Origin of the sequence: Pseudomonas sp. N-137 (assembly GCF_034555295.1) — a bacterium.
GTDB lineage: Bacteria > Pseudomonadota > Gammaproteobacteria > Pseudomonadales > Pseudomonadaceae > Aquipseudomonas > Aquipseudomonas rhizophila.
The window spans coordinates 196793-312135 of record NZ_JAXUDQ010000028.1; the positions used below are offsets into that span (position 1 = coordinate 196793).

113 protein-coding genes and 1 pseudogene (1 of these 114 cut by a window edge) are annotated in these 115343 nt (G+C 59.2%); 41 read left to right on the top strand and 73 right to left on the bottom strand.

Annotated features, from left to right (window positions below; all coding sequences use genetic code 11):
• From eat to T3A99_RS19275, 16 genes and pseudogenes are all read left to right on the top strand, one after another.
• On the top strand, positions 1-309 hold the end of the coding sequence (gene eat, locus T3A99_RS19200; RefSeq protein ID WP_047229474.1) for an ethanolamine permease. It extends 1140 nt beyond the left edge of the window; the window shows 309 of its 1449 coding nt (coding positions 1141-1449); its start codon lies beyond the left edge, outside the window; it ends in the stop codon at positions 307-309.
• A gap of 57 nt (positions 310-366) precedes the next feature.
• Entirely contained in the window at positions 367-1761 is a 1395-nt protein-coding gene (locus T3A99_RS19205; protein WP_047229473.1) for an ethanolamine ammonia-lyase subunit EutB, read from the top strand.
• Between the two features lie 27 nt (positions 1762-1788).
• Entirely contained in the window at positions 1789-2613 is an 825-nt protein-coding gene (gene eutC, locus T3A99_RS19210) for an ethanolamine ammonia-lyase subunit EutC (RefSeq protein ID WP_281459803.1), read from the top strand.
• A 106-nt stretch (positions 2614-2719) separates the two neighbouring features.
• Positions 2720-3181, top strand: a complete 462-nt coding sequence (locus T3A99_RS19215) for a GNAT family N-acetyltransferase (RefSeq protein WP_076383489.1) — start codon at positions 2720-2722, stop codon at positions 3179-3181.
• A 466-nt stretch (positions 3182-3647) separates the two neighbouring features.
• Positions 3648-4304: a DedA family protein gene (locus T3A99_RS19220; RefSeq protein ID WP_281459802.1), complete on the top strand. Its 657-nt coding sequence runs from the start codon at positions 3648-3650 to the stop codon at positions 4302-4304.
• A gap of 6 nt (positions 4305-4310) precedes the next feature.
• Positions 4311-5123: a zinc-dependent peptidase gene (locus tag T3A99_RS19225; protein ID WP_139049079.1), complete on the top strand. Its 813-nt coding sequence runs from the start codon at positions 4311-4313 to the stop codon at positions 5121-5123.
• Positions 5124-5234: 111 nt separating this feature from the next.
• The gene (gene ppa, locus T3A99_RS19230) at positions 5235-5762 is read left to right on the top strand and encodes an inorganic diphosphatase (RefSeq protein WP_047229468.1); all 528 of its coding nucleotides are present in this window, start codon (positions 5235-5237) and stop codon (positions 5760-5762) included.
• 194 nt (positions 5763-5956) lie between these two features.
• Positions 5957-6688: a helix-turn-helix transcriptional regulator gene (locus tag T3A99_RS19235; protein WP_322834692.1), complete on the top strand. Its 732-nt coding sequence runs from the start codon at positions 5957-5959 to the stop codon at positions 6686-6688.
• Positions 6689-7526: 838 nt separating this feature from the next.
• Positions 7527-9890 (top strand): EcoAI/FtnUII family type I restriction enzme subunit R, encoded by a 2364-nt coding sequence (hsdR, locus tag T3A99_RS19240; RefSeq protein ID WP_322834693.1) that lies wholly within the window; start codon positions 7527-7529, stop codon positions 9888-9890.
• Between the two features lie 88 nt (positions 9891-9978).
• Positions 9979-11448 (top strand): class I SAM-dependent DNA methyltransferase, encoded by a 1470-nt coding sequence (locus T3A99_RS19245; protein ID WP_322834694.1) that lies wholly within the window; start codon positions 9979-9981, stop codon positions 11446-11448.
• Positions 11445-13148, top strand: coding sequence for a restriction endonuclease subunit S (locus T3A99_RS19250; protein ID WP_322834695.1), 1704 nt, complete (start codon positions 11445-11447; stop codon positions 13146-13148). The genes T3A99_RS19245 and T3A99_RS19250 overlap by 4 nt, the downstream gene beginning before the upstream one ends.
• 38 nt (positions 13149-13186) lie before the next feature.
• Positions 13187-13816: pseudogene (locus T3A99_RS19255) on the top strand (nuclease); the annotation flags it as partial.
• A gap of 657 nt (positions 13817-14473) precedes the next feature.
• The gene (locus T3A99_RS19260; protein ID WP_322834696.1) at positions 14474-14791 is read left to right on the top strand and encodes an HNH endonuclease; all 318 of its coding nucleotides are present in this window, start codon (positions 14474-14476) and stop codon (positions 14789-14791) included.
• A gap of 281 nt (positions 14792-15072) precedes the next feature.
• A complete protein-coding gene (locus T3A99_RS19265; protein ID WP_322834697.1) occupies positions 15073-15888 on the top strand; it encodes a hypothetical protein in 816 nt (271 codons plus the stop codon).
• Positions 15885-16379 (top strand): ImmA/IrrE family metallo-endopeptidase, encoded by a 495-nt coding sequence (locus T3A99_RS19270; RefSeq protein ID WP_322834698.1) that lies wholly within the window; start codon positions 15885-15887, stop codon positions 16377-16379. The genes T3A99_RS19265 and T3A99_RS19270 overlap by 4 nt, the downstream gene beginning before the upstream one ends.
• A 2-nt stretch (positions 16380-16381) precedes the next feature.
• A complete protein-coding gene (locus T3A99_RS19275) occupies positions 16382-17509 on the top strand; it encodes a beta family protein (protein ID WP_322834699.1) in 1128 nt (375 codons plus the stop codon).
• Between the two features lie 5 nt (positions 17510-17514).
• Here the strand turns inward: T3A99_RS19275 and T3A99_RS19280 are convergent, their stop codons facing one another.
• The 4 genes from T3A99_RS19280 to T3A99_RS19295 all read right to left on the bottom strand — a co-directional run bounded on the left by T3A99_RS19280 (position 17515) and on the right by T3A99_RS19295 (position 21872).
• Positions 17515-18168: a sce7726 family protein gene (locus T3A99_RS19280; RefSeq protein WP_322834700.1), complete on the bottom strand. Its 654-nt coding sequence runs from the start codon at positions 18166-18168 to the stop codon at positions 17515-17517.
• Positions 18169-18780: 612 nt separating this feature from the next.
• Positions 18781-19140, bottom strand: a complete 360-nt coding sequence (locus T3A99_RS19285; RefSeq protein ID WP_322834701.1) for a DUF6124 family protein — start codon at positions 19138-19140, stop codon at positions 18781-18783.
• A gap of 603 nt (positions 19141-19743) precedes the next feature.
• Positions 19744-21018, bottom strand: a complete 1275-nt coding sequence (locus T3A99_RS19290; protein ID WP_076383478.1) for a glycoside hydrolase family 68 protein — start codon at positions 21016-21018, stop codon at positions 19744-19746.
• Between the two features lie 494 nt (positions 21019-21512).
• Positions 21513-21872, bottom strand: a complete 360-nt coding sequence (locus T3A99_RS19295; protein WP_188251939.1) for a DUF6124 family protein — start codon at positions 21870-21872, stop codon at positions 21513-21515.
• A gap of 662 nt (positions 21873-22534) precedes the next feature.
• Between T3A99_RS19295 and T3A99_RS19300 the strand changes: the two genes are divergently transcribed.
• The 6 genes from T3A99_RS19300 (at position 22535) to T3A99_RS19325 (ending at position 28444) form a co-directional block, all read left to right on the top strand.
• A complete protein-coding gene (locus T3A99_RS19300) occupies positions 22535-23158 on the top strand; it encodes a CDP-alcohol phosphatidyltransferase family protein (RefSeq protein ID WP_188251938.1) in 624 nt (207 codons plus the stop codon).
• 10 nt (positions 23159-23168) lie between these two features.
• Positions 23169-24926 carry a bifunctional alpha/beta hydrolase/class I SAM-dependent methyltransferase gene (locus T3A99_RS19305; protein ID WP_173406502.1) on the top strand — a complete coding sequence of 586 codons (1758 nt, stop codon included), beginning with the start codon at positions 23169-23171 and terminating at the stop codon, positions 24924-24926.
• Positions 24926-26269 carry a phosphatase PAP2/dual specificity phosphatase family protein gene (locus T3A99_RS19310; protein ID WP_322834702.1) on the top strand — a complete coding sequence of 448 codons (1344 nt, stop codon included), beginning with the start codon at positions 24926-24928 and terminating at the stop codon, positions 26267-26269. Before T3A99_RS19305 ends, T3A99_RS19310 begins: the two co-directional genes overlap by 1 nt.
• Complete coding sequence (locus T3A99_RS19315) at positions 26259-26714, top strand: hypothetical protein (protein WP_274090073.1); 456 nt, start codon at positions 26259-26261, stop codon at positions 26712-26714. Before T3A99_RS19310 ends, T3A99_RS19315 begins: the two co-directional genes overlap by 11 nt.
• A 175-nt stretch (positions 26715-26889) precedes the next feature.
• Positions 26890-27510 (top strand): lysophospholipid acyltransferase family protein, encoded by a 621-nt coding sequence (locus T3A99_RS19320; protein ID WP_322834703.1) that lies wholly within the window; start codon positions 26890-26892, stop codon positions 27508-27510.
• A gap of 1 nt (position 27511) precedes the next feature.
• Complete coding sequence (locus T3A99_RS19325; RefSeq protein ID WP_047229452.1) at positions 27512-28444, top strand: phosphatidate cytidylyltransferase; 933 nt, start codon at positions 27512-27514, stop codon at positions 28442-28444.
• A 154-nt stretch (positions 28445-28598) separates the two neighbouring features.
• On the opposite strand, the gene T3A99_RS19330 is transcribed toward T3A99_RS19325, so the two are convergent.
• From T3A99_RS19330 to T3A99_RS19390, 13 genes are all read right to left on the bottom strand, one after another.
• Positions 28599-29756, bottom strand: coding sequence for a glutathionylspermidine synthase family protein (locus tag T3A99_RS19330; protein WP_274090074.1), 1158 nt, complete (start codon positions 29754-29756; stop codon positions 28599-28601).
• Between the two features lie 12 nt (positions 29757-29768).
• Positions 29769-30488 (bottom strand): DUF1190 domain-containing protein, encoded by a 720-nt coding sequence (locus T3A99_RS19335; protein WP_076383471.1) that lies wholly within the window; start codon positions 30486-30488, stop codon positions 29769-29771.
• A gap of 18 nt (positions 30489-30506) precedes the next feature.
• Complete coding sequence (locus T3A99_RS19340; RefSeq protein WP_047229449.1) at positions 30507-30935, bottom strand: DUF350 domain-containing protein; 429 nt, start codon at positions 30933-30935, stop codon at positions 30507-30509.
• Positions 30936-30950: 15 nt separating this feature from the next.
• Positions 30951-31625 (bottom strand): DUF2491 family protein, encoded by a 675-nt coding sequence (locus T3A99_RS19345; RefSeq protein WP_047229448.1) that lies wholly within the window; start codon positions 31623-31625, stop codon positions 30951-30953.
• Entirely contained in the window at positions 31612-32649 is a 1038-nt protein-coding gene (locus T3A99_RS19350) for an ion channel (RefSeq protein ID WP_274090076.1), read from the bottom strand. The genes T3A99_RS19345 and T3A99_RS19350 overlap by 14 nt, the downstream gene beginning before the upstream one ends.
• Before the next feature lie 376 nt (positions 32650-33025).
• A complete protein-coding gene (locus tag T3A99_RS19355) occupies positions 33026-33724 on the bottom strand; it encodes a PspA/IM30 family protein (RefSeq protein ID WP_047229446.1) in 699 nt (232 codons plus the stop codon).
• Positions 33725-33748: 24 nt separating this feature from the next.
• Positions 33749-34330 (bottom strand): YjfI family protein, encoded by a 582-nt coding sequence (locus T3A99_RS19360; RefSeq protein WP_092394936.1) that lies wholly within the window; start codon positions 34328-34330, stop codon positions 33749-33751.
• A 332-nt stretch (positions 34331-34662) separates the two neighbouring features.
• Positions 34663-35478, bottom strand: coding sequence for a YfaP family protein (locus T3A99_RS19365; protein WP_047229728.1), 816 nt, complete (start codon positions 35476-35478; stop codon positions 34663-34665).
• 3 nt (positions 35479-35481) lie between these two features.
• The gene (locus tag T3A99_RS19370) at positions 35482-37164 is read right to left on the bottom strand and encodes a DUF2300 domain-containing protein (protein ID WP_416221559.1); all 1683 of its coding nucleotides are present in this window, start codon (positions 37162-37164) and stop codon (positions 35482-35484) included.
• Positions 37103-41671 (bottom strand): alpha-2-macroglobulin, encoded by a 4569-nt coding sequence (locus tag T3A99_RS19375; RefSeq protein ID WP_322834709.1) that lies wholly within the window; start codon positions 41669-41671, stop codon positions 37103-37105. Before T3A99_RS19375 ends, T3A99_RS19370 begins: the two co-directional genes overlap by 62 nt.
• On the bottom strand, positions 41668-42327 hold the full coding sequence (locus tag T3A99_RS19380) for a DUF1175 domain-containing protein (protein ID WP_047229730.1): 660 nt from the start codon (positions 42325-42327) through the stop codon (positions 41668-41670). Before T3A99_RS19380 ends, T3A99_RS19375 begins: the two co-directional genes overlap by 4 nt.
• Entirely contained in the window at positions 42312-44021 is a 1710-nt protein-coding gene (locus T3A99_RS19385) for a DUF2138 domain-containing protein (protein WP_107321788.1), read from the bottom strand. Before T3A99_RS19385 ends, T3A99_RS19380 begins: the two co-directional genes overlap by 16 nt.
• Before the next feature lie 35 nt (positions 44022-44056).
• On the bottom strand, positions 44057-44845 hold the full coding sequence (locus T3A99_RS19390; protein ID WP_322834705.1) for a YfaP family protein: 789 nt from the start codon (positions 44843-44845) through the stop codon (positions 44057-44059).
• Positions 44846-45342: 497 nt separating this feature from the next.
• Between T3A99_RS19390 and T3A99_RS19395 the strand changes: the two genes are divergently transcribed.
• The 4 genes from T3A99_RS19395 to T3A99_RS19410 all read left to right on the top strand — a co-directional run bounded on the left by T3A99_RS19395 (position 45343) and on the right by T3A99_RS19410 (position 50502).
• The gene (locus tag T3A99_RS19395; RefSeq protein ID WP_047229733.1) at positions 45343-45585 is read left to right on the top strand and encodes an exodeoxyribonuclease VII small subunit; all 243 of its coding nucleotides are present in this window, start codon (positions 45343-45345) and stop codon (positions 45583-45585) included.
• The gene (ispA, locus tag T3A99_RS19400) at positions 45582-46469 is read left to right on the top strand and encodes a (2E,6E)-farnesyl diphosphate synthase (protein WP_047229734.1); all 888 of its coding nucleotides are present in this window, start codon (positions 45582-45584) and stop codon (positions 46467-46469) included. Before T3A99_RS19395 ends, ispA begins: the two co-directional genes overlap by 4 nt.
• Before the next feature lie 105 nt (positions 46470-46574).
• On the top strand, positions 46575-48473 hold the full coding sequence (gene dxs / locus T3A99_RS19405) for a 1-deoxy-D-xylulose-5-phosphate synthase (RefSeq protein WP_173406497.1): 1899 nt from the start codon (positions 46575-46577) through the stop codon (positions 48471-48473).
• 148 nt (positions 48474-48621) lie between these two features.
• Positions 48622-50502 carry a TonB-dependent receptor domain-containing protein gene (locus tag T3A99_RS19410; RefSeq protein WP_322834706.1) on the top strand — a complete coding sequence of 627 codons (1881 nt, stop codon included), beginning with the start codon at positions 48622-48624 and terminating at the stop codon, positions 50500-50502.
• A gap of 139 nt (positions 50503-50641) precedes the next feature.
• On the opposite strand, the gene T3A99_RS19415 is transcribed toward T3A99_RS19410, so the two are convergent.
• The 12 genes from T3A99_RS19415 to nrdR form a co-directional block, all read right to left on the bottom strand.
• On the bottom strand, positions 50642-51439 hold the full coding sequence (locus tag T3A99_RS19415; protein WP_274090079.1) for a cobalamin-binding protein: 798 nt from the start codon (positions 51437-51439) through the stop codon (positions 50642-50644).
• Complete coding sequence (locus T3A99_RS19420) at positions 51439-51858, bottom strand: hypothetical protein (RefSeq protein WP_047229737.1); 420 nt, start codon at positions 51856-51858, stop codon at positions 51439-51441. Before T3A99_RS19420 ends, T3A99_RS19415 begins: the two co-directional genes overlap by 1 nt.
• A complete protein-coding gene (gene ribA / locus T3A99_RS19425) occupies positions 51855-52472 on the bottom strand; it encodes a GTP cyclohydrolase II (RefSeq protein ID WP_047229738.1) in 618 nt (205 codons plus the stop codon). Before ribA ends, T3A99_RS19420 begins: the two co-directional genes overlap by 4 nt.
• Before the next feature lie 109 nt (positions 52473-52581).
• The gene (locus T3A99_RS19430; protein WP_076383461.1) at positions 52582-53340 is read right to left on the bottom strand and encodes a substrate-binding periplasmic protein; all 759 of its coding nucleotides are present in this window, start codon (positions 53338-53340) and stop codon (positions 52582-52584) included.
• Between the two features lie 11 nt (positions 53341-53351).
• Positions 53352-53855, bottom strand: coding sequence for a phosphatidylglycerophosphatase A (locus tag T3A99_RS19435; RefSeq protein ID WP_047229740.1), 504 nt, complete (start codon positions 53853-53855; stop codon positions 53352-53354).
• On the bottom strand, positions 53852-54817 hold the full coding sequence (gene thiL / locus T3A99_RS19440; RefSeq protein WP_047229741.1) for a thiamine-phosphate kinase: 966 nt from the start codon (positions 54815-54817) through the stop codon (positions 53852-53854). Before thiL ends, T3A99_RS19435 begins: the two co-directional genes overlap by 4 nt.
• A gap of 18 nt (positions 54818-54835) precedes the next feature.
• Complete coding sequence (gene nusB / locus T3A99_RS19445) at positions 54836-55336, bottom strand: transcription antitermination factor NusB (protein ID WP_047229742.1); 501 nt, start codon at positions 55334-55336, stop codon at positions 54836-54838.
• Entirely contained in the window at positions 55333-55809 is a 477-nt protein-coding gene (gene ribE, locus T3A99_RS19450; RefSeq protein WP_047229743.1) for a 6,7-dimethyl-8-ribityllumazine synthase, read from the bottom strand. Before ribE ends, nusB begins: the two co-directional genes overlap by 4 nt.
• A 90-nt stretch (positions 55810-55899) precedes the next feature.
• On the bottom strand, positions 55900-56991 hold the full coding sequence (gene ribBA, locus T3A99_RS19455; RefSeq protein ID WP_076383459.1) for a bifunctional 3,4-dihydroxy-2-butanone-4-phosphate synthase/GTP cyclohydrolase II: 1092 nt from the start codon (positions 56989-56991) through the stop codon (positions 55900-55902).
• A gap of 16 nt (positions 56992-57007) precedes the next feature.
• A complete protein-coding gene (locus T3A99_RS19460; protein ID WP_047229745.1) occupies positions 57008-57670 on the bottom strand; it encodes a riboflavin synthase in 663 nt (220 codons plus the stop codon).
• A gap of 46 nt (positions 57671-57716) precedes the next feature.
• The gene (gene ribD, locus T3A99_RS19465) at positions 57717-58850 is read right to left on the bottom strand and encodes a bifunctional diaminohydroxyphosphoribosylaminopyrimidine deaminase/5-amino-6-(5-phosphoribosylamino)uracil reductase RibD (RefSeq protein WP_047229746.1); all 1134 of its coding nucleotides are present in this window, start codon (positions 58848-58850) and stop codon (positions 57717-57719) included.
• A complete protein-coding gene (gene nrdR, locus T3A99_RS19470; protein WP_024778359.1) occupies positions 58847-59311 on the bottom strand; it encodes a transcriptional regulator NrdR in 465 nt (154 codons plus the stop codon). The genes ribD and nrdR overlap by 4 nt, the downstream gene beginning before the upstream one ends.
• A gap of 127 nt (positions 59312-59438) precedes the next feature.
• On the opposite strand from nrdR, the gene T3A99_RS19475 reads away from it, so the two are divergent.
• From T3A99_RS19475 to trxA, 3 genes are all read left to right on the top strand, one after another.
• A complete protein-coding gene (locus T3A99_RS19475; protein ID WP_047229747.1) occupies positions 59439-59909 on the top strand; it encodes a YbaY family lipoprotein in 471 nt (156 codons plus the stop codon).
• Complete coding sequence (locus T3A99_RS19480) at positions 59906-60565, top strand: class I SAM-dependent methyltransferase (protein ID WP_322834707.1); 660 nt, start codon at positions 59906-59908, stop codon at positions 60563-60565. Before T3A99_RS19475 ends, T3A99_RS19480 begins: the two co-directional genes overlap by 4 nt.
• 177 nt (positions 60566-60742) lie before the next feature.
• A complete protein-coding gene (trxA, locus tag T3A99_RS19485) occupies positions 60743-61615 on the top strand; it encodes a thioredoxin (protein ID WP_047229749.1) in 873 nt (290 codons plus the stop codon).
• 67 nt (positions 61616-61682) lie between these two features.
• Here trxA and T3A99_RS19490 read toward each other — a convergent pair whose 3' ends face one another.
• Positions 61683-62030 carry a hypothetical protein gene (locus T3A99_RS19490; protein WP_047229750.1) on the bottom strand — a complete coding sequence of 116 codons (348 nt, stop codon included), beginning with the start codon at positions 62028-62030 and terminating at the stop codon, positions 61683-61685.
• A gap of 132 nt (positions 62031-62162) precedes the next feature.
• On the opposite strand from T3A99_RS19490, the gene T3A99_RS19495 reads away from it, so the two are divergent.
• The 5 genes from T3A99_RS19495 to T3A99_RS19515 all read left to right on the top strand — a co-directional run bounded on the left by T3A99_RS19495 (position 62163) and on the right by T3A99_RS19515 (position 66377).
• Entirely contained in the window at positions 62163-62753 is a 591-nt protein-coding gene (locus T3A99_RS19495) for a DUF2796 domain-containing protein (protein WP_322834708.1), read from the top strand.
• Between the two features lie 161 nt (positions 62754-62914).
• Positions 62915-63625, top strand: coding sequence for an ABC transporter ATP-binding protein (locus T3A99_RS19500; RefSeq protein ID WP_076383452.1), 711 nt, complete (start codon positions 62915-62917; stop codon positions 63623-63625).
• Position 63626: 1 nt separating this feature from the next.
• Positions 63627-64892 carry an ABC transporter permease gene (locus tag T3A99_RS19505; RefSeq protein WP_047229753.1) on the top strand — a complete coding sequence of 422 codons (1266 nt, stop codon included), beginning with the start codon at positions 63627-63629 and terminating at the stop codon, positions 64890-64892.
• A gap of 11 nt (positions 64893-64903) precedes the next feature.
• Positions 64904-65422, top strand: coding sequence for a DUF3299 domain-containing protein (locus T3A99_RS19510; protein WP_047229754.1), 519 nt, complete (start codon positions 64904-64906; stop codon positions 65420-65422).
• A 256-nt stretch (positions 65423-65678) separates the two neighbouring features.
• Positions 65679-66377 (top strand): OmpW/AlkL family protein, encoded by a 699-nt coding sequence (locus T3A99_RS19515; protein ID WP_076383451.1) that lies wholly within the window; start codon positions 65679-65681, stop codon positions 66375-66377.
• A gap of 135 nt (positions 66378-66512) precedes the next feature.
• Here the strand turns inward: T3A99_RS19515 and T3A99_RS19520 are convergent, their stop codons facing one another.
• Together T3A99_RS19520 and T3A99_RS19525 are read right to left on the bottom strand one after the other, a co-directional pair.
• Complete coding sequence (locus T3A99_RS19520; RefSeq protein WP_076383450.1) at positions 66513-67442, bottom strand: NAD-dependent epimerase/dehydratase family protein; 930 nt, start codon at positions 67440-67442, stop codon at positions 66513-66515.
• Entirely contained in the window at positions 67435-68319 is an 885-nt protein-coding gene (locus tag T3A99_RS19525; protein WP_076386543.1) for a sugar nucleotide-binding protein, read from the bottom strand. The genes T3A99_RS19520 and T3A99_RS19525 overlap by 8 nt, the downstream gene beginning before the upstream one ends.
• Before the next feature lie 293 nt (positions 68320-68612).
• Here T3A99_RS19525 and T3A99_RS19530 point away from each other — a divergent pair, with 293 nt between their 5' ends.
• The 5 genes from T3A99_RS19530 (at position 68613) to T3A99_RS19550 (ending at position 77167) form a co-directional block, all read left to right on the top strand.
• On the top strand, positions 68613-72926 hold the full coding sequence (locus tag T3A99_RS19530) for a DEAD/DEAH box helicase (protein ID WP_274090082.1): 4314 nt from the start codon (positions 68613-68615) through the stop codon (positions 72924-72926).
• Positions 72927-73133: 207 nt separating this feature from the next.
• Entirely contained in the window at positions 73134-74060 is a 927-nt protein-coding gene (locus T3A99_RS19535; RefSeq protein WP_047229758.1) for a DUF72 domain-containing protein, read from the top strand.
• Positions 74057-74869, top strand: a complete 813-nt coding sequence (locus T3A99_RS19540; RefSeq protein WP_076383448.1) for an endonuclease/exonuclease/phosphatase family protein — start codon at positions 74057-74059, stop codon at positions 74867-74869. The genes T3A99_RS19535 and T3A99_RS19540 overlap by 4 nt, the downstream gene beginning before the upstream one ends.
• Positions 74866-76164 (top strand): cardiolipin synthase ClsB, encoded by a 1299-nt coding sequence (clsB, locus tag T3A99_RS19545; RefSeq protein ID WP_047229760.1) that lies wholly within the window; start codon positions 74866-74868, stop codon positions 76162-76164. The genes T3A99_RS19540 and clsB overlap by 4 nt, the downstream gene beginning before the upstream one ends.
• Positions 76151-77167, top strand: coding sequence for a lysylphosphatidylglycerol synthase domain-containing protein (locus tag T3A99_RS19550; RefSeq protein ID WP_160893667.1), 1017 nt, complete (start codon positions 76151-76153; stop codon positions 77165-77167). Before clsB ends, T3A99_RS19550 begins: the two co-directional genes overlap by 14 nt.
• 152 nt (positions 77168-77319) lie before the next feature.
• On the opposite strand, the gene T3A99_RS19555 is transcribed toward T3A99_RS19550, so the two are convergent.
• The 3 genes from T3A99_RS19555 to T3A99_RS19565 form a co-directional block, all read right to left on the bottom strand.
• The gene (locus T3A99_RS19555; protein ID WP_047229762.1) at positions 77320-78078 is read right to left on the bottom strand and encodes an alpha/beta hydrolase family protein; all 759 of its coding nucleotides are present in this window, start codon (positions 78076-78078) and stop codon (positions 77320-77322) included.
• Complete coding sequence (locus T3A99_RS19560) at positions 78068-79177, bottom strand: DUF3182 family protein (RefSeq protein WP_281459789.1); 1110 nt, start codon at positions 79175-79177, stop codon at positions 78068-78070. Before T3A99_RS19560 ends, T3A99_RS19555 begins: the two co-directional genes overlap by 11 nt.
• 201 nt (positions 79178-79378) lie before the next feature.
• Entirely contained in the window at positions 79379-80371 is a 993-nt protein-coding gene (locus T3A99_RS19565) for a GlxA family transcriptional regulator (protein ID WP_281459788.1), read from the bottom strand.
• Between the two features lie 96 nt (positions 80372-80467).
• Here T3A99_RS19565 and T3A99_RS19570 point away from each other — a divergent pair, with 96 nt between their 5' ends.
• Positions 80468-81022 carry a cysteine hydrolase family protein gene (locus T3A99_RS19570; protein ID WP_139049050.1) on the top strand — a complete coding sequence of 185 codons (555 nt, stop codon included), beginning with the start codon at positions 80468-80470 and terminating at the stop codon, positions 81020-81022.
• A 108-nt stretch (positions 81023-81130) separates the two neighbouring features.
• Here the strand turns inward: T3A99_RS19570 and T3A99_RS19575 are convergent, their stop codons facing one another.
• Positions 81131-81649 carry a single-stranded DNA-binding protein gene (locus T3A99_RS19575; RefSeq protein ID WP_047229766.1) on the bottom strand — a complete coding sequence of 173 codons (519 nt, stop codon included), beginning with the start codon at positions 81647-81649 and terminating at the stop codon, positions 81131-81133.
• A gap of 9 nt (positions 81650-81658) precedes the next feature.
• On the bottom strand, positions 81659-83056 hold the full coding sequence (locus T3A99_RS19580; RefSeq protein ID WP_076383444.1) for an MFS transporter: 1398 nt from the start codon (positions 83054-83056) through the stop codon (positions 81659-81661).
• Positions 83057-83235: 179 nt separating this feature from the next.
• Between T3A99_RS19580 and uvrA the strand changes: the two genes are divergently transcribed.
• Positions 83236-86070: an excinuclease ABC subunit UvrA gene (uvrA, locus tag T3A99_RS19585; protein ID WP_047229768.1), complete on the top strand. Its 2835-nt coding sequence runs from the start codon at positions 83236-83238 to the stop codon at positions 86068-86070.
• A 123-nt stretch (positions 86071-86193) separates the two neighbouring features.
• Here uvrA and bfr read toward each other — a convergent pair whose 3' ends face one another.
• The 36 genes from bfr to rpoB form a co-directional block, all read right to left on the bottom strand.
• Positions 86194-86658, bottom strand: a complete 465-nt coding sequence (gene bfr, locus T3A99_RS19590) for a bacterioferritin (protein WP_025215751.1) — start codon at positions 86656-86658, stop codon at positions 86194-86196.
• Between the two features lie 157 nt (positions 86659-86815).
• Positions 86816-88264, bottom strand: coding sequence for a catalase (locus tag T3A99_RS19595; RefSeq protein ID WP_047229769.1), 1449 nt, complete (start codon positions 88262-88264; stop codon positions 86816-86818).
• A gap of 224 nt (positions 88265-88488) precedes the next feature.
• Positions 88489-88875, bottom strand: a complete 387-nt coding sequence (rplQ, locus tag T3A99_RS19600; protein ID WP_003186009.1) for a 50S ribosomal protein L17 — start codon at positions 88873-88875, stop codon at positions 88489-88491.
• Between the two features lie 42 nt (positions 88876-88917).
• Positions 88918-89919: a DNA-directed RNA polymerase subunit alpha gene (locus tag T3A99_RS19605; RefSeq protein WP_003186012.1), complete on the bottom strand. Its 1002-nt coding sequence runs from the start codon at positions 89917-89919 to the stop codon at positions 88918-88920.
• A gap of 22 nt (positions 89920-89941) precedes the next feature.
• Complete coding sequence (gene rpsD / locus T3A99_RS19610; RefSeq protein ID WP_003176404.1) at positions 89942-90562, bottom strand: 30S ribosomal protein S4; 621 nt, start codon at positions 90560-90562, stop codon at positions 89942-89944.
• A gap of 18 nt (positions 90563-90580) precedes the next feature.
• Positions 90581-90970: a 30S ribosomal protein S11 gene (rpsK, locus tag T3A99_RS19615; protein ID WP_002555466.1), complete on the bottom strand. Its 390-nt coding sequence runs from the start codon at positions 90968-90970 to the stop codon at positions 90581-90583.
• 30 nt (positions 90971-91000) lie between these two features.
• The gene (gene rpsM / locus T3A99_RS19620; RefSeq protein WP_047229770.1) at positions 91001-91357 is read right to left on the bottom strand and encodes a 30S ribosomal protein S13; all 357 of its coding nucleotides are present in this window, start codon (positions 91355-91357) and stop codon (positions 91001-91003) included.
• 130 nt (positions 91358-91487) lie between these two features.
• Positions 91488-91604: a 50S ribosomal protein L36 gene (gene rpmJ / locus T3A99_RS19625; protein WP_002555468.1), complete on the bottom strand. Its 117-nt coding sequence runs from the start codon at positions 91602-91604 to the stop codon at positions 91488-91490.
• A gap of 30 nt (positions 91605-91634) precedes the next feature.
• A complete protein-coding gene (secY, locus tag T3A99_RS19630; protein WP_047229771.1) occupies positions 91635-92963 on the bottom strand; it encodes a preprotein translocase subunit SecY in 1329 nt (442 codons plus the stop codon).
• Positions 92964-93401, bottom strand: a complete 438-nt coding sequence (gene rplO, locus T3A99_RS19635; RefSeq protein ID WP_003186032.1) for a 50S ribosomal protein L15 — start codon at positions 93399-93401, stop codon at positions 92964-92966. It lies immediately after the preceding gene.
• 3 nt (positions 93402-93404) lie between these two features.
• Complete coding sequence (gene rpmD / locus T3A99_RS19640; RefSeq protein ID WP_003186033.1) at positions 93405-93581, bottom strand: 50S ribosomal protein L30; 177 nt, start codon at positions 93579-93581, stop codon at positions 93405-93407.
• Between the two features lie 2 nt (positions 93582-93583).
• Positions 93584-94084 (bottom strand): 30S ribosomal protein S5, encoded by a 501-nt coding sequence (gene rpsE / locus T3A99_RS19645; protein ID WP_003186035.1) that lies wholly within the window; start codon positions 94082-94084, stop codon positions 93584-93586.
• Between the two features lie 3 nt (positions 94085-94087).
• On the bottom strand, positions 94088-94438 hold the full coding sequence (gene rplR, locus T3A99_RS19650; RefSeq protein WP_003186037.1) for a 50S ribosomal protein L18: 351 nt from the start codon (positions 94436-94438) through the stop codon (positions 94088-94090).
• A gap of 10 nt (positions 94439-94448) precedes the next feature.
• Positions 94449-94982, bottom strand: coding sequence for a 50S ribosomal protein L6 (rplF, locus tag T3A99_RS19655; RefSeq protein ID WP_003186039.1), 534 nt, complete (start codon positions 94980-94982; stop codon positions 94449-94451).
• Between the two features lie 12 nt (positions 94983-94994).
• Positions 94995-95387 carry a 30S ribosomal protein S8 gene (gene rpsH / locus T3A99_RS19660; RefSeq protein WP_017848802.1) on the bottom strand — a complete coding sequence of 131 codons (393 nt, stop codon included), beginning with the start codon at positions 95385-95387 and terminating at the stop codon, positions 94995-94997.
• Between the two features lie 210 nt (positions 95388-95597).
• Positions 95598-95903 carry a 30S ribosomal protein S14 gene (rpsN, locus tag T3A99_RS19665; RefSeq protein ID WP_003186042.1) on the bottom strand — a complete coding sequence of 102 codons (306 nt, stop codon included), beginning with the start codon at positions 95901-95903 and terminating at the stop codon, positions 95598-95600.
• A 13-nt stretch (positions 95904-95916) separates the two neighbouring features.
• Entirely contained in the window at positions 95917-96456 is a 540-nt protein-coding gene (rplE, locus tag T3A99_RS19670; protein WP_003186044.1) for a 50S ribosomal protein L5, read from the bottom strand.
• A 20-nt stretch (positions 96457-96476) separates the two neighbouring features.
• Positions 96477-96791: a 50S ribosomal protein L24 gene (gene rplX / locus T3A99_RS19675; protein ID WP_003186046.1), complete on the bottom strand. Its 315-nt coding sequence runs from the start codon at positions 96789-96791 to the stop codon at positions 96477-96479.
• Positions 96792-96802: 11 nt separating this feature from the next.
• A complete protein-coding gene (rplN, locus tag T3A99_RS19680) occupies positions 96803-97171 on the bottom strand; it encodes a 50S ribosomal protein L14 (RefSeq protein WP_002555479.1) in 369 nt (122 codons plus the stop codon).
• Positions 97172-97194: 23 nt separating this feature from the next.
• Positions 97195-97461, bottom strand: a complete 267-nt coding sequence (rpsQ, locus tag T3A99_RS19685; RefSeq protein WP_003194644.1) for a 30S ribosomal protein S17 — start codon at positions 97459-97461, stop codon at positions 97195-97197.
• Between the two features lie 2 nt (positions 97462-97463).
• Positions 97464-97655 carry a 50S ribosomal protein L29 gene (gene rpmC / locus T3A99_RS19690; protein ID WP_002555481.1) on the bottom strand — a complete coding sequence of 64 codons (192 nt, stop codon included), beginning with the start codon at positions 97653-97655 and terminating at the stop codon, positions 97464-97466.
• Positions 97655-98068: a 50S ribosomal protein L16 gene (gene rplP, locus T3A99_RS19695; RefSeq protein WP_003186052.1), complete on the bottom strand. Its 414-nt coding sequence runs from the start codon at positions 98066-98068 to the stop codon at positions 97655-97657. The genes rpmC and rplP overlap by 1 nt, the downstream gene beginning before the upstream one ends.
• 12 nt (positions 98069-98080) lie before the next feature.
• Positions 98081-98767: a 30S ribosomal protein S3 gene (gene rpsC, locus T3A99_RS19700; protein ID WP_003176422.1), complete on the bottom strand. Its 687-nt coding sequence runs from the start codon at positions 98765-98767 to the stop codon at positions 98081-98083.
• Positions 98768-98780: 13 nt separating this feature from the next.
• Positions 98781-99113: a 50S ribosomal protein L22 gene (gene rplV / locus T3A99_RS19705; RefSeq protein WP_003103908.1), complete on the bottom strand. Its 333-nt coding sequence runs from the start codon at positions 99111-99113 to the stop codon at positions 98781-98783.
• An 11-nt stretch (positions 99114-99124) separates the two neighbouring features.
• Positions 99125-99400, bottom strand: coding sequence for a 30S ribosomal protein S19 (gene rpsS, locus T3A99_RS19710; protein ID WP_002555486.1), 276 nt, complete (start codon positions 99398-99400; stop codon positions 99125-99127).
• Positions 99401-99416: 16 nt separating this feature from the next.
• Positions 99417-100241 carry a 50S ribosomal protein L2 gene (rplB, locus tag T3A99_RS19715; RefSeq protein WP_003186055.1) on the bottom strand — a complete coding sequence of 275 codons (825 nt, stop codon included), beginning with the start codon at positions 100239-100241 and terminating at the stop codon, positions 99417-99419.
• 14 nt (positions 100242-100255) lie between these two features.
• On the bottom strand, positions 100256-100555 hold the full coding sequence (gene rplW / locus T3A99_RS19720; RefSeq protein WP_002555488.1) for a 50S ribosomal protein L23: 300 nt from the start codon (positions 100553-100555) through the stop codon (positions 100256-100258).
• Complete coding sequence (gene rplD / locus T3A99_RS19725; protein WP_003186057.1) at positions 100552-101154, bottom strand: 50S ribosomal protein L4; 603 nt, start codon at positions 101152-101154, stop codon at positions 100552-100554. The genes rplW and rplD overlap by 4 nt, the downstream gene beginning before the upstream one ends.
• A 12-nt stretch (positions 101155-101166) precedes the next feature.
• Positions 101167-101802 (bottom strand): 50S ribosomal protein L3, encoded by a 636-nt coding sequence (gene rplC / locus T3A99_RS19730; RefSeq protein WP_003186059.1) that lies wholly within the window; start codon positions 101800-101802, stop codon positions 101167-101169.
• 80 nt (positions 101803-101882) lie between these two features.
• Positions 101883-102194, bottom strand: a complete 312-nt coding sequence (gene rpsJ / locus T3A99_RS19735; protein ID WP_003186070.1) for a 30S ribosomal protein S10 — start codon at positions 102192-102194, stop codon at positions 101883-101885.
• Between the two features lie 155 nt (positions 102195-102349).
• On the bottom strand, positions 102350-103543 hold the full coding sequence (tuf, locus tag T3A99_RS19740) for an elongation factor Tu (protein WP_003186103.1): 1194 nt from the start codon (positions 103541-103543) through the stop codon (positions 102350-102352).
• 30 nt (positions 103544-103573) lie between these two features.
• Positions 103574-105679: an elongation factor G gene (gene fusA / locus T3A99_RS19745; RefSeq protein WP_047230481.1), complete on the bottom strand. Its 2106-nt coding sequence runs from the start codon at positions 105677-105679 to the stop codon at positions 103574-103576.
• 30 nt (positions 105680-105709) lie between these two features.
• A complete protein-coding gene (rpsG, locus tag T3A99_RS19750) occupies positions 105710-106180 on the bottom strand; it encodes a 30S ribosomal protein S7 (protein ID WP_003186074.1) in 471 nt (156 codons plus the stop codon).
• A gap of 102 nt (positions 106181-106282) precedes the next feature.
• Positions 106283-106654, bottom strand: coding sequence for a 30S ribosomal protein S12 (gene rpsL, locus T3A99_RS19755; protein ID WP_003186084.1), 372 nt, complete (start codon positions 106652-106654; stop codon positions 106283-106285).
• A gap of 216 nt (positions 106655-106870) precedes the next feature.
• Complete coding sequence (rpoC, locus tag T3A99_RS19760) at positions 106871-111070, bottom strand: DNA-directed RNA polymerase subunit beta' (RefSeq protein ID WP_047230482.1); 4200 nt, start codon at positions 111068-111070, stop codon at positions 106871-106873.
• Between the two features lie 64 nt (positions 111071-111134).
• Positions 111135-115208: a DNA-directed RNA polymerase subunit beta gene (rpoB, locus tag T3A99_RS19765; RefSeq protein WP_047230483.1), complete on the bottom strand. Its 4074-nt coding sequence runs from the start codon at positions 115206-115208 to the stop codon at positions 111135-111137.
• Positions 115209-115343: the final 135 nt, after the last annotated feature.

A 115343-nucleotide genomic window follows, 5' to 3' on the forward strand; every position in this document is an offset into this window, starting at 1 on the left:
GTGTTCGGCGCCACCATCTCCTACGTGTTGATGATGGCCGCGCACATCACCCTGCGCATCCGCCGCCCCAAAATGGACCGGCCATACCGCACACCGGGCGGCATCTTCACCTCGGGCGTGGCCCTGGTGCTGGCGTGCATCGCCGTAGTAGCGGGCTTTCTGGTGGATCCGCGGGTGGTCATCGGCGCGGCGATCATCTATGGAGTGTTAATTGCTTACTTCGCGTTCTACAGTCGGCATCACTTGGTAGCAGGCACGCCCGAAGAAGAATTCGCGGCCATTCAGAAAGCTGAAGAAGCCTTGCACTAAGTTGTAAAACGCCGAAAACCACGGCGCCGCCCAGCGGCGCCGTCACGGAGAACCTGTATGGCCAGTTTTGCACACACGGTCGGCGCCCAGACCTACCGCTTCGACAGCCTCAAAGACCTGATGGCCAAGGCCAGCCCGGCGCGTTCCGGGGATTTTCTGGCCGAGGTCGCGGCACTCAATGATGGCGAACGCGTAGCAGCGCAAATGGCCTTGGCCGACCTGCCCCTCAGCCATTTCCTGCAAGAAATGCTGATTCCTTACGAGGACGACGAAGTCACCCGGCTGATCGTCGACACCCACGATAAACAGGCCTTCGCCGCCGTCAGCCACCTCACCGTCGGCGGTTTTCGCGACTGGCTGCTCAGCGATGCGGCCGACGAACACAGCCTGCGGGCGCTGGCCCCGGGCCTGACCCCGGAAATGGTCGCCGCCGTATCGAAGATCATGCGCGTGCAGGACCTGGTGCTGGTAGCGCAGAAAATCCGCGTGGTGACGAAATTTCGCGGCACCCTCGGCCTTCGCGGGCGACTGTCCACCCGCCTGCAACCCAACCACCCCACCGATGAGCCCGCCGGGATCGCCGCAAGCATCCTCGACGGCCTGCTCTTCGGCAATGGCGACGCCATGATCGGCATCAACCCGGCCACCGACAGCACAGCGTCGATCTGCGCCATGCTGGAAATGCTCGACGCCATCATCCAGCGCTACGACATCCCGACCCAAGGCTGCGTGCTGACCCACGTCACCACCTCCATTGAAGCGGCGAACCGTGGCGTGCCCCTGGACCTGGTGTTCCAGTCCATTGCCGGCACCGAAGCGGCCAACGCCAGTTTCGGCATCAACCTGAACGTCTTGCAGGAAGGCTACGACGCCGGGCTGAGCCTGAATCGCGGCACCTTGGGCAACAACCTGATGTATTTCGAAACCGGCCAGGGCAGCGCCCTTTCAGCCAACGCCCACCACGGCGTCGATCAACAGACCTGCGAAACCCGGGCCTACGCCGTCGCACGGCATTTCAAGCCGTTTTTGGTGAACACGGTTGTAGGATTCATCGGCCCGGAATACCTGTACAACGGCAAACAGATCATCCGCGCCGGCCTCGAAGATCACTTCTGCGGCAAGCTTTTGGGCGTGCCGATGGGTTGCGACATCTGCTACACCAACCACGCCGAAGCCGACCAGGACGACATGGACACTCTGCTGACCCTGCTGGGCGTGGCCGGGATCAACTTCATCATGGGCATCCCCGGCTCCGACGACATCATGCTCAACTACCAGACCACTTCGTTCCACGACGCTCTCTACGCCCGCCAGACCCTGGGCCTGAAGCCGGCGCCGGAATTCGAAACGTGGCTGGCGAACATGGGCATTTTCACCCAGGCCGATGGCCGGGTGCGGTTCGGCGACAACCTGCCACCGGCGTTTCGTCACGCATTAGCTCATTTGGGATAAGCCGCATTTGGGATGAGAGAACTGCCCATGGATAAAAAACCTGTAGATCCACAAAACCCTTGGCTGAATCTGCGCAACCTCACCCCGGCGCGCATCGCCCTGGGCCGCACCGGCACCAGCCTGCCAACCTCGGCGCAACTGGACTTCCAGTACGCCCACGCCCAGGCTCGGGACGCCGTGCACCTGGCCTTCGACCATGAAGGCATTCGCGCGCAACTGACTGAACGCGGCCGCGAAAGCCTGCTGCTGCACAGCGCCGCCAGCGACCGCAACAGCTACCTGCAGCGCCCGGACCTGGGCCGACGGCTCGATGAGGCCTCCGTACAAATCCTGGAGGACTACGCAGCGGCCCACCCCGGCGGCGTAGACCTGGCCATCGTGGTGGCCGACGGCCTGTCGGCGCTGGCGGTGCATCGGCATACCTTGCCGTTCCTGGCGCGGCTGGAAGAACAGACCGCCGCTGATGGTTGGTCAACCTCGCCGGTGATTCTGGTGGAACAGGGCCGCGTCGCGGTGGCTGATGAGGTGGCGCAGCGGCTCGGCGCAAAAATGTCGGTGATCCTGATCGGCGAACGCCCCGGCCTCAGTTCCCCCGACAGCCTGGGGTTGTATTTCACCTACAACCCCAAGGTCGGCCTGACCGATGCGTATCGCAACTGCATCTCCAACGTCCGGCTCGAAGGTTTGAGCTACGGCATGGCCGCCCACCGCCTGATCTACCTGATGCGCGAGGCCTGCCGCAGACAGCTCTCGGGGGTCAACCTGAAGGACGAAGCCCAGGTCCAAACTCTAGACTCGGAAAATACCGCCGATATGAAAGGTAACTTCCTACTGATGCCGCCCCGAAGCTGATCCGTTTACAAGTTTGCGTTTTTGATCCGCTTTCAGGCAGCATCGAAGCACGGCAGAACGCCGTTGTTGTCCGAGTATCTGTCGACCTTTGCAGACGAGACCTACTATGCGGATTATCCAAGCGACCCTGGAACACCTGGACCTGCTGACCCCATTGTTCGTCAAATACCGGGAATTCTATGGCTCGCTGCCCTACCCGGATTCGTCCCGAGCCTTCCTCGAAAAACGCCTGCGCCGCAAGGAATCGGTGATCTACCTGGCGTTGCCCGATGACGATGACAACCGGTTGCTGGGCTTCTGCCAGCTCTATCCAAGCTTCTCGTCACTGTCGCTCAAGCGCGTGTGGATCCTCAACGACATCTACGTCGCCGAAGACGCCCGCCGCCAACTGGTGGCCGACAACCTGATCCGCACCGCGAAAAAAATGGCCAAGGAAACCAACGCCGTACGCATGCGCGTCTCCACCAGCAGCAACAACGAGGTGGCGCAGAAAACCTACGAGTCCATCGGCTTCAAGGAAGACACCGAGTTCAAGAACTACGTGTTGCCGATCAGCGAAGAGCTCTGACCCGATTACCGCGGACTGATCGTTCCCACGCTCCCGCGTGGGAATGCCGCCAGGGACGCTCCGCGTTCCGCTTGACGCAGAGCGTCACGGGATGCATTCCCACGCGGAGCGTAGGAACGATCGATAACCCCTGTGGTTGGGTGAAACGTTGTGGCGAGGGGATTTATCCCCGCTGGGCTGCGCAGCAGCCCCAGAACCTGAGCACGCGGTGCATCAGGCAGACCGGGTTGGCTGCATTTGGGACCGCTTCGCGCTCCAGCGGGAGCAAGCTCCCTCGCCGCAGAGTTCTTCACCCAGCCAGAAGCCTCCCGACATCCCCCGCTACAAACTCACCACGCACACCACCCTCGACCTCGTATAATGCCGCTCTTCCCGGCTTGTAAGAAAAAGCTACACGCGCTGTAGCCTTACTCGAAGCCCGACCCACAGGCCCCACCCAGTCAGGCCGCGACCACAGGTGCTTTGCATGGATTTCAACCCCCTCGACCTCATTCTGCATCTCGATGTGTACCTCGACCTGCTGGTGACCAACTACGGGCCGTGGATCTACGCCATCCTGTTCCTGGTGATCTTCTGCGAAACCGGCCTGGTGGTGATGCCCTTCCTGCCGGGCGATTCCCTGCTGTTCATCGCCGGCGCGGTAGCCGCCGGTGGCGGCATGGACCCGGTGCTACTCGGTGGCCTGCTGATGCTGGCGGCGATCCTTGGCGACAGCACCAACTACATCATTGGCCGCACCGCAGGCGAACGACTGTTCAGCAACCCGAACTCGAAAATCTTCCGCCGCGACTACCTGCAACAAACCCACGACTTCTACGACAAGCACGGCGGCAAAACCGTGACCCTGGCGCGCTTCCTGCCGATCATCCGCACCTTCGCCCCCTTCGTCGCCGGCGTTGCAAAAATGCCCTACCCGCGCTTCTTCGCCTTCAGCGTCCTGGGCACCATCCTGTGGGTCGGCGGCCTGGTCACCCTCGGGTTCTTCTTCGGCAACGTGCCATTCATCAAGCAGAACCTGTCGCTGCTGGTGCTGGGCATCATCCTGCTGTCGCTGGTACCGATGATCATCGGCGTGATCCGCAGCCGCCTCGCCGCCAACGCCTCGAAAGCTCACCCGCGCTGATCGCCCATGTGGTCCCTGAGCGGCTGGCGCCGGCAACGCACCCTCGCCAAACATCCCGTCAGCGAGGAAACCTGGCAGCGGGTGCGTCACCAGTTGAGCTTTCTCGACGGCATCAGCGCCACCGAGGACCAATGGCTGCGCGAAGCCTGCGTACTGTTCCTGCACGACAAACACCTCAGCGCCCTGCCCGGCGTCGAACTGCACCAGGAACAACGTCTGCTGCTCGCCGCTCAGGCCCAATTGCCGCTGATGCACCTCGGCGACTTGAACTGGTACCAGGGCTTCCACGAAATCGTCCTCTACCCCGACGACTTCCTCAGCCCCCAGCGCTACCGTGACGCCAGCGGCATCGAGCACGAATGGGACGGCGAACACAGCGGCGAAGCCTGGCCCCAGGGCCCGATCATCCTGGCCTGGGACGGCGTGCTCGCCAGTGGCGGCTGGGACGGCTACAACCTGGTGATCCACGAGCTGGCGCACAAACTCGACATGCTCAACGGCGACGCCAACGGCCTGCCACCGCTGCATGCCGACATGCGGGTCAAGGACTGGGCCGAGGCCATGCAACAGGCTTTCGACGACCTCAACCGCCAACTGGACCAGGATCCGGACGCAGAAACCCTCATCGATCCCTACGCTGCGGAGAATCCGGCGGAGTTCTTCGCCGTCACCAGCGAATACTTCTTCAGCGCCCCGGACCTGCTGCACCAGGCGTACCCGCGGGTCTATGAACAGCTCAAGGCGTTCTACCGCCAGGACCCGCTGGCCCGGCTACGGCAACTTCAAGCCGAAGATCCGGTCTATCAGGCGTCATACTAAGGTCTCTAAGACCCTTGTAACGTGGCATCGACGGCCGAATATGCCTATAATCGCCGCCACTTTTTGGTCAATCCGACCAGTCATTTGGTCAACTAACGGGGGCACCGCCCAATGAGCTACAGCAAGATTCCGGCTGGCAAAGACCTGCCGAACGACATCTACGTCGCGATCGAAATCCCGGCCAACCACGCCCCGATCAAATACGAAATCGACAAAGACAGCGATTGCCTGTTCGTTGACCGTTTCATGGCCACCCCAATGTTCTACCCGGCCAACTACGGTTTCATCCCCAACACCCTGGCCGACGACGGTGACCCCCTCGACGTGCTGGTCGTGACCCCTTACCCAGTCGCCCCAGGCTCGGTCATCCGCGCCCGTCCGGTCGGCATCCTGAACATGACCGACGACGGCGGCGGCGACGCCAAAGTCATCGCCGTACCGCACGACAAACTGTCGCAGCTGTACGTCGACGTGAAAGAGTACACCGACCTGCCAGCCCTGCTGATCCAGCAGATCGAACACTTCTTCGAGAACTACAAGGATCTCGAGAAAGGCAAGTGGGTCAAGATCGAAGGCTGGGCCGGTGCTGACGCCGCCCGCGAAGCGATCACCAAGTCGGTTGCCGCCTACAAAGGCTGAGACTGAAGTAAAGAAAAACCCCGGTTTGCACCGGGGTTTTTTATGCCTTAATGATGATAAATACGAAGTTGTATTAATACCGTTTAACCCCGTTTAGCCCGCCCCTTTCAAATCCTGCAAACGGAAAGATCGTCTTATATATTTGCACGACATGTTTATTGCCGAAAACACAGTCGCCCCTAAACTTTCCGTTTATGAAAATACTTTCCAGTGGCGACCGCTTCAGAGCCCTTCTAAAAGAAGCGAATATCCGATCCGCCGACTTCGCGAAGTTATACGGCGTGAAATCCCAGCACATAAACAACTGGTTCAACCGTGGCATCCCGCCAGGGCGCATCTACTCCATCGCCAGCCTGCTGACCGTCAGCCCGCAATGGCTCGCCACCGGCGAAGGCCCGCAGACCCCATTGGGCCTGGGCCCGGGCATCACCTATGAAGCCGCCGAAAACGATGGCGTCTACAGCGTGCAAGAAACCACGGACATCGAACTGCCCCTCTACAAGGAAGCCCCCATCGCCCCCGGCGAAACCAAAACCCACATCATCGAAATCCCCGACCAAACCATCCGCCTGCCCCGCAGCCACCTCGAAACCCTCGACATCAACCCCAGCGATGCCATCTGCACCACCATGGTCGGCGACAGCATGGCCGAACGCATCGAAGACGGCTCCACCCTCGCCATCGACCGCGGCCTGACCCAAATCGTCGACGGCCATATCTATGCGCTTGAGCATGACGGCATGCTGCGTATCAAATACCTGCACCGCGTTCCCGGTAATCGTCTACGCCTGCGCAGCCACAACAACACCGCCTACCCCGACGAAGTCTTCAGCGCTGAACAGATTGATGCGCAGAACATACGGGTGATTGGCTGGGTGTTCTGGTGGTCCACCCTGAACAAACAACGACCGCCGGTGTTCGACTAACCCACCCAAGACCAGAAACGGTGGCGGGAATTGTGGCAGGAGCTGTAGCCGGAGCTGTGGCAGAAGCTTTTGTGGCGAGGGAGCTTGCTCCCGCTGGGCTGCGCAGCAGCCCCCTGCTTTTCCCCTGATTCACCCCTAACCCAATGATTCCACACCACTTACCACTGGGATTCTGAAGAAAACCCGCGTATCCTCCGCCCCACATTTGCGAGCCCACACCTCGCACCGACAAGGCAGATCACTTTCTGACCAAGTCCCACAGCCGGCCGCAAGAGCCGGATGTACGTTTTGAAGGCTGGTAAGGTTTGTCAAAAACGAGCTGAATCAGTCAACGAGAAGCCGGCCATAAGCCGGCTTTTTAACGCCTGAAAGCCACGTAGAATGTGGGCTAGATACGAAACGCCATCTTTGACCCACACTTTTCCCCACACCCATACGCAGGGTTAGCCGCAGCCAGGCAGCGTGAACCTTTCGTCCTCCTGGCAAATCGTGGCCTGTAAAACGTGTTCTCGCGAGCAAGGGTCACGCTATTAGCTCGAACACTAAATTTCAAAGCAAATTGATACAGCACCGCTCCGTCGCTGAGTCTCTACAAAGACAATGTAGAGCCGAGTGATATTGCGCGGTTGATAAAACGCATTCGAAACCTCAATCGAAAAATGTCTAGCTGATCGCCACGCTAAAAGATAAACGGCAAAAAAGAGAATATTCATCGACTGAAATAACCGGGGCGTCTGGGAAATGGCAGAAACTCCAGTCTCCTTCTGAGCCTCAGGTCGTGAGAACAACTGCGACGTCTGATAAAGTCACCGCACGCAGAATCAGGGACTATGGGGCTATGGACAAGAAATCGCTTTCCGAACGGGACATCTGCACCAAGTTCATCACTCCCGCCATTCAGCAGGCCGGCTGGGACATCCAGAAGCAAGTGCGTGAAGAGGTCAGCTTCACCAAAGGCCGCATCATCGTGCGTGGCAAGCTGCATAGCCGTGGTGAGTCCCGTCGCGCCGACTTCATCCTCTATCATCAGGCCAATCTACCAATTGCGGTCATCGAGGCGAAAGACAACAAGCACTCCGTCGGCTCTGGCATGCAGCAGGCCCTTGGTTATGCCGAAGCGCTGGACGTGCCTTTCGTGTTTTCCAGTAATGGTGATGGTTTTTTGTTCCATGATCACAGCGGTACTGGCGATCAAGTTGAAACCGAACTGAGCCTAGAGCAATTCCCTAGCCCCGATGAGCTATGGCAGCGCTACTGCCAGTGGAAAGGCTTGAACGGTGATGCCCGTCAGAAAGTAGAGTCGCCCTACTACGATGACGGCTCCGGGCGCACGCCGCGTTATTACCAAACCAATGCAATCAACCGTACCGTCGAGGCCGTAGCCAAGGGACAGTCACGCATACTGTTGGTCATGGCCACCGGCACTGGCAAAACCTACACGGCCTTCCAGATCATCTGGAGGCTTTGGAAGTCCAAACAGAAAAAACGAATTCTATTCCTGGCTGACCGTAACATCTTGGTCGACCAGACCAAGAACAACGACTTCAAACCCTTTGGCCCGGCGATGACCAAGATTGCCAAACGCCAAATCGATACGGCTTACGAAATTTATCTGTCGCTCTATCAGGCCGTGACAGGCACTGAAGAAGAAATGAACATTTACAAGCAGTTCTCCCGCGACTTCTTTGACCTGATCGTCATCGACGAATGCCACCGTGGCAGCGCTGCCGAGGATTCCGCCTGGCGCGAGATTCTCGAATATTTTTCCAGCGCCACCCATGTCGGCCTCACCGCCACACCGAAAGAGACCAAAGATGTGTCCAGCATCACCTACTTCGGTGAGCCGGTGTACAGCTATACCCTCAAGCAAGGCATCGAAGACGGTTTCCTCGCGCCTTATAAGGTGGTGCGTATCGACTTCGACAAGGACCTACAAGGCTGGCGGCCGCCCAAGGGCATGCTCGACAAGAATGGCGAGTTGATCGAGGACCGCATCTACAATCTTAAGGATATGGACCGCACCCTGGTCATCGAGGCGCGCACCCAACTGGTAGCGCAAAAGGTCACCGAGTTTCTCAAGGCCACTGATCCGTTCCAGAAGACCATCATCTTCTGCGACGACATCAACCACGCCGAGCGCATGCGCCAGGCCCTGGTCAATCTCAACCCGGAGCGCATTGCCGAAAACCGCAAGTACGTCATGCGCATCACCGGGGATGACCAGGAAGGCAAGGCCGAACTGGACAACTTCATCAACCCGGAAGAACGCTACCCGGTCATCGCCACCACCAGCAAGTTGATGACCACCGGCGTCGATGCCCAGACTTGCAAGCTGATTGTGCTTGACCAACACATCAAGTCGATGACCGAGTTCAAGCAGATCATCGGGCGTGGCACTCGCATCAATGAGGACTTCGGCAAGTACTGGTTCACCATCATGGACTTCAAGAAGGCCACCGAGTTGTTCGCCGACCCGGCTTTCGATGGCGACCCCGTTGTGATCTATGCCCCAGAAGGTGAGGAATCTCCCGTGCCACCGGATGACCTGGCGACGGATGAAGACGACATCACCGCATGCACCACGGCAGAAATCGACGACCTTGAGTTCACCGGTGATGATGACAAAAAGCGCATCAAATATGTCATCGACAGCATCCCGATCTATGTTATCGCCGAACGTGTGCAGTACTACGGCCCGGATGGCCGGCTGATCACTGAATCCCTACACGACTACACCCGTGTCTGCGTGAAAAAGCAGTTCGCCTCGTTGGACGACTTCCTGCGCCGATGGAGCGATGCTGATCAGAAGAAGGTCATCATCGAAGAAATGGCCGCTCAGGGTGTGATGTGGGAAGCCTTGGCCGAGGAAGTGGAAAAGAAACAGGGCAAGACCCTCGACCCGTTCGATCTCGTCTGCCATGTAGCCTTCGACCAGCCTGCCCTTTCGCGCAAGGAGCGCGCCGAGCAGGTGAAAAAACGCAACTACTTCAGCAAATATTCAGGCGCCGCGCGTCAAGTGCTCGAGGCATTGCTCGACAAATATGCCGATACCGGCATCGAGCATATCGAAGACATCAAGATCCTCCAGCTCGACCCCTTCAGTCAGATCGGGGCACCCATCGAACTGGTCAAGGCATTTGGCGGCAAGGTCGGTTACAACAAAGCCATTCATGAACTGGAAGATGAGCTCTACGCCAGTTAAGCTGCCCGCCCCCGAATTTTCGGTACAGGCAGCACCACACTGCCTGCGCCTTGAACCCTCTGTTTTGCAGTAAGCCAGCGAGATCCCCATGTCCATCAATAGCACCATTAAATCCATCCAGGACATCATGCGCAAAGACGTGGGTGTCGATGGCGACGCCCAGCGCATCGGCCAATTGGTCTGGCTGTTGTTCCTGAAGATCTTCGATGACCGCGAGATGGAATGGGAGTTGATGGACGACCACTACCGCTCGCCGATCCCCGACAGTTGCCGCTGGCGCACCTGGGCCGCCGACCCTGAAGGCATGACCGGCGACACCCTGAAGGAGTTCATCGACAACAACCTGTTCCCGCAGCTGCAAAACCTCAATGAATACAGCAGCACCCCCTCCGCCTTTGTGGTGCGTAGCGTGTTCGAGGACGCCTACAACTATATGAAGTCGGGCCAACTGCTGCGCCAGGTGATCAACAAGATTCAGGAAGGCGTGGACTTCAACAAGGCCCAAGAACGCCACGAGTTCGGCAACCTCTACGAGCAACTGCTCCGCGACCTGCAAAACGCAGGTAACGCCGGCGAATTCTACACTCCGCGCCCGGTCACCGAATTCATGGTACGCATGGTCGACCCCAAGCTGGACGAAAAGGTCATGGACCCGGCCTGTGGCACCGGTGGTTTTCTCACCTGCGCCATCGAACACAAACGTAGCCGTTATGTAAAAACCGCCGAAGACGAGCGCACCCTGCAGGCCAGCATCTTTGGTGTGGAGAAAAAGCCACTGCCGCACCTGTTGGCCACCACCAACATGATCCTCCACGGCATCGAAGTGCCGAGCCAGATCCGACACGACAACACCCTGAGCAAGCCGCTGATCAGTTGGGGGCCGAGTGAGCGCGTGCATTGCATCGTCGCCAACCCGCCGTTTGGTGGCATGGAAGAAGACGGCATCGAAACCAACTTCCCCGCTACCTTCCGTACCCGCGAAACCGCCGACCTGTTTCTTGTGCTGATCATGCAGTTGCTCAAAGACGGCGGTCGCGCCGCAGTGGTACTGCCTGATGGTTTTCTCTTCGGCGAAGGCATCAAGAGCCGAATCAAGGAAAAACTGCTGACCGAGTGCAACTTGCACACCATCGTTCGTCTCCCCAACGGTGTATTCAACCCTTACACCGGCATCAAGACCAATCTACTGTTCTTTTCGAAAGGCACGCCGACTAAGCATGTGTGGTTCTACGAGCACCAGTATCCGGCCGGGGTAAAGAATTATTCCAAAACCCGGCCCATGCGTATCGAAGAGTTCGCCGTAGAGGAGGCTTGGTGGGGTAGCGAAACCGATGGCTTTGCCGCACGAGTCGAAAACGAATTCGCCTGGAAGATCAGCGTCAAAGAACTGCAGGCGCGTAATTGGAACCTGGACTGCAAGAACCCACATATTGGTGAGCAGATTAACCACGACCCGGATGAGTTGCTGCGCGACTACGCCACCCTGCTAGGTGAAGTTAGCAAGTTGCGCGATCAAGTGAAGGCCATCCTCGCTGAAGCGCTGGAGCGCCAGGTATGACCTTGCTGCTGACCAATAACCTGCCACTGCTGGCCGATGCACCCAACGGTATAAGAAAGCTTCGTGATCTGATACTGGAGTTGGCAGTACGTGGCAGGCTGTTACCGCAAAATTCCAGTGATGAATCTGCCAGCGAACTGCTCAAGCGGATTGCCGAGGAGAAAGCACTGCTTGTGGCCGAGGGTAAGATAAGGAAGCCGAAACCACTGGCAGAGATCACGGAAGAGGAAAAACCGTTTGAAATACCAAGCAGTTGGCGGTGGGTACGCTTGGCGAAAGGTGTAATTAAGCTGACCGATGGTGAACACCTATCCCCTCCAAAATCTTCCTCTGGCATGCCTCTTTTGACTGCAAAGGATGTTACTGACTCAGGTGTGTTGCTTGAAAATACTCAATTTGTGAATTATGAAAATGGCCTCAAATACCGGGAGCGCTGCAACCCAAATCGAGGTGACATTCTAATTTGTAGTCGCGGCACTATTGGGCGATGCGCTGCGGTGGAGACTGATCAGATTTTCTGCTTAATGGGAAGTGTGATTCTAGTAAAGCCATCAGCAAATACTTTCTACAGATATGTGTTTCGGTATCTTCAGACGACGCTGGCTCAACAATGGATGCGGGGGGCCTCGTCGGCCACAGCTGTATCCGCCTTATATTTAAAAGATGTGGCGAATTGCTTGCTCCCGCTACCACCTCTTGACGAGCAATACCGCATCGTCGCCAAAGTCGATGAGTTGATGGCCCTGTGCGACCACCTTGAAGCCCAGCAGGCCCACGCCGAAAGCGCCCACAAGCAGCTGGTGCAAGCACTGCTCGACAGCCTAACCGAGGCCAGTGACGCCACCGAATTCGCTGCCAGCTGGCAGCGCCTGGCCGAACACTTCCACACCCTGTTCAACACCGAATCCAGTATCGACGCTCTTAAGCAGACTCTGCTGCAAATGGCCGTGATGGGAAAACTGGTGTCGCAACATCCCAGTGATGAACCGGCCTGCGAACTGCTCAAGCGGATTACTGAGGAAAAAGTGCAGCTAGTTGGCGAAGGCAAGATCAAGAAGCAGAAGTCGTTGGCGGAGATTGCCGAAGAGGAAAAGCCTTATGTATTGCCCACCTCTTGGGTGTGGGGACGTCTCGGCGAGTTGACTTTAAAAATAACCGATGGCACTCACCACTCGCCGACCAATACTCCTAGCGGTGATTATAAATACATATCGGCAAAAAACATAAAGTCATGGGGTATCGACCTGACTGAAATCACCTATGTTACCAACGAAGTCCATCAGGAAATATTTTCTCGATGCGACCCGAACAAAGGTGACATTCTTTACATAAAAGACGGTGCTACAACAGGAATAACTACAATCAATTCGCTGGATGAGCCATTCAGCATGCTGTCCAGTGTGGCGTTACTCAAACCAAGTATAGGCCTGCACAACGAATATTTGCTGAGAGCGATGACTTCGCCTTTTTTCTATCGTGAAATGCGGGCTGGTATGACAGGCGTAGCAATAACCCGCGTTACGTTGGCAAAGTTGAACAATGCAATCATTCCACTGCCACCACTTGCCGAACAACACCGCATCGTCGCCAAAATCGATGAGCTAATGACTCTCTGCGACCGACTAAAAATATGTCTTACCCAAGCCCGCCTACTGAACGAACAATTGGCTAGCACGCTGATTGAGCAAGCTGTCGCCTAGCTCACGGTAATCAAGGACTTCAGGTAAGGACACCCGCCATGCCCATCAAAACGCAAATCTGGACGGTTAATGGCCAACCCTACCAACTCAAAGAGTGCACCCTGCCTAGCGAGCAGTTACTGGAGGATATGATCGTCACCGCGCCGCGTGTGCTGTCGGATGAGTGGATGCTGATCGGTCGCCAGGAAAAGGGGGACGGATTGACCTGTTGGCGATCGCGCCGGATGCCTCACTGGCACTGATCGAACTCAGGCGCGACACCGTGTGATGTCGTGGCGCAGGCACTGGACTATGCTTCCTCGGTGGAAAGCCTGGCGGCCGAAGATATTGCAGCCATCTACAAACGCTTCAAACAGGATGCGGATTTGACTACCGATTTTCGCAAGTTCTTCGGCCTGCCATTAGATGAGGACGCGCTAAACCAGAGCCATCAGATCATCATCGTCGCTTCCGGGCTGGACGCTAACACGGAGCGTATCGTGGCCTACCTCAGCGAGCGAGATGTTGCGATCAACGTGCTTTGCTTTCAGGTATTCCAGCTTGGCGAGCAGCAACTGATCAGTCGCTCCTGGTTGATCGCCCCGGCAGAAACCCAGGTCAATGCCAGCAATGAAAGTGCGGGAGGACAAAGCGAACCCTGGAATGGCGAGCACTACTGCTCTTTCGGCCATAAGCCGGCTTTTTAATGTCTGAGCTTTTTCATCCCCCATCCAAAATCCCGCCCGATGACCAAACAACGTCGCTCGTAAGTATCCCCGTGCTCGACAGCAAAGGTCATCGAACACCGTATGATTCCCAAACGCCACCAGAAGAGAATATTCTGACGACATATTGCGCTGCGTCCTACAGCGAAACGGGAACCCTACGGATAGCCCCCGCCATGTCCTCTTCACCTATCAGCAATCAATCCAATCCGCCCTGGAGCCGTGACGAACTCGTCCTAGCCCTGAACCTGTACCTTCTTCACCGCAATGGTTTACCCGGAGTGAATCATCCGGAAGTCCGAGCCCTATCACAGAGCCTCAATCTCATTGGCACCGCCACAGGTGTGAGCAAAAACCAGAGTTTTCGTAACACCAATGGTGTCTGCATGAAGCTCAACAATTTCCGCCGTTGGGATCCGAGCTACACCAACACTGGTCGCACAGGTCTTGCAAAAGGAAATAAGGACGAGGAATTGGTATGGCTGGAGTTTGCTAATAATCCCGAGCGTCTGACTGAAGTCGTAGCAGCCATCAAGGCGAACGTCGGAAACACTTCTTCTACTACGCCAAGATCTGAGTGCGGAGGAAGAACCGGGCTTCTTCGAAGCAGAGGAAGGAAAAGTGTTAACTCGCGTGCACCGTGTACGGGAAAGGGACAAAAAACTCGTAAAACGAAAAAAGGACGAAGCCCTCAAGAAGCACGGTGTTCTCCAGTGCGAAGCCTGTGGTTTCAACTTCAGCAAAACATACGGCCCGGACGTCGAAGGCGTTATCGATGCGCACCACACCAAGCCACTGCATACGCTCCAACCTGGCGATAAAACCAAGCTCGTGGACCTCGCATTGTTATGTGCCAATTGTCACCGTGTGGTGCATTCACGCCGCAAATGGCTGAGCGTTGCAGAGGTCAAGGATCTCTACCAAGCCAGTCAAAAATGAAGCATACGCTAACAAAGAGATTTCTAGAGCTTTGTAGGATAGACAGCACAGCGTTCCATGGTACGTCTTGCCGATCGATGAGCGTGCATTGCTCGTTAGCACCGCATATTACGAGCGACATCATTGATGCTGGACATATTTTAATGGCAAACTGATGGCGGCTAAACTGCGCTTAGCATAGACCCGTAATCTAAATCGCACTGCGCCAAGGGAAATCCCCGACTAAAGTAGGGTGCCACGTGGACATTCGGGGGGAATAGGCGAAACGAAGGAGAAAGGTTATGGACGCTATAGGGCAGCGAAGGAAGCTAGTGGTAGCCAAAAGCATGCAAAAATTATCGCCGCTCGTGCCATATGCTCTTAAGCCCCAAGACTTAGAAAAAAATTCTCAATCGCATCGGATAAGTACCCGGCCAACTCACGTGATGTGCAAACAGCCCAGACGAACTTTAAACTATAGCTTAGTGGCCAAGCATCTTATTACACACTCAAATAATAGAGCACTAGGATCCGCTTTCGTCAAACTGCTTATAATATTTCTTAGCTTAAACTTAAATATCGCGAGAGCACAAACAGTTCCAGAACCTGGTCACCCCCCCAAAGAAGTGCTGGCGCAAGCGACTACCAACACCTCCGAGCTAATAAAGCTAATCACAAGCACCGCTCAAGAAAGTACCGAAAAGTCTATTCGCGACATAAGTAAACTAGAGCTTGAAATAAGAGTTCAGACCGAAAAAATAAAACACCTTGAAAAAGAAGTCATCTCACTAAAAAAACCCGAAGACACGAGCTCTGCAACATTGGTTCTAGCGGCTGTATCCGTAATAATTACCGTTTTGGGCGTATTGATCGCGATATTATCCATCCTTGGATACAGCAACATCAAAAAAGAAGCAAAAAAAGATGCCCGTACCACCGCTAAAGCGACTGTCGAGTTAATCACCAAAATAGAACTCCCTGCCGCAACAGAAAGAAACATAATAAAGCTCATCGAAGAAAACAGATTCGACAAGCTCATTCAGAACGCAGTCGAAAATGTAGTATATAGAGGGATATATATGCCAGACGACATCGCAGATGAGGAGAGAGAGCGTTGAGAACCTCACCCGAATGGAAAGCATTATCAGACGACCAAAGAGCAGTCATATCTAAACACCAAGAATCCTTGCCAATAACAGTTGGTGCAATTGCCAAAGAATTTGGTATATCTGTATTAAAATCCACTATGCCTGGCTCTATTTCTGGCGAGATAAGAGAAACTGATGGGATTATCACAGTAAAAGTTAACCGCCACGATGTTAAAGAGCGACAACGCTTTACAATAGCGCATGAAATCGCACATTTTCTTTTACACCGCGACCGATTAGCTAGCGGCATTACTGATGATGTACTTTATCGTTCAAGACTGACTGACGATCTAGAACGAGAAGCAAACAGGCTTGCCGCCGACATAATTATGCCAGCACATCTAATTCAATCTGCATTAGAGTCTTTTGGCAACTTTAAACCGGACGAAAGATATAAAAAAATAGCTGAACTTGCTCAAGTTTCGCTTGCCGCTATAAAAATCAGACTGGGAAAACAATAATTATGCAACCAGTATTTTTAAACTGGAACTACATTCCAATTCTGGCAATTAGCAACGCCGAAATGACGGCCATAGAGCAACTCCCAGACAAAGATAAAGACTCTTTGCTGCCGGTATTTTCCTTAAGGGGATGGCTTAACTCCCATCGTTTGGAAAGTACATTAAAACGAATTGACACAGCTATCGGTCAGCGCCCCTGGATCGCGGATATTGATGAAAATTTTTTGACGCAAAATAAGGTATTTCTGTTCACCGGCGCCTATCCCGAAAAGCCTGTATTTCAAGAAATCCTACATCTCCTCAACGCAAATAATGCATATGACAATTGGTATCAATTCATCAAAACACGTGAAAATTCCATCCCTTGCCTAAGGCATGAAAACCTGGACAACCTTGAGGAACAGATAGTCAAACTATCGTCCCTCGGCCGTGGATTAGTTATAAGAATTAGCCCAAATGAAAAGAACATCGCAAAGCATCAACGTTTAACTGAGGCATTAAGCCTAACAAAAGCCGAAAACATCTTAATGATCTATGACCTGGCCAGCATTGACGCAACCTTTATCGAGAGGATCCCCCTTCTAGAGAAGTTCATGCACGAATCAAAAGCAGCAATACGAAATCTTACTATATCAATTAGCGCTTCTTCTTTTCCTTCTGGATTTGCTGGACAACACAGAGGAGACAACTCGATATATGAGAGAATCCTATTCAACAAAATAGCAGAGGAAGGCTTATTCAATCCTTTAGTTTACTCGGACAGGGGAAGCGCTCGAGCGCAGAAACAAGATGGTGGAGCGGGGACCCCTCCCCCTAGAATAGATTATCCATTAAAAAAAGATTGGAAATTTGTAAGACGCGAGGTGGATGACAACGCACCTAATGCAAAAGAAAGGAGAAAAGCAGCCTACATTGAAATTGCGAAGGAAATCACTGAGGGCGACTACTGGATTCCAGAACTTCGGCTTTGGGGCACACAACAAATTGAAATAACATCCGAAAGCAATGACTTTGGAATTTATAGCGCACTAAAGTCGACTGCAGTTCGCATCAATATCCACTTATTCAACCAACTACACTACAACTCAGACCCTAGTGAAATAAACACAGATGAGGAATGGACTGACTAAATTTATCAGGCCAAGCTTTCTAGCCGGGTTAGATATGGGCTCAGCAAATCAACATCTGCAACGTTTACATTCCCTGAGGAGCGTACTTTAGACAAAAATCTATTAGAGGCCAGCCCAAACCTCTTTTGGATACCATTAAGCAATATCTCCTTAATATCAGCCTTGGATGCTTTCCTCAGCCGGCTTAGCACCTCAACTTTCAACTCATACATCGCTAACTTTTCCGGCTTCAACCCCACCCTCTTAGCCAAAATGGATACTTCTCTCTTCGTCATTAGATCAATATAACTCTCTTTAGAAATATTTTTTATCAATCTGCCCTTACGAACAACCCTCACCCCACCGCTAGAAACCTCCCATACAGCAACATCATCTTCAGCAACCGCCAGCACGCTTTTAGTAAATTTTGGCGCCACTGCAACTACAACACGATCGAAATACTTTCGATATTCATCTACCTGACCTAACAATCGAAACAAAGAATCTTTTTCACTCTTCACCTCTATTGCCACCATTTCACTTCCCTGAATAAAACCCAGATCTACCCGTCTAACCTTTTTTGCCAAGCTCATCTCACTAAAAACCAGAGTTGATTGAGCAATGCGCCCTGACATTAAAAGCGAGTTAAGCACTAATGACTTAACCTCTTTTTCTCCCATTTCTACACCAACCTACATAATCTAGCAGCCAAAAAACAAACCATTCATCACATCACAAATCGAACTACAAAAGCTACAACCGTCCACCGCGAAACGAAGCATTAGAGCAGCTGTGCGCGGAGTCAAAGACCAATATTAAGGAACCGGCAGGCCCGAAGGGGTCTCCAACGCACAGCCACTTCAGACGAAATCATAGGCATGGGGGGACGATCTGCTTTCCGAAGTGACGTTGTGCACCGAAGACCCGGCTGCGAACCCCGATCACTGATTAGCGGTGGCGGATCCAAACTACTGAGTGGACTCAAGATGCACGAGCTGGCGAATTCTGGCGCAGTTGTAGGCAAAGGCGCAAGGCGATGACGCTGGGTGTTGGGGTTTTGTCGGTGCAGATTGGTCAACAGGCTGCTGACCTGTTGGCTGATGAACCGCTACCGTGACTAGGCTCAGGCTCCAGCAGAGGAATTTTGTGATATGTCGCTGCCGGCGCCATGACAATAGAACGTGTCGCTGAAATTCAGAAATGGTGAACCGTCCGTTCCCTGAGATTCAAATGTAAAAAAGGTCTTGCAATGCAAGACCTTTTTTCATACCCGGGGTAAGCGCGGCCCCTTGCTACCTCACCTCAACAATATCCAAAGCCCGATTAGCCAACAGTTCACTCACCTCAATCACCTGCAAAATCCCCATCGCAACACGCCGTCGCGACCCATCCAGATCAAACGCCAAATCACTGATCATGGCGTTAGCCGAAGCCAGGTTCTCACTGAGATTGGCAAGCAGACATTCCGAATCAACATCCGGTGCGATACGGAAGATGGTGTCGGGTTTGTCAGACGTTTCTTTCTTCGGTGTAGGCTTCAGATAGAAGTCCAAAGCCCGGTTAGCAGCATCATCAAGCTTCTTGTTACGAGCCGACTGAACACGAGACACGGTTTCGTCGGTAGCTGGCGGGTTCGGTGTAATTTTGACCATGGTAAAGCTCCTAGAGTCTGTTGGAGCTACCACCATTCGCTGCGAAACGAAGTTGGGGTGGCAGCTGTACGCGGGTTCGCAGACCGGGACTCTAGGGACCGGCAGACCCAAGGGGTCTCCCACGCACAGCCACCTCTGACGAAATCACAGACATGGGTAATCTGTTTTCGAAGGTGACGTTGTGCGCCTATAGAGTCCGGGCTGCGAAACCCGATCACTGATGAGCAGTGACGGATTCAAACTACCGAGGGGACCCAAGACGCACAAGCCGGCGGATTCTGGCGTAGTTGTAGGCAATGGCGCAAGGCGATGTCGGTCGTGGCTAGTCTCGTGGAGTCACGATAAACAGCTGGCCGGAATGTTGCTGATGCACCGCTATCGCGAGCAAGCTCGCTCCCACAGAGGAGCTTGTGTGCATACGTCGCTGGGGAATGCATTCGCGACCAGCTACATCCTTGCAGCCAGTCGCGAAGAGGGTGACGACTCGTTGTTCAATGGGGCTTGCGAGCAACATCGCAATGAATCAAGCGGGATATCTCGATCATATCCACAACGGTTTTGTCATCGACCGCAAACCCGCTACCTGAATGCCCCGTACTGCTATTACTTGAGCGTGACGTCGAGCATCGGCGGGATGTAACCGTAGTCGTACTCGCCCACCACGAAGGTCTGCTGCCCTTTGATTTTCATGCCCACCGTGGGTGCCTCAGTGCCACCGACACGAATCTGCGTGCCGGTTTCGTCGGTCGGTACGCTGTCGATAAAGGAGGTCACCAGGCCGTTTGGCATCACATAGTGCGAGTAGGTCTGGAATGGCTGGGAGGACGGGTTGCCCAGTACCAGGCCGGAACCGTTCAGCGGCACGTAAGGGCCGAAGAGCGAGTCCGCGACGAAACCGTACACGCCGTCCGGCCCGGTCACGCCGTCGGCGTAGGTGAAGGTATGGCTGATCGTGAACAGGTAGTACTTGCCATCCTGGAACACGAAGTGCGGGCGCTCGGTCTGGTCGTTTACGCCCACGGCGGTCAGCAGTGGCGGCAACATTTCCCAGTCGTCACCGTCCGCGTCGCGGGCTACGGCGATGCCAACGCAGGCGGTCTGGTAGCGCGAGTTGCCGACATCTTCATAACCCGGCGGCACATCGCCGATTTCTGCCTCTCCTACTTTGTGCGAGCCGCGCTCACCGGCCACGTTACCCTCGAACAGCATGTACAGCTTGCCGTCTTTCGGGTCGCGGAATGGCCATGGGTCGCGGAAACCCCAGAACGCGTTTTGTGCTTCGGTCTGGTACATGTTGCCGTCGGCCTCGAACAGCGGCTTGACCTTCTCGAAGCCGACCATGCTGACACCGTGTTCAGTGGTCACCACCCGACCGCGCACCTTGACGATGGTCGCGCCTGGGGTGACGGCGGTGTAATACAGGTCCACTTCGCCTCGGTCGTTCAACAGGATCGGCGTACCGGCCCATTCGCGAGCGGTCGGCGAAACCCCTTCGGCCATCACACGGCCACCGAATTCCCAGTTCTTGCCGGTACGCGAAAACCAGTAGTACATCTTTGCCCGACCGTGACGATCGTTCCAATCGCGGAGGATGTCGTAGTTACCGTCCTCGTCGAGGTACTGCGGGTCGTTTGGATGACGATCGGCCGTCAGGGTGAAGATCACCGACCAGCCATCGACGGACGTCACGTTACCGTCCAAGTCGCGCAGGGGCATGGTGTCCCAGATGAACACGTCGTTGTTCAATACCGGGAAATCCGCGCTGACCAGCGGCTGAGTGGTGGTGGGATCGTCCGCCCGGACTTTCAACGCATCAGCGCGGGTCCAAAGGCTGGGTTGATGGGGTGTTACACCGAATTTTTCAGTGTTGGTTTTCATAAGGTAGTGCCTCGTCCATGAATGGATTCAAATAAATAACGCTTTAGAAATACTGTATGTACATACAGTGAAACCACCTTATAGAGGCTCACCCATGTGGGTCAAGCGAAAAAATGCATTTGTGCATATTTTGGTTTTTTGTTCGAGCTGATACGTTTCAGCCATGAACGTTTGCAGAAGTTAGTTCCAAGGGAGATCGGCGACGTTGCCTGCACGCTCGGTGCTTTGAATCGCTGATTGGTGGAAGGCGCGCGTAACTGCGCAATGGGAGGCAATGCATGGAGGGAGCGGATCGCCGTGATCTGCTCGCGAGGTGGCGAATCAGTGGCGCTGAGGTTGACTGGTGTATCGCTATCGCGAGCAGGCTCGCTCCCACAGGGGGTGTGCGAAAGGACTGCTATGGCGGTGGGTCAGATGCTTGATGGGGCTCGGCCACAAAAAAAGGCCTTGCTGAGCAAGACCTTTTTCCTACCTGGGGTAAGCGCGGCCCCTTGTTACCTCACCTCAACAATATCCAAAGCCCGATTCGCCAACAGTTCACTCAGCTCAATCACCTGCAAAATCCCCATCGCAACACGCCGCCGCGAGCCGTCCAGATCAAACGCCAAATCACTGATCATGGCATTCGCCGACGCCAGGTTTTCACTGAGATTGGCCAGCAGACATTCGGAGTCAACATCAGGATCAATACGGAAGATGGTGTTGGGATTGTCAGACGTTTCCTTCTCAGGCGTGGGCTTCAGGTAGAAATCCAAAGCCCGATTGGCAGCGTCATCCAGTTTCTTGTTACGAGCAGACTGAACACGAGACACGGTTTCGTCTGTAGCTGGGGGGTTGGGTGTAATTTTGACCATAGCCTTAGCTCTCTTTGGTTGAGGCTACGACCCGCTCGCGACTAAACAATTGGGAGGCAGCTGTACGCAGGTTAGTCGACCGACGAGCTAAGGAATCGGCGCGCCCGAGGGCGCCCTGCGCACAGCCACCATCGAGTGCAGGAATGGGAATACCTGACTGATGGACGCTTGAACGACTTAGCAACGACGGGCGACTAAACCCGATCACTGATGGGCAGTGACAGGATCCAAATTACCGACGCGACCCAAGGCGCACAAGCCGGCGGATTCTGGCGTAGTTGTAGGCAATGGCGCAAGGCAGCGTCGGGTGGGTGTTGGGGTTGTGTCGGGGGTTGCTGGTTGGTGGGCAGGCTGTTGCCTTGTTTGGCTGATGAACCGCTATCGCGAGCAAGCTATGCTCCCACAGAGGCTTGTGGCGGGCATAGGTTCGGTGGGAGCGGGCTTGCTCGCGAATGCGGTGGGTCAGCCACCATTGATATTGACTGACATACCGCATTCGCGAGCAAGCCCGCTCCCACAGGGGGTCTTTATTCACCGGTGAATTCGTTGCCAGATGCCTACCCGCGCGCATTCTCGAGAATTACCCCTCCAGCCAAACCCTAACTATCGTAATCTCGCAGCTGAACAAGCCCAGCCCTGCAACCGGCCGAGATTTCATTCCCATGCCCTCCATCTACCAGCTCAAACCCGCCTTCCAGAACCTGCTGCGCCCCATGGTTCAGCGTCTTTACGACAAGGGCATCACCGCAAATCAGGTCACCCTGCTCGCCGGCATTGTCTCTGTGCTGGTGGGGGCCGTGGTGGCGTGGTTCGCCAATCATCCGGGGGTGTTTATCCTGGTGCCGATCTGGATGCTTCTGCGCATGGCGTTGAACGCGGTGGATGGCATGTTGGCGCGGGAGTTCGGGCAGCAATCGCATCTGGGCGCCTACCTCAATGAGCTATGCGATATCATCGCCGACGCTGCCTTGATCCTGCCTTTTGCCTTGTTTGCCGATGCCAGTCTGTTGCTGGTGTTGTTGGTCACGCTGTTGGCGTTGTTCAGCGAATACGCCGGTGTGCTGGGGGCGATGGTCGGGGCTTCGCGGCGCTATGACGGGCCGATGGGCAAGAGTGATCGCGCCTTTGTGTTGGGCGTGCTGGCGACCGGGATTGCCCTGGGTTGGCTCGGGACACTCTGGGTTGATGGTGTGATGGCGGTGGTAGCCGCCCTGCTGGTTTATACCTTGGTCAATCGGGTGCGTCATGGCCTGAATCAAGTGACGGAAAACGCTCCCTCAGCATAAGGAAGTTGCAATGCGCGAAGCCCAGGAACTGACATTTACCACCTTTGACGGCGTGGATTTGTTCTACCGCCATTGGCCGGCCGTCGATGCGGCGCCGGGTGAGCCTCGTCAGGCGGTGTTGTTGTTTCATCGGGGTCATGAACACTCCGGGCGCATTGCGCATCTGGTGGATGAGCTGGATTTGCCCGGTTTCGACTTCTTTGCCTGGGATGCACGCGGCCATGGCCAGTCGCCGGGCGCGCGCGGCGACAGTCCGAGTTTTGCCACCAGTGCGCGGGATGTGCAGACGTTTTGCGATCACATCGGCGCAACGCATCAGATCGACGAACAGAATATCGCCGTGGTGGCGCAGAGTGTCGGGGCGGTGATTGCGTCGACCTGGGTTCACGATTACGCCCCACGCATTCGCTCGCTGGTGCTGGCGTCGCCGGCGTTCAAGGTCAAGCTTTACGTGCCTTTCGCTCGTCCGGGCCTGGCGCTGATGCGCCGGTTTCGCGGCAACTTTTTCGTCAACAGTTACGTCAAGGCGAAATTCCTCAGCCATGACCCGGAGCGGGTGGCGTCCTACGACAGCGATCCGCTGATCACCAAGGCGATTTCAGTGAACGTGCTGCTGGGTCTGTACGAAGCCGCCGACCGCGTGGTGGCCGATGCCCAGGCGATTCAGGTGCCGACGCAGTTGTTGATCTCAGGTTCCGACTTTGTGGTGCAGCGCAAACCCCAGGAGCAGTTCTTCGAGCGGCTGGGCAGTGTGCACAAGGAGAAACACATTCTGCCGGGGTTCTTCCACGACACCCTCGGCGAGAAGAACCGTGCGCCGGCCATTGCCAGTGCCCGCCGGTTCATTCTGCAAAACTTTGCCCGCCCGCTGGACCGCCCTTCCCTGCTGGACGCTGATCGCCTGGGTGCGACCTGCGCCGAGTCCGAAGCCTTGGCGACGCCGCTGCCGCACAATTCATTGCGCGACCTGTACTGGCGCATGACCCGCGCCAGCATGCGCTTTGGCAGCAAGTTGTCGGCTGGAGTGAAATTGGGTTTCGACACCGGCTTCGATTCCGGCAGCACGCTGGATTACGTCTACCGCAATCGCCCCACCGGCACCTCGGCCGTGGGACGGATGATTGACCAGAATTACCTGAACTCCATCGGCTGGCGCGGGATTCGTCAGCGCAAGTTGCACGTCGAGGAGCTGCTGCGTTTGGCCATGGGCAGGTTGCGCGAGCAGGACCGCGAAGTACGCATTGTCGACATCGCCGCAGGTCATGGCCGTTACATTCTCGAAGCGCTGCAAGGCGTCAGTCCGTTGCCGGAGTCGATCCTGCTGCGCGACTACAGCGACATCAACGTGCGGGACGGCAGTGCGCTGATTCTTGAGAAGGGCTTGGGCGATATCGCTCGGTTCGTCAAAGGTGATGCCTTTGATCGCTCGGATCTGGCGGCGCTGGAGCCCAAACCGACGCTCGCGGTGGTGTCCGGTTTGTATGAGTTGTTTGCCGATAATCAGATGGTCGGCGACTCCCTCGCCGGCCTGGCCGAGGCGGTGGAGCCTGGCGGGTTCCTGGTCTACACCGGGCAGCCGTGGCACCCGCAACTGGAACTGATCGCCCGCGCCCTCACCAGCCATCGCGCCGGGCAGGCCTGGGTGATGCGCCGCCGCACGCAGGCGGAGATGGATCAACTGGTGGAGGCGGCGGGTTTCCGCAAGATCACTTTGCGGGTCGATGAGTGGGGCATCTTCAGCGTTTCGCTGGCTCAGCGAGTGCAGTGATGAGCGCCGTCATCGCCCCAGCCCGCGAGCCCGGCCTGCTGAAACCGGCGGTGCTGTGGTTGCTGTTGTTGGCGCCGTTGTTTTTCAGCACCTATGGCTTCGCCACTTGGGTGACGTCCCAGCGGGACGACGTGGGCAGTTTGGTGTTTGGTTGGGAAAGCTACATGCCGTTCATGGCCTGGACCATCGTGCCCTATTGGTCGATTGATCTGCTGTACGGCCTGTCGTTGCTGTTGCCCAACAGCCGCGAAGAACTCAAACGCCACGCCTTGCGTCTGCTCACGGCCCAGGCGATTGCGGTCAGTTGTTTTTTGCTCTGGCCGTTGCGTTTCACCTTCGCTCGGCCGGAAATGGATGGGGTGTTCGGTTGGCTGTTCGACGTGCTGGCCGGGTTCGACAAGCCGTTCAATCAGGCGCCGTCGCTGCACATCGCGTTGTTGGTGGTGCTGTGGGTGTGTTATCAGCGGCACCTGCAAGGGCTCTGGCGTTGGCTGATGCACGGTTGGTTCGCGCTGATTGGCGTGTCGGTGCTGACCACGTATCAACATCACTTTATTGACCTGCCCACAGGTGCGTTGGCCGGGTGGTTGTGTGTCTGGTTGTGGCCGCTGGATCGGCCCAGCCCGCTGAAAAATGCGCGTGTGACCACGGACCCGGCTCGTCTGCGATTGGCTTTGCGCTATGGTTTAGGGGCTGCGGCGTTTTTTGTTCCGGCGTTTGCCTTGGGTGGCGCGTGGCTCTGGTTGATCTGGCCGGCGGTGGCGGTGCTGGGGGTGGCGCTGAATTACCTGGTGTTCGGTGCCGATGGCTTTCAGAAGCGCGCGGATGGTCGATTGAGCCCGGCGGTGCGCTGGCTGTTGGCGCCTTATCTGGCGGCGGCGTGGATCAATTCCCGATGGTGGACGCGCAAGCATCCGCAGGCCGATCAGGTGGCCGATAACGTCTGGCTGGGGCGCATTCCCACGCCGATGGAATTGAAGGACAGTGCGTTTACCGGCGTGCTCGACCTTTGCGCCGAAATGTCCATGGACAGCACCGGCATCGCCTATCGCGCATTGCCGGTGCTTGACCTGACCGCGCCCAGTGCCGAGCAGTGCCTGGAGGCTGCGCGGATGATCGAGAACCTGCGTCAGCATGGGCCGCTGCTGGTTTGCTGCGCCCTGGGTTATTCACGCAGCGCCAGCGCTATGGCCGCGTGGTTGTTGCACACTGGCCGGGCCGCCAGCGTCGATGCGGCCATCGTCCAAATCCAGCGAGCCCGCCCGCAGGTTGTTTTGCATCCGGCGCACCGTCGGGCGTTGGAACGGTTATCCACAAGCACGAGGAATGACCATGATCAGTGATATGGAACTCCACACGGTGGCGAGCCTGTTGCGCCGAGGTCACTCGCTGGATCAGCTTTCCACGGGGCTGACCCTGTTAGCGGCGCTGCTGGGGCTGGCTCAACTTTTGGTCGGTAGCGTCAATCCGTGGCTGCTGTGCTTTAGCGTCGTGATATTCCTGCTTGGCGTGCTGCAAAAGTACTGGGCGCAGCGCGTAGCGTTTGATGCCGACCTGTTCCAGCGCATGGCGGACAGCACCCAATCGCTGGCCGAACGAACCTATACATTGGATCAAGCCCTCACCGCCCTCGGCCTGCAACCGGTCGAACGCAGCGGTCGCCTCTGGACCGAGCGCCGGCATGGCGCGTTGTTGCTGCTGCGCCGCCAGTCGTTGTTGCTGGCCACGCAAGTTGTCTTGACGCTGGGCGTGATCCTCGCAAGTCCCTGGCTAACTTCAGGTATCTAGATAGCTTTTGTGGCGAGGGAGCTTGCTCCCGCTGGGCTGCGAAGCAGCCCCAAAACCAAGCACTGCGGTGTATCAGATTGATTGTGTTCAGCCTCTTGGGGGCTGCTGCGCAGCCCAGCGGGAGCAAGCTCCCTCGCCACAGTTACGCTTATGTTTCTCAGGACAAGGAATCCTCATGTTCGAACCCGTGGTCGCCAGCCTCATCACCTCCGCCGCCCGCATGGTCACGGGCGCTCGCAGCCTGTGGCTCGGTTGCGCGCCGCAACCGGTGCAGCGGATCTACTTCGCCAATCACAGCAGCCACGGCGACTTCGTGCTGCTGTGGGCCTCGTTGCCGCCGGCGCTGCGCAAGCTTACCCGGCCGGTGGCGGGCGCCGATTATTGGCAGATCAGCCCGCTGCGGCGCTACATCATCAACCGGGTGTTCAACGGCGTGCTGGTGGACCGCGAGCGCAAGGACCCTTCGTACAACCCTTTGCAGCCGATGCTCGATGCCTTGGAAAACGGCGACTCGCTGATCATCTTCCCCGAGGGCACGCGCAACCCGGAGGACGGCCTGCTGCCGTTCAAGAGTGGGATCTATCACTTGATGAAAAGCCACCCTGAAGTCGAGGTGATTCCAGTGTGGATCGCCAACCTCAACCGCGTCATGCCCAAAGGTCGGGTACTGCCGTTGCCGCTGTTGTGCACCACCAGTTTCGGCGCGCCGCTGTGCATCGAAGAAGATGAAGGCAAAGAGCAATTTCTTGAACGCAGCCGGGCCGCGCTGCTGGCACTGGCCCCGGAGCACGTCTGACATGGATAGACATACCCTGATGCTGTTTAGCGGGATCGGCGCGATTCTGCTGCTGGCCTCCGTGATTGGTTTCATTCTCAAACTGCGGACAAAAGGCGCGCCGAATTCGGTCATCGATAACCTCAACGCGCGAATCAACGCCTGGTGGGTGATGGTGCTGGTGATCGGCACCGCGTTCTGGCTGGGCAACGCCGCGGTCATCCTGTTGTTCTACGCCGTGTCGTTTTACGCCCTGCGGGAATTCCTGACCCTGACACCGACCCGGCGCAGCGACTACCCGGCCTTGGTAGCGGCGTTTTACCTGGCACTGCCGCTGCAATACCTGCTGATTTATTTTGATTGGTACGGGCTGTTTTCGATCTTTATCCCGGTGTACGTGTTCCTGCTGTTGCCGATCCTGGCATCCCTGGGCGGCGACAGCACGCACTTTCTGGAGCGCGCTTCCAAGGTCCAGTGGGGGCTGATGATCGCGGTGTTCTGCATCTCCTTTGTGCCGGCGCTGCTGACGTTGGACATCGCCGGTTTCGAAGGGCGCAACCTGTTGCTGATCGCTTACCTGGTGATCGTAGTGCAGCTGTCGGATGTGCTGCAGTACGTGTGCGGCAAGTTGTTCGGCAAACACAAGATCGCCCCGAACCTGTCACCGTCGAAAACCGTCGAGGGTTTTGTCGGCGGCATTCTGCTGGCTTCGCTGATCGGTGGCGCGTTGTGGTGGATCACGCCGTTCAATCCGTGGCAGTCATTCCTCATCGCCTTGCTGATCAACTTGCTGGGGTTTGCCGGTGGGATTGTCATGTCGGCGATCAAGCGTGACCGTGGCGTCAAGGATTGGGGGCACATGATCGAAGGCCACGGCGGCATGCTGGATCGGCTGGACTCGGTGTGCTTCGCCGCGCCGATCTTCTTTCATTTGGTGCGGTACTGGTGGACCTGAAAAATCTGTGGTGAACACCTGACCTGTGGGAGCGAGCCTGCTCGCGATAGCGGAAAGTCAGTCGACATTGATGTTGGCTAATCCACCGCCATCGCGAGCAAGCTCGCTCCCACATGGGATTCTCGTCCCTTGATCCTCGATGGACGATCGGCAATCAGTCGAGGATCAAATGCGGCAGGAACCGGCTCGAATCCTTGGTGATCAAGCTGTTGTCTTCCCGCACGCCGATGCCGGCGGCCTGGTCGCCGATGACCCAGGAGCCGATCAATGTGTAGCTGTCGCCAAACTTCGGCAGCGGGGCGAATTCCTGGAGGATGAAGGGGGCGTCGGTATAGGGGCCGTCTTCTTTGACGATCAGGCCATCAGCGGTTTGCAGCTCGATGTTGGCGCCTTCCCGGGAAAAGAACGGTTTGCGTACCCAGCCCTTGGGTACGGCTTTGCTCGAGTCAGTGTCGAGATGGGCTGCGAGCAGGTTCGGGTGACCTTTGTTGAATTCCCACAGCAACGGCAGGATGCCTTTGTTGGAGATGATCGATTTCCAGGCCGGCTCGAAAAACTGCGTGTCGCTCTGGGCAATCGCCGCACCAAAAGGCTCGTGGAAGATGAACTCCCAGGCATGCAGCTTGAACAGGTGAGGGATCCAGCGATCTTCCAGATCGACGAAACGGCCTTCGCCTGTAAGGCCGATGTCCTCGATATCGATGTGCCGCGATTCGATGCCGACTTTTTCCGCGATCAGGCGTAAGTAGTCGGTGGTGCCCTTGTCTTCGATCGAGTCTTTCATCGACGCAAAGTAAAAAGGCTGCTTGAGTTGCAGTTGGGCAAAGACCTGATGCAGCTTGGTGTCGATGCTGTTGAACTGGTCGGCATGCCAAGGCAACAGTCCGCGCTCGATGCATTGCTCCAACCAGCCCCACTGAAACGCCGACGCCTCATACAGGCTGGTCGGCGTGTCGTAGTTCAGTTCCAGCAGCTTGGCGGGGCCGCTGCCGTTGTAGGAGAAGTCCATGCGCCCATACAGGTGCGGATGCCCTTCGAGCCATGAGGTGCGAACCATGTCGAAGAACGGCGCGGGAATGCTCAGGCGCTCCAGCAGCTCCTCGCTCTGAACCACCCGGGCCACCAGGTCCATGCACATCTCATGGATCTCGGTGGTCGGGTCTTCCAGATCGTCTTCGATCTGCTTGAGCGTGAACTGGTAGTACGCGCTCTCGTCCCAATAGGGTTCATCATCGATGGTGTGGAACAGAAAGCCGAGACTCTCGGCGGTCTGTTTCCAGTCATGACGTTCGGCGCAATGGACTTTCTTCATGACGCGCGTTCCTTAACTGCTCGATCGCCCGGAGCTGCTCGAGCCGCCCCAACCGCTGCGGGCGCTGGCTTTGCTGCCGAAACCGCCACGGGAGGTGGAGGAAGCAACAGAGATCGGCTTGCTGGCGGAGCGGACCGTGTCGGTGTAGTTGCCATACCTCGCCTGATTGGACTTGGTAAAGGTCGAGCCTTTGGAAATCCGCTGGGCGAGCGTGGAGGACGCGTAGTTGCCGCGATCATCGCGATAGCGGTAGACCGGTTGGGAGTAATAGCTGTTGCGGTTGCTGCTCAGCATGTTGCCGATCAGCAACCCGGTCAGCAGGCTGGTGCCGGAGAACCCTGAGCCTTGCGCATTGGCTTCGGAGGCCGGCAGTTGTGCCTTGGCCGCGTCCACCTGGGCTTGGGTAACCTGGCCATCGGCGGTCAGTTCGAAACCACCCAGCCTGGGGATGAACTGGCCGGTGGAATCCTGTTGGCACCAATCGGCAACAAAGTCGGCATCGCAATCGGCCTGGTTGCTGTACGTCGGTGCGATGCGGCGATGCTCGGCCATGGCGGTCATGTAGGCGTCGGAGCACACGTCTACCGGGAGTTTTTCATCGGCACATTGCTGCACGGACTGGAAGTTGTACTTCTTCTGTACCGGGTAGGTTTTTTCTGTCGGGCCGCAGCCTGATATCGCCATGGCGACCGACGCGGCCAGCGAGAGCTGAACGTACTTGCTTCGTTTCATGGGATCTCCGTGGCGCAATCAGTTCTGGGAAGGCGTCATGCACGCGGCGTTCAACATGCCGACGCTGATGGCCACTGCCGCGATATAAATACCCGCGGCGAGTTCACCCTTTTTAATGCGTTCAGAGGCGCCTTTGAGCACCAGGCTGGTCACCAGGAACGCCAGCAGCTGCACGAACGCTGCGATCACGGCCCAGACGACGAAGTCCAGAATGCTGACGGAATAGGCAATCACATTGCTGGCCGGGATGGCGAAACCGATGATGGCGCCGCCCAGCGCGATGGCGGCGGCCACGTTGCCCGAACGGATCAGTTCGAATTCCTTGTGCGGCGTGATCCGGGTGTAGATGAACTGGTACAGCGCGAACAGCACGGCCGCACCGAGGATGTACAACACAAACCCGAGCACGGCGGCTTTGTTCAGGGAAATCGAGAGCGCTTCAAGCATGGACTTCTTCCTTTTTTAAAAAGTGTTCAGGTCAGTGGTGTACAGCGAAATGCCCAGCGACGTGCTCAAGCTGATGGTGCCTTCGGCATCTTCTTCGACGGAAAACAGCAGGAATTCCCGGCGATCGGTCAGGCCGGTTTCACGGGCATACAGCATTGAGCGGTGCTCGACGCTGTAGGACTCATCCGGATTGCTCACGCGCTCGCTCAACGCCACCAGTTCTGTCTGGCCTTCCTCGGTGCCCCATTCGCGGCTGTACTCGACACCGTCGTGGTTGTAGGTCGGCAGGCCGATCAGGCTTTCGGGTCCGGCCAGGCGTCGCAACTCCGCTTCGCTGTTGAGGGTGACGTAACTGAGGTAATTGAACAGGATCACCGACTCGACCTGCCCGGCGACATCGCCGCTGGTGTGCACTTGCAGCCAGTAGTCCTCGTCGTTCATGTAACAGCGCGTCAGCCAGTTCGATTGCCCGAGGTCGACGATGCCGGTGCTCCAGATCTGCTGGGCATCCGGGATAACCACACCGGTGTTGCCGTCGAGCAACAACTTCAACGTGCTATCGAACCTGAGTTCTTTGCCAGATGCCAGGCCCAGCGGCCCGACGGAGGCCGGGATTGGGTTGGCGACCCATTTGGAGTCCTTGCCCGAGTTCGGCGCCTCCATGCCCATCAACCGTTTAAACCAGCCCATTGGAGATTTCCTTGAGACGCGCGGAGGCGATATAGAAGAGGTCGCCGCCGCCCCCGACCCGCGTGTCGCAGGGCGGGTTGATCGACGGGTGCCGGGCGCCTTTGGCGCGGTAGCCGATGAGAATGGCGTTGTGGTGCTCTTTCATCTGCACATACAGATCGCCGAACGCGGCATCAAACGCTTCGGGCAGCTTCATCAGGTACTGAGTGGCGCCCTCGCCCACGCAAAGCAATTCATTGATGACCACTGACGAACCCGGATCCTGTGAAGCACGCACCAACATCTCGATGGCCATGCTGGAGGTGCACTCCAGGCTGGGCGCGTAGGCGCTGGCGAGGGCGGCCACTTCACTGTCATTGAAATGGGCGACCACATGCCCGACCGGGTTCAGTTGATTGACCGCCAGCACGGTGGACAGGGTCAGATCGTCTGAGTGGGTGCGCACCAGGACGCGTTCGGCACCCGGCACACCGGCACGCTGCAAAAGAGCGACAGAGGACAGGCTTTCACCTTTGATAAAAGTCGTCTTGCCGGGCATGGGGTTTTCTTCAAGCACGCAATCGCAGATGACAATCAGGTTGTCGTTGGACGTCTCGTCCTGCAGGAGCAACTCGATGACCCGTTCGCTGGAGGCGCCCTCCCAGCCGATGAGAACGGTGTGGCCGGTCTTGCCGGTGAAATCGCCTTTGCCCTTCATGCCTTTTCTCCATACATCAATGACGCTGCTGGTGGTTTTGCCGATGACCGTCGTCAACAGGGCAATGCCCCCGAGCATGATCCAGGTGGCCACGAAAATTCGCCCGCCGGATGTCTGTGGCAACAGATCGCCATAGCCGACGGTGAGCGTGGTGGTGAGATAGAAGTAGATAAACGTGGCGGCAGCGATGAGGTGCTGTTCGCCCAGAAGCACCAGGCCGATCCAGGCGATGGCCAGGTGTACGCCCAACGCAATGGCCAGGCCCGCCCAGCCGAACCGATGGAAGAAGGACGAGGCGTAGGTTCGCAGCAAAAGGAAAATCGACATTTCGTCCCTGACTCCGTGGGTTCATTCCTGGCGACGTCATCGCACGGGCAGCGGAGTGCTCAAGTGCGGTCACGGGGCAGCATTAAACCTGCTGCGCGGCGTGGATAGAAGAGCTTTGGTGACAATAAATCCGGGAATTTTCAGGAAAACAGGACTAAGACACAAAACCTGAAGCTGAACACAAAACCCTGTGGCGAGGGGATTTATCCCCGCTGGGCTGCGGAGCAGCCCTGAAACCTGACACCCTCGGTGTGTCAGCTGGGTCGAGCTCGCTGTTATTGGGGCTGCTTCGCAGCCCAACGGGGATAAATCCCCTCGCCACAAGGTCTGTGCCTGGCTGCCTTGGCCTGTCCCCACCAAGGCAAAGCCCAGCCGATTACTCCGCCGATTTTTTCTTCAGGCGCTCCAGAATCGCATTGGCGCTGCCTTCGTTCGGCGTGATGCCGGCATCGCGCAGTTTGCGCTCCAGGTCGTTGCCGGTCGAAGCCTCGGCCAGTTCGTCCTGGGCTTGCAGTTCAGCGGCACGTTGCTGTTGCTTGGCCTGCAGGCGGTTGAGCGTACCGACGGCGGTTTCCAGCTTGCCATTGGCGCCGCCGCTGGCAATCGAAGCACTGACCTGGGCTTTCTGCACGCTCTCACGGGCCTTGGCCATGTCCACTTGCTGACGCAGGCTTTTGATGCGGTTCTCGGCCTTGACGATGTCCTTGCGCATGTTTTCAGCGTAACCACCGAACTCGGTCGCGTGCTTTTGCTCGGCGTCCAACTCAGAGGTCAGGGTCGAAATGGCTTCGGCCACTTCCAGTGCCAGGTCTTCACGGTTGGCCTGGATGGCCGCCAGCGCCTTGGACTCCAGGTCCTGGATCTTGGCGTTGTACTCGCTGACGCGGTCAGTCGACAGTTTGTGTTTGGCCATGATGGTGACCAGCTCACGCTTGGCGTTGGCCAGCGCGCTGTCGGCATCGCGAATTTCCTGGTCGAGGATGCGCAGGGCCTGTTGATCGACGATCGACTCGCCGACTTCGTTGGCACCACCACGCAGCGCGGTGAACAATTTGCTCCAGATGGACTGAGTCATTGGATATTTCCTGTTCCCGAAAAATTAGATGAAGAAACGTTCGAAGGCTTCGCTGGCGCGCTGGACGTTGTCGACGAGGGTTTTGACCTCGGTCACGACGTTGGTCAGGCTGGAGTCGGAACTCAGTGCGCCAAACATGTTGTAGACAATCTGCCCGTTGGGCATGGACTCGATACCGATCGAGGACAGCGGGAACATTTCCCGGCTGCGCAGCACGGCATCATTGAAGGCCGCGACGTCATTGATCGATTCGACATCCACCAGAACGGTGTCGACGATGATCTGATCACCCACCACTGCGATGTAAATCGGCAAGCCGCCAAAATCGTTCATTTCCAGCTTGATGCTGGACTCGGAGCCTTGAACAAGGGAAAGCGTGATGTCGTTCGCCACCACTTCGTCGAGGGCCTGAAGGGCACTGAAGAGGCGATCAATGTTCCAGTTGTTACCTGCGCTCATGTAATTCTCCGACATGAATGAGCCAGCCAGAATCGGTTGGCGTAGCTGTTTCTCCATCTGCTTGAGCAGGCTCCGGTTTTCGGGAAGCACCCAAGTTTCGTGTTTCACATACCCGGCGGCACTCAAGCCCGCGCGCATCTGCTTCATGTAAAAGCTGGATGGTTTTTTCACGGACGGTTTCGAGCGCTCTCCCTTGCGGCTCGCTGAATCGGTAGCAGACCCCGCAGGATCTGTTGGAGAGCGGCTGTTCATGGTGCTGACCTCACTGCGAAAAAACTCACGCGTGAGAAACACTACAGGGAATACCCAGCCCCCTCAATAGCTCACGCGTGAGATTTCTAATTGTCACAAACCACGGACACCCCCTGTGGGAGCGAGCCTGCTCGCGATAGCGACAGCACGTTCAGCATCAGGGTGTCTGACACACCGCCATCGCGAGCAGGCTCGCTCCCACACTCACAAACGACTCTGGCGCGGCCTTAGGGGTAACTGAAGCTCTTGACCAACATCAACTCCCCCGCCGTGCGCATCGGTACCACGAAGGTTTCCATCTTCTCGCTTGGCGTGCCCTCTTCGGTGATGACGGTGATCTGCGCCGTGGTCAGGGCTTGTGCCGCTTGTTGCTCGCCGTCCTCGTCACTGCGGTAACCGCCGCCGTAGTAGTTCACGTACACCAGGTACTGGCCTTTGATCGGCGCGGGCATGGCGATGATTTCCGGGCCGTAGCCGGTGGTGACATCGACGTCGAGCGCGGCGCCGTTGGGAACGACGCGGTCGCCGTACCAGATGTGGGCGCCGTCCGGGGTGACGAGGTGCAGGTCCAGGTCGGTGCCGTCGCTGTCCCAGGTCAACAAGACCCGCAGTTTGGCCGGGGTGGCGCCGCCGCTGGTGTTGAGAAATTGCGTACGGTGGCGTTGCTGGCCGTCGGGGCTGCGCACTTCGATGCTGTTGCTGCCATTGGGGAACGAGAACGGTCGGTCGAAGCGCCCTTGCGGGTCGAGTTTCAGCGGCAGGGTCACGCCATTGATGATGAGTTTGCCCGGCTCGTTACTGTCCTTGGGCGTGCCTTTGATCTGGCCGCTGATGCGGGCGGTGTTGGCCTGGCCCTGAGGTGTGTTGACCGAAGAAGCCGGGTAGTTGACGGTCTGGCTGAAGCTCTCGCCTTCACCGCCCGGCGCGCCGCTGCGCCAGCCGCCGACCGGGGTGTCGAGTTTGATGCCCTCGCCCGCAATGGCCGGCGGCAACACGGCCAAAGCGCAGAACAACAGCAAGGCCTGTGGATAACGGAGTGTCATGGTCTATTCCAGCAAGAGGTGACGGGCGAGCCCTTCGATGTAGGTTTCGTCCTGGCCGTTGGGGTGAGCTTCAAAGGCCAGGTGCAAGTATTCGTGGGTCAGGTCGAGGCGGTCTTGCAACGACAGCACACCGCGCACGTAAATGCGCCGGCGTTCGCGGTCGACATAGGGCCGGCCGAAGGCGACACGGCAGACGGCGAACCCGCTGATTTCGTTGTAACCCACTTCACCTGCCAGACGGGGGCGCCAGCCGCGTCGCTGTTTCAACAGCCAGTCCTGAGCGGCGGGCAGCGCTTCACAGGACGCCACCGGATTGTCCCAGCGGCTGAGGCTGGCGCGCGGGTAGGCATGCAGCAGAATGGCGTCGTAGCGCTGGCCGGCTCTGGCCTGCTCCACGGCTTGCGCCCAGGACAGTTTGTCCGGGGCGGATTGGTCAGAGTGGTAGGTCACGTCGGTGCCCGCCAGCACCAGATCGCTGGTCCAGGCGGCGATGGCGCGGGTTTGCGGCGTCGCCGGACGTGGGGCGACGCGCTGGCGATGACTGCTGTCATCGATGCTCAGGCAATCGCCGTGACGCTGGGCGTTTTGCAGCAGGTAGCTGCGGATCGCCACGGCCAGGGCCTTCGCGGCTTCGACGGGTTCAGCCTTGGCTTCGCGCTGCAGGACCCGGGCGACGTACTCTTCCCGATCCAGTCGCGCCACCAGTTTGCCGGGCAGCAGGAACAGCTCGCCGTCGCTGTGGATATCCAGTTGGTTGCCATTGGCGAATTCGACACGGTAATCGCCGCGCAACGGGCCTGGGGTGGCCGGCCCGTCACCCGCCATCACCCGCTGCAAGGGATACCGGGCGAACAGGTCAACTTCCACACATCGCCCCGTTTCCGCCGGCCAACGAGACGGCAGCGCCGCAGCCAATCCATCACCGTATGCCTTCAATATCTGCTCGCTGGTGCCACGCCCACCAGCCCACACCGGCGTGCCGTCGGCCAGCCAACCAGCGAAACCACCCTGACGCGATGAAGGATCCTGCTCACCCAGCCAACTCCAGGTCTTGACCCGCAGACGACTGCCCAACTGGCCGACGAGACGCCCATCCGCCGCGTTGAGCACCACGTCCAGCAGTACCCGACGGGCCTGATCCTGAGCCGGCAGCATCGCCAGTGCCTTGAGCAGTTCAGCCACGCGTACCTGTTTTTGCGGTTGCAGGCTCGGCAGGTCCAGCAGCCACGACGGCGCTTGGCGGGCCTGCCAGTAATCGCGCCAGTTCGAAGCCGAAAGCCCAAGCCGCTGCGGTTCGAAATACAGGCCGCAGGATTTCACCAACGCCTGATCGCGACCGATGCTCTGCCCGGCGCTACAGCAATAGACTTCCTCTTTGGACTCACCGCGACATTCATATGCCGGTTCGCGAGCGCCGGTGTCCACCAGCCATGCGTAGACAAATAACTTCCACACACTGCCCAGCGGCGCCTGCAGGGCCTCGGGCAAGGGCTGACGGTCCAGCACCTGGGTCTGGCTCACCCGCAGCAACTGACCGTCGAAAGCCAGGCGCAACGATTCCTCCTGCGCTGTGGCCAGCGCAGGGATCAAGCACAACAACCACCCAAGCCGCGGCCAGCGCACGTCAGTTGACCGTAACCTGACCGAGCGCCGGTTTCTGTTCCCGAGCCTGATGCTGCGGCGCATAGACCTGGGTGAAACGCACCGGCGGCAAGCTGAACTGGCCCTTCTGGGAGAAGCGCACCAGATGCCGCAGGCGCAGCTCGCCACTGAGGGCGTCCAGCGGCACCGCGTAACCCATCTGACCCGGCTCGAAGCGCGCCTTCTCCAGGGAAGTCGGCTCACTGCCGGCCTTGCCCAGCAACTGGATGCCCCAGGTGGTGCGCTCCACATCGGCACCCGGCGGCAGCGGCACTTCGAGCATGCCGTAGCGCAGCGGCGTAGAGGCCTTGCTGTTGATGATCACTTCATCCAGATAAAGGCTGTCACTGGACAGCGGCCTGCTGCCCACGGCTTCGAGCTTGAAGGTGAAGGCCTCGTCGCCCGGCACCAGACGGGACAAGCGCCGGGTAATGGTCACCGCCATCGGCGTCACGGGCGCTTGCTGGCTCTGGTAGCTCAGTGCCGCCTGCAACGGGCGCTCCTCGGCACCGCTTAAGGTCAGCAGGGTCGGTAGCTGCGCGCCCTGCCATTGCCAGTAGGTTTCACCGGTAGCCCCTTGCCGGGCCTTCCAGCCTTCACCCGGGGTCAGGGCCACGGCGGGCGCGGCCTGCTCGATGCTGCGTTGCAGCCAGGTCAAGGCCAGGGCCCGTTCAAGGGTCGATTGCTGCGGCAGCAGACGTTCGAGCAATGCCTTGGCACGCGCCTGATCGAAGCTTTGCAGTGACAGGCTCAAGGCCTCGACGAACGGCTGGGAGCTGACTTCCATTTGCTGTTGTGCGGCGTCGAGTTGCCGGCTGAAGGCCTCCGGCAGCGGCACCTTCACCTGCCTGGCGAGGGACGCCGTCAGCATGCGGGCGCTGGCCAAGCCCAGGGCCGAATCCGGCGCGCTCATGACCAGGCTGTCTTCGCCACTGTCCATCACGCTCGAATCGCCGCCCTCGCCGGCTTTCGCCAGGTCGTCCATCAAGCCGCTGAGCAAGGTGTTCACCGGCAGTTGCATCTGTTTGGCGAACGACAGGATCAGCGCACGCTGCAGCAACGGCGTATCGCCGGCCTGTTTGGCGTAGACCTCCAGCACCCGCTGCCAGTGCTCCGGCGGCAGGCTCAGGTCCAGGGCCTGGCTGGCGTGCCAGTCGGCGTAATAAGCATAGGCCGTGAGGAACGCATCCGGTTCGCCAGCCTGGCCCCACCAGGTGAAGCTCGCCGCAGGCCCGGCCATTTGCACCAGGCGCAGGCGACTGTTTTGCATGATCAGCCGCAAGCGATCGCGAATCTGCGGGTTCGCCGCCAGCGTCGGGTAGGCGATGCTCAGCGGCAGCAGACGACTGGCGGTTTGCTCGACGCCGCCGTAGGGGTAGTTCAACAAGTCATCCAGGGCCGAACGGAACAGCGCTTGCGGGCTGTCGTCCAGGCGCAGGCGGATATCGCTGGCATCAAGCGGCAGGCTCAGCGGTGTGTCACCGCTCGCCACGTCAAGGCGCTGGCTCTGGGTGACTTGCCAACCGTTGCCAATGGCATTGAGTTGCACGGCCAGGGTGTCCTGGGTTTCGCCATTGACCTGCAACTGCACGTTCAAGTCGCCGTTGCTCAACTCCAGAGACGGTAGCGCCACATAGTTGATGCCGTGCTTCAGGTCCGCCACCACGCGCTGTTCAGTACCGGCGTAACGGATCAGCAGTTCGGCCTTCAACGGCTGTTCGGACTGGCTGAAAGCGAACAGGCCCATTTGCGGTTTGTCACCACTGCGGAACCGGGTCGGGCCGCTCCACTTCAGGTACAGCGGTTTCTCTGAACCGATGAATTGCTTTTTCTGCCCCACCTGACCGTCGTCGGCGATGGCCCGGGCCGTGATGCGCCAGCGAGTCAGGGAGTCCGGCATCTTGAAGGTGAAGCGGGCCTTACCATTGGCGTCGGTGACCAGCTCCGGTTGCCACGCGGCAGTGTCGACGTCTTCACGACGAGGCCGCTCCAGCACTTTGACCCCGCGCTCACTGCGGTTGGCCTTGCCCGGCGCGCCCGGGCTGCCCGGCAGGGCCACGTCGTAGCTGATGAACGACAGGCTGGCGCTGGTGCGCACGTTGTTGCGGCGCGGATGGTAGAAAAACTGATCGATGGTGGGCGCCACTTCCGGTTGCAGGGCGTAGATCATTTCATCCACGACACTGACGGTCAGGTGCGCCGGGATCGCCTTGCCGACGAACTGGGTGCTCAGGTCCACGGTCACCGTGTCGCCAGGCCGATAAGTGGCCTTGTCGGTAACGATGGCGACGTCGATCTGCGGCGCGACCACCTTGATACCGGCGTTCTGGAAGCTGTATTGGCCACCCTTGGTGTACAGCACCGAGAAGGTCAGGTTTGGCGCAAAAGCGTCTTTCACCGGGATGCGCGCGCGGTATTGAGTGTCGCTGAGCTTTTCCATTTTCAGCCAGTCGCCGCCCTTGGACAGCAGCGCCGTGGCCTCGACCTTGTCCCGCTCCAGTGACAGCAGCGCATCACTGACCGGCTCCGGGAAGGTGATCAGCGCCAGGGCTTCGTCACCGGCCTGATACTGGGCTTTGTCGAGGACGATCTCGACCGTGCCCGGCACGGCCTTGATACCTTCGCCGGTCACCGAATGGCCAGTGGCGCCAATGACTCGACCGTGGTCATCCTTGAGGGTCAGGTTGTAGGTGCCCGGACGCTCGAAGGTCAGGCTGAAGCCCTTGTCCTTGGCCGCCAGTTTGCCTTCGCCGGTGGTCTGGTCTTCCAGCCGCACCCAGGCGTAGCTGCCCGGCGTCACGGCGTTGCTTTGCGCGTTGCCACCCTCGTTGGTGTAGCTGAACGAGACGTTCTCGCCGGCGGCGCTGAAACGCTGGGGCGCGCTCAGGCGAAAGTTCGCCGCGCCACGGTCGATGAGAATTTCCTTGGTGGTCTTGACCCGATACGCCGCGCCATCGCTGGCAAACACAGTGAGCGTATAGCGACTCGGCTTGTCGGCGGCCGGCAGTTCGAGGGTGGCGCTGCCCTTGGCATCGGTGGTCACTTCGCTGCTGGTCAGCTCCACCGGGAATTGCCCCAGGTATTGCAGCTCGTTATCCACCATCGACAGTTGCTGGGCCCGCAGGCTCAGGCTCACCTTGGCGTTGGCCACCGGTTTGCCGTCCGGGTACAGCAGCACGAGAGCGCCCTTGACCGGCTCGCCGGTGCGGTAATCCTGCTTGGCGAGGTTCAGCGCGATTTCGAAGTGCGGCTTGATGTATTCGGCCACGCGAAAGGCACTGCTGTAGAGCTGGTCCTTGTAGCCAAAGCGCAACTCATAACCACCGGCCATGGCGTTTTCCGGCAGCTGGAAACGGCCTTGGGTGCCGGCCTTGGAGTCCAGCTTCAGGGCCAGGGTCTGCAGCTCGGTGCCGGTGGCATCCAGCACGCTGACATTGACGTCGGCGGCCGTCGGCTGCACCGAGTCCCGGGCATTCTTGAATTCACGGCCGACGATTTTCAACGACACCCAGTCCCCCGGCCGATACAGCGGCCGGTCGGTGAAGGCGAACAGCTTGGTGTCGTAGATTTCGCTGTCGTAGTAGAAGTTTTCCGAGACGAATACCCCGCCCTCCTCGTCCTCGCCGATGACGAACGAACGCTCCGGGCTGACGTGCTTGAGGCGCAGCAAGCCGTCTTCGTCGGTGGCGCCGCTGCTCATCACGCCCAGGCCGTCGGTCCACAGCACGTTGACCTTGGGCACCGAACGACCTTCGTGTTTACGCGCGGCCCAGACCAGCAGCTCGTCCCCGGCGATCTTGCTCACCGCTACGGTGTTGGAAACAAACACCATGGTGGTGGCCCGGTATTTCCCGATCAGCGCTTCGACCAAATAGAGACCGGGTTTCAACTGGCCCAGTGGCACGTAGACGTTGCCTGGCGCGACGCTGATGAACTCACTCGACGAACCCGCCAGGTTGACCCCCGCTGGCGGCTGGATCGGCTTGGCCTGCCACAGCGGATAACGGAACTGGCTGACCACCGGCAAACCCGGAATCAAGGCGAACTGTGGTTGCGCGTCGTACGGCGTCGGCGCGGCGATGGCGCTGCCCATTTTCAGTTCCGGCACTTGCTCGGTGACTTGCTGACGCGACTCGTAGGAAAACGCCCGCTGCATCACCCGACGGGATTTGCGGTACCAGTTGTCCCACAGGTACGCCAGGGTGTTCGACAGCCCTTCGCCCTTGAACTGGCCGTCGCTGACCACCCGGTGCAGGTTCTTCTGGCGCTTGAGGAAATCCAGCGGTTTTTCGATGCGATAAACGCGGATATCGGCACCGCCGTACGGCTCCATGCGGAATTTCCGATAGTCGCGCCCCGGCGCTTCGAGGCGGACCATGGCTTGCTCGTCACTGGCAAAACTGCTGTCGGCCAGCAGGAAGAAGCTTTCACCGGCCAACGGTGTGTAGCCGCTGGGCTGCACAGTGTCTTCGGCATGAACGATCGGCGCCAGCAACAGGGCCAACAGCAGGGACAATTTTGAACACAAGCGCAGCATGCGGGCACCGGTCATTGGGAGAGAAAGTTGAGTCGATAGACGCCGATGAAGTTGGGGTTGGCTGCGTCGGGTATCCATCGGGTGTCCTTCCAGTTCATGAGTTGTTGCAGGCTTGCCGAGCGCATGCCGTTGTCGGTTGGGGTGGTGGTGCCGGTGTGATAGGCGATGTTGCGGCCCATCCAGATCATCAGGTGCTGGTCATCGCCCTGATCGAAGAACATCAGATCGCCCGGACGGGCCTGGGTGACATCCCGGCTCACCAGATGGCTGTTGAACTGGATCAGCTTGATCGCGTTGACGTAGGGCCCGACCTTGCCGCCGCCCTGTTGCCATTGCTGGGCCAGACGTCGCTGGGCGTCACTGAGCTCCAGCTCTGGCGGCAGGTAGCGATTGGACAGGCCATTGCTGCGCAACCACTTCTGGTCGTGGACCTTCAGCGCTTCATTGGCCGCAAAGCGCACCAGCCCGGCGCAGTCCTGTTGGTACCAGCGCGGGCTCGGGCCTTTGGTCAGTTGTTCCTGGGCAATACGCACGAACCAGGCACGAAAGACCTTCGATTGCTGCACATCCAGCGCGGGTGTCTGAGCGGCAAACGCCTGCCCGCCCAGCAGCAGCGCCAGCATCAATACCCATCCAGGGCGGCGGATCAACCCGGTCACAGCGCTTTCCATTCCAGTGGCAACCACTGCCAGTGGCCGTCCGGTTCGCTGCCTTCAGGCAACGTCAGGGCGTATTTGCCGTATCCGCCAAGGGTGCGCAGCTTCGGAATCAGGTAGGTTTGCGCGGCGTTGTAGAACACCGGTTCCATGTCCTGGGGCAAGCTGTCGAGGGTTTCGCGTTGCATCAGTTGCGCCATGGCATCCGGGCCGAAGTAGACCGGCATCAGCAGGTCCTTGGGCACCACGTCGGCCATGGGCGGGAAACGTTTGTCGAGGGTGCCGAGGGCCTTGTCTACCAGTTTGTCGTCGAGGGAAAACAACAGGGTCGAACCGTGCCGCGCCAGGCTGACTTGCATGAACGCCTTGCCGGTGATCGACTCGGGCTGCGCGGCGTCCTTGGCCGGGTAAGGGCCGAAGTTGGAGCTGACCTGGCGTTGCCAGCGGTGCATCGGGCCTTCCTGTGTCTCAACAACGGGAAACGCATGTTCGGCCACGTTATTTTCGTAGGCGCCCACCATCGAACCGAACAGGTTGCCCAGGTCGGCATCGAGCTTGCCGCCGTCATCGTTCAGGTTCGCCACCAGCAGTGGTGTGTAAAGCCGCGAATCGGCGTACCAGCACAGCCCCGCCGCGCCGGCCATGTGCTCGATCATGACCTGGGCCGCGTTGTCGTCGGCACCGAGTTTCACCAGCAATGGCTTCTGTTGTTCGGCGGCCAGGGGCAAAGCGACACAGGCGCTGGCGCCCATGGGCATGGCTTGCCAGATTGGCTTGAAGTCGAAGTCTGGCTGGTCTTCCAGCTCGTCCATGGCCAGGAAGCTGTGCCAGCCCTTGTCGTCCATGTCGAAACGCAACCCGGCGAAGTTCGGGATGAATCGCTGGTAGCCCATGGCGAGCACGCTGGCATTGACCGAGATGCGTTGCTTGACCTCAGGCGCCTTGGGCAGCAGGCCAAAGGCTTCGGGGAAGAGTTTTTCACCGGCCAGCAGCGCTTCGAGGGCCTGGGTCGAGACCATGCCGGGTTCGTCGGTGGGGCCACTTCCCAGGTCGTAGAGTCTGGTCGGATTGGACAACACCACCAGCTTGTCGCCATGAGAAGCGAACACCAGGGCTTTGCTGGCGTTATAGGTGAGTTGATAGACCGGCACCACGTCGCCGGCCACGTTCATCTCACCAAGCTGGCTGAGCTGTGAATCATCCAGCGCCACTTTTGCCAGTGGCTCCAGCACCTTGGCCAGGCCACCGCGATCCATCACCAGCAGAAAATCCTTGAGCCGCCCGTCGGCGCCGCGCCATAGCGCTACATCGGCCGGCTGGTCGAAAAGCTGCTCGATCAGGCTGTCCTGCAGTTTGAGATCATGCTCGTAGATGATCCGCCGCAGGCTGCCGATCAGCCCGAGGCGGTCGGCATGGGTTTCGTAATAGAAGACGAAATCCTCGGTGAGCGTGGCCTTGAGGAACGGCACCGCCAGCAAGTCCTTGGGCAACTGGCTCAGGGAGTGGGCCTCGAGCAGGCCGTCGGGGCGGCTCAGGCCGAGTTTTTCCAACGCCAGTTCCATGGGCGGTGCCTTGGGCTTGGTCATGAACCAACCCAGTCCGGCGGCGACACCGGCCACCAGGCACAGCCCGATCAGCAGCGCCGGCCAGCGGCGCACAGGTTTGGTGGCGGGGGCCGGCGCGGTCGGGGAAGCAGTGTTGTCGCTCATATTCACAAGGGCCTGTTCATCCGTGGAGCGGATACTTAGTAGTTGAAAGTCTTGACCAGCAACAGATCGCCGATGGCGCGCAGGGGCACGACAAAGGTCTCGCGTTTTTCATCGACGGTGTTTTCGTTGAGCACCAGGTTGATCTGCGAGGTGATCACCTCGTTCTGGTTGCTGGTTTCCTCGAAGTTGTAGCCACCGTTGCTGTAGTTGCCCCAGTAGTTCACGTAGACCAGATAGGTGCCGTGCATCGGCGCGGTCATGGTGAACATTTCGGGACCGGGGCCATCGACGCCATCGGGGTCGAGGCCGCCGCCGTTGCTCAACGCCGGTCGGCCGAAGAACGCATGCTGGCCGTCGGGGGTGACGATGTGCAGGTCCAGCTCGGCCTTGGGATCGTCCCAGCCCAGCACCACGCGGATCTGCGCCGGGGTTCGCTGGTTGTTGGCTTCATAGAACTGCACGCGCTTGAGGGACTGGCCTGCGGAGCTGCGTACCTCGACGCTGTTGGAGCCCGCGCCAAAGGCATACGGGCGGGCGAAACGCCCTGCATCGTCGGTATAGAGATTCAGTGGATTGCCGTTGACGGCCAGGCTGTGGGGCGCCCGGGCCGTGCCCATGGCCTTGAGCCGACCCTCGATCATCGTGCGATTGCGCTGCACGCCGCGGTCGATGGGCGGCGTGGGATAGGCCACGCGCGGGTTTTCAGTGCGATCGAGCAAGCCGCTGTAGCGCCAGCCGCCGACGGGCTCCAACAGCTCGGCGGCAGGCTCGGCCCACGCCAGTGGCGCGCCCGCCAGCACGATCAACAATGAAAGAAAACGCATGTCTGCCTCCTGCCATGCATGACCCAACCCGGCGCCCTTCCTCGGCGCTGCCTGTCATTATTCGGGTTACGTCTGAAGGCCCCGCCACAAGGGGCCCGTAGATGCGGCGAAGGTTAGCGATTCGGCGGATTATTCACAATCAGGGAACGCGCGAATCTGTGTGGGAAATCACGTACTGAGGGGGGCGTGAGCCGATTAGCGTGGCTATTCGGCTCACGAAATGAGCCGAATACGGAAACTGACGTAGCTTCGGAGGTAATCCCGTTGCCTCTATTGGCGCTGGCGAAGCCTGCGATCTTTTAACTTTCGCTCAAGATTCAATTGGCAGGGGGAAGATCGCAGCCTCGTTGCACTCGACAGTTCCTAGGGTCCAGCAGGAGCTTGCCCCTTACCAAAAAGCAGCGCTTCACAGACCGCGCAAGTCCTGCTCTGATTTGCCCCAATACCCCATGTCTGCTAGTGTCGCGCCCGTTTAACAGTCAACCGGAATCGCCGCCATGGCCCGCAAAAAAGCTGCACTGGACTTCGAACAATCTCTGGCCGACCTGCAAACGCTGGTCGAGCGGCTGGAGAACGGCGAGTTGTCGCTGGAAGACTCGCTGACCGCCTTCGAACAGGGCATCGGCTTGACTCGCGACTGCCAGGCGGCGCTGGCCCAGGCCGAGCAAAAGGTGCAACTGTTGCTCGAACGCGATGGTGAGCTGACCGAAGAGCCTTTCGACGCGGACCAGCCTGAATGATCGGCGCTTATCAGGCCGGCAGTCAGGCCCGGGTCAACGCGGCACTGGACACCCTGTTCACCGCCCCAAGCCCTGAGCTGGCGCGGTTGTACGAGGCCATGCGCTACAGCGTGATGAACGGCGGCAAGCGCGTGCGTCCGCTGCTGGCCTATGCGGCGTGCGAAGCCTTGGGCGGTGCGCCTGAACAGGCCAACGGCGCGGCCTGCGCCGTGGAGCTGATCCACGCGTATTCGCTGGTCCATGATGATTTACCGGCCATGGACGACGACGATTTGCGTCGCGGCCAACCCACCACCCACAAGAAATTCGACGAAGCCTGCGCGATCCTGGCCGGTGACGGCTTGCAGAGCCTGGCGTTCAGCGCCCTGCTGGAGCCGACGCTGAACGATTGCCCGGCGCAGATTCGCCTGGACATGGTCAGCGCCCTGGCCCTGGCGGCAGGCCCGGCCGGAATGGTCGGCGGCCAGGCCATCGACCTCGGTTCGGTGGGCCTCAAGCTGGATCAGAGCGCGCTGGAATACATGCATCGGCACAAGACCGGCGCCTTGATCGAGGCCAGCGTCAAACTCGGTGCCCTGGCCAGCGGTCGGGCCACGCCTGACCAATTGCAAGCCTTGCAGACCTACGCCCGGGCCATTGGCCTGGCGTTCCAGGTGCAGGACGACATCCTTGACGTCGAAAGCGATACCCAGACCCTGGGCAAACGCCAGGGCGCCGATATCGCTCGCGACAAACCGACCTACCCGGCCCTGCTCGGCCTCGACGCTGCCAAGGCCTATGCCCTGGAGTTGCGCGACCAGGCCTTGAGCGCGCTGCGACCCTTTGACGCGGCGGCCGAGCCGTTGCGCGAGCTGGCCCGATATATCGTCGAACGCCGTAGCTGATACGGGGTCAGACTGCGTATCGGCCAAGTTCCGGCCTACGCGTGGGCAGCTTGCGATGCATAAGGTAAACTGCCGCCTCTTTCTATACCTATAACGATTCGCCTGATGCCCACGACGTTTCAAGAGATTCCCCGCAAACGCCCGACCACGCCGCTGCTGGACCGCGCCAACACGCCGGACGGCTTGCGTCGCCTGGGTGAAGCCGAGCTGGAAACCCTGGCCGATGAGTTGCGCCTGGAGCTGCTCTACACGGTCGGCCAGACCGGTGGCCACTTTGGCGCCGGCCTTGGCGTCATCGAGCTGACGATCGCGCTGCATTACGTATTCGACACCCCGGACGACCGGCTGGTGTGGGACGTCGGTCATCAGGCCTATCCGCACAAAATCCTCACCGGCCGTCGCGAGCGCATGGGCACGCTGCGCCAGAAGGACGGCGTGGCAGCGTTCCCGCGGCGCTCCGAGAGCGAGTACGACACCTTTGGTGTCGGCCACTCCAGCACCTCCATCAGCGCCGCCCTGGGCATGGCGATTGCCGCCCGTCTGCAAAACAGCGAGCGCAAGGCGATTGCCGTGATCGGCGATGGCGCACTGACGGCAGGCATGGCTTTCGAGGCGCTGAACCACGCGCCGGAAGTCAACGCCAACATGCTGGTGATCCTCAACGACAACGACATGTCGATCTCGCGCAACGTCGGCGGGTTGTCCAACTACCTGGCGAAGATTCTTTCCAGCCGCACCTACGCCAGCATGCGTGAAGGCAGTAAAAAGGTGCTCTCGCGCCTGCCAGGCGCCTGGGAAATCGCTCGCCGCACCGAGGAATACGCCAAGGGCATGCTGGTGCCCGGTACGCTGTTCGAGGAGCTGGGCTGGAACTACATCGGCCCCATCGACGGCCATGACCTGCCCACTCTGATCGCCACCCTGCGCAACATGCGCGATCTCAAAGGCCCGCAGTTCCTGCATGTGGTCACCAAGAAAGGCAAAGGCTTCGCCCCGGCGGAAGTCGACCCGATCGGTTACCACGCCATCACCAAGCTTGAGCCGGTGGACGCCCCGGCCACCGCCCCGAAGAAGGCCAGCGGACCGAAGTATTCCGCTGTGTTCGGCCAATGGCTGTGCGACATGGCCGCCGCCGACCCACGCCTGGTGGGCATTACCCCGGCGATGAAGGAAGGCTCGGACCTGGTGGCCTTCAGCGAACGCTACCCGCAGCGCTACTTCGACGTGGCGATTGCCGAGCAGCACGCTGTCACCCTCGCCGCCGGCATGGCGTGTGAAGGCGCAAAACCGGTGGTGGCGATTTATTCGACCTTCCTGCAACGCGGCTACGACCAGCTTGTTCATGACGTCGCGGTGCAGAACCTCGATGTGCTGTTCGCCATAGACCGTGCAGGTTTGGTAGGCGAAGACGGCCCGACCCACGCCGGCAGCTTCGATCTTTCGTTCCTTCGCTGCATCCCCGGCATGTTGCTGATGACGCCGAGCGATGAAAACGAGTTGCGCAAAATGCTCACCACCGGGCACCTGTTCAATGGCCCGGCGGCGGTGCGCTACCCTCGCGGCAGCGGCCCGAACGCGACCATTGATGCTGATCTTGAGCCGATCGAAATCGGCAAGGGCGTGATTCGCCGCCAGGGCAAGCAGACCGCCCTGCTGGTGTTTGGCGTGCAACTGGCCGAGGCCTTGAAGGTCGCCGAAACCCTGGACGCCACCGTGGTGGACATGCGCTTCGTCAAACCCCTGGACGAAACCCTGGTGCGTGAGATGGCCGGCAGTCACGAACTGCTGGTGACCGTCGAGGAAAACGCCATCATGGGCGGCGCCGGAGCGGCGGTCAGCGAGTTCCTGGCCCGGGAAAACATCCTCAAGTCGGTGCTGCACCTGGGCCTGCCGGACATCTACGTCGAACACGCCAAACCGGCGCAGATGCTGGCTGAATGCGGGCTGGACGAGGCCGGGATCGAAGCGGCCGTGCGCCAGCGGTTGCAGGTGCTGGGCCGGTAAATCTTCAGACCACACAAATCCCTTGTGGGAGCGAGCCTGCTCGCGATAGCGGTGCGTCAGTCAATATAGATGTCGACTGGTCTTACGCCATCGCGAGCAGGCTCGCTCCCACAGGGGTATGCGTGGAGCCATATTTCTCGGAACACCCATGAAACTGCGCCTCGCCCTGACCTTCTCACTGCTACCAACCACCGAGCTGCTGGCCGACACCTTCGAACGCGACCAGGCCCTCAAGCTCCCCGACGTGGTCATCAGCGCCAACCGCCAGGTCGAGGCCCGCAACGACAGTAGCGCCGCCAACACGGTATTCACCCGTGACGACATCGAACGCCTGCAACCGGCCAGCGTGACCGACCTGCTCAGCCGTGTGCCGGGGGTTCAGGTGGCGCCGCTGGGCGGGCGTGGCAGCCTGCCGGGGATTTACATTCGCGGCACCAAATCGGCCCAGAGCCTGGTGCTGGTGGACGGCCAGCGCATCGGCAACTCCACCTCCGGCGACAGCAACTTGCAACGCCTGAACATCAACCAGATCGAACGGGTGGAAGTGCTGCGCGGTTCGCGCTCAGTGATCTACGGCGCCGACGCGGTGGGCGGGGTGATCCAGATCTTCACCCGTCGCGGTAACGAACAAGGCCTGCAACCGCGCTTGCACCTGGGTTTCGGCAGCCACCAGACCTGGGAGCGCAGCCTGGGCCTGTCCGGCGGTGATGATCGAACACGCTTCAGCCTCGGCGCCAGCCTGGATGAAAGCGATGGGACCAATCGCACCCATGAGTCCTACGCCAGCGACCGTGACCTTGATGCCAACCGCAACCAGTCCTTGAGCCTGAGCTTGAGTCATGAGCTCAACGCTGACCTGGAAGTGGGCCTGAACCTGCTGGATAACCGCGGCAAAAGCGAATACGACAACCCGTTCGGCCGCTTCGACCCGAACACCTTCGAGTCGTTGCCCCAGCAGCCCTACAGTGAATTTGCGGTGAGCAGTTTTAGCACTTATGCCGATGGGCGCATCAACGACGCGTGGAAATCGCGCCTGGAACTGGGCCACAGCGAAAACCGCGAAAAAACCTTCGACAAGCTCAGTGATGTCCGGGAAGTGTTCAACACCTACCGCGACTCGCTGACCTGGCAGAACGATGTAACGCTGGACGATCGCAACAGCCTGATTGTCGGTGGTGATTGGTACGAAGACCGGATCAACAGCAGCACGCCGTATGACGAAGACAGCCGCTGGAACCGTGCGGCGTTTATCCAGCATCGTTTCCGGGGCGAAACGTTCTCCACCGAACTGGGCGTGCGCCGCGACCAGAACCAGCAATTCGGCGCCCAGAATAGTTGGAGCGGCACGCTCACCCTGCCGGTGAATCCGGACAATGATGTTCTGCTGACCTACAGCGAAAGCTTCCGCGCACCGACCTTCAACGACCTGTACTACCCGGACTTCAGCAATCCGGACCTTGCGCCCGAAACCGCCAAAAGCTACGAACTGCAATGGCGCAGCCAACTGAGCGACAGCGCCCGCCTGGAGACTTCGCTGTACCGCACGGACCTGGAAGACGCGATTATTTTCGGCAGCAATTCACGCCCACAAAACGTCGCCTCGGCACGAATCAACGGTTTCGAAGCAGCCCTGAGCCAAGAGTTATTCGGCTGGCAGGGCAATTTGGGCCTGGCCATCATCGACCCACGGGACCGCGACAGCGGCCACACCCTGGCCCGCCGCGCCCGCCGGACCTTGAGCCTGGACCTGGATCGCCAATTTGACCGCTTGAGCCTGGGCGCCACCTGGCAAGCGGTGAGCAGCAGCTACGACGATGAGAACAACCGCAACACCCTGGGCGGATACGCCCTGCTCGGGTTGCGCGGCAGTTGGACGTTGAACCGCGGGGTGAAGCTGGAGATGAAGGTCGATAACCTGCTGGACAAGGGCTACAGCCGGGCGCTGTATAGCCATGAAGGTGGGCAGTATGGGTATCGTGAGGAAGGCCGGGCCTGGTTGTTTGGGGTGACCTGGACGCCGGCGCTTTGATCCAGAGATTGTGGTGCCGGGACTGACCTCATCGCGAGCAGGCTCGCTCCCACAATTTGATCCGATGTGAATACAAAATCAGCGGCGCCACAAATCCCTGTGGGAGCGAGCCTGCTCGCGATGAGGTCAGTCCCGCGATTTATCTGTCCGGCGCAATTAGCCCGCACAACCGCGCCGTCGCCTCGATCATCTGCCCACTGGGTCGCTCCAGCCCCTTGTCACTGACCAACAGCAGCCGCCCCTGCGCCACCGCCGCCAGCTGCGGCCAGGCTTTCCACGCGTCGAGCTGGGCCTGGTCCGTGGCCAGGATGATCTGCGGATTGCGCTGCAACACTGACTCCACACTCACCTGCGGCGCCGGCAAGGTCAGGTCGGCAAACACATTGCGCGCCCCGCAAACCGCCAGCGCATCACTGATGATCTGCTCGCCGCCAACGGTGTACAGCGGCCGGTCCCAGACCTGATAGAACACCGGCAACGGCGTGTCGCGCCGGTAGCGCTGACGCAACGCCTCAAGACGCCCGCGCAACTGCGCGGCTCGCTCCACGCCCCGTTCCGGGCGGCCGAGTTGCGTGGCGATGGCTTCGATTTGGGTGATGAGCTGGTCGAGACTGTGGGGTTGGGCGACGTAGACAGGAATCTTCAATCCCTTGAGCTGCCGGCGCTGGGCGTTGCCGACGCTGCCGGGCCAGAGCAGGAGTAGATCGGGCCTGAGACTGAGCAAGCGCTCCATGTCCAATTGCCCATAACGCCCCACAGAAGGCAGGTCTTTCAACGCCAAGGGCCGATCGCCGCCATCCAGCACGCCCACCAGCAGATCGGCGGAGTCCAGTTCAACCACGATTTCAGACAGGGACGGAGCCAGGCTGACCACACGCTGGGCCGCCACCGTCGAGGCGCTGACGGCCAACAGCAGGACCGCCAGCCAGCGGATCATCAACCGAGCTGACGCGGGATGCGATACAGGTAGAACAAGACCGTCGTGGACAACGCCAGCAGCATCAACGGCACCGCTTCCAGGCCCACGAACACCGCCAGGGCGCCGATCCAGGCCGGCAGGCCAGCAGCGAGAAAGGCCACACGCCGCCGGGCCGCCAAGGCGATCCAGGCTTGAGGTTCTTCGGGGGTGTCGAGGGCTTTTTGGGTGGCGATCAAAGCGTGTTTGTAAGCGCCAAAGAAGCGCAGGCTGACAAACATCGAGGCCACGCCAGCGATAAACAGCGGCATCGCCAGCACCGGCAGAATCGCTTCGCCCTGGCCGAATACCGCGTTGATCACGAACAGCGGCAGCAAGGCCAGCGCCAGGTATTGCCACCAACTGACGGACAGTCGCCGCCGAACCTGACCGCGCGTCACGCCCGATCAACCTCGCCCTGGTGCTCGTTGCCCATCATGTGGTCGAGCTTGCTGGCCTTGGTCGCCAGGTAAAGTTTGTTGTGGGGGTTGTGCCCGGTGTGCAGTGGCACGCGCTCGGCCACCACGATGCCCATATCGGACATCGCCTTGACCTTGCGCGGGTTGTTGGTCATCAAGCGCAGCGACTTGACGCCCAGATGCTCGAGCATCGGCAGGCAGATGCTGTAGTCACGCAGGTCGGCCGCAAACCCCAGGCGCTCGTTGGCTTCGACCGTGTCGGCGCCGCCATCTTGCAGCTCATAGGCGCGAATCTTGTTCAGCAGGCCAATGCCGCGGCCTTCCTGGCGCAAGTAAAGCAGCACGCCACGCCCTTCGCGGGCAATGGCCCGCAGCGCGGCCTCAAGTTGCGAGCCGCAATCACAGCGCTGGCTGAACAAGGCATCGCCCGTCAGGCATTCAGAGTGCAGGCGGCCCAGTACCGGGGCACCGTCGGCGAAATCACCCAGGCTCAGCACGACGTGCTCGCGGCCAGTGGCTTCATCGAGAAAACCATGCATGGTGAATTGCGCAAAAGGCGTTGGCAGCTTGGAAGCGGCAACAAAAACGACAGGCACCGGTGTGCTCCTGATCTATTACTGGAGATTCGCAGAGGCGGGCATTGTAACAGCACGTCCCGACCGACGCTCAGGCTGAATTATCGGCCATAAACATCGAAAAGATTGATTACGGCTTTGGTGGCCTGCCGTGCTCGTCGAAGGGATAGGGTTGTTTCCAGCGTGCAAAAATCGGCTTCAGTCGACCGTTCTTCACCAGCTCAGCCATGCGCCGGTCAAACAGGCCCCGTAGCACCCGACCGTTTTCGGTGTTGGCAAACCCCAGATAGAGCGGCAGATTGATCAGCGGCGAAAGTTTGAATTGCTGTGGATTCTCGGCCTTGGCAAGTACGTTCTCGATTTCCATCAACGCATCGATATAAAAATCGGCGCGATCATGGACCAGCATCGGCAGGATGCCCACAGCACGGTGAATTTCGTTGAATTTGCGGATGTTAGGCAGGTAGCTGTCGTATTCGTAGCCACGCATCCACACCAGCCGATAGTTGCCGACCGTCGCCAATGTAGGAGACGGTTTAGAGGCCAGCCCCAAGGCGTAGATGTGATCGACATCGTAGTGCCATTGAGGATAAAGCACCCCCTCCGACTCATCGAGATAAGCGCCCACCTGCACATCGACCTCACCGCGCTGCACCAGCCCGATTGAACGGGTGTACGGCACGCTGCGGGTTTCCAGCCTCACGCCTGCGGGCTCGAACACTTCACGCAAGATGTCCCACGCCATGCCCTTGCCATCAGCCTGGGAGTAATCCGCCCATTCCTCGCTGGCCGCGCGCACCTTGTCGGGCAGCGCCGTCGGCTCGGCCGCCCGCGCGCCGAAGCAGCCCACCAGACACAACAGCAGTAAGAGTGCGCGGCTTGCGCCCATGCCTGAATCCCTCAGGAGAAACACCACACCAATCCTTGCATCGCCAGCCAGGCGAAGACACCGGCCAATACATCGTCAAGCATGATGCCTACGCCTCCATGCACCTTGCGGTCGATCCAGCGGATCGGCCATGGCTTGAGGATATCGAAGAAGCGGAACATCAGAAAACCCGCCAACAGCCAATACCATCCTTCAGGCACCAGCCACAGGGTAATCCACATGCCGACCATTTCGTCCCAGACGATGCCCTCATGATCGTGCACCCGCAGGTCATCCGCCACCTTGCCGCACAGCCAGAAGCCGAACAGCATGGTGATGCCGAGCATCAGCCAGTAGCCCCAGTCCGGCAACATCTGCCACAACGGTATAAAGGGTAGCGCAACCAGCGAGCCCCAGGTGCCCGGAGCTTTAGGTAAAGTGCCCGAACCGAAGCCGAACGCGAGGAAATGCCAGGGATTACGCCAGACCGAGGGCGGAACGAATTCCGCCGGGACCTGGTTGGGATGATCTGTCACGGTGTCTCCCGAAAATGTTGATAGCCCCGGATTTGCGGGGTGATGTCGTGTCCATCGCTGTCGAGCAGCGCAACACCTTGCCCGGCCACCACGCGACCGATCACATGGATCGGCCAGCCCTCGGCCTGCAACGCCATCAGTCGGACAGATGGCAAGGTGAATAGCAACACGTAATCGTCACCACCGCTCAACGCGGCGTGCGCGGCATTCGCTCGGCCCAGGAACGCTACCAAAGCCTTGGACAATGGCAGGCGGTCACGTTCAACGTGTAACGCCACACCTGACGCCAGGGCGATATGCCCGCAATCGGCCAGCAGGCCATCAGAGATATCCATCGCCGCGCCAGCCTTGCCCCTCAGCGCCAGGCCGAGGTCGATTTGCGGGCGTGGCGACCAATAATGCGCCAGCAGCGGCTCGGCGATATCAGGTTCGGCGGTGCGCTGCCCCAGCACGAGCGGCAATGCGCCAGCGCCATTGCCCAACTCGCCACCGACACATAGCCAATCACCAGGCTGCGCGCCGCCGCGAGTCAGGGCCTGGCCGCACGGCACGCGACCGAACACCGTCAGGGTCATGCTCAACGGCCCACGCGTAGTATCACCGCCCACCAGCGCGACATCACACGCCTGGGCCATCTGGTTCAAACCACGGGCATAGGCTTGCAACCAATCGGCGGTCACCGTCGGCAAGGTCAGGGCCAGGGTAAATGCAAAAGGAGTAGCGCCCATGGCGGCCAGGTCACTGACCGCCACGGCCAGCGAGCGCTGGCCGAGCAGGAACGGGTCGCAAGGGTCTGGAAAATGCACACCGGCCACAAGGGTATCGGTGGACACCGCCAACTGCTCCCCGGGTGGAACGGCCAGCAAGGCGCAGTCGTCGCCGATCCCGAGCGCAACGCCCTCGCCGCCCTGCGCGCAAGACGCAGCGGCGAAGTAATGACGGATCAGCTCAAATTCGCCCATAGTCGCTGCAAACGCCGGTCAGCGCTTGAACGCCTTCACTTCAGCTTCACGCAGACGCGGGGCCAGCTTGTCGAGTACACCGTTGACGAACTTGTGCCCATCGGTGGACCCGAAGACTTTCGCCAGCTCGATCCCTTCGTTGATCACTACGCGGTAAGGAACGTCGACGCGCTGCATCAGCTCCCAGGTGGACAAGCGCAACACGGCCAGTTCAACCGGGTCCAGCTCTTCGATGGTCAGGTCCAGGCAAGGGGCCAGGGCAATGTCGATTTCGGTCTTGTGGGCCGGGACGCCATGCAGGATCTCGCGGAAGTACGCGCCGTCAACGTCACTGAAATCGTTGTCGACCCGAAACTGCGCTTCAATCTCGTTCAGCGATTGCTTGGCCATGTGCCATTGATACAGCGCCTGGGTCGCGAGCTGACGGGCTTCGCGACGCTTGACGCTCTTCGAAGGCTTGCCGGCATCGGCTGGCTTGGGATCGCGCGGGTTGAAACGATCGCTTTCGTCGCTAATCACTTGGCCTCCAACTGCGCCAGCAGGCTGACCATTTCCAGGGCGGACAGGGCAGCTTCGGCGCCTTTGTTACCGGCCTTGGTGCCGGAACGTTCAATGGCTTGCTCGATGGAATCAACGGTCAGCACGCCGAAGGCGACCGGCACGCCGAATTCCATGGACACCTGGGCCAGGCCCTTGGTGCATTCGCCGGCCACGTATTCGAAGTGCGGAGTACCGCCACGAATGACCGCGCCCAGGGCGATGATCGCCGCATATTCGCCCTTTTGAGCGACTTTTTGCGCAACCAGCGGAATTTCGAAGGCGCCAGGCGCACGGATGATGGTGATGTCGCTTTCGCTCACGCCATGGCGAACCAGGGCATCGACCGCACCGCCAACCAGGCTCTCAACCACGAAGCTGTTGAAACGGCCCACTACCAGAGCGTAGCGGCCTTGAGGGGCGATGAAGGTACCTTCGATGGTCTTCAGGGTCATTCGTCAGATCTCTTAAAGAGCCAGAGCGCGTTCGAATACGCGCTCCTTAGTGATATTAGCCGCGAATACTGAGCCGGAAATCCCGGGCCATTATTCGGAGGGCACGTATTCTACAACTTCCAGGTCGAAACCGGATATCGCATTAAATTTCATCGGTGCGCTCATCAGGCGCATTTTTCGTACGCCCAGGTCCCGCAGGATCTGCGAACCGGCGCCGACGATGCTGTAGGTGGTCGGTTTTTTCACGATGGTGTTATCGCCGGTTTCACGGATGTGCGCCAGCAACACGTCGCCATCGAGCGGGTGTCCGAGCAGCAGGACCACGCCGCTGCCGGCCTCGGCCACCGCGGCCATGGCGGCCCGCAGGCTCCAGCGGCCGGGCTGCTTGACCATCAGCAGGTCGCGCAGCGGGTCCATGTTATGCACGCGCACCAGGGTCGGTTCTTCGGCGCACACGGTGCCCAGGGTCAGCGCCATGTGCACGTCACCTTCCACCGAGTCGCGGTAGGTCACCAGGTTGAACTGGCCCAGTTCGCTGTCCAGCGGCTGCTCGGCAATCCGCTGAACGGTACGTTCGTGGATCATCCGGTAGTGGATCAGGTCGGCGATGGTGCCGATCTTGATGTTGTGTTCGGCGGCAAAGGCTTCCAGTTCCGCGCGACGGGACATGGTGCCGTCGTCGTTCATGACTTCGCAGATCACGCCGCTGGCTTCGAAACCGGCCATGCGCGCCAGGTCGCACGCCGCTTCGGTGTGGCCGGCACGGGCCAGGGTGCCGCCGGCCTGGGCCATCAACGGGAAGATGTGGCCGGGGCTGACAATGTCTTCGGCCTTGGCGTCTTTCGCAGCGGCCGCCTGCACAGTGCGGGCACGGTCAGCGGCGGAGATACCGGTGGTCACGCCCTCGGCGGCCTCGATGGACACGGTGAACTTGGTGCCGAAGCCGGAACCGTTGCGCGGCGCCATCAATGGCAGCTTCAAGAGCTCGCAGCGTTCGCGGGTCATGGGCATGCAGATCAGGCCACGGGCGTGCTTGGCCATGAAGTTGATGTGCTCGGCCTTGCAGCACTCGGCGGCCATGATCAGGTCGCCTTCGTTCTCGCGGTCTTCGTCATCCATGAGGATGACCATCTTGCCTTGGCGGATGTCTTCAACCAGTTCTTCGATGCTATTGAGCGCCACGCGGCACCCCCTTGGGTCAGGATTTGAGGTAGCCGTTGGCGGCCAGAAAGCTTTCAGTGATGTTACCGGCTGCAGGCGTTGCTGCCTTGTCGCCCAACAGCAGGCGCTCCAGATAACGGGCCAGCAGGTCAACCTCCAGGTTGACCCGGCGACCGGGCCGATACGAGGCCATGATGGTTTCGCTCAAGGTGTGCGGAATGATGGTCAGCAGGAACTCGGCGCCATCCACCGCATTGACCGTCAGGCTGGTGCCATCGACGGTGATCGAGCCTTTATGGGCGATGTACTTGGCCAGCTCTTTAGGGGCGCGGATGCGAAACTCCACGGCCCGGGCGTTATCGCTGCGCGCAACCACTTCACCCACGCCGTCGACATGGCCACTGACCAGATGTCCACCCAGGCGGGTGGTAGGGGTCAGGGCTTTTTCCAGGTTGACCGGGCTGCCGCTCTTGAGATCGTTCATGGCGGTGCAGTCGAGGGTTTCGCGGCTGACGTCCGCCAGGAAACCATTGCCCGGCAGTTCGACGGCGGTCAGGCACACGCCGTTTACCGCGATGCTGTCGCCCAGTTTGACGTCGCTCAGGTCGAGCTTGCCGGTTTCGACATGAACCCGCACGTCGCCGCCCTTGGGGGTCAGTGCACGGATGCTGCCGATGGATTCGATGATGCCGGTAAACATGGAGTCCTCCTCGAGAACGGGCCGCCGCTTGAGCGAAAGCCGGGAATTATACGCGGGCCTGCGAAACGGGAACGGCGATGACTCGCCAGTCATCGCCCACGGCACGGATTTCGGTGATTTTCAGCTCCGGAGCATCTTTCATCTGCGCCAGCGGCCAATCCAGTAACGGTCGTGCCGAAGAGCCGAGGAACTTGCCGGCGATAAAAATCTGGAACTCATCCACCAATCCTTGCCGGGCAAAAGCCCCCGCCAGGCGTGGGCCGGCTTCCACCAGCACTTCATTGACGCCGCGGCCCGCCAGCTCCATCAGCAGGCGACGCAGATCGACCTGGCCATCGTCGCCCGCCACGATCATGCATTCTGGGCCATTGGCGTATTGTTCTTCCACCGCCATGCAGGTAGCGACCAGCGCCGGGCCGGCCTTGAAGAAAGGTGCGTCCAACGGCACGCGCAGACGACCGTCCACCAGTACCCGCAACGGCGGACGACTCATGATCAGCGCGGTCTGCTGCGCATCCAGGCCCAGTTCATCGGCGCGCACGGTCAGCCGGGCGTTGTCGGCCAGCACCGTATCGGCACCGGTCAGCACCACACTGGCCTGGGCGCGCAGGCGTTGCACCGCCGAACGTGCAGCCGGGCCGGTGATCCACTGGCTTTCGCCGCTTTCCATGGCGGTGCGGCCATCGAGGCTCATGGCGAGCTTGACCCGCACGAACGGCAAGCCGTGTTCCATGCGCTTGAGAAAACCTTCATTGAGCTTGCGGGCTTCGCCTTCCAGCACGCCGCTTTCGGTGGCGATACCGGCCTGGGCCAGCCGCTGCAGGCCGCGCCCGGCGACTTCCGGGTTCGGGTCCTGCATCGCCGCCACCACCCGCGCCACGCCGGCATTGACCAACGCATCGGCACAGGGCGGCGTATGCCCGTGATGGCTGCAGGGTTCGAGGGTCACGTAAGCCGTGGCGCCCCGAGCCTGTTCACCGGCGGCGCGCAGGGCATGGACTTCGGCATGGGGTTCGCCGGTGCGAATGTGCCAACCTTCGCCGACAACCTGACCGTCACGCACGATCACGCAACCTACCCGGGGATTGGGATGCGTGGTGTAGTGACCGCGCCGCGCCAATTCCAGGGCACGGGCCATGTGTTGGGCGTCGAGGACCGCCTGCTGCGCCGGGCTGGTCATTCTTTCACCGGTTCGCGGGCCAGGCGGTCGATTTCTTCGCGAAATTCGTTCAAGTCCTGGAAACGGCGATAGACCGAGGCGAAACGGATGTAGGCGACTTCATCGAGCTTCTGCAGCTCGGCCATCACCAGTTCACCGACCACCAGGGATTTGACCTCGCGTTCGCCAGTGGCCCGCAGCTTGTGCTTGATGTGCACCAGCGCCGCTTCCAGGCGCTCGACGCTCACCGGGCGTTTTTCCAGGGCGCGCTGCATGCCAGCGCGCAGTTTGTCTTCGTCGAACGGCTGACGGCTGCCGTCGGTCTTGATCAGGCGCGGCAACACCAGTTCAGCGGTCTCGAACGTCGTGAAACGCTCGCCGCAGGCCAGGCATTCGCGCCGGCGGCGGACCTGTTCGCCCTCGGCGACCAGTCGCGAGTCGATGACCTTGGTGTCGTTGGCACCGCAGAAGGGACAGTGCATGGTGGCAGGCAACAAAAAAAGGGAGGGCCATGGTAGCGCATCCCACTGGCAAGACAAGCCATAGGGTTTACGGTATACAGACGGGGTTACCGTCAGCCCCCTGGAATTTACCTTGCTGGAGCCACACATGCCGCTACGATCGCTCGTTTTGCTCAGTCTATTCAGCCTGCTGATGGCGTGCAGCAGCGACGCCCCCAAACCCGATGCCCCCGCCCCGGCCAAGACCCCTGCGCCGAAACAGGCCCAGGAAAAAGCCCGCCAGGCCGCTGAACTGGGGCCGCTACCGGCGCACCAGCGGGAGTTGAGCGGCACCCTGCAAGGGATACCGGCCGGGGCCGAGGTCGAACTGGCGCTGCTGGTGATCGATGACAAGGATCGTCCGCAACAATTGCTCGCCAGCTCCAGCCTGATCGGCAACAACCAGGCCCTGCCCTTTCGCCTGCGCTTCAACCCCGAAGCCTTCCCGGTTGGCGCCCGCGTGGAACTGCGCGGCCGCGCCAGCCAGTCGGGCCAGTTGATCCTGCATCTGCCGGAGCAACGCATCAGCCAGCCGACCACCCAGGCGCTGGGCGCGCTGCAATTTGTCAAAGCGCCATGAATTCAGCGCAAGACCTGCAGCACGCGTTGGGCCAGTTGCTTGGAGACGCGCGCCTAGTGGCTTGCCCGCTGCCTGAGACTGAGCTGAAATTGTGGCTGATCGACGGCGATAACATGGACCGCGCGTTCAGCCCGGAAGAAACCCGGCGCATTCTCCACGAACCACCTTACTGGAGCTTCTGCTGGGCCAGCGGCCTGGCCATGGCACGCTATCTGGTCGAACAGCCGCATTGGGTCGCAGGCAAGCGAGTGCTGGACTTCGGCGCCGGTTCCGGCGTGGCGGGTATTGCCGCGCTCAAGGCCGGGGCGCTGGAGGTGGTGGCCTGTGATCTGGATCCTCTGGCGCTTGCTGCGTGCCAGGCCAATGCCCTGCTCAATGACGTAACGCTTGGGTACTCGGAGGATTTTTTCGCCGAGGACGATCGCTTCGACCTGATCCTGGTCGCAGATGTGCTTTACGACCGCGCCAACCTGCCGTTGCTCGACCAGTTCCTCAGTCGCGGCCGCGAGGCCCTGGTGGCCGACTCCCGGGTGCGGGATTTCCAGCATCCGCTGTACCGGCGCATCGAAATGCTCGAAGCCATGACCTTGCCGGATCTGGCCGAGCCCGAGGAGTTTCGGCATGTGAGCCTGTACCACGCGCGGCGCCAGTCATAAAAGCATCGCGAGCAGGCTCGCTCCCACAGGGTTTTGTGTCGAATACAAAATGTGTGTTCATCACAAATCCCATGTGGGAGCGAGCCTGCTCGCGATAAGGCACCGCAACCCCCCGCTTTCAGCCGCCCCCCACCAAGCCGTATAGTTGCCCCATTCAAGCGTTCTACGAGATTCCCCATGACCCAGGACACCCCGTACATCTTCGACGCCACCACCGCCGATTTCGACCAGTCGGTGATCGCCAACTCTTTTCACAAACCGGTGCTGGTGGATTTCTGGGCCGAGTGGTGCGCGCCGTGCAAGGCGTTGATGCCGATGCTGCAAGGCATTGCCGAGAGCTATCGAGGCGAACTGCTGCTGGCCAAGGTCAACTGCGACATCGAGCAGGACATCGTCGCCCGCTTCGGCATTCGCAGCTTGCCTACCGTGGTGCTGTTCAAGGACGGCCAGCCCGTCGACGGTTTCGCTGGGGCCCAGCCGGAGTCCGCCGTGCGGGCGATGCTCGAACCCCATGTACAGATGCCGCCTCCGGCCGCCGCCGACCCGTTTGAACAGGCCCAGGCGCTGTTCGACGAGGGGCGTTTCGCTGATGCCGAGGCCGTGCTCACTGCACTGCTGGGGGAAGACAATACCAACGCCAAGGCGCTGATCCTGTATGCCCGCTGCCTGACCGAGCGCGGTGAGCTGACTGAGGCACAAACCGTGCTCGACGCGGTGAAAAGCGACGAGCACAAGGCCGCGCTGGCCGGGGCCAAGGCGCAGATCCAGTTTCTCGGCCTGGCCAAGGATCTGCCGGACGCCGCCGATCTCAAGGCCCGCCTGGCGAAAGATCCGCAGGACGACGAAGCGGTATATCAACTGGCAATCCAGCAATTGGCCCGCCAGCAGTACGAGCCGGCCCTCGACGCGCTGCTCAAGCTGTTCATCCGCAACCGCAGCTACAGCGAAGGCCTACCCCACAAGACGTTGCTGCAAGTCTTCGAATTGCTGGGCAACGACCATCCGCTAGTGACGACCTATCGCCGCAAGCTGTTTGCGGCGTTGTACTAGAGGTGCCGTTGCAAGCTGCAAGCTTCGAGCTGCAAGCGGCGATTCGTTTCAGCTTGGGGCTTGCGGCTCAATCTGCGTGCCAGCTGTAGAGCGGTGTATCGCCGCCGCTGATGACTTTCACGTCCGGACTATGGCGCAAGCGCACTAACAGGCGTTTGCCGGCCGGGGCGCTGCCGGTCAGGCCTTCGAGCTGTTCCAGCAGGTCCGGACCGCTCAGTTGCCCGGCCTTGCGCAGCAATTCCCTGGCGATCTGCCACAAGGCATCGTCCTGGTTGGCCGGCCTGGCCGCAGCCGTCGCCGTGTTATCGGGCCTGACCGTTTGCAACTGCGCGCCGAGCTGCGCCCAGTCGCCCTCATCCATGTCGATCGACAAGTCTACCGGCCAATCACCGACGGTTCCGCGTATCCGCAACATTACCGTGCTCCTGAAAATTTCATGTGCCCATGCTCCCATGGGCCTTGCGCGACGCCAAGCAGCCGGTCAAACTCTGCGCACTTTCGTTATAAGATTACATAACAGAACACTCATTTTATCTGGAGACTCGTCATGCGCCGTCTGCTTCTCGCCCTGCCGTTCGCCCTGCTGCCCTTGGCTGTCGCCCATGCGGCGGTCGAGCATGACCACGATCATGATCACGAGCACGGCAGCCTCGGCGCCCATGAACACGGTGTCGGCCAGCTGAATGCCGCGCTGGACGGCCAGACCCTGGAACTGGAGCTGGAAAGCCCGGCGATGAACCTGGTGGGCTTCGAACACGCCGCCACCAGCGATGCCGACAAGGCCAAGGTCGCCGCCGTGCGTGCGCAACTGGACAAGCCGCTGGCGCTGTTCAGCCTGCCCGCCGCCGCCAAATGCACCGTGGCCCAGCAGGAACTGGAGAGTCCGCTGTTTGGCGATGAACCGGACCACGATGACCACGACGAAGATGAGCATGGCGACGAACACCACGGCGAACACAGTGAAATCCATGCCCACTACCAGTTCACCTGCGCCACCCCGGGCGCGTTGAAAAACCTGGACCTGGCGACCCTGTTCAAAACCTTCCCGGCCACCCAGAAAATTCAGGTACAACTGATCAGCCCGAGCGGCCAGCAAGGCGTGGAAGTGACGGCCAAGGCACCCACCCTGAAATACTGATTGACCGCAAAACCAATGTGGGAGCGAGCCTGGTGGGAGCAAAGCTTGCTCGCGATGGCGGTTCTATTGTCGACACCCAAGTTGAATGTGACGGCCTCATCGCGAGCAAGCTTTGCTCCCACCGGTACTCCCACAGGTATTCATATTTTGAAGCGGCAAACATGACTCAAGCACTCATCGAACTGTCCGACCTGGGCTTCAGTTGGCCCGGACATCCACCCTTGCTGGATATCCCGGCGTTTCGCCTGGAGGCGGGAGAGACGCTGTTTCTCAAAGGCCCCAGCGGCAGCGGCAAGACCACGCTGCTGGGGCTGCTGGGCGGTGTGCAGACACCGGACCGGGGCAGCATTCGCCTGCTCGGCCAGGAACTCACCGAACTGGGCGCCGGGGCCCGCGACCGCTTTCGCGTCGACCACACCGGCTACATCTTCCAGCAATTCAACCTGCTGCCGTTTCTCTCGGTGCGCGAGAACGTTGAACTGCCCTGTCACTTCTCGAAACTGCGTGCGCAACGGGCGATCCAGCGTCACGGCAGCGTCGATCAAGCTGCTGCCACGCTGCTGGCGCACTTGGGCCTGACCGACACGAATCTGCTTGGGCGCCGCGCCGACTCGCTGTCCATCGGCCAGCAGCAACGGGTAGCAGCCGCCCGGGCATTGATCGGCCAGCCGGAACTGGTGATCGCCGACGAACCCACCTCGGCACTGGACTACGACGCCCGGGAAAACTTCCTGCGGCTGCTGTTCGCTGAATGCCGCGAGGCTGGATCGAGCCTGCTGTTCGTCAGCCATGACCAGAGCCTGGCGCCGCTGTTCGACCGCAACCTCTCGCTGGCCGATCTCAATCGCGCCGCCACGCCACTCGAGGTCTGAGATGTATTTGTTCCGTCTTGCCATGGCCAGCCTGGCGAACCGCCGTTTCACCGCGATCCTCACCGCATTCGCCATTGCCCTTTCGGTGTGCCTGCTGCTGGCGGTAGAGCGGGTACGCACCGAGGCGCGGGCCAGTTTCGCCAGCACCATCAGTGGCACCGACCTGATCGTCGGTGCCCGCTCGGGTTCGGTGAACCTGCTGCTGTATTCGGTGTTTCGCATCGGCAACGCCACCAACAACATCCGCTGGGACAGCTTCGAGCAGTTCGCCAGCAACCCGAAAGTGAAGTGGGCGATCCCCATGTCCCTGGGCGATTCCCATCGCGGTTACCGGGTGATGGGCACGACCGAGGCCTACTTCGAGCATTACCAATACGGTCGCCGGCAACACCTGGCGCTGGCCGAGGGCCGCGCCTTCGCCACCGATCCATTCGAAGTGGTGCTCGGCGCCGAAGTGGCCGAGGCGCTGCATTACACGCTGGGCGACAAACTGGTGCTGGCCCACGGCGTGGCGGTGGTCAGCCTGGTCAAGCACGATGACAAGCCCTTCACCGTGGTCGGTATTCTCAAGCGCACCGGCACCCCGGTGGACCGCACGCTGCACATCAGCCTCGGCGGCATGGAAGCGATCCACATCGACTGGAAAAACGGTGTGCCGGCCCAGGGCAAGGGCCGCATCAGCGCCGACCAGGCCCGCAACATGGACCTGACGCCCAAGGCGATCACCGCGTTCATGCTTGGCCTCAATAGCAAGATTTCCACCTTCGCCCTGCAGCGCGAGATCAACGAGTTCCGCGGCGAGCCGTTGCTGGCGATCCTGCCCGGCGTGGCGTTGCAGGAGTTATGGAGCCTGATGGGCACGGCGGAAAAAGCCTTGTTCGTGATTTCGCTGTTCGTGGTGCTGACCGGTCTGATCGGCATGCTCACGGCGATTCTCACCAGCCTCAACGAGCGGCGGCGGGAGATGGCGATCCTGCGCTCGGTGGGCGCGCGGCCGTGGCACATCGCGACCCTGCTGGTGCTCGAAGCCTTCGCCCTGGCGCTGGCCGGGGTCGCCGCCGGGCTGGCCCTGCTGTACATCGGCATCGCCGCCGCGCAGGGTTATGTGCAGTCGGCCTATGGGTTGTATCTGCCATTGGCCTGGCCAAGTGAATATGAATGGACGCTGATGGCTGGCATTCTGGTCGCCGCTCTACTGATGGGTAGCGTGCCGGCCTGGCGCGCCTATCGCCAATCGTTGGCCGATGGCCTGTCGATCCGTTTATGAGGACGTTGAAGATGCCCCGCGCTTTGCTTGCGCTGTTGATGACGGTCGCCCTACCGCTGTGGGCGGCCGAACCGAGGGACTTGTCGTGGCAGGAAATGATCCCGCCGGACGCACCGCCGGAAGTGCCGAACATGACGCCGCTGCACGACCTGTCGCAGATGAGCGATGCCCTGGCCGCCGAAGCGGCCCCCGCGGCCAAGCAGGATCTGCCCAACGCGCCGGTGGTCAAGGAACTCGACGGCCAGCAGATTCGTTTGCCGGGTTACATCGTGCCGCTGGAAGTCAGCGAAGAAGGCCGCACCACGGACTTTTTGCTGGTGCCGTATTTCGGCGCTTGCATCCACGTACCGCCACCGCCGTCGAATCAGATCGTGCATGTGAAAAGTGAAATCGGGGTCAAGCTCGACGAGTTGTACCAGCCGTACTGGGTCGAAGGGCCGATGCAGGTCAAGCCGTCCACCAGTGAACTGGCCGATGCCGGGTATCAGATGGCGGCTGAGAAGATTTATGTGTATGAACTGCCGGAGTGAATCTGGTGGTGATGTGTTGGCAATGGAATAGCTATCGCGAGCAGGCTCGCTCCCACAGTTGACCGAGTTGCTTCAGAAGGAATCCGGTCCAATGTGGGAGCGAGCCTGCTCGCGATGGGGCCCTCAAGATTTCCTCATCATCATTTTATTGAGCTGAGTCAATTAATAGACCCAGACTCATTGAGCTGAGTCAAAAGACCGCCCTAGAGCGCTGCGTACCATGAGACATCAATTTTAGATGCCCTCTGGAGCTCCCATGCAAAAGTCTCTGCTCAGCGCTTCCCTCGTGGCCCTCGCGCTCGCCTCCCCGCTCGCCCAGGCTCATACCGCTGGCGACATCATCGTTCGCGCCGGCGCCATCACCGTCAACCCGGAAGCCGACAGTTCCAGCGTCAAGGTCGATCGTGGCCCGCTGGCCGGCGCCGACCTTGGCGGCAAGGCAACCATGAGCAGCGACACACAGCTGGGCCTGAACTTCGCCTACATGATCACCAACAACCTGGGCATCGAACTGCTGGCCGCATCGCCGTTCGAGCACGATGTGAAGATCAAAGGCACCGCCCTGGGTGCGGCCAACAACAAGCTCGGCACCCTCAAGCACCTGCCGCCAACCCTGAGCCTGGTCTACTACCCGCTCGACGCCAAGTCGGCCTTCCAGCCTTATGTCGGCGCCGGCATCAACTACACCTGGATCTACGATGAACACGTCGGCAGCGAAGCCAGCGCCAACGGCTTCAGCAACTTCCGGGCGAGCAACAGTTGGGGCATGGCGTGGCAAGTGGGCGCCGACTACATGCTGACCGACAACATCATGGTCAACGGCCAGATTCGCTACATCGACATCGACACCACCGCCTATGTGGACAACAACGCCGTGGCCAGCGGTACCCGGGCCAAGGTGAATGTCGATGTGGACCCTTGGATCTACATGGTGGGGTTGGGTTACAAGTTCTAACTCATTCTTGAGAGTAAGAAAAAACCTGTGGGAGCGAGCCTGCTCGCGATTGCGTTGGATCAGCCGGCATTGATGCCAGCTGACAAACCGCTATCGCGAGCAGGCTCGCTCCCACAGTTTTTGGTGGCGTAGGATTCAGCGTCCCAGCAGCCGCGCCAGCCCCACGCTCATCGGCGTCTGTTGTGGAAAGCTGAAGCGCTCCAACAGCCGGCGATTGTCAGCCCGGGAATGGCGGATGTCGCCGGAGCGCGCCGGGCCGTAGCTGATCGGCGGCAGATCGCCCACCACCGTGGCCAGGGCCTGGAGCAATTGCTTGAGGGTCGTGGCCTGGTTCCAGCCGACGTTCACCGCGCCCACTTGCACCTCAGGTGTTTCGATAGCCTGCACCAACAGGTCCACCAGATCTTCGACGTAGACAAAATCCCGGGTCTGCTCGCCGTCGCCGAACACCGTGATCGGCAGGCCTTTCTGTGCCCGTTCGCTGAAGATGCTGATGACCCCGGAATAGGGCGAGGACGGATCCTGGCGCGGGCCGTAGATGTTGAAGAAGCGGAACACCACCGGCTCCAGTGCGTGCTGGCGGCGGTAGAAGTCCAGGTAGAACTCGCTGGCCAGCTTGTCCGAAGCATATGGCGTGAGCGGAGCCTTGGGCGTGTCTTCGTCGATGGACTCACCTTCGCCGTTGTTGCCATAGACCGCTGCGCTGGAGGCGAACAGCACCCGCTTCACCCCGGCCTGGCGCATGGCTTCGCAGACATTGAGGGTGCCGATGAAATTGCTCTGGTGCGTACGCACCGGGTCGTCCACCGAGGCCTGCACCGAAGCCACCGCTGCCAGGTGCGCCACGGCGCTGCAACCGGCCACGGCCCGGGCTACCAGCGCCGCATTGGCCACGTCGCCTTCGATCAGTTCAACCAGAGGGTTGTCCAGCGGCAGGTTACTGCGCTTGCCGGTGGACAGGTCATCGAGGATGCGCACCGAATGGCCCTTGGCAAGCAAGGCGTCGGTCAGGTGCGAACCAATGAAACCAGCGCCGCCGGTGATTAAAACAGGACCTTCAGCCATGACGATAAAACCTATCCAGTAAGCCCGGGAGTGCAGCGCGCCAGGCGCGGGGCTTGATCCCGAACGTGTGCAGAATTTTCTTGCAGGCCAGCACCGCATGCTGCGGTTCTTCCGCGGCGTCCGGCCGTGCGGCGTGTGCCTGGGGAGTAGGCGATTCGATTGCCAGGGGATGCAGGGCCCGGGCTTCGGTGAGGATCGCCTGCCCCAGCGCCAGCGGCGTGGTCGCCTCATGCCCGGCATAGTGGTAGGTGCCCCACAACGGCGCGGCGCAATCGAGTTGCTTGAGCACCGAGATGATCACCCGCGCCGCGTCGTCCACCGGCGTCGGATTGCCCCGACGGTCGTCGGCCAACAGCAGGTCTTCGGGTTGTTCGGCCCGGGCCAGGAAACGTCCCAGGATGCCGTCGGCGCTGTCGTCCAGCAGCCAGCCGAAACGCAACAGCACATGTTGTGGACAGGTGGCGCGCACGCTCTGCTCAATCCGCCACAACGCCTGCCCGCGCAGCCCCAAGGGCACAGGTTCGTCCTTTTCGCTGTACGCCGTAGCGCGGGATCCATCAAACACGCGATAGCTCGACGGTTGCAGCAAAATGATGTTGTGATGCTGGCACAGCTCGGCCAGCCGCTCGACGGCGCGCTCCTGGCTGGCCAGGCGCTGCTCGCTGACGGTCTCAGCCTGGAACCAGTCGAAGTAGTACGCCAGGTTGATCAAGGCGTCCGGTCGAGTGTCGTCCAGCAGCTGCGTCAGGCTCGCGGCATCCCAGCCGTCTTCGGGGGGGCGGGGGGCAAGAAAACCGATGTCTTCTTCCGCACCGAGGCGAATCAGCGCCTGCCCAAGGGCATTTCCGCCGCCCAGTAACATAAGGCGCATTCGCATAAAGTCAGCAGGCCCGGTCTGTTGGCAAAAGAATTGGGTCGACAACGCCCGCAGGCGTTGTCGGAATCGTTGCATTTTGCGGGTTTAGTGCGCAACCGTCATCCGTAAAGTGCAGATCCGGTATTTGTGTAAGGTTCACAGGCTCTATCGCGAGCAGGCTCGCTCCCACAATGGAGCGAGTCTCTTCAGAAAGAATGCGGTGGGAGCGAGCCTGCTCGCGATGAGGCCCTCCCAGGCCAGGCATCGCTCAGAGGTACTTGCATCTTCCCCATCCCACCCGCATAACTGCCCACATGAATCTGCCCTTCCCAGCCGACCACGCCATGGCAGGCTTTCATCCCGCCGTTCGCGCCTGGTTCAGCCAGACATTCCCGGCGGTCACGGCCGCTCAGGCCCGGGCGTGGCCGTTGATCGGGCAGCGCCGTTCGACCCTGGTGGCTGCGCCCACGGGATCGGGCAAGACCCTCACAGCATTTCTTGCCGTACTGGATGACCTGGTACACCGAGGCCTGGAACAGGGCGGTCTGCCGGACCAGACCCTGGTGGTCTACGTCTCGCCGCTCAAGGCACTGAGCAACGACATCCAGATCAACCTGCAAAACCCACTGGCCGGCATTACCGAACAATTGCGGCAGATGGGCCTGCCGCCGTTGCACATCACCACCGCCGTGCGCACCGGAGACACGCCACAAAAAGACCGCACAGCGATGCGCAAGACCGCGCCGCATATTCTGGTGACCACTCCCGAATCGCTTTACGTGCTGCTCGGCTCCGATTCCGGCCGGCAAATGCTCGCCAGCACCCGCACCGTGATTGTCGACGAGATCCACGCCATCGCCGCCAGCAAACGCGGCAGTCACCTGGCCTTGAGCCTGGAGCGTTTGCAAGCGCTGTGCGCCGAACCGTTGATGCGCATCGGTCTGTCCGCCACGCAAAAACCCATCGAAGCGGTGTCGCGTTTTCTCGTTGGCCAGGGGCGCAGCTGTGAAATCGTCGACATCGGCCACGCCCGCCCCCGGGACCTGGACATAGAAGTGCCACCCGTGCCGCTCTCGGCGGTGATGGCCAATGATGTGTGGGAACTGGTCTACAACCGCCTCGCCGAACTGGCCCGGGAACACCGCACCACCCTGATTTTCGTCAACACCCGGCGACTGGCCGAACGCCTGAGCCGTCATTTGAGCGAACGCCTGGGCAAGCACGCCGTGGCCGCCCACCACGGCAGCCTGGCCAAGGAGTTTCGCCTCGACGCCGAACAACGGCTCAAGCGCGGCGAGTTGCAGGTGTTGATCGCCACCGCGTCCCTGGAACTGGGCATCGATATCGGCGACGTCGACCTGGTGTGTCAGATCGCCTCGCCGCGGTCGATCTCGGCGTTTTTGCAACGGGTCGGCCGCTCGGGCCATCAGGTTGGCGGCACGCCCAAGGGACGCCTGTTCGCCACCACCCGCGACGACTTGATCGAATGCGTCGCCCTGCTCGATTGCGTGCGCCGTGGCGAGCTGGACATTCTGCACATCCCCAAGGCGCCACTGGATGTGCTGGCCCAGCAGATCGTCGCCGAGGTCAGTTGCCAGGAATGGCCGGAACAGGCGCTGCTGGAAACCTTTCGCCGCGCCGCGCCCTATGCCGAGTTGGACGACGGCCACTATCAGGCGCTGCTGCACATGCTCGCCGAGGGCCTCAATGGTCGTCAGGGCGTGCGCAGTGCGTACCTGCATCGCGACGCCGTCACCCGCACCCTGCGCGGGCGCCGGGGCAGCAAGCTGACCGCCGTGACCAGCGGCGGCACTATCCCGGACAACGCCGACTACAGCGTGCTGCTCGAACCCCAAGGATTGAACATCGGCAGCGTCAACGAAGACTTCGCCGTGGAGAGCATTGCCGGCGACGTGTTCCAACTGGGCAATACCTCTTACCGCATCATTCGCGTGGAGACCGGTCGGGTGCGGGTCGAGGACGCCCAGGGCCAGCCGCCGACCATTCCGTTCTGGCTTGGCGAAGCCCCTGGCCGCAGCGCCGAGTTGTCCCTGGCGGTAGCCCGCCTGCAAGCCCAACTGGACCAACTGCTCGGTGCCACGCCGGGCAACTTGCAACCGGCCCTCGACTGGCTGACCGGCACCTTGCAACTGAACCTGGCCAGTGCCGAACAACTGGTGGACTATCTGGCCCCGGCACGCCTGGCCTTCGGCGCCCTGCCGTCCCAGGACACACTGGTGATGGAGCGGTTTTTCGACGAGTCCGGCGGCACGCAACTGATCATCCATACGCCGTTCGGCAGCCGCATCAACCGCGCCTGGGGCCTGGCCCTGCGCAAGCGTTTCTGCCGCACCTTCAATTTCGAATTGCAGGCCGCCGCCAGCGAAGACGCCATTGTGCTGTCGCTGTCCACCAGCCACAGCTTCGAGCTGGACGAGGTCTGGCGCTATCTCAATAGCCATAGTGCCGAACAGATACTGGTCCAGGCAGTGCTGGATGCGCCGCTGTTCGGCGTGCGCTGGCGCTGGAATGCCAGTGTCGCCCTGGCCTTGCCGCGCTATTCGGGCGGACGCAAAGTCGCTCCGCAGATCCAGCGCATGAAAAGCGAAGACCTGATCGCCAGCGTATTCCCGGACCAGATCGCCTGCCTGGAGAACCTCGCCGGCGAACGGGAAATTCCCAATCACCCACTGGTGGAACAGACCCTCGACGACTGCCTGCACGAAGCCATGGACAGTGAAGGCTGGCTGACGCTGTTGCGGCGCATGGAAGCCGGCGAGGTTCGTCTGATCAGCCGCGATCTGCCGGCGCCCTCGCCCCTGGCGGCGGAAATCCTCAGCGCCCGGCCCTACACCTTTCTCGACGACGCCCCGCTGGAAGAACGCCGCACTCAAGCGGTGATCAACCGGCGCTGGAGCGACCCGCAGTCTACCGACGACCTCGGCGCACTCGACGCCGACGCCATCCAGGCGGTACGGGACGAAGCCTGGCCGGCCCCCACCAACCTCGATGAAATGCACGAAGCACTGATGAGCCTGGCCTGCATCGCCGACAGCGAGGCAGGTGCTCAGCCGTCGTGGCTGGACTGGCTGCAGGCCCTGGCCGAGCGCGGCCGCGCCAGTCATGTACAGATCAGCGCCGAACGAGGTGTGTGGGTGGCGCTGGAACGACTGACGTGTCTGCAGGCCATTTATCCACAGGCTCAATGGCGACCGCCGCTGACGCCGCTGGCGGGTTTCGATGAACCCTGGGACCGCGATGAGGCCATGGTGGAGGTACTGCGCGCGCGGCTCAGCGCCTTTGGTCCACTGCCGCTGGAGGCCATCGCCTACCCGCTGGGGCTAACGCCCCCGCCCATCACCCAGGCCCTGGCGCAACTGGAACAGCAAGGCTACGTGCTGCGTGGCCGATTCACCCCCGGCAGCGGACAGGAAGAATGGTGCGAGCGGCATTTGCTGGCGCGTATCCACCGCTACACCGTCAAGCGCCTGCGCCGGGAAATCGAGCCGGTGATGTTGCAGGATTTCATGCGGTTCCTGTTCGACTGGCAGCATCTGTCGCCGTCCACCCAAGGCCGGGGCAACGCGGTGCTGCCGTCGATCATCAGTCAGTTCGAAGGCTATCCGGCCGCCGCCTCGGCGTGGGACAGCGACCTGTTGCCGGCGCGGATCAAGGACTATTCCCCGAGCTGGCTCGATGAGCTGTGCCGCAGCGGCAAGCTGGTGTGGACGCGCCTGAGCGCTCGTCAGAAGCAATCTTCCAGCGCCTTGCGCAGCACGCCGATTGTGTTGCTGCCGCGCAATCAGGTCGCCCTCTGGAGCAGCCTGACTGAACAGACCCCACCCAGCGAGCTGTCACCCAAGACGCAAAAAGTCCATAAGGCCCTCAGCGAACACGGCGCGCTGTTTTTCGATGAGTTGTTGCACGAGGCGCACTTGCTGCGCAGCGAACTGGAAATCGCGCTACAGGAACTGGTAGGCGCCGGGCTGGTGAATGCCGACAGCTTCGCCGGGTTGCGCGCGTTGATCACCCCTGCCAGTAAGCGCCAGGCGCGCAGCAGTCGGCGCGGGCGCGGGGCATTCGTTGGCGGCATGGACGATGCCGGGCGCTGGGCCTTGTTACGCCGTAGCGCCCCAGTGCCCGAGGAAGGAAACCGGCCAGCGGCGATACCGCCCGACACCCTCGAACACATCGCCATGACCTTGCTGCGCCGTTATGGCGTGGTGTTCTGGCGCCTGTTGGAGCGGGAGGCGGATTGGTTGCCGAGCTGGCGCGAGTTACTGCGCACGTTTCATCGCCTGGAGGCGCGGGGAGAGATTCGTGGCGGACGTTTTGTCAGCGGTCTGGCGGGCGAGCAATTCGCCCTGCCCGAAGCCATACCATTGCTGCGGGAAGTGCGCCGCCGCCCCAGCGACGGCGCACTGGTGGCGGTGTGCGGTGTCGACCCGCTGAACCTGGCCGGCACCTTGTTGCCGGGAGCGAAAGTACCGGCGCTGGCCAGCAATCGGCTGGTGTATCGCGATGGCCTGCCGGCGGCGGCGCAGATCGCGGGCAAACAGCATGTGTGGCTGGAGCTGGATGCGCAGGGCATGACTGAGGTAAGGAACAAGCTGATCCAGAGAAGTTGAGGGTGTCTGGACGGACCTCATCGCGAGCAGGCTCGCTCCCACATTTGATCTGCGCTGGGGGCCCATTCAGCAACTACGAAACACAGCGAACAAGACTGCAGGACTTCACCTGCCCTCACCGTCGGTAACTCCATCGAAACTTTCTACCCCGCGCGACAGTCATCAAAAGACACAGGCGGTACGAGGTCATTGGCACGGGAGGGACACATGACGGCGATCCACATTGGCATTTCCGGTTGGCGTTATACGCCTTGGCGGGGGGATTTCTACCCCAAGGGGCTGACCCAGAAACGGGAATTGCAATTCGCCTCGCGAGCGGTCAACAGCATCGAAATCAATGGATCGTTCTACGCCCTGCAACGCCCCGAACGGTATGCCCAGTGGTACGCCGAGACCCCGCCCGGCTTCGTCTTCAGCGTCAAGGCGCCGCGTTTCATCACCCACATCAGACGTCTTCGGGACATTCACAAGCCGTTGGCCAATTTCTTCGCTTCCGGCGTGCTGGAGCTCAAGGAGAAACTCGGCGCGATCCTCTGGCAGTTTCCTCCCAGTTTCAAATTCGATCCCGAGTTGTTCGAAGACTTTCTCAAGCAACTGCCCCACAACACCGAAGATGCCGCCGCCCTGGCCCGGGAGCACGAACCGCGCCTGAACGGCCACGCCAGCACCCAGGCCGACAAGAAGCGGCCGCTGCGTCACGCGGTGGAGATCCGTCATGAAAGCTTTATCGATCCACACTTCATCACCTTGCTCAAACGCTACGACGTGGCACTGGTGATCGCTGACACCGCGGGAAAATGGCCGTATCGCGAAGACGTTACCAGCGACTTCGTGTACTTGCGCCTGCACGGAGCCGAGGAGCTATACGCCAGCGGCTACACCGATGCGGCCTTGAAACGCTGGGGCGAGCGGATCGAGGCCTGGAGCCACGGCACACAACCGCGCGATGCCCATTTGATCGACCCGAAAAAGAAACCCCGCGCCCGCAAGAGCCGGGAGGTGTTCTGCTATTTCGACAATGACATCAAAGTCCGTGCGCCCTATGACGCGCGTCACTTGTTGGAGCACTTCGACCTGGACAAGGACCTGGCCACCACGCCCGGCGAGCGCCCGGCCGAGGGGGTATTGCCATGAGCATCCCGGAGTTCACCGAAACGACCCGCGATCCAACCCAGGAACGGACGCAAGACCTCGACCGGATCAATCGCTTCACCGTCCTGACGGTCAACACCCATAAAGGTTTCACCGCCCTGAACCGGCGCTTCATCCTCCCGGAACTGCGCGAGGCGGTGCGCAGTGTGTCCGCCGACGTGGTGTTCTTGCAGGAAGTCCACGGCACCCACGAGCACCACCCGCAGCGCTATTCCAACTGGCCGAGCATGCCGCAATACGAATTCCTCGCCGATAGCCTCTGGCCACAGTTCGCCTACGGGCGCAACGCGGTGTACCCGGCGGGGGACCATGGCAACGCATTGCTGTCCAAATTCCAGATCATTCGCCACGACAACCTGGACGTGTCTATCAGCGGCCATGAAAGCCGCGGCATGCTCCACAGCGTGCTGCGTCTGCCGGGCGGCGATGAGCGGGAAATCCACGCCATCTGCGTGCACCTGGGGTTGCGCGAGGGGCATCGTGTCGAGCAATTGAAACTGCTTTGCCAACGTTTGAGCGAACTGCCGCCCGAGGCGCCGGTCATCGTCGCCGGGGATTTCAATGACTGGCGCGGCAAAGCCAGCGAGCTGCTTGAACCCAGCGGCCTGCGGGAGGTGTTCGCCGAGCAATGGGGCAAGCCGGCCCGCAGCTTTCCGGCGCGCCTGCCGGTCCTGCGTCTGGACCGCATCTACGTGCGCAACCTCAAGGCCCGTCATCCCAAGGTATTGAACGTACGCCCCTGGTCGCACCTTTCCGACCATGCACCGCTTTCGGTGGAGATCGAATTATGAGCGCGACTATGAACAAGGCGACGGTGGAACAGGTAGAGGTTCCGCCGACCGAGCGCAATCCGGCGCTGGTGGACATCGAGTACGGTTGGCACGGCAATAACCGGGTCACGCTTTTGGAGAACGGCGAGGAATATTTTCCCAGGGTCTTTGAGGCCATACGCCGGGCCGAAAAGGAAATCCTCCTTGAGACCTTCATTCTGTTCGAGGACAAAGTCGGTATCGAACTACGGGACCTGTTGGTCGACGCGGCCGGACGTGGCGTGCGCATCACCGTCAGCCTGGACGGTTTTGGCTGCGGCGAGCTGACCCCGGAATTTCTGGCGACATTGAGCGACGCCGGGGTGCGTTTGCAGATATTCGATCCCGCACCCCGGCACCTGGGCATCCGCACCAACTGGTTCCGGCGCCTGCACCGCAAGATCGTCGTGGTGGACGGTGTGATCGCGTTTATCGGCGGGATCAATTTTTCCGCAGACCATCTGGGCGACTTCGGTCCCGAGGCCAAGCAGGATTATTCCGTGGAGGTCAAAGGACCGGCGGTGGTGGATATCCATCACTTCGCGCTGTTGCAGAGCGGTCGGCCCAGCCGGGCCAAATATTGGTGGCAACGCCGCCGCAGCCGCCGCAACGAGTTGGCCTTCAACGATCATGATGGTCAGGTGCGGCTGGTCTATCGCGACAACCATGAGCATCAGACCGACATCGAAGAGGTGTACCTGCAAGTATTGCGCAGCGCCCAGCGACGCGTGGTCATTGCCAATGCCTATTTCTTCCCCGGTTTCCGGCTGCTGCGCGAGATCCGCAATGCCGCGCGGCGTGGCGTGGAAGTACGACTGATCCTGCAGGGCCAGCCGGACATGATGATCGCCAAGCTCGCAGCGCGGATGCTGTACAACTATCTGCTCAAGGCCGGCGTGGTGATCTACGAGTATTGCGAACGGCCGTTGCACGGCAAAGTCGCCTTGGTGGATGAGGACTGGAGCACGGTGGGCTCAAGTAACCTCGACCCCCTGAGCCTGTCCCTGAACCTGGAAGCCAATGTGCTGATCCGCGACCGGGCCTTCAACCGTGAATTGTTCGAGCGCCTCGATGATCTGAGCCGCAACCATTGCACCGTCATGCCGGCCAACCCTGCCCCTCGGGGCCTGCTGTGGCGCATGACCATCGGCTTCATGGTGTTTCACTTCCTGCGCCACTTTCCGGCCTGGGCCGGCTGGCTGCCAGCCCATAAGCCGCGCCTGAAACCTTTTTCGCCGCCCACGGCGGTTCGGAGCGAACCCCATGAACCACTCTGACGCGCACACGGCGCCAAGTGATGCCCACGCATCTGATGCCCACGCGGCCGAACACAGCAAACCCAAATCACGCTGGAGCCGCTGGAAACGCCCACTGACCCTGGCCTTCTTCCTGCTGCTGATCGTGTTGTTCACTGCCCTGGCCCGGCGCATTGACTGGGCCGAAGTGTTCGCGACCCTGGCGGACTTCAAACTGCGCACGTTGCTCATTGCCGCTGCGCTCACCGTTACCAGTTTCATCACTTACGCTTGCTACGACCTGATCGGCCGCACCTACATACGGCAGAAACTGGGCTGGCGGCAGATATTGCCGGTGGGGGTGATCAGCTACGCCTTCAATCTGAACCTCAGTGCCTGGGTCGGCGGCATCGCCATGCGCTACCGGCTGTATTCACGGCTGGGGGTCAGCAACGGGAACATCGCCAAGATCCTCGGCCTGAGCCTGGCCACGAACTGGTTTGGCTACATGACGTTGGCCGGGGTGGTGTTCAGCAGTGGCCTGGTAACGATGCCGCCGGGGTGGAAACTGAGCAGCACTGCGCTGCAAGGCGTGGGCGTGCTGCTGCTGTGCATCAGTGCCGGTTATCTGGTGGCTTGTCGGTTTTCCAAACGTCGGGCCTGGACCATCCGCGGCATGGAAATCAACCTGCCGTCGCTGCGCATGGCGGGGCTGCAACTGGCGCTGGGGGCGTTGAACTGGTCGCTGATGGCGGCGGTGATCTTCACCCTGCTGCCGGGCAAGCTGGATTATCCGGTGGTGCTCGGGGTGCTGATGATCAGCAGCATTGCCGGGGTCATCACGCACATTCCGGCGGGATTGGGGGTGTTGGAGGCGGTGTTCATTGCCCTGCTGCAGCACGAGGTTTCTCGTGGCAGCCTGCTGGCGGGGCTGATTGCCTATCGAGCGATCTACTTCATCTTGCCGTTGTTGATCACGGTGGTGATGTATCTGGTGATCGAGGCGAAGGCCAAGGCATTGCGGGTCAAGCCGGGGCCTAAGTGACAGGGTTCTGAGTATGGGTTGTCTGAGCGGGCCTCATCGCGAGCAGGCTCGCTCCCACAATTGATCTGCGGCGAACATAGGATTCCTGTCCACCAAAGATCTCCTGTGGGAGCGAGCCTGCTCGCGATAAGGCCCGCATGAACACAGCGCAATCACCGCGCCTGAATAATGCTCAACCGCTCACCCACTACCATCTCGGTGATCCAGTCCACCAGGATTGAGGTGTAGGCCTGTTGGGACACTGGGTCGCTCAAGGCATGGTCGGCGCCGTCGATGATCCGGTGCGTCAGCGAATGGGTCTGCTGGCACGCCGCTCGGTAGCTCATGATCGTCGCGTGGGGCACATGGTCGTCGGTCTCCGACTCCACCAGCAACACATCACCGGTGAACTGCGAGCACGCATGCAAGGCGCGATTGGTGTCGGCGTGCACCAGGGTACTGCGATAATCCAGCAGGTCAGTCTTGTCCAGGTCACGCTTGGGCGTGTGCCATTGCTCGTCGCGATACAGCGCCGGCACTCGTAAAGCCAGCCAGCGCACTGGCCGCAGCAACGTCAGGATCGCCGCCAGGTAACCGCCGTAGCTGGTGCCCACCACGGCGATCGCCGAGGTGTCCAAGGCTGGATGGGCGAGCAGCCGGTCATAGGCGGTGAGCAAATCCCGCAGGTTATCTTCCCGGGTTACCCGGGATAACGGAATGCCAGCCCCGCCGGTATGCCCGCGCAAGTCAAAGGTCAGACAGACGCAACCCAGGCCGGCAATGCCTTTGGCGCGTTCCAGGTCACGCTCCTGGCTACCGCCCCAACCGTGGACGAACAACACCCCTGGAACCTTGGATTTAGGGCTCAGAAAGGTGCCGTTCATGTATTCGTCGTCGATCTCGATCTGAATGGTTTCGCTTCTAGCCGTCATAGGAATGAACCGTTACGTATTTAAGAAGAAAGTCACCATTGTGCGCCGGGCCGCGATAGACCTCCCTGGCCCCAGGGGGCAGCGGCTGGTCAGTGTAGGTCTCCACCGAGGACACACGAACCGCGCTGGACGAAGGGTCCTCAATGAACGCCTGCAACGCCGCGAGCTCAGCACTGCTGGCCCCGCCCATGCGCCATGACTGTTCCAGCACACCACCGCGCGGCTGACCGCTGACGTCAATGCCCTGGGCGATGTCGTAATTGCGCCGCGAGGCAAAGAACGTTGGAAAAGCCTGATTGGTGGCATCGTCAAACACCTGCGCCAACCGCACCGCCTCACGTACATCGTCGGGCAGCTCAAGCTTGAGCAATTCAATATAGCCGCCCTGCACCGCCAACAGGTCCGAGCCGCCGTAAACCTCCAGCCCTTCACTGTCCCGCGTCAGATGTTGCACACCGCAATAGCTCAAGACCTTGCCGTTGATGAAGCTCTGGCCGACGCTTTGGGTCTTGACCTGTTCGAGGTTCTGCTCAAGCACCACACCGTCGCGAAACAGCGCTTGAGCCTCGGGGCCGGCGGCGATTTCATCGAATTGCGCCAGACTCTTGATCACCCGCTGATCGCGTCCGGCACAGGCATGGATAGGCTTGAAGCGGATCGCTCCGGTGTACAGCAGGTGCTCGGCCGCCTGGCGCGCATCCTGGAGCGCAAACACAGTCACGCCATCGAGCACCGCCCCCCGAGTCAACTTGGCAAACAGCGGTGACCAGCCCAAGGGCGCGACCGCGTGCCTGTTCAACAGACCGTGGGTGATTGCCTTGGTGCAGATAAAATCATGCTCGACGTAACCGCCCCATAGATCCTCTGGCCCTTTGACGCCCAAGCGCAGGGCGGCTTCGGCACCTATGACAGTTTGCGTGGGCAGCAAGTACAGATCATGGCCAGCATGCTGCTGTTGATCATAGCTGCCGCCGTATTCAAGGCCGAGAATCTGCGCCAGCCAACGGGCCAGCGCCCGATTGGTTTCGACTTCATGAAGCGGCGCGTGGGGGTTGATCGAATGGTCCACTACCAGTTTGTTACGATTGACCGTCGTCATGCGGTGCCCTTTTAACTGCGCTCGATGGCTTTAGATAAAGGGGTGCAGAGATCAGGCCAACGGTGTTGCGAGCCAGGACGAGCAACGAAACGGGCGTCTGAGGGAGGATTGATAGCACCGGGCCTGTTTCATTCTGCACGACACCCTGAGGACATCCGGCAAATTGCACGACGACTGCGACGGTGGCGAAGAGATCGATGACTACTTTGGCGCATTCACCGGGCTGACCCCAAACCTCGCCCGATAATCACTGGGCGCCAACCCAGTAATTTTCTTGAACGTCGTACGAAAAGCCCCCGGGTCCTGATAACCCACCGTCCAGGCAATGTGGTCGATGGTGCCATTGGTGAACTCCAGCATTTCCCGGGCCTTGCCGACGCGCAAGTGCTGACAGTATTCGGTGGGCTTGAGCCCGGTGGCGGCGCGAAACCTGCGCAGGAAGGTGCGTTCCTCCAGCCCGGCCTGTTCGGCCATGGCGCCGAGGGAAACGTCCACTGCGCCGCTGCCTTGCAACCAGTGCTGGACCTTGAGAATGGCCGCGTCACCGTGTCCGAGGATGGGCGCAAAGTTACTGCCACATTGGCTGGCGCTGTCGCTGTGTTCGATCACCAGAAACTGCGCCGTGCGCGTGGCGATGCTGGGGCCGAGCAGGCGGTCCACCAGTCGTAGCCCCAGCTCTGACCAGGCCATCAGCCCGGCCGTGGTAATCAGGTCGCCATCGTCGACGATGGGTTTATCAGCGTCGAGCTTGATCTTCGGATAACGCGCGGCAAAGGTCTTGGCCGAGGTCCAGTGGGTCGTGGCGCTGCGCCCATCGAGCAGGCCACTTTCGGCCAACAGAATCGAACCGACACACACACCACCCAGCACCGTGCCGTCGGCATGCCGCGCTCGCAACCAGGTCATCAGCGCCTGCGACACCAGCCCCTCACTGAAACCGGCGATGGACGGTGGAATCAGCAGCGCAACCAGTCTGCCCTGAGGACCGGCGAAACTCTCGAACACCCGGGTCGGCACTTCTCCCTCCTGCGCTCGCCAATGACTGACCCGCAGGCGCGGCAACTGAGAACTGGCTTGCTCGTCGGCAATCCGCTGCGCCACGGCGAACAGATCGGTCAAGCCATGCACCGCCGCCAGTTGCGCGCCGGGGTAGATGAGCACCCCGAGCTCAGCGACTGCCCTTTGCTGCGTCATTGTCAGTTTTCCCTCGCTTATTGTCGTTACGGCCCATTCTGAAACCGGTGGCATGAGCCAATACTGGCTTCAGACCCCACTGATCGAGGAAGCCTTATGTCCAAGCAAGCGCTCATCGTAGTCGATATCCAGAACGACTACTTCCCCCAGGGAAAATGGCCATTGGTCGGTGCCGAAGCGGCCGCCGATAACGCCGCCAGACTGATCGAAGCCTTTCGCCAGGCCGCGGATCAGGTGGTGCACATCCGTCACGAATTCACCTCCGATTCCGCACCGTTCTTCACCCCAGGCTCTGAAGGTGCGCAACTGCATCCCAAAGTGCTCAACCGCACCGACGAACCGGTGGTGCTCAAGCACTTCGTCAACTCGTTTCGCGAAACCCAATTGCAAGCCATCCTTGACCGCCACGACATTAAGCACCTGGTGATCGTCGGCAGCATGAGCCACATGTGCATCGACGGGGTCGCCCGAGCGGCGGCGGACATGGGCTATGAGGTCACGGTGATTCACGATGCTTGTGCCAGCCGCGATCTGGAATTCAATGGGCTCGTCGTCCCGGCGGCTCAAGTACATGCGGCCTTCATGTCGGCCCTGGGTTTTGCCTATGCGGATGTGGTGAGCACTGAACAGTTTTTGGCTGCCCGCCACTGAGTGATGCCCCAAGCGGCAAATTCAAGGCTAAAAAAAAACCGCGCCTCGTAAACCGAAGCGCGGTTTTGTTTTTAGCTTGAAGCTCGCTGCCTGGAGCTTCCAGCGGCTTTAGAACGGAATATCGTCATCAAAGCTGTCGAAATCCGGAGCCGGTTGCGGCGCGGCCTGTTGCGGAGCCGCTGGACGTTCACGCTGTGGCTGAGGCGCCGACTGCGGGCGAGGTGCTTGCTGACGCGGAGCAGCCTGCTGGTAGTTGTTGCCACCTTGCTGCTGGTCACCCTGTGGACGACCGCCCAGCAGTTGCATGGTGCCTTGCATGTCGACCACGATTTCGGTGGTGTAGCGCTTGATGCCGTCTTTTTCCCACTCGCGGGTCTGCAGCTTGCCTTCGATGTACACCTGCGAACCCTTGCGCAGGTATTCGCCGGCGATTTCGGCCACCTTGCCGAACATCGACACGCGGTGCCATTCGGTCTTCTCGACCTTCTGGCCGGTCTGCTTGTCGGTCCACTGTTCGCTGGTCGCCAGACTCAGGTTGGTCACAGCGTTGCCATTGGGCAGGTAGCGAACTTCGGGATCCTGGCCGCAAGTACCGACCAATATGACTTTGTTAACCCCACGGGCCATAACGTTCTCCTAGGCTTCGCACGTGGTCGGGGCCGGGTTGTTCACCAGGCGCTCGAGCGTCGCGCGATCCAATAATTCGGTGTCCAGTTTGATATAAACGGCCGCTTCGTCGGCGACCACCACTGCATCGGTTACTCCAACGACGGCCTTAAGGCGCTCGGTCAGGCCTGCTTCGCGGATGGCTTCGGGCGACAACGGCAAGCGCAGGCTCGTCACATACGGAGGTTCGCGCATGGTAACAGCAAAGACCAGCCAAAGTGCAGCCAGCGCGGCGCATCCCAGGAACACAACCGACAAACCGCCATGCTGGAACAACCAGCCGCCGAGGATCCCGCCCAACGCCGAACCGAGGAACTGGCTGGTGGAGTAAACCCCCATCGCCGTGCCCTTGCCACCCGCCGGTGAAACCTTGCTGATCAGCGACGGCAGCGACGCCTCCAGCAGATTGAACGCGGTGAAGAACACCACTGTGCCGATCACCAGGGCCCGCAGGCTGTCGCCGAACTGCCAGAAGAATAGCTCAGTGAGCATCAGCGTCACGACGGCGCCGAGCAAAACTCGTTTCATTTTGCGTCGCTTCTCGCCGTAGATGATGAACGGAATCATGGCGAAAAACGAAATCAGCAGCGCAGTCAGGTAAACCCACCAGTGCTGCTCCTTGGGCAGGCCGGCCTTCTCCACCAGCGCCAGCGGCAAGGCAACGAAGCTGGACATCAACATGGCGTGGAGCACGAAGATGCCCAGGTCCAGACGCAGCAGGTCCGGGTGCTTGAGCGTCGGCATCAGCGCCTGGCGAGCCACCCCTGATTCGCGGTGCTGCAACGGCCCGGTGGAGCGCGGCACCATGAACGCCACGATCAGGATGCCCACCAGCGCCATGCCCCCCGTGACCAGAAACAGCCCCGACAAGCCAAAGGCGCGGGTCAGCAACGGCCCGACGACCATGGCGACGGCGAACGACAGACCGATCGTCATGCCGATCATGGCCATGGCCTTGGTCCGATGCTGTTCGCGGGTCAGGTCCGACAGCAAAGCCATGACGGCTGCGGAAATCGCCCCGGCGCCTTGCAGGATGCGTCCGGCGATCACGCCCCAGATCGAATCGGCATTGGCCGCCAGCACACTGCCCAGGGCGAAGACAATCAAGCCCAGGTAGATGACGGGACGCCGGCCTATGCGGTCGGAAATGACCCCGAACGGGATCTGGAAAATCGCCTGGGTCAGGCCGTACGCGCCAATCGCCAACCCGATGAGGGCCGGGGTCGCGCCTGCCAGATCCATCCCATAGGTCGCCAGCACCGGCAACACCATGAACATGCCCAGCATACGGAAGGCGAACACAAGAGCCAGACCGCTTGCTGCGCGTGTCTCGCCGCTGCTCATGCGTTCGCTGTGGGGATCGTGCATGGAAAAACCTCGTGTGAACCGGCGGCGATTCTACCAGTCCCATCGATTGAGGGGGTATATCGCGACCGTTTGCCGCGCAGTCTTCATGTATGACTGCAAACTCACTTTCAATAGTGTGCATCCATCCAGTATTTGCCCGTATACTCCTACGTTTTCGACGCCCGCCGAGCGAGGCCACTTTGGACAAGATCCTGATTCGTGGGGCCCGTACCCACAACCTGAAGAACATCGACCTGACCCTGCCACGGGACAAGCTGATCGTCATCACCGGCCTGTCCGGATCCGGCAAATCATCCCTGGCCTTCGACACCCTGTACGCTGAAGGCCAGCGGCGCTATGTCGAATCGCTGTCGGCCTACGCCCGGCAGTTCCTGTCGATGATGGAAAAACCCGACGTCGACACCATTGAAGGCCTGTCGCCGGCGATTTCCATCGAACAGAAGTCGACTTCCCACAACCCACGCTCAACCGTCGGCACCATCACCGAGATCTACGACTACCTGCGCCTGCTGTATGCGCGGGTCGGTATTCCCCGGTGTCCCGACCACGACATCCCGCTGGAAGCCCAGACCGTCAGCCAGATGGTCGACCTGGTGCTGGCTCAGCCCGAAGGCAGCAAGTTGATGCTGCTGGCGCCGGTCATCCGCGAGCGCAAGGGCGAGCACCTGATGGTCTTCGAAGAACTGCGCGCCCAAGGCTTCGTTCGGGCACGGGTCAACGGCAAGCTGTGCGAACTGGACGAACTGCCGAAGCTGGATAAACAGAAAAAGCATTCGATCGATGTGGTGGTCGACCGCTTCAAGGTCCGGGCCGACCTGCAACAGCGTCTGGCAGAGTCCTTCGAAACGGCACTGAAACTAGCCGACGGCATCGCCCTGGTAGCGCCGATGGACGACGAGCCCGGCGAGGAAATCATCTTCTCGGCGCGCTTCGCCTGCCCGATCTGCGGCCACGCCATCAGCGAACTGGAACCCAAGCTGTTCTCCTTCAACAACCCGGCCGGCGCGTGCCCGACCTGCGATGGCCTGGGGGTCAAGCAGTTCTTCGACACCAAGCGCCTGGTCAATGGCGAACTGACCCTGGCCGAGGGTGCGATTCGCGGCTGGGACCGGCGTAACGTCTACTACTTCCAGATGCTCGGGTCGCTGGCGGCCCACTATAAGTTCAGCCTGGACAAACCCTTCAATGAACTGCCCGCCGACCAGCAGAAATTCATCCTGCACGGCAGCGGCTCACAAAGTGTCGACTTCAAATACCTGAACGACCGTGGCGATATCGTCAAACGCTCCCACCCGTTCGAAGGCATCGTGCCGAACCTGGAGCGGCGTTATCGCGAGACCGAATCGGCCAGCGTGCGCGAAGAACTGGCCAAGTTCCTCAGCACCCAGCCCTGCCCCGATTGCCGCGGTACCCGCTTGCGTCGGGAGGCGCGACATGTGTGGGTCGGCGAGAAAACCCTGCCGGCGGTGACCAACCTGCCGATTGGGGACGCCACCGACTACTTCGGCGGCTTGAAGCTCACCGGCCGCCGGGGCGAAATTGCCGACAAGATCCTCAAGGAAATCCGCGAGCGCCTGCAATTTCTGGTGAACGTTGGCCTGGACTACCTGACCCTCGATCGCAGCGCAGATACCTTGTCCGGCGGCGAAGCCCAGCGTATTCGCCTGGCCAGCCAGATCGGTGCCGGCCTGGTGGGGGTGATGTACATCCTCGACGAACCGTCCATTGGCCTGCACCAGCGGGACAACGATCGACTGCTCGGGACGCTCAAGCACCTGCGGGACATCGGCAACACGGTGATCGTGGTCGAACACGACGAGGATGCGATCCGCCTGGCGGATTACGTCGTGGACATCGGTCCGGGTGCGGGGGTGCATGGCGGGCATATCGTTGCCCAAGGCACAGCCGCCGAAGTCATGGCGCATCCCGACTCCCTGACCGGCAAATACCTGTCGGGCCGGGTGAAGATCAAGGTGCCGGCCAAGCGTACGCCGCGCAACAAGAAGCTGTCGCTGAGCCTCAAGGGCGCCCGTGGCAACAACCTGCGCAACGTTGACCTGGACATCCCGATTGGGCTGCTGACTTGCGTGACCGGTGTGTCCGGCTCCGGCAAATCGACGCTGATCAACAACACCCTGTTCCCCCTCAGCGCTACGGCCCTGAACGGCGCCACGACCCTGGAGGCCGCCGCCCACGACAGCATCAAGGGTCTGGAGCATCTGGACAAGGTCGTCGACATCGACCAGAGCCCCATCGGTCGCACACCGCGCTCCAACCCGGCGACTTATACCGGGCTGTTCACGCCGATTCGCGAGCTGTTCGCCGGCGTGCCGGAGTCCCGTTCACGCGGCTATGGCCCAGGGCGTTTCTCGTTCAACGTCAAGGGCGGGCGCTGCGAAGCCTGCCAGGGCGACGGCCTGATCAAGGTCGAGATGCACTTCTTGCCGGACATCTATGTGCCGTGCGACGTGTGCAAGAGCAAGCGCTACAACCGCGAAACCCTGGAGATCAAGTACAAGGGCAAGAATATCCACGAAACCCTCGAGATGACCATCGAAGAGGCCAGGGTGTTCTTCGACGCGGTGCCGGCCCTGGCGCGCAAGCTCCAGACGCTGATGGATGTGGGGCTGTCGTACATCAAGCTTGGGCAATCGGCAACCACGTTGTCCGGCGGCGAGGCCCAGCGGGTCAAGCTGTCTCGCGAGCTGTCCAAGCGTGATACCGGCAAGACCCTGTACATCCTCGACGAGCCGACCACGGGCTTGCACTTCGCTGATATCCAGCAATTGCTCGACGTCCTGCATCGCCTTCGCGACCATGGCAACACCGTGGTGGTAATTGAGCACAACCTCGATGTGATCAAGACGGCGGACTGGCTGGTGGACTTGGGGCCGGAAGGCGGCTCCAAGGGTGGTCAGATCATCGCGGTGGGTACCCCCGAGGAAGTGGCCGAGATGAAGCAGTCGTACACTGGCTACTACCTCAAGCCGTTGCTGGAGCGTGACCGGGACTGATTTTTCCCCGGCCACGAAAAAGCCCCTGTCATCTCATCAATGACAGGGGCTTTTTTGTTTGATCGTTCCTACGCTCCGCGTGGGAATGCAGCTTGGGACGCTCTGCGTTCCCTTTCCCTGCAATCAGAACTGCGACTGCAGGTAATTTTCCAGGCCTATCAACTTGATCAGGCCCAGCTGCTTCTCGAGCCAATAGGTATGGTCTTCTTCGGTGTCGTTGAGCTGGATGCGCAGGATCTCGCGGGTCACGTAATCGTTGTGCTGTTCGCAGAGCTCAATGCCCTTGCACAGCGCGGCACGGACTTTGTATTCCAGGCGCAGGTCGGCCGCGAGCATGTCTGGCACCGTGGTGCCGATGTCCAGATCATCCGGGCGCATGCGTGGCGTACCTTCGAGCATCAGGATCCGGCGCATCAACGCATCGGCGTGCTGGGCCTCTTCTTCCATCTCATGGTTGATACGTTCGTAGAGCTCGGTAAAACCCCAGTCCTCGTACATCCGCGAGTGGATGAAATATTGATCACGGGCTGCCAGTTCGCCTGTCAGCAGCGTGTTGAGGTAATCGATTACGTCTGGGTGACCTTGCATCGCCCTACATCTCCACAAGCTTTGAAGGCTCTAGTTTGAACCAAGCTGACCGCAAGGTCACTCGCCTATCGCAATAAAAGCGAAGAAAATCCGAGAAAAGCCGGTTAAATAACGCAAAAACCGCCCAATTGAGGGCGGTTCTGCTTCTCGTTTAGACTTAGTTAAGCTGTACGCCCAACGCTTTCGCGATGCCTTCACCGTAAGCGACATCCGCTTTGAAGAAGTGCTGCAACTGACGATCGACGACATCCGCCGATACACCGGCCATCGCACCCGCGATGTTGCTGATCAGCAGCGCTTTCTGGGCATCATTCATCAAGCGGAACAGCGCACCGGCGTGACTGTAGTAGTCGGTATCTTCGCGGTGATCGTAACGGTCTGCCGAACCACCGAGCGCCAGGGCCGGTTCAGCATAACGCGGAGCCTGCTTGGGGGCCTCGACGTAGCTGTTGGGCTCGTAGTTCGGCGCTGCACCGCCATTGCTGCCGAACGCCATGGCTCCGTCGCGCTGGTAAGTGTTGACCGGGCTGCGCGGGGCGTTGACTGGCAATTGCTGGTGATTGGTACCCACACGGTAGCGGTGTGCATCAGCGTAGGCGAACACACGACCTTGCAGCATGCGGTCTGGCGAAAGGCCAACCCCTGGAACCATATTGCTCGGCCCGAACGCCGCCTGCTCAACTTCAGCGAAGTAGTTCAGCGGGTTACGGTTGAGTTCCAACTCGCCGACCTCGATCAACGGAAACTCCTTCTGCGACCAGGTCTTGGTCACGTCGAACGGGTTCTCGTAATGGGCCGCCGCTTGGGCTTCGGTCATGATCTGGATGCAGACGCTCCACTTCGGGAAATCGCCACGCTCGATCGCATTGAACAGATCACGCTGAGCGTAATCCGGGTCGGTGCCCGCCAGGCGTGCAGCTTCAGCCGGCGTCAGGTTCTTGATCCCTTGCTTGGTCTTGTAGTGCCATTTCACCCAGTGACGCTCACCCTGGGCACTGATCAGGCTATAGGTGTGGCTGCCAAAGCCGTGCATGTGACGGTAGCCATCGGGAATGCCACGATCAGAGAACAGAATGGTGACCTGGTGCAAAGCCTCAGGCGAATGCGACCAGAAATCCCACATCATTTGGGCACTTTTCAGATTGCTTTGGGGCAGGCGCTTCTGCGTATGGATGAAATCGGGGAATTTCAGCGGATCGCGGATGAAGAACACAGGGGTGTTATTACCCACGATGTCCCAGTTCCCTTCCTCGGTGTAGAACTTCAGGGCGAAACCGCGTGGATCGCGCTCAGTATCGGCAGAGCCACGCTCGCCACCCACGGTGGAAAAACGCAGGAACGTCGGGGTCTGTTTGCCGACCGACTCAAACAGCTTGGCGCTGGTGTACTGGGTGATATCCCGGGTTACGGTAAATGTGCCGTAAGCGCCCGATCCCTTAGCGTGTACACGGCGCTCGGGAATGTTCTCGCGATTGAAGTGAGCGAGCTTCTCGATAAGGTGGAAGTCGTCGAGCAACAGCGGGCCACGCGGGCCAGCGGAGCGAGAGTTCTGGTTATCGGCGACAGGAGCGCCGCTGGCGGTCGTAAGCGTTTTGGTCTGGCTCATGCTCAATCTTCCTAGGTCGGTCTTCAAACTGCCGGCTAATCGGCTGGAAAGGAGTATTGATCATGTTAATGACAGTATCCAAATTCATTAAATCATGGACATCGATAGTCATTATCTAATGCTGTCGCATTGCCAAGCGCAAGCCAGCCAACAGAGGTGACTGCCACTTTTTGACCGGGCACAAAAAACCGGGCACAAGGCCCGGTTTTTTGTATGTTGCCGACTTACTCAGCGGATACAGCTTCACCGCTGGTAGCACGATCAACCAACTCGACGTACGCCATAGGCGCGTTGTCGCCAGCGCGGAAACCGCACTTGAGGATGCGCAGGTAGCCACCCTCACGGGTAGCGTAACGCTTGCCCAGGTCGTTGAAGAGCTTACCAACGATAGCTTTCGAACGAGTACGGTCGAAAGCCAGACGGCGGTTAGCCAAGCTATCTGTCTTGGCCAAAGTGATCAGCGGCTCAGCAACGCGGCGCAGTTCTTTGGCTTTCGGCAGTGTAGTTTTGATCAGCTCGTGCTCGAACAGCGACACCGCCATGTTTTGGAACATGGCCTTGCGGTGCGAGCTGGTGCGGCTCAGGTGACGACCACTTTTACGATGACGCATGGTTCATTCCTTACCAAACACAACGTTCGGTGATTACGACGATCAGGCAGTCGCCTTGTCGTCCTTCTTAAGACTTGCAGGCGGCCAGTTGTCGAGGCGCATGCCGAGGGACAGACCGCGGGAGGCCAGAACGTCCTTGATTTCAGTCAAGGATTTCTTGCCAAGGTTCGGAGTCTTCAACAGCTCTACTTCGGTGCGCTGAATCAGGTCGCCGATGTAGTAGATGTTTTCCGCCTTAAGGCAGTTAGCCGAACGTACAGTCAGTTCCAGATCGTCAACCGGGCGAAGCAGGATCGGATCGATCTCGTCTTCCTGCTCGACAACCACTGGCTCACTGTCACCCTTGAGGTCGACGAACGCAGCCAACTGCTGTTGCAGGATGGTTGCAGCGCGGCGAATGGCCTCTTCAGGATCCAGGGTACCGTTGGTTTCCAGATCAATAACCAGCTTGTCCAGGTTGGTACGCTGTTCGACACGGGCGTTTTCCACCACGTATGCGATACGGCGAACCGGGCTGAACGAAGAGTCGAGCTGCAAGCGACCGATGCTGCGGCTTTCGTCTTCATCGCTCTGACGCGAGTCTGCCGGTTCATAACCACGACCACGAGCTACGGTGAGCTTCATGTTCAGGGCGCCGTTAGACGCCAGGTTAGCGATTACGTGATCGGGGTTAACGATCTCGACATCATGATCCAGCTGAATATCGGCAGCGGTAACCACCCCCGAACCCTTCTTCGACAAGGTCAGCGTAACTTCGTCACGACCGTGCAGCTTGATAGCCAGACCTTTAAGGTTCAACAGGATTTCAATTACATCTTCCTGTACACCTTCGATGGCGCTGTACTCATGGAGCACACCGTCAATCTCGGCCTCGACTACTGCACAGCCGGGCATTGAGGACAACAGGATGCGGCGCAGCGCGTTGCCCAGGGTGTGGCCGAAACCACGCTCGAGAGGCTCGAGTGTGATCTTGGCGCGGGTTGGACTGACAACCTGCACATCAATATGGCGGGGTGTCAGGAACTCATTTACCGAAATCTGCATGGATGCACCTATTTTCTAGCCCTTACTTGGAGTAGAGCTCGACAATCAGGCTTTCGTTGATGTCGGCGGACAGATCACTGCGAGCAGGAACGTTCTTGAAAACGCCCGACTTCTTCTCAGTGTCTACTTCTACCCATTCTACGCGGCCACGTTGGGCACACAGATCGAGAGCTTGGACAATGCGAAGTTGGTTCTTTGCTTTCTCGCGAACAGCAACCACGTCACCAGCACGAACCTGGTAGGACGGAACGTTTACGGTCTGACCGTTAACGCTGATCGACTTGTGCGATACCAGCTGACGGGATTCGGCACGAGTAGAACCGAAACCCATACGGTATACAACGTTGTCCAGACGGCATTCGAGCAGTTGCAACAGGTTTTCGCCGGTTGCGCCCTTCTTGCCAGCTGCTTCTTTGTAGTAGCCGCTGAATTGACGCTCGAGAACGCCGTAGATACGACGGACCTTCTGCTTTTCACGCAGTTGGGTGCCGTAATCGGACTGGCGACCGCGGCGTTGGCCGTGGATACCAGGTGCTGCTTCAATGTTGCACTTCGATTCGATCGCGCGCACGCCGCTCTTCAGAAAAAGATCGGTGCCTTCGCGACGAGCGAGTTTGCATTTTGGACCAATGTAACGAGCCATTCTTTACAATCTCCTGGATTACACGCGGCGCTTCTTCGGCGGACGGCACCCGTTGTGCGGGATTGGCGTCACGTCGGTGATGCTGGCGATCTTGTAGCCACAGCCGTTCAAAGCGCGGACTGCGGATTCACGACCCGGACCTGGACCCTTGACGTTAACGTCGAGGTTTTTCAGACCGTATTCCAGCGCAGCTTGACCAGCACGCTCAGCAGCTACTTGAGCAGCGAACGGGGTGGACTTGCGGGAACCGCGGAAACCCGAACCACCGGAGGTTGCCCAGGAAAGAGCGTTACCTTGACGGTCGGTAATGGTCACGATGGTGTTGTTAAAAGAAGCATGGATGTGGGCGATGCCATCAACCACTGTCTTTTTAACTTTTTTACGAGGACGAGCAGCAGGTTTTGCCATGATTAAATTCCTGTCGATTCGCTGGGGCGATTACTTGCGGATCGGCTTACGCGGACCTTTACGGGTACGCGCGTTGGTCTTGGTACGCTGACCGCGTACTGGAAGACCACGACGATGACGCAGACCGCGATAGCAACCGAGGTCCATCAAGCGCTTGATTTTCATGTTGATTTCGCGACGCAGGTCACCTTCAGTGGTGAACTTCGCCACTTCGCCACGCAGCTGTTCAATCTGCTCGTCGCTCAGATCTTTGATCTTTGCCGCTGGGTTTACCCCAGACACTGCACAAATTTTCTGTGCAGTAGTGCGACCAACACCATAGATGTAGGTCAGCGAGATAACAGTATGCTTGTTATCTGGAATGTTAACGCCTGCAATACGGGCCATTCAGTGGGACTCCAATTGACAGCTACCTACGCCCCGGAAGCCAAGAAATAGGGCGCGAGATAATATCGCTGTAATAACAAATAATCAACCCGGCAGCGCACTAGCTGCCGGGCTTAAAGCACAATCACACTCAGCCTTGGCGCTGTTTGTGACGCGGTTCCGCGCTGCAAATTACCCGAACAACGCCTTCGCGGCGAATAATCTTGCAGTTACGGCACAGCTTTTTCACCGATGCACGAACTTTCATCACCAACTCCTCGAACCTTATGGACGCTACTCAGCGCAACATGCCGCTGCCGTAGCCCTTCAGGTTGGCTTTCTTCATCAGGGATTCGTACTGGTGCGAAACGAGGTGCGATTGTACTTGGGACATGAAGTCCATCACAACCACGACCACGATCAGCAACGAGGTCCCGCCAAGGTAGAACGGAACGTTTGCCGCAACCACCAGGAACTGGGGAAGCAAGCAGACGGCCGTCATATAGAGAGCACCGAACAAGGTCAAACGAGTCAAAACGCCATCAATGTAGCGCGCCGACTGCTCGCCTGGACGGATACCCGGAATAAAGGCACCGGACTTCTTCAGGTTTTCCGCTACGTCTTTCGGATTGAACATCAACGCCGTATAGAAGAAGCAGAAGAAAATAATCCCTGCACTAAACAGCAGAATATTCAACGGCTGACCAGGAGCGATCGACTGCGAGATGTCCTGCAGCCAGCCCATACCTTCAGACTGACCAAACCAGGCACCCAGCGAAGCCGGGAACAGCAAAATGCTGCTCGCAAAAATAGCCGGGATAACACCGGCCATATTCACCTTCAGCGGCAAGTGGCTAGTCTGCGCAGCAAATACCTTGCGGCCCTGCTGACGCTTGGCGTAGTGAACAGCAATACGACGCTGACCACGCTCAATGAACACCACGAAACCGATAATCGCTACTGCCAGCAAACCGATCGCAACCAGGGCAAAAATGTTGATGTCACCCTGACGCGCAGACTCGAAAGACTGCCCGATCGCTCTCGGAAGACCGGCGACGATACCTGCGAAAATCAACATCGAGATACCGTTGCCAACACCACGCTCAGTAATCTGCTCACCCAGCCACATCATGAACATCGCACCCGCCACAAACGTGGTTACTGCGACGAAATGGAAGCCAAAGTCACCAGTGAACGCTACGCCTTGCCCTGCCAGACCGATGGACATGCCAACAGCCTGGACAAGAGCAAGGACGACGGTGAGGTAGCGGGTGTACTGGCTGATCTTGCGACGGCCAGCTTCACCTTCCTTCTTCAACTGTTCCAGCTGTGGGCTGACGGCGGTCATCAGTTGCATGATGATCGATGCCGAGATGTACGGCATGATCCCCAGAGCAAAGATACTCATCCGTTCCAGCGCACCGCCGGAAAACATGTTGAACAAGCTAAGAATGGTCCCCTCATTCTGTCGAAACAGGTCCGCGAGTCGGTCCGGGTTGATACCTGGAACCGGGATGTGTGCGCCTATTCGGTAGACGATAATCGCCAGGAACAGAAAACGCAGACGAGCCCAGAGTTCAGACATACCGCCTTTGCCGAGCGCAGAGAGAGCACCTTGCTTAGCCATTTATTCCTCGAACTTGCCGCCAGCTGCTTCGATAGCCGCACGCGCACCTTTGGTGGCGCCGATTCCCTTTCCGATGGTGACAGCGCGAGCAACTTCGCCCGACAGCATGATTTTCACACGCTGTACGTTCTGGTTGATCACGTTGGCATCCTTCAGGGACTGCACGGTGACGATGTCGCCATCCACTTTAGCCAGCTCGGACAGACGCACTTCTGCGCGATCCATGGCCTTCAGGGAAACGAAACCGAACTTCGGCAGGCGACGATGCAGCGGCTGTTGACCGCCTTCAAAGCCTGGAGCAATGGTGCCACCGGAGCGGGATGTTTGACCTTTGTGGCCACGGCCACCGGTCTTGCCCAAACCACTACCGATACCACGGCCCGGACGATGCTTTTCGCGACGGGAACCCGGCGCTGGACTCAGATCATTGAGTTTCATCGATTAACCCTCTACACGCAGCATGTAGTAGGCCTTGTTGATCATCCCGCGATTCTCGGGAGTATCCAGGACCTCTACAGTGTGACCGATGCGACGCAGACCCAAACCCTTAACGCACAGTTTGTGGTTAGGGATGCGGCCGGTCATGCTTTTGATCAGCGTAACTTTTACGGTAGCCATGATCAGAAGATCTCCTTGACGCTTTTGCCACGCTTGGCGGCAATGGATTCAGGAGACTGCATTGCTTTCAAACCCTTGAAAGTGGCGTGAACCACGTTTACTGGGTTAGTCGAGCCGTAGCACTTGGCCAGAACGTTCTGAACGCCAGCAACCTCGAGGACAGCACGCATAGCGCCGCCAGCGATGATACCGGTACCTTCAGAAGCAGGCTGCATGTACACCTTCGAAGCGCCATGGGCGGACTTCATTGCGTACTGCAGAGTGGTGCCGTTCAGATCAACCTGGATCATGTTGCGGCGAGCAGCTTCCATTGCCTTCTGGATCGCAGCAGGCACTTCACGCGACTTGCCACGGCCGAAGCCAACACGCCCTTTACCATCACCAACCACGGTCAACGCGGTGAAAGTGAAGATACGGCCGCCTTTAACGGTTTTGGCTACGCGGTTAACTTGAACCAGCTTCTCGATGTAGCCTTCGTCGCGCTTTTGGTCGTTATTTGACATAACTTAGAACTCCAGCCCAGCTTCACGAGCAGCATCAGCCAGCGCCTTGACGCGGCCGTGGTACTTGAAGCCAGAGCGGTCGAAAGCCACCTGCGAGACGCCAGCGGCTTTAGCACGCGTAGCGACCAGCTGGCCAACCTTAGTGGCCGCGTCGATGTTGCCAGTGGCGCCATCACGCAGTTCTTTATCCAAAGTCGAGGCACTCGCCAGGACTTTGTTGCCGTCGGCCGAAATGACCTGGGCGTAGATGTGCTGCGACGAGCGGAACACGCAGAGACGCACGACTTCGAGTTCGTGCATTTTCAGGCGTGCTTTGCGAGCGCGACGCAGTCGAGTAACTTTTTTGTCGGTCATTTGCTATGCCCTACTTCTTCTTGGCTTCTTTACGACGGACGACTTCGTCCGCGTAGCGCACACCTTTGCCTTTGTACGGCTCTGGTGGACGGAAGTCGCGGATCTCGGCGGCCACTTGACCTACCAGCTGCTTGTCGATGCCCTTGATCAGGATATCGGTCTGGCTAGGAGTCTCAGCGGTGATGCCTTCCGGCAGTTCATAATCCACTGGGTGCGAGAAGCCAAGAGCCAGGTTCAGCACTGTGCCTTTTGCTTGCGCCTTGTAACCAACACCGACCAGCTGGAGCTTGCGCTCGAAGCCTTGGCTTACGCCTTGGACCATGTTGTTTACCAACGCACGAGTGGTACCAGCCATTGCGCGAGTCTGTTGATCGCCATTGCGAGCAGCGAAACGCAGCTCACCAGCTTCTTCAACAATCTCAACGGACGAATGGATGTTCAGTTGCAGAGTGCCCTTGGCACCCTTCACCGAAAGCTGTTGGCCTGCGAATTTGACTTCGACACCGGCTGGCAGCTTAACGGGGTTCTTAGCGACGCGTGACATGCTTATCCCCCCTTAGAACACAGTGCAAAGAACTTCGCCGCCGACACCGGCAGCGCGCGCAGCACGATCCGTCATCACACCTTTGTTGGTGGAGACGATAGACACACCGAGACCGCCACGAACTTTTGGCAGATCCTCGACGGACTTGTACTGACGCAGGCCTGGACGGCTAACGCGCTTCACTTCCTCGATGACCGGACGGCCTTCGAAGTACTTCAGCTCGATGGACAGCAGTGGCTTGATTTCGCTGCTGATCTGATAACCCGCAATGTAACCTTCGTCCTTCAGGACTTTGGCAACAGCTACCTTCAAAGTAGAAGATGGCATGCTTACGACGGACTTTTCAGCCATCTGGGCATTACGGATACGAGTTAGCATGTCCGCTAACGGGTCCTGCATACTCATGGGCTAGACGCTCCTAATACACAAAAAATTAGCCTTTCGGCTACTACGTGTCGCCGAGTACATCCGCGCGATAAAAGCACGGGCTCAGGCGAGCCGGGTATTCTAGACACACCCCACAAATGAATCAAGCCCCAAAAGGGGCTTGATTCAAGTTCAAGGTCACCGGCGGTCAGGATCTTGCGACCCCGAACACCGAGACATTGACAGTGCTTACCAGCTGGCTTTAACCAGACCTGGAACGTCACCACGCATTGCAGCTTGACGCAGCATGTTACGGCCGAGGCCGAACTTGCGGTACACGCCGTGCGGACGACCAGTCAGGCGGCAGCGGTTACGCATGCGCGAAGCGCTTGCGTCACGTGGCTGCTTCTGCAGTGCTACGGTAGCTTCCCAACGCGCTTCTGGACTTGCGTTCAGATCAACGATGATAGCTTTCAGCGCTGCACGCTTGGTGGCGTACTTGGCAACGGTGAGCTGACGCTTCAGCTCACGGTTTTTCATGCTCTTCTTGGCCATTTTCCTACTCCAATCAGTTGCGGAACGGGAATTTGAAAGCGCGCAGCAGTGCGCGACCTTCGTCATCCGTCCGAGCAGTGGTGGTCAGGGTAATGTCCAGACCGCGGAGAGCGTCGATCTTGTCGTAATCGATTTCCGGGAAAATGATCTGCTCTTTAACGCCCATGCTGTAGTTACCACGACCATCGAAGGACTTGGCATTCAGGCCGCGGAAGTCGCGAACCCGAGGCAGGGAGATCGACAGCAGACGATCCAGGAACTCGTACATACGCTCACGGCGCAGGGTCACTTTGACGCCGATCGGCCAACCTTCACGGACTTTAAAGCCAGCGATGGATTTCCGAGCGTAAGTCACAACGACTTTCTGACCGGTGATCTTTTCCAGGTCAGCAACAGCGTGCTCGATGACTTTTTTGTCGCCGATCGCTTCGCCCAGACCCATGTTCAGGGTGATTTTGGTAACGCGCGGAACTTCCATCACGTTCGAAAGCTTAAGTTCTTCCTTAAGCTTCGGTGCGATTTCCTTCCGGTAAATCTCTTTTAGTCGTGCCATGGTCTTCTACCTAGCAGTGTTCAAGCATCAACCGCTTTTTGGGTCGACTTGAAGACACGAATTTTCTTACCGTCTTCTACTTTGAAACCAACGCGGTCAGCCTTGTTGGTTTCGCCGTTGAAAATGGCGACGTTGGAAGCGTGCAGTGGCGCTTCTTTCTCGACGATACCGCCCTGTACGCCCGACATCGGGTTAGGCTTGGTATGGCGCTTGACCAGGTTCAAGCCACCAACAACCAGACGGTTGTCAGCGAGAACCTTCAGCACCTTACCGCGCTTACCCTTGTCCTTGCCGGCGATCACGATGATCTCGTCGTCACGACGAATCTTTTGCATGTCGGATCTCCTTACAGCACTTCTGGGGCGAGCGAGACGATCTTCATGAACTTCTCAGTACGAAGCTCACGGGTCACTGGCCCAAAGATACGGGTGCCGATTGGCTCTTGCTTGTTGTTCAACAGAACAGCAGCGTTGCCATCAAAGCGGATGATGGAGCCGTCAGCGCGACGAACACCGTGGCGAGTGCGGACTACAACAGCAGTCATCACTTGGCCTTTTTTCACCTTACCGCGAGGAATTGCTTCCTTGACGGTAACTTTGATGATGTCACCAATACCAGCGTAACGACGATGGGAGCCACCCAGCACCTTGATGCACATAACACGGCGAGCGCCGCTGTTATCGGCCACATCGAGCATGGATTGAGTCTGAATCATATAATTTCTCCGACCCCTAGCCCTTAGACTTCCACAGCGCGTTCGAGAACATCAACCAGCGCCCAAGACTTGGTCTTGGCCATCGGACGAGTTTCACGAATAGTGACTTTGTCGCCGATGTGGCACTGATTGGTTTCGTCGTGCGCGTGCAGCTTAGTCGAACGCTTAACGTATTTACCGTAGATCGGGTGCTTAACGCGACGCTCGATCAGAACGGTGATGGTTTTGTCCATCTTGTCGCTGACAACACGGCCAGTCAGCGTACGGACAGTTTTTTCGGCTTCAGCCATGATTACTTACCTGCCTGCTGGTTGAGCACAGTTTTCACGCGAGCGATGTCACGCTTAACTTGCGAGAGCAGATGAGACTGCCCCAACTGGCCAGTTGCTTTCTGCATACGCAGATTGAACTGGTCGCGCAGCAGGCCGAGCAGTTGCTCGTTCAGCTGCTGTGCTGATTTTTCACGAAGTTCATTCGCTTTCATCACATCACCGTCCGTTTAACAAAGGAGGTGGCGAGCGGCAGCTTTGCAGCAGCCAGGGCGAAAGCCTCACGCGCCAGCTCTTCAGAAACACCCTCGATTTCATACAGGACTTTGCCTGGCTGAATCTGGGCAACCCAGTACTCCACGTTACCCTTACCTTTACCCATCCGAACTTCGAGTGGCTTCTTGGTGACAGGCTTGTCCGGGAATACACGGATCCAGATCTTGCCGCCACGTTTTACGTGACGGGTCAGAGCACGACGCGCTGACTCGATCTGACGAGCGGTGAGACGACCACGAGCAACAGACTTCAGCGCGAACTCGCCGAAGCTGACTTTGCTACCGCGCAATGCCAGGCCACGGTTGTGACCGGTCATCTGCTTGCGGAACTTCGTACGCTTTGGTTGCAACATTTGGCGTACCCCTTACTTAGCAGCTTTTTTACGAGGCGCTGGTGCTTGTGGCTTCAGCTCTTCTTGGCGACCACCAATTACTTCGCCTTTGAAGATCCAAACCTTTACACCGATCACACCGTAGGTGGTGTGAGCTTCGTAGTTGGCATAGTCGATGTCGGCACGCAGGGTGTGCAGTGGCACACGACCTTCGCGATACCATTCAGTACGTGCGATTTCAGCACCGCCGAGACGACCGCTCACTTGGATTTTGATGCCTTTGGCACCAATGCGCATTGCGTTCTGTACAGCGCGCTTCATAGCGCGACGGAACATTACACGACGCTCCAGCTGCTGAGCTACGCTCTGCGCAACCAGCATACCGTCGAGCTCCGGCTTGCGGATCTCTTCGATATTGATGTGCACAGGCACACCCATTTGCTTGGTCAGGTCCTGACGCAGCTTCTCAACATCTTCACCTTTCTTCCCGATAACGATACCTGGACGAGCAGTGTGGATGGTGATGCGTGCAGTCTGCGCCGGACGATGGATATCGATACGGCTTACGGACGCGCTTTTTAGTTTGTCTTGGAGATACTCACGCACCTTCAGATCAGCGAACAAGTAGTCCGCATAAGTCCGACCGTCTGCGTACCAGACGGAGGTGTGCTCCTTGACGATTCCCAGGCGAATGCCAATGGGATGTACTTTCTGACCCATCTCTTCGACTCCGTTACTTGTCAGCAACCTTGACAGTGATATGGCAAGACCGCTTGACGATGCGATCAGCACGGCCTTTGGCACGTGGCATGATGCGCTTCAGCGAACGCCCTTCGTTGACGAAAACGGTGCTGACCTTCAGGTCATCAACATCTGCGCCTTCGTTATGCTCGGCGTTGGCTACGGCCGACTCCAGCACTTTCTTCATGATCTCGGCGGCTTTCTTACTGCTGAAAGCCAACAGGTTGAGCGCTTCGCCCACCTTCTTCCCGCGGATCTGGTCGGCGACCAAGCGGGCTTTCTGGGCGGAGATTCGAGCGCCCGACAACTTAGCGGCTACTTCCATTTCCTTACCCCTTAACGCTTGGCTTTCTTGTCAGCCACGTGCCCACGGTATGTGCGGGTACCGGCAAACTCGCCCAGTTTGTGGCCGACCATGTCTTCGTTAACGAGAACTGGGACGTGTTGGCGACCGTTGTGTACTGCGATGGTCAGACCGACCATTTGTGGCAGGATCATCGAACGACGCGACCAGGTCTTAACTGGTTTGCGATCGTTCTTTTCCGCCGCCACTTCGATCTTCTTCAGTAGGTGAAGATCAATAAAAGGACCTTTTTTCAGAGAACGTGGCACTGTCGTATCCCTCTATTTACTTGCGACGACGGACGATCATTTTGTCGGTACGCTTATTACCACGAGTCTTCGCGCCCTTAGTCGGGAAGCCCCATGGCGATACCGGATGACGACCACCAGAGGTACGACCTTCACCACCACCATGTGGGTGGTCAACCGGGTTCATGGCAACACCACGAACGGTTGGGCGAACGCCACGCCAGCGCTTGGCACCAGCTTTACCCAACGAACGCAGGCTGTGCTCGGAGTTCGAGACTTCGCCCAGGGTCGCACGGCACTCAGCCAGTACTTTACGCATCTCACCAGAACGCAGACGCAGGGTCACGTAGACACCTTCACGAGCGATCAACTGAGCCGAAGCACCAGCGGAACGAGCGATCTGTGCGCCTTTACCTGGCTTCAATTCGATGCCGTGTACGGTGCTACCAACTGGAATGTTACGCAGCTGCAGAGCGTTGCCCGGCTTGATCGGTGCCAAAGCACCTGCGATCAGCTGGTCGCCAGCACTCACGCCTTTAGGGGCGATGATGTAGCGACGCTCGCCATCTGCGTACAGCAGCAGAGCGATGTGAGCAGTACGGTTTGGATCGTATTCGATACGCTCGACGGTGGCAGCGATGCCATCCTTGTCGTTGCGACGGAAGTCGACCAGACGATAATGCTGCTTATGACCACCACCGATGTGACGAGTGGTAATACGGCCATTGTTGTTACGACCACCAGACTTCGATTTTTTCTCGAGCAGCGGTGCGTGAGGAGCGCCTTTATGCAGCTCCTGGTTGACCACCTTGACCACAAAACGGCGGCCAGGGGAAGTCGGTTTGCATTTAACGATTGCCATGATGCACCCCTTCCTTACTCAGCACTGCTGCTGAAATCGAGATCTTGGCCTGGCTGAAGGGAGATAACTGCCTTCTTCCAGTCATTACGCTTGCCCAGACCGCGAGCAGTGCGCTTGCTCTTACCCAGAACATTCAGGGTAGTAACGCGCTCTACTTTCACGCTGAACAGGCTTTCGACGGCCTTCTTGATTTCCAGCTTGGTTGCGTCGGTAGCAACCTTGAAAACGAACTGGCCTTTCTTGTCTGCCAGAACCGTAGCCTTCTCGGAAACGTGCGGGCCAAGCAGAACTTTAAATACGCGTTCCTGGTTCATCCCAGCAGCTCCTCGAATTTCTTCACGGCCGACACGGTGATCAACACCTTGTCGTATGCGATCAGACTGACCGGATCGGAACCTTGCACGTCACGAACATCAACGTGTGGCAGGTTGCGAGCAGCCAGGTACAGGTTCTGATCAACAGCGTCAGACACGATCAGGACGTCAGTCAGGCCCATGCCGTTCAGCTTGTTCAGCAGATCTTTGGTTTTCGGTGCTTCAACAGCGAAGTCCTGAACCACGACCAGACGATCAGTACGCACCAGCTCAGCAAGGATGGAACGCATTGCTGCGCGATACATCTTCTTGTTCAGCTTCTGGGAGTGATCCTGAGGACGAGCTGCAAAAGTGGTACCGCCGCCACGCCAGATTGGGCTACGGATAGTACCGGCACGAGCACGGCCAGTACCTTTCTGACGCCATGGGCGCTTACCGCCACCAGAAACGTCGGAACGGGTCTTTTGCTGCTTGCTACCTTGACGGCCGCCAGCCATGTAGGCCACGACTGCTTGGTGAACCAGCGTCTCGTTGAATTCGCCGCCAAATGTCAGTTCGGAAACTTCGATCGCTTGAGCGTCATTTACATTTAATTGCATGTCAGCTTCCCCTTAACCGCGAGCCTTGGCTGCTGGACGTACAACCAAGTTGCCGCCAGTAGCGCCAGGAACAGCGCCCTTGACCAACAACAGATTGCGTTCAGCGTCCACGCGCACTACTTCGAGGGACTGCACGGTCACGCGCTCAGCGCCCATATGACCGGACATTTTTTTGCCCTTGAATACACGACCAGGAGTCTGGCACTGGCCGATAGAGCCTGGAACGCGGTGGGATACGGAGTTACCGTGGGTGTTATCTTGCCCGCGGAAGTTCCAACGCTTGATCGTACCCTGGAAGCCTTTACCCTTGGACTGACCGGTTACATCAACCAGTTGACCAGCAGCGAAGATTTCAGCGTTGATCAGATCGCCGGCCTGGTACTCGCCTTCTTCAAGGCGGAATTCCATTACGGTACGACCAGCGGCAACGTTCGCCTTGGCGAAGTGGCCAGCTTGAGCAGCTGTTACACGCGAAGCACGACGCTCGCCGACAGTGACTTGCACTGCACGATAGCCATCGGTCTCTTCAGTTTTGAACTGGGTGACGCGATTCGGCTCGATCTCAATGACCGTGACCGGAATGGAGACACCTTCTTCGGTGAAAATACGGGTCATACCGCATTTACGACCGACTACACCAATAGTCATGTTGTAAACCTCATGAGTGTACGGGGCTTTCACCCGCTATGGCCGCCCATTTCAGAGCGTTACACGACCAAGACCGAGTCTTAGCCGAGGCTGATCTGCACTTCCACACCGGCCGCAAGATCAAGCTTCATAAGTGCATCAACGGTTTTATCCGTTGGCTGGACGATGTCCAGAACGCGCTTATGAGTACGGATCTCGTACTGGTCACGCGCGTCTTTGTTGACGTGCGGGGAGACCAGAACGGTGAACCGCTCTTTACGGGTAGGCAGTGGAATTGGACCACGCACTTGAGCACCAGTACGTTTCGCGGTTTCCACGATTTCCTGGGTGGATTGGTCGATCAGGCGATGGTCAAAAGCCTTCAACCTGATACGGATTTGCTGATTTTGCATTGGATTTCAGACTCCGGCTGCTATTCCCACCGAGCGCAATACGCCCGTTAAAAGGAGGCGCAATTCTATAGACGCCCCTGATAGGTGTCAACCCAATAAAAAAGCCCCCGCTAGGCGGGGGCTCTTCAACTCATCAAGCTGACTCTACAAGAGACTTACTCGATGACTTTGGCTACGACGCCAGCGCCGACGGTACGACCGCCTTCACGGATAGCGAAACGCAGACCGTCTTCCATCGCGATGGTCTTGATCAGAGTGACAGTCATCTGGATGTTGTCACCTGGCATTACCATTTCAACGCCTTCTGGCAGCTCGCAGTTACCGGTCACGTCAGTTGTACGGAAGTAGAACTGTGGACGGTAGCCTTTGAAGAACGGAGTATGACGGCCGCCTTCTTCCTTGCTCAGAACGTAAACTTCTGCAGTGAACTTGGTGTGCGGCTTGACGGTGCCTGGCTTGACCAGAACCTGGCCACGCTCAACGTCGTCACGCTTGGTGCCGCGCAGCAGTACGCCGCAGTTCTCGCCAGCACGACCTTCGTCGAGCAGCTTGCGGAACATTTCAACGCCGGTGCAGGTAGTTTTCTGAGTATCGCGCAGACCGACGATCTCAACTTCTTCCTGGATGCGGACGATGCCACGCTCAACACGACCAGTCACAACAGTACCGCGACCGGAGATCGAGAATACGTCTTCGATTGGCATCAGGAACGGCTTGTCGATAGCACGCTCTGGCTCTGGGATGTAGCTGTCCAGAGTTTCCACCAGCTTCTTGACAGCGGTGGTGCCCATTTCGTTGTCGTCTTGGCCGTTCAGAGCCATCAGAGCCGAACCGATGATGATTGGAGTGTCATCACCTGGGAAGTCGTAAGTGCTCAGCAGATCGCGCACTTCCATCTCAACCAGTTCCAGCAGCTCAGCGTCGTCAACCATGTCAGCCTTGTTCAGGAAGACAACGATGTACGGAACGCCTACCTGACGGGACAGCAGGATGTGCTCACGGGTTTGTGGCATCGGACCATCAGCGGCCGAGCAAACCAGGATCGCGCCGTCCATCTGGGCAGCACCAGTGATCATGTTTTTTACGTAGTCGGCGTGACCTGGGCAGTCAACGTGTGCGTAGTGACGCACGGCCGAATCGTATTCAACGTGAGCGGTGTTGATGGTGATACCGCGAGCTTTCTCTTCCGGGGCGCTGTCGATCTTGTCGAAGTCAACCTTGGCCGAACCGAAAACTTCGGAGCAGACACGGGTCAGAGCAGCGGTCAGCGTGGTTTTACCGTGGTCGACGTGACCGATGGTGCCAACGTTGACGTGCGGTTTGTTCCGTTCAAATTTTTCTTTAGCCACGACAATTAACTCCTAGCTTAAAGGGCTGAATCAGCCTTGCTTTTTGGTAACAGTTTCGACGATATGCGACGGAGCTGTATTGTATTTTTTGAATTCCATAGAGTAGCTCGCGCGACCCTGAGACATGGAACGAACGTCGGTTGCGTAACCGAACATTTCACCCAACGGAACCTCGGCACGAATGACCTTGCCGGAAACCGTATCTTCCATACCCAGAATCATGCCACGACGACGGTTAAGGTCGCCCATGACATCACCCATGTAGTCTTCAGGCGTAACAACCTCTACCGCCATGATCGGCTCAAGCAACTCACCACCGCCCTTCTGGGCCAGTTGCTTGGTCGCCATGGAAGCAGCCACCTTGAACGCCATCTCGTTGGAGTCGACGTCGTGGTAAGAACCATCGAACACAGTCGCCTTCAGGCCGATCAGCGGATAGCCGGCAACAACGCCGTTCTTCATCTGCTCTTCGATACCCTTCTGGATCGCCGGGATGTATTCCTTAGGAACCACACCACCTACGACTTCGTTCACGAATTGCAGACCTTCCTGACCTTCGTCAGCCGGCGCAAAACGAATCCAGCAGTGACCGAACTGGCCACGACCACCGGACTGGCGAACGAACTTGCCTTCAATTTCACAGTTCTTCGTGATGCGCTCACGATAGGAAACCTGAGGCTTGCCGATGTTGGCTTCGACGTTGAACTCACGGCGCATCCGGTCAACCAGGATGTCCAGGTGCAACTCGCCCATGCCAGAGATGATCGTTTGACCGGTCTCTTCATCAGTCTTGACGCGGAAAGATGGATCTTCCTGAGCAAGCTTGCCCAGAGCGATACCCATTTTTTCCTGGTCATCCTTGGTTTTTGGCTCAACGGCAACCGAAATAACCGGCTCCGGGAAGTCCATGCGAACCAGGATGATCGGCTTGTCAGCGTTGCACAAGGTTTCACCGGTGGTGACGTCCTTCATGCCGATCAAGGCCGCGATGTCGCCAGCGCGCACTTCCTTGATCTCTTCGCGGGCGTTTGCGTGCATTTGCACCATACGACCCACACGCTCTTTCTTGCCTTTAACAGAGTTGATCACGCCGTCGCCGGAGTTCAACACGCCCGAGTAAACCCGAACGAAGGTCAAGGTGCCCACGAATGGGTCGGTAGCGATCTTGAACGCCAGGGCCGCGAAAGGCTCGTCGTCGCTTGCATGACGCTCCATTTCCTCTTCCTCGTTATCAGGGTTGGAACCCTTGATAGCAGGAATGTCGGTTGGAGCAGGCAGGAAGTCGATCACAGCATCGAGAACCAGGGGAACACCCTTGTTCTTGAAGGAAGAACCGCAAACAGCCAGAACGATCTCACCAGCGATGGTACGCTGACGCAGAGCGGCCTTGATTTCCTCGTTGGTGAGCTCTTCACCCTCAAGGTACTTGTTCATCAGCTCTTCGTTGGCTTCGGCCGCAGCCTCAACCATGTTGCCGCGCCACTTCTCGGCTTCTTCCAGCAACTCTGCCGGGATGTCCTTGCGAACAGGAACCATACCCTTGTCAGAATCGTTCCAGTAGACAGCTTGCATGTTGATCAGATCGATCTGACCCTGGAAGTTGTCTTCGGAACCGATAGCCAGCTGGATCGGCACCGGAGTGTGACCCAGACGCTGCTTGATCTGACCGATCACGCGCAGGAAGTTGGCACCAGCACGGTCCATCTTGTTTACGTAAACAAGACGTGGAACACCGTATTTGTTGGCCTGACGCCATACGGTTTCCGACTGAGGCTCAACACCCGAGGTACCGCAGAACACAACCACAGCGCCGTCGAGTACACGCAGGGAACGCTCAACTTCAATGGTGAAGTCCACGTGACCCGGGGTATCGATAACGTTGAAGCGATGCTCGTGCGGATACTGCTTCTCGGAACCCTTCCAGAAGGCGGTAATGGCAGCAGAAGTAATGGTAATACCACGCTCCTGCTCCTGCACCATCCAGTCGGTGGTCGCGGCGCCATCATGCACCTCGCCCATCTTGTGACTTTTGCCAGTGTAAAAAAGGACGCGCTCAGTGGTGGTGGTTTTACCAGCATCCACGTGGGCAACGATACCGATGTTACGGTAGCGATTAATCGGTGTAGTACGAGCCATAAAGCCCTCGCAAATTGAGTGACGCTAGAATTAGAAGCGGTAGTGCGAGAAAGCCTTGTTGGCTTCAGCCATACGGTGCACGTCTTCACGCTTCTTAACTGCAGCACCTTTACCTTCAGCAGCGTCCAACAGTTCGCCAGCCAAACGCAGAGCCATGGACTTCTCACCGCGCTTGCGGGCGAAGTCTACCAACCAGCGCATTGCCAGGGCGTTACGACGGGACGGACGAACTTCGACCGGAACCTGGTAAGTAGCACCGCCTACACGGCGCGACTTCACTTCGACCAGCGGAGCGATGGCGTCGAGAGCTTTCTCGAAGATTTCCAGGGGATCGCTGTTCTTGCGTTCCTTAACTTTGTCCAGTGCGCCATAAACAATACGCTCGGCAACGGCTTTCTTGCCGCTTTCCATTACGTGGTTCATGAACTTGGCGAGAATCTGGCTTCCGTATTTCGGATCGTCCAGAATCTCACGTTTGGCTGCTACGCGACGTCTTGGCATTGATAAGCCCTCAAACGGTCTTCAGGTTAGCCCGGGACAGCTAATGCGTGCCCGACCTTACTCTTATCGACTCAATAAAATGAAAAACTGCAAAACGGCCGATTACTTCGGACGCTTGGTACCGTACTTCGAACGACCCTGGTTACGACCTTTAACGCCGGAAGTATCCAAAGAACCGCGAACGGTGTGGTAACGAACACCTGGCAAGTCTTTTACACGACCGCCGCGGATCAGTACCACGCTGTGCTCTTGCAGGTTGTGGCCTTCACCACCGATGTACGAGGAAACCTCGAAACCGTTGGTCAGACGCACACGGCATACTTTACGCAGTGCCGAGTTAGGTTTTTTCGGCGTGGTGGTATACACACGGGTGCATACGCCACGACGTTGCGGGCAGTTCTGCAGCGCAGGCACGTCGGATTTCTCGACGATACGCTTACGCGGCTGACGTACCAGCTGGTTGATAGTTGCCATCTACTAGCTCCACTGTTGTCTTGCGACGCTATTGTCTTACAAGAAAAGCAAAATGGCAGGAACGAATTCCCGCCAAATTTAGGGGATCAAGAGTCTAAAGAGGATCTTGTTCCCAGTCAAGGCAAGGCCCCGACCTCCCCGCCCGCCGGATCTCGACATTTTGTCTCGATCCAGCAAACGGGATGACCAGGGCCAGGCACTTAATTACCGCAGAACTCAGTTACCGCTCGAGTTCAGTGCTTCGGTCAGTGCAGCTTCCACTTCACTGGCGCTTACGCGCAACGGCTTGTCTGCATCACGACGACGCTTGCGCTCGCTGTGATAGGCCAAACCGGTACCAGCCGGGATCAGACGACCCACGACCACGTTTTCTTTCAGGCCGCGCAGGTAATCGCGCTTGCCGGTTACCGCCGCTTCGGTCAGTACACGGGTGGTTTCCTGGAAGGAAGCCGCCGAGATGAACGATTCGGTGGACAACGACGCCTTGGTGATACCCAGCAGCACGCGAGTGAACTTGGAGACGAACTTGTCTTCCGTCGCCAGGCGCTCGTTTTCCACCAGTACGTGAGTCAGCTCCATCTGGTCGCCCTTGATGAAACTCGAATCGCCGGATTCAGCGATCTCAACTTTACGCAGCATCTGACGCAGGATGGTCTCGATGTGCTTGTCGTTGATCTTCACGCCTTGCAGACGGTAAACGTCCTGGATCTCGTTCACGATGTACTTGGCCAGCGCACTCACACCCAGCAGACGCAGGATGTCGTGTGGATCGCTCGGGCCGTCGGAGATAACTTCGCCGCGGTTTACCTGTTCGCCTTCGAAGACGTTCAGGTGACGCCACTTCGGAATCAGCTCTTCGTACGGATCGCTACCGTCGTTCGGCGTGATGACCAGACGGCGCTTGCCCTTGGTCTCTTTACCGAACGCGATGGTGCCGCTGACTTCAGCCAGAATCGAGGCTTCTTTCGGACGACGGGCTTCGAACAAGTCGGCAACACGCGGCAGACCACCGGTGATGTCGCGGGTTTTCGAAGTTTCCTGCGGGATACGAGCGATAACATCACCGATCGCGATCCGCGCACCGTCCGCAACACCGACCAGGGCGTTGGCTGGCAGGAAATACTGAGCGATTACGTCAGTGCCTGGCAGCAACAGATCCTTGCCGTTGTCGTCGACCATCTTCACGGCCGGACGGATGTCCTTGCCAGCAGCTGGACGATCTTTCGCGTCAAGTACTTCAATGTTGGTCATACCGGTCAATTCGTCAGTCTGACGCTTGATCGTGATGCCTTCTTCCATGCCCACGTAGGTCACGGTACCTTTCATTTCGGTCACGATCGGGTGGGTGTGCGGATCCCACTTGGCCACGATAGCGCCAGCGTCGACCTTGTCACCTTCCTTGACCGAAATCACAGCACCGTACGGCAGCTTGTAGCGCTCGCGCTCGCGACCGAAGTCGTCAGCGATCGCCAGCTCACCGGAACGGGATACAGCCACCAGGTGACCGTCCACGCGCTCTACGTGCTTGAGGTTGTGCAGACGGACAGTACCGCCATTCTTCACCTGAACGCTGTCAGCTGCGGAGGTTCGGCTGGCCGCACCACCGATGTGGAACGTACGCATCGTCAGCTGGGTACCCGGCTCACCGATGGACTGGGCAGCGATAACGCCGACCGCTTCACCGATGTTCACCTGGTGACCACGAGCCAGGTCGCGACCGTAGCACTTGGCGCAGATGCCGTAGCGGGTTTCGCAGCTGATCGGCGAACGTACGATCACTTCGTCGATGCTGTTGAGTTCGATGAACTCGACCCACTTCTCGTCAACCAGGGTGCCGGCAGGAACGATTACGTCCTCGGTACCCGGCTTGAATACGTCACGGGCGATGACACGACCCAATACGCGCTCACCCAGCGGCTCTACAACGTCACCGCCTTCAATGTGCGGAGTCATTACCAGGCCGTGTTCGGTGCCGCAATCGATCTCGGTCACGACCAGATCCTGCGCAACGTCTACCAGACGACGAGTCAGGTAACCGGAGTTCGCCGTTTTCAACGCGGTATCCGCAAGACCCTTACGAGCACCGTGAGTGGAGATGAAGTACTGGAGTACGCTCAAACCTTCACGGAAGTTCGCGGTAATCGGGGTCTCGATGATAGAACCGTCCGGCTTGGCCATCAGGCCACGCATACCGGCGAGCTGACGGATCTGCGCAGCAGAACCCCGTGCGCCCGAGTCGGCCATCATGTACATCGAGTTGAAGGACTCTTGGTCGACTTCGTTGCCATGACGGTCGATGACCTTCTCTTTCGAGAGGTTGGCCATCATCGCCTTGGACACTTCGTCGTTCGCCTTGGACCAGAGGTCGATCACCTTGTTGTACTTCTCGCCCTGGGTTACCAGGCCGGAGGCGTACTGACTTTCGATCTCTTTCACTTCCTCGGTAGCAGCACCGATGATGCGGGCTTTTTCGTCCGGGATAACGAAGTCGTTAACACCGATGGAAACGCCGGAAATGGTCGAATAGGCAAAACCGGTGTACATCAACTGGTCAGCGAAGATCACGGTCTCTTTCAGACCAACCACGCGGTAGCACTGGTTGATCAGCTTGGAGATCGCCTTTTTCTTCATCGGCAGGTTGACGACGTCGAAGGACAGACCTTTTGGCACAACCTGGAACAACAGCGCACGGCCGACGGTGGTGTCGACGATACGGGTGTTGGTCACGCTGCCGCCATCACGATCGTTCACGGTTTCGTTGATCCGCACTTTGACCTTGGCGTGCAGTGCGGCTTCGCCGGCACGGAACACACGGTCAACTTCCTGCAGATCCGCGAACACACGACCTTCGCCCTTGGCGTTGATCGCTTCACGAGTCATGTAGTACAGACCCAATACAACGTCCTGCGACGGAACGATGATTGGCTCACCGTTGGCTGGCGACAGGATGTTGTTGGTCGACATCATCAGCGCACGCGCTTCGAGCTGGGCTTCCAGCGTCAGCGGTACGTGCACGGCCATTTGGTCGCCGTCGAAGTCGGCGTTGTACGCAGCACAGACCAGAGGGTGCAGCTGGATGGCTTTACCTTCGATCAGTACCGGTTCAAACGCCTGGATACCCAGACGGTGAAGGGTCGGTGCACGGTTGAGCAGCACTGGGTGTTCGCGAATCACTTCGGCGAGAACGTCCCAAACCTCTGGCAGCTCGCGCTCGACCATCTTCTTGGCGGCTTTGATGGTGGTCGCGAGACCACGCATTTCCAGCTTGCCGAAAATGAACGGCTTGAACAGCTCCAGAGCCATTTTCTTAGGCAGACCGCACTGGTGCAGACGCAGGGTCGGGCCTACGGTAATTACCGAACGACCGGAGTAGTCAACACGCTTACCGAGCAAGTTCTGACGGAAACGACCCTGCTTACCCTTGATCATGTCAGCCAGGGACTTCAGAGGACGCTTGTTGGAACCGGTGATAGCGCGGCCACGGCGACCGTTGTCGAGCAATGCGTCGACAGCTTCCTGCAACATACGCTTTTCGTTGCGCACGATGATGTCCGGAGCGGACAAATCGAGCAGGCGCTTCAAGCGGTTGTTACGGTTGATCACTCGACGATACAAATCGTTGAGGTCGGAAGTCGCGAAACGACCGCCATCGAGCGGAACCAGTGGACGCAGGTCTGGCGGCAGAACCGGCAGAACGGTCAGCACCATCCACTCAGGCAGGTTGCCGGAACCCTGGAAGGCTTCCATCAACTTCAGACGCTTGGACAGCTTCTTGATCTTGGTTTCGGAGTTGGTTTGCGGAATTTCTTCACGCAGACGGCCAATCTCGTGCTCCAGGTCGATCGCGTGCAGCAGTTCACGGACAGCTTCGGCACCCATGCGGGCATCGAAATCGTCGCCGAACTCTTCCAGCGCTTCGAAGTACTGCTCGTCGTTGAGCAGCTGACCTTTTTCAAGGGTGGTCATGCCCGGGTCGATAACGACATAGCTCTCGAAGTAGAGAACGCGCTCGATATCACGCAGGGTCATGTCCATCAGCAAGCCGATACGGGACGGCAGCGATTTCAGGAACCAGATGTGGGCAACCGGCGAGGCCAGTTCGATGTGCGCCATGCGCTCACGACGAACTTTTGCCAGCGCGACTTCAACGCCGCACTTCTCGCAGATCACACCACGGTGCTTCAAGCGCTTGTACTTACCGCACAGGCACTCGTAATCCTTTACCGGGCCAAAGATCTTGGCGCAGAACAGGCCGTCACGCTCGGGTTTGAACGTACGGTAGTTGATGGTTTCCGGCTTTTTAACTTCACCGAACGACCACGAACGGATCATCTCAGGCGAGGCCAATCCGATACGGATGGCGTCGAACTCTTCGACTTGACCCTGGTTTTTCAGCAAATTCAGTAGGTCTTTCAAGGCCTTTCCTCCTGGCGGAGCAGAGAGCGGGCAAAACAGCCCCGCTCTCGATTCGCGTCACGTGTTATTCGGTTTCCAGATCGATATCGATGCCGAGGGAACGAATTTCCTTGATCAACACGTTGAAAGACTCGGGCATGCCCGGCTCCATACGGTGATCGCCGTCCACGATGTTTTTGTACATCTTGGTCCGGCCGTTCACATCGTCCGACTTCACTGTGAGCATTTCTTGCAGAGTGTATGCGGCACCGTACGCTTCCAGTGCCCAGACCTCCATCTCCCCGAAACGCTGACCACCGAACTGCGCCTTACCACCCAGCGGCTGCTGGGTAACCAGGCTGTAAGAACCGGTAGAACGAGCGTGCATCTTGTCGTCTACCAAGTGGTTCAGCTTCAGCATGTACATGTAGCCAACGGTAACCGGGCGCTCGAACTTGTTGCCGGTACGGCCGTCGAACAGCTGCATCTGGCCGCTTTCCGGCAGGTCTGCCAGTTTCAGCATGGCCTTGATTTCGCTTTCCTTGGCACCGTCGAACACCGGAGTTGCCATTGGAACGCCGCCGCGCAGGTTCTTCGCCAGATCCAGGATTTCCTGGTCGGAGAAGGTATCCAGCTCTTCGTTGCGTCCGCCGATCTCGTTGTAGATCTCGTGCAGGAACTTACGCAGATCAGCAACCTTGCGCTGCTCTTCGATCATACGGTTGATCTTCTCGCCCAAGCCCTTGGCCGCGAGGCCCAGGTGGGTTTCAAGGATCTGACCAACGTTCATACGCGAAGGTACGCCCAACGGGTTGAGGACGACGTCGACCGGGGTGCCATTGGCATCGTGCGGCATGTCTTCAACCGGCATGATCACGGAGACCACACCCTTGTTACCGTGACGACCGGCCATCTTGTCGCCCGGCTGGATGCGACGACGGATTGCCAGGTAAACCTTGACGATTTTCAGCACGCCTGGAGCCAGGTCATCGCCTTGCTGCAGTTTGCGCTTCTTGTCTTCGAACTTGTCGTCCAGCAGACGGCGGCGATCAACGATATAGGCCTGGGCCTTCTCGAGCTGCTCGTTCAGAGCATCTTCAGCCATGCGCAGTTTGAACCACTGACCATGCTCAAGACCGTCGAGAACTTCATCGGTGATTTCCTGACCTTTCTTCAGACCGGCGCCGCCTTCGGCTTTGTGGCCGACCAGAGCGGAGCGCAGACGCTCGAAAGTTGCGCCTTCAACGATACGGAACTCTTCGTTCAGGTCCTTGCGGATCTCGTCGAGTTGAGTCTTCTCGATAGACAGTGCACGAGCGTCACGCTCTACACCGTCGCGGGTGAAGACTTGTACGTCGATGACGGTACCCTTGGTGCCGGTAGGCACACGCAGGGAGGTGTCTTTAACGTCGCTGGCTTTTTCACCGAAGATGGCACGCAGCAGTTTTTCTTCCGGAGTCAGTTGAGTCTCGCCTTTCGGAGTGACCTTACCAACCAGGATGTCGCCTGCGCCTACTTCAGCACCTACGTAAACGATACCGGCCTCGTCCAGCTTGTTCAGTGCGGCTTCACCCACGTTAGGGATGTCCGCAGTGATTTCCTCTGGGCCAAGCTTGGTGTCACGAGCCACACAGGTCAGTTCCTGAATGTGAATCGTGGTAAAGCGATCTTCCTGAACAACACGCTCGGACAGGCAGATGGAGTCTTCGAAGTTGAAGCCGTTCCATGCCATGAACGCGATGCGCATGTTCTGGCCCAGTGCCAGTTCACCCATATCGGTGGACGGGCCGTCAGCCATGATGTCGCTACGCTGAACCCGATCACCCTTGCTCACCAGCGGACGCTGGTTAATGCAGGTGTTCTGGTTGGAGCGGGTGTATTTGGTCAGGTTGTAGATGTCGACACCGGCTTCGCCAGTTTCAACTTCGTCATCGGCAACACGAACCACGATACGGCTGGCATCGACGGAATCGATCACGCCACCACGACGAGCCACGACGCAAACGCCGGAGTCACGGGCAACGTTACGTTCCATGCCGGTACCTACCAGCGGCTTGTCGGCACGCAGGGTCGGTACAGCTTGACGCTGCATGTTCGAGCCCATCAACGCACGGTTGGCGTCGTCGTGCTCGAGGAACGGAATCAACGACGCTGCCACCGAAACAACCTGCTTGGGCGAAACGTCCATCAAGGTGACGTCTTCTGGCGCCTTGACGGTGAACTCGTTCAGGTGACGAACAGCTACCAGTTCGTCGATCAACTGACCTTTTTCGTTCATGGTCGCCGAAGCCTGAGCGATCACGTGATCGGCCTCTTCGATTGCGGACAGGAACACGATCTCGTCGGTCACCAGACCTTCTTTCACCACACGGTACGGGCTCTCGAGGAAGCCATACTGGTTGGTGCGAGCATAGGCTGCCAGCGAGTTGATCAGACCGATGTTCGGACCTTCCGGCGTTTCAATCGGGCATACACGACCGTAATGAGTCGGGTGTACGTCACGAACTTCGAAGCCTGCGCGCTCACGGGTCAAACCGCCCGGGCCGAGTGCAGATACACGACGCTTGTGGGTAATCTCCGACAGCGGGTTGTTCTGGTCCATGAACTGAGACAGCTGGCTCGAACCGAAGAACTCCTTCACCGCAGCAGCCACTGGCTTGGCGTTGATCAGATCCTGCGGCATCAGGCCTTCGCTTTCAGCCATCGACAGACGTTCCTTGACCGCGCGCTCTACACGCACCAGGCCAACACGGAACTGGTTCTCGGCCATCTCGCCTACGCAGCGGACACGACGGTTACCCAGGTGGTCGATGTCATCGACGATGCCTTTGCCGTTACGGATGTCGACCAGGGTCTTGAGCACCGCAACGATGTCGTCCTTGTTCAGCACGCCCGAACCTTCGATTTCGGTACGACCGATACGACGGTTGAACTTCATCCGGCCGACCGCAGACAGGTCATAGCGCTCAGGACTGAAGAACAGGTTGTTGAACAGGGTCTCGGCTGCGTCTTTGGTTGGCGGCTCGCCAGGACGCATCATGCGATAGATCTCGACCAGGGCTTCCAGCTGGTTGCCGGTGGAGTCGATCTTCAGCGTGTCGGAGATGAACGGACCGCAGTCGATATCGTTGGTGTACAGAGTTTCAATGCGAACAACCTGGGCCTTGGCGATTTTTGCCAGGATCTCGGTGTTCAGCTCGGTGTTGCACTCTGCCAGGATTTCGCCGGTAGCTGGATGCACGATGACCTTGGCCGTGGTGCGACCCAGAACGTAGTCGATCGGCACCTGCAGCTCTTTGATCCCGGCTTTTTCCAGCTGGTTGATGTGGCGAGCGGTGATACGACGACCCTGCTCGACAATAACCTTGCCTTTGTCGTCCTGAATATCGAGGACAGCGATTTCACCGCGCAGGCGCTGAGGCACCAGTTCCAGGCTGAGATTCTCACCCTGCACATGGAAAACGTTGGTGGTGTAGAACGCGTCCAGCACTTCCTCAGTGGTATAGCCGAGCGCGCGCAGCAGTACCGATGCAGGCAGCTTGCGGCGACGGTCGATACGCACGAATACGCAGTCTTTCGGGTCGAACTCAAAGTCCAGCCACGAACCGCGGTAAGGAATGATGCGCGCGGAATAAAGCAGTTTGCCGGAGCTGTGCGTCTTGCCACGGTCGTGGTCGAAGAACACGCCCGGAGAACGGTGCAGCTGGGAAACGATTACACGCTCGGTACCGTTGATTACGAAGGTACCGTTCTCAGTCATCAGGGGGATTTCACCCATGTAGACTTCTTGCTCTTTGATGTCCTTGATCGCTTTGTTCGACGATTCTTTGTCGAAAATGATCAGGCGCACTTTTACCCGCAAAGGTACGGCGTAAGTCACACCGCGCAATACGCATTCTTTGACATCAAATGCCGGTTCGCCCAGGCGATAACCGACGTACTCCAGCGCAGCATTGCCGGAGTAGCTGATGATCGGGAAAACGGATTTGAAGGCCGCATGCAGGCCCACGTCGCGGAACTGATCTTTAGTCGCTCCCGCTTGCAAGAATTCACGATACGAATCCAGCTGGATGGCCAGGAGGTACGGCACATCCATGACGTCCGGCAACTTGCTAAAGTCCTTGCGGATACGTTTTTTCTCAGTATATGAGTAAGCCATCAGCGTTCCCCAGCTTGGTCACCTGCTTGTTTGGCCCCTCCCGACGGGAGCAGCCAGAAAATCGTGCAAACCCCATGGTTTGCGCCACCACATCGGGTGGATACAGCGCGCTATAAGCACCGACCCAGTCGGCTG

Coding starts and splice junctions, on each gene's coding strand:
- T3A99_RS19265 (WP_322834697.1), top strand. CDS start 15,073: ATGGACGCTATAGGGCAGCGAAGGAAGCTAGTGGTAGCCAAAAGCATG.
- trxA (WP_047229749.1), top strand. CDS start 60,743: ATGACCCAGGACACCCCGTACATCTTCGACGCCACCACCGCCGATTTC.
- T3A99_RS19220 (WP_281459802.1), top strand. CDS start 3,648: ATGGATTTCAACCCCCTCGACCTCATTCTGCATCTCGATGTGTACCTC.
- T3A99_RS19505 (WP_047229753.1), top strand. CDS start 63,627: ATGTATTTGTTCCGTCTTGCCATGGCCAGCCTGGCGAACCGCCGTTTC.
- rpsH (WP_017848802.1), bottom strand. CDS start 95,387: ATGAGTATGCAGGACCCGTTAGCGGACATGCTAACTCGTATCCGTAAT.
- T3A99_RS19310 (WP_322834702.1), top strand. CDS start 24,926: ATGAGCGCCGTCATCGCCCCAGCCCGCGAGCCCGGCCTGCTGAAACCG.
- T3A99_RS19410 (WP_322834706.1), top strand. CDS start 48,622: ATGAAACTGCGCCTCGCCCTGACCTTCTCACTGCTACCAACCACCGAG.
- rpmJ (WP_002555468.1), bottom strand. CDS start 91,604: ATGAAAGTTCGTGCATCGGTGAAAAAGCTGTGCCGTAACTGCAAGATT.
- ppa (WP_047229468.1), top strand. CDS start 5,235: ATGAGCTACAGCAAGATTCCGGCTGGCAAAGACCTGCCGAACGACATC.
- T3A99_RS19515 (WP_076383451.1), top strand. CDS start 65,679: ATGCAAAAGTCTCTGCTCAGCGCTTCCCTCGTGGCCCTCGCGCTCGCC.
- T3A99_RS19295 (WP_188251939.1), bottom strand. CDS start 21,872: ATGGTCAAAATTACACCCAACCCCCCAGCTACAGACGAAACCGTGTCT.
- rpmC (WP_002555481.1), bottom strand. CDS start 97,655: ATGAAAGCGAATGAACTTCGTGAAAAATCAGCACAGCAGCTGAACGAG.
- T3A99_RS19460 (WP_047229745.1), bottom strand. CDS start 57,670: ATGTTTACCGGCATCATCGAATCCATCGGCAGCATCCGTGCACTGACC.
- T3A99_RS19280 (WP_322834700.1), bottom strand. CDS start 18,168: ATGGGAGAAAAAGAGGTTAAGTCATTAGTGCTTAACTCGCTTTTAATG.
- rplD (WP_003186057.1), bottom strand. CDS start 101,154: ATGCAATTAAATGTAAATGACGCTCAAGCGATCGAAGTTTCCGAACTG.
- secY (WP_047229771.1), bottom strand. CDS start 92,963: ATGGCTAAGCAAGGTGCTCTCTCTGCGCTCGGCAAAGGCGGTATGTCT.
- ribD (WP_047229746.1), bottom strand. CDS start 58,850: ATGACCAGCCCGGCGCAGCAGGCGGTCCTCGACGCCCAACACATGGCC.
- clsB (WP_047229760.1), top strand. CDS start 74,866: ATGAGCGCGACTATGAACAAGGCGACGGTGGAACAGGTAGAGGTTCCG.
- T3A99_RS19520 (WP_076383450.1), bottom strand. CDS start 67,442: ATGGCTGAAGGTCCTGTTTTAATCACCGGCGGCGCTGGTTTCATTGGT.
- T3A99_RS19375 (WP_322834709.1), bottom strand. CDS start 41,671: ATGACCGGTGCCCGCATGCTGCGCTTGTGTTCAAAATTGTCCCTGCTG.
- rplF (WP_003186039.1), bottom strand. CDS start 94,982: ATGTCACGCGTCGCTAAGAACCCCGTTAAGCTGCCAGCCGGTGTCGAA.
- rplC (WP_003186059.1), bottom strand. CDS start 101,802: ATGACTATTGGTGTAGTCGGTCGTAAATGCGGTATGACCCGTATTTTC.
- T3A99_RS19330 (WP_274090074.1), bottom strand. CDS start 29,756: ATGAAGAAAGTCCATTGCGCCGAACGTCATGACTGGAAACAGACCGCC.
- T3A99_RS19560 (WP_281459789.1), bottom strand. CDS start 79,177: ATGACGACGGTCAATCGTAACAAACTGGTAGTGGACCATTCGATCAAC.
- rplP (WP_003186052.1), bottom strand. CDS start 98,068: ATGTTGCAACCAAAGCGTACGAAGTTCCGCAAGCAGATGACCGGTCAC.
- T3A99_RS19275 (WP_322834699.1), top strand. CDS start 16,382: ATGCAACCAGTATTTTTAAACTGGAACTACATTCCAATTCTGGCAATT.
- T3A99_RS19510 (WP_047229754.1), top strand. CDS start 64,904: ATGCCCCGCGCTTTGCTTGCGCTGTTGATGACGGTCGCCCTACCGCTG.
- rpoB (WP_047230483.1), bottom strand. CDS start 115,208: ATGGCTTACTCATATACTGAGAAAAAACGTATCCGCAAGGACTTTAGC.
- thiL (WP_047229741.1), bottom strand. CDS start 54,817: ATGGGCGAATTTGAGCTGATCCGTCATTACTTCGCCGCTGCGTCTTGC.
- T3A99_RS19430 (WP_076383461.1), bottom strand. CDS start 53,340: ATGGGCGCAAGCCGCGCACTCTTACTGCTGTTGTGTCTGGTGGGCTGC.
- T3A99_RS19480 (WP_322834707.1), top strand. CDS start 59,906: ATGAATTCAGCGCAAGACCTGCAGCACGCGTTGGGCCAGTTGCTTGGA.
- rpsE (WP_003186035.1), bottom strand. CDS start 94,084: ATGTCAAATAACGACCAAAAGCGCGACGAAGGCTACATCGAGAAGCTG.
- T3A99_RS19580 (WP_076383444.1), bottom strand. CDS start 83,056: ATGCACGATCCCCACAGCGAACGCATGAGCAGCGGCGAGACACGCGCA.
- ispA (WP_047229734.1), top strand. CDS start 45,582: ATGATCGGCGCTTATCAGGCCGGCAGTCAGGCCCGGGTCAACGCGGCA.
- rpsK (WP_002555466.1), bottom strand. CDS start 90,970: ATGGCAAAACCTGCTGCTCGTCCTCGTAAAAAAGTTAAAAAGACAGTG.
- T3A99_RS19385 (WP_107321788.1), bottom strand. CDS start 44,021: ATGAGCGACAACACTGCTTCCCCGACCGCGCCGGCCCCCGCCACCAAA.
- rpsQ (WP_003194644.1), bottom strand. CDS start 97,461: ATGGCTGAAGCCGAAAAAACTGTCCGTACGCTGACTGGCCGTGTTGTC.
- T3A99_RS19355 (WP_047229446.1), bottom strand. CDS start 33,724: ATGACTCAGTCCATCTGGAGCAAATTGTTCACCGCGCTGCGTGGTGGT.
- bfr (WP_025215751.1), bottom strand. CDS start 86,658: ATGCAAGGTCACCCAGACGTAATCGATTACCTCAACACGCTGCTGACA.
- rplO (WP_003186032.1), bottom strand. CDS start 93,401: ATGAAACTCAATGATCTGAGTCCAGCGCCGGGTTCCCGTCGCGAAAAG.
- T3A99_RS19475 (WP_047229747.1), top strand. CDS start 59,439: ATGCCGCTACGATCGCTCGTTTTGCTCAGTCTATTCAGCCTGCTGATG.
- T3A99_RS19395 (WP_047229733.1), top strand. CDS start 45,343: ATGGCCCGCAAAAAAGCTGCACTGGACTTCGAACAATCTCTGGCCGAC.
- T3A99_RS19380 (WP_047229730.1), bottom strand. CDS start 42,327: ATGGAAAGCGCTGTGACCGGGTTGATCCGCCGCCCTGGATGGGTATTG.
- T3A99_RS19535 (WP_047229758.1), top strand. CDS start 73,134: ATGACGGCGATCCACATTGGCATTTCCGGTTGGCGTTATACGCCTTGG.
- rpsC (WP_003176422.1), bottom strand. CDS start 98,767: ATGGGTCAGAAAGTACATCCCATTGGCATTCGCCTGGGAATCGTCAAG.
- T3A99_RS19315 (WP_274090073.1), top strand. CDS start 26,259: ATGATCAGTGATATGGAACTCCACACGGTGGCGAGCCTGTTGCGCCGA.
- T3A99_RS19285 (WP_322834701.1), bottom strand. CDS start 19,140: ATGGTCAAAATTACACCGAACCCGCCAGCTACCGACGAAACCGTGTCT.
- T3A99_RS19495 (WP_322834708.1), top strand. CDS start 62,163: ATGCGCCGTCTGCTTCTCGCCCTGCCGTTCGCCCTGCTGCCCTTGGCT.
- T3A99_RS19335 (WP_076383471.1), bottom strand. CDS start 30,488: ATGAAACGAAGCAAGTACGTTCAGCTCTCGCTGGCCGCGTCGGTCGCC.
- ribE (WP_047229743.1), bottom strand. CDS start 55,809: ATGACCCTGAAGACCATCGAAGGTACCTTCATCGCCCCTCAAGGCCGC.
- T3A99_RS19490 (WP_047229750.1), bottom strand. CDS start 62,030: ATGTTGCGGATACGCGGAACCGTCGGTGATTGGCCGGTAGACTTGTCG.
- rplE (WP_003186044.1), bottom strand. CDS start 96,456: ATGGCACGACTAAAAGAGATTTACCGGAAGGAAATCGCACCGAAGCTT.
- nrdR (WP_024778359.1), bottom strand. CDS start 59,311: ATGCACTGTCCCTTCTGCGGTGCCAACGACACCAAGGTCATCGACTCG.
- T3A99_RS19500 (WP_076383452.1), top strand. CDS start 62,915: ATGACTCAAGCACTCATCGAACTGTCCGACCTGGGCTTCAGTTGGCCC.
- eutC (WP_281459803.1), top strand. CDS start 1,789: ATGGATAAAAAACCTGTAGATCCACAAAACCCTTGGCTGAATCTGCGC.
- rplB (WP_003186055.1), bottom strand. CDS start 100,241: ATGGCAATCGTTAAATGCAAACCGACTTCCCCTGGCCGCCGTTTTGTG.
- T3A99_RS19555 (WP_047229762.1), bottom strand. CDS start 78,078: ATGACGGCTAGAAGCGAAACCATTCAGATCGAGATCGACGACGAATAC.
- rplN (WP_002555479.1), bottom strand. CDS start 97,171: ATGATTCAGACTCAATCCATGCTCGATGTGGCCGATAACAGCGGCGCT.
- T3A99_RS19525 (WP_076386543.1), bottom strand. CDS start 68,319: ATGCGAATGCGCCTTATGTTACTGGGCGGCGGAAATGCCCTTGGGCAG.
- T3A99_RS19530 (WP_274090082.1), top strand. CDS start 68,613: ATGAATCTGCCCTTCCCAGCCGACCACGCCATGGCAGGCTTTCATCCC.
- rplV (WP_003103908.1), bottom strand. CDS start 99,113: ATGGAAGTAGCCGCTAAGTTGTCGGGCGCTCGAATCTCCGCCCAGAAA.
- rpsM (WP_047229770.1), bottom strand. CDS start 91,357: ATGGCCCGTATTGCAGGCGTTAACATTCCAGATAACAAGCATACTGTT.
- rplW (WP_002555488.1), bottom strand. CDS start 100,555: ATGAACCAGGAACGCGTATTTAAAGTTCTGCTTGGCCCGCACGTTTCC.
- T3A99_RS19215 (WP_076383489.1), top strand. CDS start 2,720: ATGCGGATTATCCAAGCGACCCTGGAACACCTGGACCTGCTGACCCCA.
- T3A99_RS19250 (WP_322834695.1), top strand. CDS start 11,445: ATGACCTTGCTGCTGACCAATAACCTGCCACTGCTGGCCGATGCACCC.
- rpsN (WP_003186042.1), bottom strand. CDS start 95,903: ATGGCCAAGAAGAGCATGAAAAACCGTGAGCTGAAGCGTCAGCTCACC.
- rpmD (WP_003186033.1), bottom strand. CDS start 93,581: ATGGCTACCGTAAAAGTTACGCTGATCAAAAGCATGACCGGCCGCATC.
- T3A99_RS19390 (WP_322834705.1), bottom strand. CDS start 44,845: ATGCGTTTTCTTTCATTGTTGATCGTGCTGGCGGGCGCGCCACTGGCG.
- rpsL (WP_003186084.1), bottom strand. CDS start 106,654: ATGGCAACTATCAACCAGCTGGTACGTCAGCCGCGTAAGCGTATCGTC.
- T3A99_RS19300 (WP_188251938.1), top strand. CDS start 22,535: ATGCCCTCCATCTACCAGCTCAAACCCGCCTTCCAGAACCTGCTGCGC.
- rplX (WP_003186046.1), bottom strand. CDS start 96,791: ATGCAAAAGATTCGTCGTGACGACGAGATCATCGTGATCGCCGGCAAG.
- T3A99_RS19320 (WP_322834703.1), top strand. CDS start 26,890: ATGTTCGAACCCGTGGTCGCCAGCCTCATCACCTCCGCCGCCCGCATG.
- T3A99_RS19595 (WP_047229769.1), bottom strand. CDS start 88,264: ATGAGCCAGACCAAAACGCTTACGACCGCCAGCGGCGCTCCTGTCGCC.
- rplR (WP_003186037.1), bottom strand. CDS start 94,438: ATGACCGACAAAAAAGTTACTCGACTGCGTCGCGCTCGCAAAGCACGC.
- T3A99_RS19575 (WP_047229766.1), bottom strand. CDS start 81,649: ATGGCCCGTGGGGTTAACAAAGTCATATTGGTCGGTACTTGCGGCCAG.
- T3A99_RS19565 (WP_281459788.1), bottom strand. CDS start 80,371: ATGACGCAGCAAAGGGCAGTCGCTGAGCTCGGGGTGCTCATCTACCCC.
- T3A99_RS19290 (WP_076383478.1), bottom strand. CDS start 21,018: ATGAAAACCAACACTGAAAAATTCGGTGTAACACCCCATCAACCCAGC.
- T3A99_RS19540 (WP_076383448.1), top strand. CDS start 74,057: ATGAGCATCCCGGAGTTCACCGAAACGACCCGCGATCCAACCCAGGAA.
- T3A99_RS19245 (WP_322834694.1), top strand. CDS start 9,979: ATGTCCATCAATAGCACCATTAAATCCATCCAGGACATCATGCGCAAA.
- dxs (WP_173406497.1), top strand. CDS start 46,575: ATGCCCACGACGTTTCAAGAGATTCCCCGCAAACGCCCGACCACGCCG.
- rplQ (WP_003186009.1), bottom strand. CDS start 88,875: ATGCGTCATCGTAAAAGTGGTCGTCACCTGAGCCGCACCAGCTCGCAC.
- T3A99_RS19350 (WP_274090076.1), bottom strand. CDS start 32,649: ATGTCGATTTTCCTTTTGCTGCGAACCTACGCCTCGTCCTTCTTCCAT.
- T3A99_RS19225 (WP_139049079.1), top strand. CDS start 4,311: ATGTGGTCCCTGAGCGGCTGGCGCCGGCAACGCACCCTCGCCAAACAT.
- T3A99_RS19550 (WP_160893667.1), top strand. CDS start 76,151: ATGAACCACTCTGACGCGCACACGGCGCCAAGTGATGCCCACGCATCT.
- rpsD (WP_003176404.1), bottom strand. CDS start 90,562: ATGGCTCGTTACATTGGTCCAAAATGCAAACTCGCTCGTCGCGAAGGC.
- T3A99_RS19305 (WP_173406502.1), top strand. CDS start 23,169: ATGCGCGAAGCCCAGGAACTGACATTTACCACCTTTGACGGCGTGGAT.
- T3A99_RS19570 (WP_139049050.1), top strand. CDS start 80,468: ATGTCCAAGCAAGCGCTCATCGTAGTCGATATCCAGAACGACTACTTC.
- T3A99_RS19340 (WP_047229449.1), bottom strand. CDS start 30,935: ATGCTTGAAGCGCTCTCGATTTCCCTGAACAAAGCCGCCGTGCTCGGG.
- T3A99_RS19360 (WP_092394936.1), bottom strand. CDS start 34,330: ATGAAGCAGATGCGCGCGGGCTTGAGTGCCGCCGGGTATGTGAAACAC.
- fusA (WP_047230481.1), bottom strand. CDS start 105,679: ATGGCTCGTACTACACCGATTAATCGCTACCGTAACATCGGTATCGTT.
- T3A99_RS19235 (WP_322834692.1), top strand. CDS start 5,957: ATGAAAATACTTTCCAGTGGCGACCGCTTCAGAGCCCTTCTAAAAGAA.
- T3A99_RS19325 (WP_047229452.1), top strand. CDS start 27,512: ATGGATAGACATACCCTGATGCTGTTTAGCGGGATCGGCGCGATTCTG.
- rpsJ (WP_003186070.1), bottom strand. CDS start 102,194: ATGCAAAATCAGCAAATCCGTATCAGGTTGAAGGCTTTTGACCATCGC.
- rpsG (WP_003186074.1), bottom strand. CDS start 106,180: ATGCCAAGACGTCGCGTAGCAGCCAAACGTGAGATTCTGGACGATCCG.
- T3A99_RS19605 (WP_003186012.1), bottom strand. CDS start 89,919: ATGCAGATTTCGGTAAATGAGTTCCTGACACCCCGCCATATTGATGTG.
- hsdR (WP_322834693.1), top strand. CDS start 7,527: ATGGACAAGAAATCGCTTTCCGAACGGGACATCTGCACCAAGTTCATC.
- T3A99_RS19205 (WP_047229473.1), top strand. CDS start 367: ATGGCCAGTTTTGCACACACGGTCGGCGCCCAGACCTACCGCTTCGAC.
- T3A99_RS19415 (WP_274090079.1), bottom strand. CDS start 51,439: ATGATCCGCTGGCTGGCGGTCCTGCTGTTGGCCGTCAGCGCCTCGACG.
- T3A99_RS19365 (WP_047229728.1), bottom strand. CDS start 35,478: ATGACACTCCGTTATCCACAGGCCTTGCTGTTGTTCTGCGCTTTGGCC.
- T3A99_RS19370 (WP_416221559.1), bottom strand. CDS start 37,164: ATGCGCCGCAGCATCAGGCTCGGGAACAGAAACCGGCGCTCGGTCAGG.
- T3A99_RS19345 (WP_047229448.1), bottom strand. CDS start 31,625: ATGGGCTGGTTTAAACGGTTGATGGGCATGGAGGCGCCGAACTCGGGC.